General features: G+C 63.7%; 98 protein-coding genes (1 of these 98 running past the window's edge). 49 read left to right on the top strand and 49 right to left on the bottom strand.

Annotated elements, in window-relative coordinates:
* A protein-coding gene (locus tag ISS97_RS00540) for a S9 family peptidase (protein ID WP_379987322.1) crosses the window boundary here: on the top strand, positions 1–594 show its end. 1,437 nt of this gene lie to the left of the window's left edge; 594 of the gene's 2,031 nt are visible here — the last part of the coding sequence; its start codon lies off the left edge, out of view; the stop codon is at positions 592–594.
* A 59-nt stretch (positions 595–653) separates the two neighbouring features.
* Here the strand turns inward: ISS97_RS00540 and ISS97_RS00535 are convergent, their stop codons facing one another.
* From ISS97_RS00535 to ISS97_RS00525, 3 genes are all read right to left on the bottom strand, one after another.
* Positions 654–1,442: a hypothetical protein gene (locus ISS97_RS00535; protein ID WP_379987323.1), complete on the bottom strand. Its 789-nt coding sequence runs from the start codon at positions 1,440–1,442 to the stop codon at positions 654–656.
* Between the two features lie 107 nt (positions 1,443–1,549).
* A complete protein-coding gene (locus ISS97_RS00530) occupies positions 1,550–2,641 on the bottom strand; it encodes a PA0069 family radical SAM protein (RefSeq protein WP_379987324.1) in 1,092 nt (363 codons plus the stop codon).
* A gap of 40 nt (positions 2,642–2,681) precedes the next feature.
* A complete protein-coding gene (locus ISS97_RS00525; RefSeq protein ID WP_379987325.1) occupies positions 2,682–4,892 on the bottom strand; it encodes a hypothetical protein in 2,211 nt (736 codons plus the stop codon).
* Positions 4,893–5,029: 137 nt separating this feature from the next.
* On the opposite strand from ISS97_RS00525, the gene ISS97_RS00520 reads away from it, so the two are divergent.
* Entirely contained in the window at positions 5,030–5,263 is a 234-nt protein-coding gene (locus tag ISS97_RS00520; RefSeq protein ID WP_379987326.1) for a hypothetical protein, read from the top strand.
* A 53-nt stretch (positions 5,264–5,316) separates the two neighbouring features.
* On the opposite strand, the gene ISS97_RS00515 is transcribed toward ISS97_RS00520, so the two are convergent.
* Positions 5,317–6,975, bottom strand: coding sequence for an MFS transporter (locus ISS97_RS00515; RefSeq protein ID WP_379987327.1), 1,659 nt, complete (start codon positions 6,973–6,975; stop codon positions 5,317–5,319).
* A gap of 116 nt (positions 6,976–7,091) precedes the next feature.
* On the bottom strand, positions 7,092–8,570 hold the full coding sequence (locus ISS97_RS00510; protein WP_379987328.1) for a hypothetical protein: 1,479 nt from the start codon (positions 8,568–8,570) through the stop codon (positions 7,092–7,094).
* Between the two features lie 220 nt (positions 8,571–8,790).
* Between ISS97_RS00510 and acs the strand changes: the two genes are divergently transcribed.
* Both acs and ISS97_RS00500 read left to right on the top strand, forming a co-directional pair.
* A complete protein-coding gene (gene acs, locus ISS97_RS00505; protein ID WP_379987329.1) occupies positions 8,791–10,731 on the top strand; it encodes an acetate--CoA ligase in 1,941 nt (646 codons plus the stop codon).
* Between the two features lie 88 nt (positions 10,732–10,819).
* Positions 10,820–11,494, top strand: coding sequence for a response regulator transcription factor (locus tag ISS97_RS00500; RefSeq protein WP_379987330.1), 675 nt, complete (start codon positions 10,820–10,822; stop codon positions 11,492–11,494).
* A 9-nt stretch (positions 11,495–11,503) separates the two neighbouring features.
* Here ISS97_RS00500 and ISS97_RS00495 read toward each other — a convergent pair whose 3' ends face one another.
* Positions 11,504–14,959, bottom strand: a complete 3,456-nt coding sequence (locus tag ISS97_RS00495) for a PAS domain-containing hybrid sensor histidine kinase/response regulator (RefSeq protein WP_379987331.1) — start codon at positions 14,957–14,959, stop codon at positions 11,504–11,506.
* Between the two features lie 115 nt (positions 14,960–15,074).
* Between ISS97_RS00495 and ISS97_RS00490 the strand changes: the two genes are divergently transcribed.
* Complete coding sequence (locus ISS97_RS00490; protein WP_379987332.1) at positions 15,075–15,716, top strand: 4'-phosphopantetheinyl transferase family protein; 642 nt, start codon at positions 15,075–15,077, stop codon at positions 15,714–15,716.
* A gap of 91 nt (positions 15,717–15,807) precedes the next feature.
* Complete coding sequence (locus ISS97_RS00485; RefSeq protein ID WP_379987333.1) at positions 15,808–16,551, top strand: pyridoxine 5'-phosphate synthase; 744 nt, start codon at positions 15,808–15,810, stop codon at positions 16,549–16,551.
* Between the two features lie 135 nt (positions 16,552–16,686).
* Here ISS97_RS00485 and ISS97_RS00480 read toward each other — a convergent pair whose 3' ends face one another.
* The 9 genes from ISS97_RS00480 to dnaA form a co-directional block, all read right to left on the bottom strand.
* Positions 16,687–17,094: an ExbD/TolR family protein gene (locus tag ISS97_RS00480; protein WP_379987334.1), complete on the bottom strand. Its 408-nt coding sequence runs from the start codon at positions 17,092–17,094 to the stop codon at positions 16,687–16,689.
* Positions 17,095–17,099: 5 nt separating this feature from the next.
* The gene (locus ISS97_RS00475; RefSeq protein ID WP_379987335.1) at positions 17,100–17,513 is read right to left on the bottom strand and encodes an ExbD/TolR family protein; all 414 of its coding nucleotides are present in this window, start codon (positions 17,511–17,513) and stop codon (positions 17,100–17,102) included.
* 11 nt (positions 17,514–17,524) lie between these two features.
* Positions 17,525–18,277, bottom strand: a complete 753-nt coding sequence (locus ISS97_RS00470) for a MotA/TolQ/ExbB proton channel family protein (protein ID WP_379987336.1) — start codon at positions 18,275–18,277, stop codon at positions 17,525–17,527.
* Between the two features lie 47 nt (positions 18,278–18,324).
* Positions 18,325–18,984, bottom strand: a complete 660-nt coding sequence (locus ISS97_RS00465; RefSeq protein ID WP_090449924.1) for an energy transducer TonB — start codon at positions 18,982–18,984, stop codon at positions 18,325–18,327.
* Between the two features lie 210 nt (positions 18,985–19,194).
* Entirely contained in the window at positions 19,195–20,493 is a 1,299-nt protein-coding gene (locus tag ISS97_RS00460) for a tetratricopeptide repeat protein (RefSeq protein WP_379987337.1), read from the bottom strand.
* A 371-nt stretch (positions 20,494–20,864) separates the two neighbouring features.
* Positions 20,865–23,279 carry a DNA topoisomerase (ATP-hydrolyzing) subunit B gene (gene gyrB / locus ISS97_RS00455; protein WP_379987338.1) on the bottom strand — a complete coding sequence of 805 codons (2,415 nt, stop codon included), beginning with the start codon at positions 23,277–23,279 and terminating at the stop codon, positions 20,865–20,867.
* A gap of 76 nt (positions 23,280–23,355) precedes the next feature.
* Complete coding sequence (recF, locus tag ISS97_RS00450) at positions 23,356–24,435, bottom strand: DNA replication/repair protein RecF (RefSeq protein WP_379987339.1); 1,080 nt, start codon at positions 24,433–24,435, stop codon at positions 23,356–23,358.
* Between the two features lie 97 nt (positions 24,436–24,532).
* Positions 24,533–25,633, bottom strand: coding sequence for a DNA polymerase III subunit beta (dnaN, locus tag ISS97_RS00445; protein ID WP_379987340.1), 1,101 nt, complete (start codon positions 25,631–25,633; stop codon positions 24,533–24,535).
* Positions 25,634–25,889: 256 nt separating this feature from the next.
* Positions 25,890–27,242 carry a chromosomal replication initiator protein DnaA gene (gene dnaA, locus ISS97_RS00440; protein ID WP_379987341.1) on the bottom strand — a complete coding sequence of 451 codons (1,353 nt, stop codon included), beginning with the start codon at positions 27,240–27,242 and terminating at the stop codon, positions 25,890–25,892.
* Between the two features lie 205 nt (positions 27,243–27,447).
* Here dnaA and rpmH point away from each other — a divergent pair, with 205 nt between their 5' ends.
* From rpmH to ISS97_RS00415, 5 genes are all read left to right on the top strand, one after another.
* Positions 27,448–27,585 carry a 50S ribosomal protein L34 gene (gene rpmH, locus ISS97_RS00435; protein ID WP_019464789.1) on the top strand — a complete coding sequence of 46 codons (138 nt, stop codon included), beginning with the start codon at positions 27,448–27,450 and terminating at the stop codon, positions 27,583–27,585.
* Between the two features lie 7 nt (positions 27,586–27,592).
* On the top strand, positions 27,593–27,991 hold the full coding sequence (gene rnpA / locus ISS97_RS00430) for a ribonuclease P protein component (protein WP_379987342.1): 399 nt from the start codon (positions 27,593–27,595) through the stop codon (positions 27,989–27,991).
* Positions 27,992–28,052: 61 nt separating this feature from the next.
* Complete coding sequence (gene yidC, locus ISS97_RS00425) at positions 28,053–29,768, top strand: membrane protein insertase YidC (RefSeq protein ID WP_379987343.1); 1,716 nt, start codon at positions 28,053–28,055, stop codon at positions 29,766–29,768.
* A 100-nt stretch (positions 29,769–29,868) separates the two neighbouring features.
* Complete coding sequence (gene mnmE, locus ISS97_RS00420; protein WP_379987344.1) at positions 29,869–31,212, top strand: tRNA uridine-5-carboxymethylaminomethyl(34) synthesis GTPase MnmE; 1,344 nt, start codon at positions 29,869–29,871, stop codon at positions 31,210–31,212.
* A gap of 118 nt (positions 31,213–31,330) precedes the next feature.
* Positions 31,331–33,862 carry a DNA translocase FtsK 4TM domain-containing protein gene (locus ISS97_RS00415; RefSeq protein WP_379987345.1) on the top strand — a complete coding sequence of 844 codons (2,532 nt, stop codon included), beginning with the start codon at positions 31,331–31,333 and terminating at the stop codon, positions 33,860–33,862.
* A 22-nt stretch (positions 33,863–33,884) separates the two neighbouring features.
* Here ISS97_RS00415 and rbsK read toward each other — a convergent pair whose 3' ends face one another.
* Positions 33,885–34,778 carry a ribokinase gene (gene rbsK / locus ISS97_RS00410; RefSeq protein WP_379987346.1) on the bottom strand — a complete coding sequence of 298 codons (894 nt, stop codon included), beginning with the start codon at positions 34,776–34,778 and terminating at the stop codon, positions 33,885–33,887.
* Positions 34,779–34,853: 75 nt separating this feature from the next.
* Positions 34,854–35,297: a hypothetical protein gene (locus ISS97_RS00405; protein WP_379987347.1), complete on the bottom strand. Its 444-nt coding sequence runs from the start codon at positions 35,295–35,297 to the stop codon at positions 34,854–34,856.
* Positions 35,298–35,450: 153 nt separating this feature from the next.
* Between ISS97_RS00405 and ISS97_RS00400 the strand changes: the two genes are divergently transcribed.
* Positions 35,451–36,149, top strand: coding sequence for a glutathione binding-like protein (locus tag ISS97_RS00400; protein ID WP_379987419.1), 699 nt, complete (start codon positions 35,451–35,453; stop codon positions 36,147–36,149).
* A gap of 128 nt (positions 36,150–36,277) precedes the next feature.
* Positions 36,278–38,557 (top strand): S9 family peptidase, encoded by a 2,280-nt coding sequence (locus ISS97_RS00395; protein WP_379987348.1) that lies wholly within the window; start codon positions 36,278–36,280, stop codon positions 38,555–38,557.
* Between the two features lie 52 nt (positions 38,558–38,609).
* Here the strand turns inward: ISS97_RS00395 and ISS97_RS00390 are convergent, their stop codons facing one another.
* The 8 genes from ISS97_RS00390 to lptM form a co-directional block, all read right to left on the bottom strand.
* The gene (locus ISS97_RS00390; protein WP_379987349.1) at positions 38,610–38,987 is read right to left on the bottom strand and encodes a S8 family serine peptidase; all 378 of its coding nucleotides are present in this window, start codon (positions 38,985–38,987) and stop codon (positions 38,610–38,612) included.
* A 48-nt stretch (positions 38,988–39,035) separates the two neighbouring features.
* A complete protein-coding gene (locus tag ISS97_RS00385) occupies positions 39,036–39,650 on the bottom strand; it encodes a hypothetical protein (RefSeq protein WP_379987350.1) in 615 nt (204 codons plus the stop codon).
* 38 nt (positions 39,651–39,688) lie between these two features.
* Positions 39,689–41,023 carry an ATP-dependent protease ATPase subunit HslU gene (gene hslU, locus ISS97_RS00380; protein WP_379987351.1) on the bottom strand — a complete coding sequence of 445 codons (1,335 nt, stop codon included), beginning with the start codon at positions 41,021–41,023 and terminating at the stop codon, positions 39,689–39,691.
* Positions 41,024–41,100: 77 nt separating this feature from the next.
* Positions 41,101–41,634, bottom strand: coding sequence for an ATP-dependent protease subunit HslV (hslV, locus tag ISS97_RS00375; protein ID WP_379987352.1), 534 nt, complete (start codon positions 41,632–41,634; stop codon positions 41,101–41,103).
* 118 nt (positions 41,635–41,752) lie between these two features.
* Positions 41,753–42,640, bottom strand: coding sequence for a tyrosine recombinase XerC (gene xerC / locus ISS97_RS00370; protein WP_379987353.1), 888 nt, complete (start codon positions 42,638–42,640; stop codon positions 41,753–41,755).
* A 2-nt stretch (positions 42,641–42,642) separates the two neighbouring features.
* Positions 42,643–43,326: a DUF484 family protein gene (locus tag ISS97_RS00365; protein WP_379987354.1), complete on the bottom strand. Its 684-nt coding sequence runs from the start codon at positions 43,324–43,326 to the stop codon at positions 42,643–42,645.
* Positions 43,327–43,400: 74 nt separating this feature from the next.
* On the bottom strand, positions 43,401–44,246 hold the full coding sequence (gene dapF, locus ISS97_RS00360; protein WP_379987355.1) for a diaminopimelate epimerase: 846 nt from the start codon (positions 44,244–44,246) through the stop codon (positions 43,401–43,403).
* A gap of 17 nt (positions 44,247–44,263) precedes the next feature.
* Complete coding sequence (gene lptM / locus ISS97_RS00355; RefSeq protein ID WP_379987356.1) at positions 44,264–44,434, bottom strand: LPS translocon maturation chaperone LptM; 171 nt, start codon at positions 44,432–44,434, stop codon at positions 44,264–44,266.
* A gap of 164 nt (positions 44,435–44,598) precedes the next feature.
* Here lptM and ISS97_RS00350 point away from each other — a divergent pair, with 164 nt between their 5' ends.
* Positions 44,599–45,288, top strand: coding sequence for a hypothetical protein (locus tag ISS97_RS00350; protein WP_379987357.1), 690 nt, complete (start codon positions 44,599–44,601; stop codon positions 45,286–45,288).
* Positions 45,289–45,298: 10 nt separating this feature from the next.
* Here the strand turns inward: ISS97_RS00350 and ISS97_RS00345 are convergent, their stop codons facing one another.
* Positions 45,299–45,772 carry a GNAT family N-acetyltransferase gene (locus ISS97_RS00345; protein ID WP_379987358.1) on the bottom strand — a complete coding sequence of 158 codons (474 nt, stop codon included), beginning with the start codon at positions 45,770–45,772 and terminating at the stop codon, positions 45,299–45,301.
* A 527-nt stretch (positions 45,773–46,299) separates the two neighbouring features.
* Between ISS97_RS00345 and ISS97_RS00340 the strand changes: the two genes are divergently transcribed.
* Positions 46,300–47,784, top strand: a complete 1,485-nt coding sequence (locus tag ISS97_RS00340; protein ID WP_379987359.1) for a RimK family protein — start codon at positions 46,300–46,302, stop codon at positions 47,782–47,784.
* 162 nt (positions 47,785–47,946) lie between these two features.
* On the opposite strand, the gene ISS97_RS00335 is transcribed toward ISS97_RS00340, so the two are convergent.
* Positions 47,947–48,204, bottom strand: a complete 258-nt coding sequence (locus tag ISS97_RS00335) for a hypothetical protein (protein ID WP_379987360.1) — start codon at positions 48,202–48,204, stop codon at positions 47,947–47,949.
* 165 nt (positions 48,205–48,369) lie between these two features.
* On the opposite strand from ISS97_RS00335, the gene aroE reads away from it, so the two are divergent.
* The 6 genes from aroE to ISS97_RS00305 all read left to right on the top strand — a co-directional run bounded on the left by aroE (position 48,370) and on the right by ISS97_RS00305 (position 53,648).
* Complete coding sequence (gene aroE, locus ISS97_RS00330) at positions 48,370–49,200, top strand: shikimate dehydrogenase (RefSeq protein ID WP_379987361.1); 831 nt, start codon at positions 48,370–48,372, stop codon at positions 49,198–49,200.
* Positions 49,201–49,203: 3 nt separating this feature from the next.
* Positions 49,204–49,467, top strand: coding sequence for a YkgJ family cysteine cluster protein (locus tag ISS97_RS00325; RefSeq protein WP_379987362.1), 264 nt, complete (start codon positions 49,204–49,206; stop codon positions 49,465–49,467).
* A gap of 234 nt (positions 49,468–49,701) precedes the next feature.
* Positions 49,702–51,486, top strand: a complete 1,785-nt coding sequence (locus ISS97_RS00320) for a peptide-N4-asparagine amidase (RefSeq protein WP_379987363.1) — start codon at positions 49,702–49,704, stop codon at positions 51,484–51,486.
* Between the two features lie 118 nt (positions 51,487–51,604).
* Positions 51,605–52,597: a TonB family protein gene (locus ISS97_RS00315; RefSeq protein ID WP_379987364.1), complete on the top strand. Its 993-nt coding sequence runs from the start codon at positions 51,605–51,607 to the stop codon at positions 52,595–52,597.
* A 74-nt stretch (positions 52,598–52,671) separates the two neighbouring features.
* Positions 52,672–52,965: a hypothetical protein gene (locus tag ISS97_RS00310; RefSeq protein WP_379987365.1), complete on the top strand. Its 294-nt coding sequence runs from the start codon at positions 52,672–52,674 to the stop codon at positions 52,963–52,965.
* 125 nt (positions 52,966–53,090) lie between these two features.
* Positions 53,091–53,648, top strand: coding sequence for a hypothetical protein (locus ISS97_RS00305; RefSeq protein ID WP_379987366.1), 558 nt, complete (start codon positions 53,091–53,093; stop codon positions 53,646–53,648).
* Between the two features lie 12 nt (positions 53,649–53,660).
* Here ISS97_RS00305 and ISS97_RS00300 read toward each other — a convergent pair whose 3' ends face one another.
* The 3 genes from ISS97_RS00300 to ISS97_RS00290 all read right to left on the bottom strand — a co-directional run bounded on the left by ISS97_RS00300 (position 53,661) and on the right by ISS97_RS00290 (position 56,343).
* The gene (locus ISS97_RS00300; protein WP_379987367.1) at positions 53,661–53,990 is read right to left on the bottom strand and encodes a low molecular weight protein tyrosine phosphatase family protein; all 330 of its coding nucleotides are present in this window, start codon (positions 53,988–53,990) and stop codon (positions 53,661–53,663) included.
* Positions 53,987–54,523, bottom strand: coding sequence for a gamma carbonic anhydrase family protein (locus tag ISS97_RS00295; protein WP_379987368.1), 537 nt, complete (start codon positions 54,521–54,523; stop codon positions 53,987–53,989). Before ISS97_RS00295 ends, ISS97_RS00300 begins: the two co-directional genes overlap by 4 nt.
* Positions 54,524–54,624: 101 nt before the next feature.
* The gene (locus ISS97_RS00290; protein ID WP_379987369.1) at positions 54,625–56,343 is read right to left on the bottom strand and encodes a patatin-like phospholipase family protein; all 1,719 of its coding nucleotides are present in this window, start codon (positions 56,341–56,343) and stop codon (positions 54,625–54,627) included.
* Between the two features lie 104 nt (positions 56,344–56,447).
* Between ISS97_RS00290 and ISS97_RS00285 the strand changes: the two genes are divergently transcribed.
* A complete protein-coding gene (locus tag ISS97_RS00285; RefSeq protein ID WP_379987370.1) occupies positions 56,448–58,517 on the top strand; it encodes a M3 family metallopeptidase in 2,070 nt (689 codons plus the stop codon).
* A gap of 64 nt (positions 58,518–58,581) precedes the next feature.
* Here ISS97_RS00285 and ISS97_RS00280 read toward each other — a convergent pair whose 3' ends face one another.
* Positions 58,582–58,794 (bottom strand): cold-shock protein, encoded by a 213-nt coding sequence (locus ISS97_RS00280; RefSeq protein WP_379987371.1) that lies wholly within the window; start codon positions 58,792–58,794, stop codon positions 58,582–58,584.
* 230 nt (positions 58,795–59,024) lie between these two features.
* Between ISS97_RS00280 and xth the strand changes: the two genes are divergently transcribed.
* The 3 genes from xth to ISS97_RS00265 all read left to right on the top strand — a co-directional run bounded on the left by xth (position 59,025) and on the right by ISS97_RS00265 (position 61,429).
* Positions 59,025–59,792, top strand: coding sequence for an exodeoxyribonuclease III (gene xth, locus ISS97_RS00275; protein WP_379987372.1), 768 nt, complete (start codon positions 59,025–59,027; stop codon positions 59,790–59,792).
* Complete coding sequence (locus ISS97_RS00270) at positions 59,792–60,475, top strand: YecA/YgfB family protein (protein WP_379987373.1); 684 nt, start codon at positions 59,792–59,794, stop codon at positions 60,473–60,475. Before xth ends, ISS97_RS00270 begins: the two co-directional genes overlap by 1 nt.
* A 120-nt stretch (positions 60,476–60,595) precedes the next feature.
* Positions 60,596–61,429 carry a pirin family protein gene (locus ISS97_RS00265; RefSeq protein WP_379987374.1) on the top strand — a complete coding sequence of 278 codons (834 nt, stop codon included), beginning with the start codon at positions 60,596–60,598 and terminating at the stop codon, positions 61,427–61,429.
* A 321-nt stretch (positions 61,430–61,750) separates the two neighbouring features.
* On the opposite strand, the gene ISS97_RS00260 is transcribed toward ISS97_RS00265, so the two are convergent.
* The 7 genes from ISS97_RS00260 to ISS97_RS00230 form a co-directional block, all read right to left on the bottom strand.
* Entirely contained in the window at positions 61,751–64,912 is a 3,162-nt protein-coding gene (locus ISS97_RS00260; protein ID WP_379987375.1) for a discoidin domain-containing protein, read from the bottom strand.
* A gap of 22 nt (positions 64,913–64,934) precedes the next feature.
* A complete protein-coding gene (locus tag ISS97_RS00255; RefSeq protein ID WP_379987376.1) occupies positions 64,935–65,756 on the bottom strand; it encodes a carbohydrate ABC transporter permease in 822 nt (273 codons plus the stop codon).
* Entirely contained in the window at positions 65,753–66,631 is an 879-nt protein-coding gene (locus tag ISS97_RS00250; RefSeq protein ID WP_379987377.1) for a carbohydrate ABC transporter permease, read from the bottom strand. Before ISS97_RS00250 ends, ISS97_RS00255 begins: the two co-directional genes overlap by 4 nt.
* A complete protein-coding gene (locus ISS97_RS00245; protein ID WP_379987420.1) occupies positions 66,628–67,911 on the bottom strand; it encodes a sugar ABC transporter substrate-binding protein in 1,284 nt (427 codons plus the stop codon). Before ISS97_RS00245 ends, ISS97_RS00250 begins: the two co-directional genes overlap by 4 nt.
* A gap of 77 nt (positions 67,912–67,988) precedes the next feature.
* A complete protein-coding gene (locus ISS97_RS00240) occupies positions 67,989–69,464 on the bottom strand; it encodes a glucoamylase family protein (protein WP_379987378.1) in 1,476 nt (491 codons plus the stop codon).
* 192 nt (positions 69,465–69,656) lie between these two features.
* A complete protein-coding gene (locus tag ISS97_RS00235) occupies positions 69,657–72,473 on the bottom strand; it encodes a TonB-dependent receptor (protein WP_379987379.1) in 2,817 nt (938 codons plus the stop codon).
* Positions 72,474–72,634: 161 nt separating this feature from the next.
* Positions 72,635–73,651, bottom strand: a complete 1,017-nt coding sequence (locus ISS97_RS00230) for a LacI family DNA-binding transcriptional regulator (RefSeq protein ID WP_379987380.1) — start codon at positions 73,649–73,651, stop codon at positions 72,635–72,637.
* Between the two features lie 404 nt (positions 73,652–74,055).
* Here ISS97_RS00230 and ISS97_RS00225 point away from each other — a divergent pair, with 404 nt between their 5' ends.
* The 6 genes from ISS97_RS00225 to ISS97_RS00200 all read left to right on the top strand — a co-directional run bounded on the left by ISS97_RS00225 (position 74,056) and on the right by ISS97_RS00200 (position 78,387).
* Positions 74,056–74,514: an SPFH domain-containing protein gene (locus tag ISS97_RS00225; protein WP_379987381.1), complete on the top strand. Its 459-nt coding sequence runs from the start codon at positions 74,056–74,058 to the stop codon at positions 74,512–74,514.
* Between the two features lie 161 nt (positions 74,515–74,675).
* The gene (gene rsmG / locus ISS97_RS00220; RefSeq protein ID WP_379987382.1) at positions 74,676–75,305 is read left to right on the top strand and encodes a 16S rRNA (guanine(527)-N(7))-methyltransferase RsmG; all 630 of its coding nucleotides are present in this window, start codon (positions 74,676–74,678) and stop codon (positions 75,303–75,305) included.
* Positions 75,306–75,374: 69 nt separating this feature from the next.
* Positions 75,375–76,232, top strand: coding sequence for a ParA family protein (locus ISS97_RS00215; protein WP_379987383.1), 858 nt, complete (start codon positions 75,375–75,377; stop codon positions 76,230–76,232).
* 2 nt (positions 76,233–76,234) lie between these two features.
* Positions 76,235–77,104 (top strand): ParB/RepB/Spo0J family partition protein, encoded by an 870-nt coding sequence (locus ISS97_RS00210; RefSeq protein WP_379987384.1) that lies wholly within the window; start codon positions 76,235–76,237, stop codon positions 77,102–77,104.
* 113 nt (positions 77,105–77,217) lie between these two features.
* Positions 77,218–77,934, top strand: a complete 717-nt coding sequence (locus ISS97_RS00205; protein ID WP_379987385.1) for a glycosyltransferase — start codon at positions 77,218–77,220, stop codon at positions 77,932–77,934.
* Positions 77,935–78,015: 81 nt separating this feature from the next.
* A complete protein-coding gene (locus ISS97_RS00200; RefSeq protein ID WP_379987386.1) occupies positions 78,016–78,387 on the top strand; it encodes a DUF488 domain-containing protein in 372 nt (123 codons plus the stop codon).
* Here ISS97_RS00200 and ISS97_RS00195 read toward each other — a convergent pair.
* Both ISS97_RS00195 and ISS97_RS00190 read right to left on the bottom strand, forming a co-directional pair.
* Positions 78,362–79,333, bottom strand: coding sequence for a patatin-like phospholipase family protein (locus ISS97_RS00195; protein ID WP_379987387.1), 972 nt, complete (start codon positions 79,331–79,333; stop codon positions 78,362–78,364). The genes ISS97_RS00200 and ISS97_RS00195 overlap by 26 nt on opposite strands.
* Positions 79,334–79,411: 78 nt before the next feature.
* On the bottom strand, positions 79,412–80,395 hold the full coding sequence (locus tag ISS97_RS00190) for a helix-turn-helix transcriptional regulator (RefSeq protein ID WP_379987388.1): 984 nt from the start codon (positions 80,393–80,395) through the stop codon (positions 79,412–79,414).
* Positions 80,396–80,569: 174 nt separating this feature from the next.
* On the opposite strand from ISS97_RS00190, the gene ISS97_RS00185 reads away from it, so the two are divergent.
* Both ISS97_RS00185 and ISS97_RS00180 read left to right on the top strand, forming a co-directional pair.
* Positions 80,570–81,490, top strand: a complete 921-nt coding sequence (locus tag ISS97_RS00185; RefSeq protein WP_379987389.1) for a hypothetical protein — start codon at positions 80,570–80,572, stop codon at positions 81,488–81,490.
* Between the two features lie 115 nt (positions 81,491–81,605).
* On the top strand, positions 81,606–82,430 hold the full coding sequence (locus ISS97_RS00180) for a DUF481 domain-containing protein (protein WP_379987390.1): 825 nt from the start codon (positions 81,606–81,608) through the stop codon (positions 82,428–82,430).
* 159 nt (positions 82,431–82,589) lie between these two features.
* On the opposite strand, the gene hemC is transcribed toward ISS97_RS00180, so the two are convergent.
* Positions 82,590–83,510 carry a hydroxymethylbilane synthase gene (hemC, locus tag ISS97_RS00175; protein ID WP_379987391.1) on the bottom strand — a complete coding sequence of 307 codons (921 nt, stop codon included), beginning with the start codon at positions 83,508–83,510 and terminating at the stop codon, positions 82,590–82,592.
* A gap of 138 nt (positions 83,511–83,648) precedes the next feature.
* Between hemC and ISS97_RS00170 the strand changes: the two genes are divergently transcribed.
* The gene (locus tag ISS97_RS00170) at positions 83,649–84,314 is read left to right on the top strand and encodes a tetratricopeptide repeat protein (protein ID WP_379987392.1); all 666 of its coding nucleotides are present in this window, start codon (positions 83,649–83,651) and stop codon (positions 84,312–84,314) included.
* 42 nt (positions 84,315–84,356) lie between these two features.
* On the opposite strand, the gene ISS97_RS00165 is transcribed toward ISS97_RS00170, so the two are convergent.
* The 3 genes from ISS97_RS00165 to ISS97_RS00155 form a co-directional block, all read right to left on the bottom strand.
* Positions 84,357–85,061, bottom strand: a complete 705-nt coding sequence (locus ISS97_RS00165; RefSeq protein WP_379987393.1) for a LytR/AlgR family response regulator transcription factor — start codon at positions 85,059–85,061, stop codon at positions 84,357–84,359.
* The gene (locus tag ISS97_RS00160; protein ID WP_379987394.1) at positions 85,042–86,094 is read right to left on the bottom strand and encodes a sensor histidine kinase; all 1,053 of its coding nucleotides are present in this window, start codon (positions 86,092–86,094) and stop codon (positions 85,042–85,044) included. Before ISS97_RS00160 ends, ISS97_RS00165 begins: the two co-directional genes overlap by 20 nt.
* Positions 86,095–86,418: 324 nt before the next feature.
* Complete coding sequence (locus ISS97_RS00155) at positions 86,419–87,084, bottom strand: alpha/beta hydrolase (RefSeq protein ID WP_379987395.1); 666 nt, start codon at positions 87,082–87,084, stop codon at positions 86,419–86,421.
* Positions 87,085–87,436: 352 nt separating this feature from the next.
* Between ISS97_RS00155 and ISS97_RS00150 the strand changes: the two genes are divergently transcribed.
* The 4 genes from ISS97_RS00150 to ISS97_RS00135 all read left to right on the top strand — a co-directional run bounded on the left by ISS97_RS00150 (position 87,437) and on the right by ISS97_RS00135 (position 93,108).
* A complete protein-coding gene (locus ISS97_RS00150; RefSeq protein WP_379987396.1) occupies positions 87,437–89,890 on the top strand; it encodes a S9 family peptidase in 2,454 nt (817 codons plus the stop codon).
* A gap of 79 nt (positions 89,891–89,969) precedes the next feature.
* On the top strand, positions 89,970–90,401 hold the full coding sequence (locus ISS97_RS00145) for a GNAT family N-acetyltransferase (RefSeq protein WP_379987397.1): 432 nt from the start codon (positions 89,970–89,972) through the stop codon (positions 90,399–90,401).
* A gap of 141 nt (positions 90,402–90,542) precedes the next feature.
* Complete coding sequence (locus ISS97_RS00140) at positions 90,543–92,504, top strand: serine hydrolase domain-containing protein (RefSeq protein WP_379987398.1); 1,962 nt, start codon at positions 90,543–90,545, stop codon at positions 92,502–92,504.
* A 97-nt stretch (positions 92,505–92,601) separates the two neighbouring features.
* Entirely contained in the window at positions 92,602–93,108 is a 507-nt protein-coding gene (locus ISS97_RS00135; RefSeq protein ID WP_379987399.1) for a DinB family protein, read from the top strand.
* Here the strand turns inward: ISS97_RS00135 and ISS97_RS00130 are convergent.
* A complete protein-coding gene (locus ISS97_RS00130; RefSeq protein WP_379987400.1) occupies positions 93,021–94,247 on the bottom strand; it encodes an FAD-dependent oxidoreductase in 1,227 nt (408 codons plus the stop codon). The two genes, ISS97_RS00135 and ISS97_RS00130, sit on opposite strands and share 88 nt — an antisense overlap.
* 183 nt (positions 94,248–94,430) lie before the next feature.
* On the opposite strand from ISS97_RS00130, the gene ISS97_RS00125 reads away from it, so the two are divergent.
* Positions 94,431–94,697 carry a 2-hydroxyacyl-CoA dehydratase gene (locus ISS97_RS00125; RefSeq protein WP_379987401.1) on the top strand — a complete coding sequence of 89 codons (267 nt, stop codon included), beginning with the start codon at positions 94,431–94,433 and terminating at the stop codon, positions 94,695–94,697.
* Positions 94,698–94,714: 17 nt separating this feature from the next.
* Here ISS97_RS00125 and ISS97_RS00120 read toward each other — a convergent pair whose 3' ends face one another.
* A complete protein-coding gene (locus tag ISS97_RS00120; protein ID WP_379987402.1) occupies positions 94,715–95,518 on the bottom strand; it encodes an AraC family transcriptional regulator in 804 nt (267 codons plus the stop codon).
* Positions 95,519–95,685: 167 nt separating this feature from the next.
* On the opposite strand from ISS97_RS00120, the gene ISS97_RS00115 reads away from it, so the two are divergent.
* The 5 genes from ISS97_RS00115 to ISS97_RS00095 all read left to right on the top strand — a co-directional run bounded on the left by ISS97_RS00115 (position 95,686) and on the right by ISS97_RS00095 (position 101,022).
* Entirely contained in the window at positions 95,686–95,952 is a 267-nt protein-coding gene (locus ISS97_RS00115; protein WP_379987403.1) for a hypothetical protein, read from the top strand.
* 75 nt (positions 95,953–96,027) lie between these two features.
* Positions 96,028–96,483, top strand: a complete 456-nt coding sequence (locus tag ISS97_RS00110) for a MarR family winged helix-turn-helix transcriptional regulator (RefSeq protein ID WP_379987404.1) — start codon at positions 96,028–96,030, stop codon at positions 96,481–96,483.
* Between the two features lie 157 nt (positions 96,484–96,640).
* Entirely contained in the window at positions 96,641–98,113 is a 1,473-nt protein-coding gene (locus ISS97_RS00105) for an efflux transporter outer membrane subunit (RefSeq protein ID WP_379987405.1), read from the top strand.
* Positions 98,114–98,124: 11 nt separating this feature from the next.
* On the top strand, positions 98,125–99,330 hold the full coding sequence (locus tag ISS97_RS00100) for an efflux RND transporter periplasmic adaptor subunit (protein ID WP_379987406.1): 1,206 nt from the start codon (positions 98,125–98,127) through the stop codon (positions 99,328–99,330).
* Positions 99,331–99,492: 162 nt separating this feature from the next.
* Positions 99,493–101,022 (top strand): DHA2 family efflux MFS transporter permease subunit, encoded by a 1,530-nt coding sequence (locus ISS97_RS00095; RefSeq protein WP_379987407.1) that lies wholly within the window; start codon positions 99,493–99,495, stop codon positions 101,020–101,022.
* 68 nt (positions 101,023–101,090) lie between these two features.
* Here ISS97_RS00095 and ISS97_RS00090 read toward each other — a convergent pair whose 3' ends face one another.
* Positions 101,091–101,615 (bottom strand): lipid A 3-O-deacylase, encoded by a 525-nt coding sequence (locus ISS97_RS00090; protein ID WP_379987408.1) that lies wholly within the window; start codon positions 101,613–101,615, stop codon positions 101,091–101,093.
* Positions 101,616–101,835: 220 nt separating this feature from the next.
* Here ISS97_RS00090 and ISS97_RS00085 point away from each other — a divergent pair, with 220 nt between their 5' ends.
* The 5 genes from ISS97_RS00085 to ISS97_RS00065 all read left to right on the top strand — a co-directional run bounded on the left by ISS97_RS00085 (position 101,836) and on the right by ISS97_RS00065 (position 108,480).
* Positions 101,836–102,429: a DUF2239 family protein gene (locus tag ISS97_RS00085; protein ID WP_379987409.1), complete on the top strand. Its 594-nt coding sequence runs from the start codon at positions 101,836–101,838 to the stop codon at positions 102,427–102,429.
* Positions 102,430–102,468: 39 nt separating this feature from the next.
* On the top strand, positions 102,469–103,908 hold the full coding sequence (locus ISS97_RS00080; RefSeq protein WP_379987410.1) for an MATE family efflux transporter: 1,440 nt from the start codon (positions 102,469–102,471) through the stop codon (positions 103,906–103,908).
* A 120-nt stretch (positions 103,909–104,028) separates the two neighbouring features.
* On the top strand, positions 104,029–105,654 hold the full coding sequence (locus ISS97_RS00075) for a multicopper oxidase family protein (RefSeq protein ID WP_379987411.1): 1,626 nt from the start codon (positions 104,029–104,031) through the stop codon (positions 105,652–105,654).
* A 207-nt stretch (positions 105,655–105,861) separates the two neighbouring features.
* Positions 105,862–107,913, top strand: a complete 2,052-nt coding sequence (locus ISS97_RS00070; RefSeq protein ID WP_379987412.1) for an alkaline phosphatase family protein — start codon at positions 105,862–105,864, stop codon at positions 107,911–107,913.
* Between the two features lie 108 nt (positions 107,914–108,021).
* Complete coding sequence (locus ISS97_RS00065) at positions 108,022–108,480, top strand: DUF3617 domain-containing protein (RefSeq protein WP_379987413.1); 459 nt, start codon at positions 108,022–108,024, stop codon at positions 108,478–108,480.
* Positions 108,481–108,483: 3 nt separating this feature from the next.
* Here ISS97_RS00065 and ISS97_RS00060 read toward each other — a convergent pair whose 3' ends face one another.
* Together ISS97_RS00060 and ISS97_RS00055 are read right to left on the bottom strand one after the other, a co-directional pair.
* The gene (locus ISS97_RS00060) at positions 108,484–111,642 is read right to left on the bottom strand and encodes an efflux RND transporter permease subunit (RefSeq protein ID WP_379987414.1); all 3,159 of its coding nucleotides are present in this window, start codon (positions 111,640–111,642) and stop codon (positions 108,484–108,486) included.
* Positions 111,643–111,860: 218 nt separating this feature from the next.
* The gene (locus ISS97_RS00055) at positions 111,861–115,022 is read right to left on the bottom strand and encodes an efflux RND transporter permease subunit (protein WP_379987415.1); all 3,162 of its coding nucleotides are present in this window, start codon (positions 115,020–115,022) and stop codon (positions 111,861–111,863) included.
* Positions 115,023–115,343: the final 321 nt, after the last annotated feature.

Raw genomic sequence — 115,343 nt, 5'->3', positions numbered from 1 at the left:
TATTTCGTGTTCATGCCCAATCCACGCGGCAGCTATGGCCAGGGCGAAGCCTTCGTGCAGGCCAACCGCAAGGACTTTGGCTACGGCGATCTGCGCGACACGCTTGCCGGCATCGATGCCATCGAGAAGAAACTGCCGGTGGACGACAAGCGCCTCGGCCTCACCGGTTGGAGCTATGGTGGCTTCATGAGCATGTTCGCGCCGACCCAGACCCAGCGCTTCAAGGCCGTGGTCGCCGGCGCCGGCATCGGCAATTGGCAGAGTTACTACGGGCAGAACCTGATCGACCAATGGATGCTGCCGTACTTCGGCGCCTCCGTTTACGACGACCCCGCGGCCTACGCCAAGAGCTCGGCGATCAACTTCATCAAGCAGGCCAAGACACCGACGCTCGTTGTCGTGGGCGACCGCGATGCGGAATGTCCGGCCGCGCAGTCGCTGGAGTTCTGGCACGCACTGCGCGCGCAGAACGTACCTACATCGCTGGTGATCTACCCCAACGAAGGCCATCGCTTCGTCGATCCGGCGCATCAGCGCGACGTACTGCAGAGTGCGCTGAACTGGTTCCAGAAGTATCTGCCGCCTTCGCCATAGTGTTGCCCGGCAAACCGCCTGCTACCGCTGAATGCGGAAGCAGGCGGAGCAAGACGCGCTCAGGAAATATCGTTCTCGAATGCTGCGGCGGCAAGCCCGCCGATCGTGGTCGAGGAGTCGCTCAGGAACATCTGCTCCCACCAGTGCAGCGTGTTCCATTGGTCCTCGACACCCTTGTACATGTACTCCTCTTGCAGCGACGAGTACTGCGACACCGGGCCAGGGCCGTTCTGCGGAATCTCGTTCTTTTTCTTCTTGTCGAGATACATGCCCACTTCGATGTCGGCAACCTGATTATTGTATTTCTGCGTCTCCCAGCGCGCGCGCAGGTAGTCCGCGGCGATCGCCAGATTCGAGTCGTAGAAATGCGACGGCGTCCAGCGCTGGTCACGCAGATCCTCGAACGCCTTCTGGATATCGCCGCCGTGGCGATCCATCGCCCCTTTGATGTAGGCGTCGATCTTGCTGCGGTCTTCAGGCGTCCACGTGGTGGCCTGCTGCCTGTAGTCGCCAATGGCGCCCTCGACCACTTCCTTGGTGATGGCCGGGTCGCGTTCGTGGCGGTCGAGGATCGACTTGCCGTAGCTGTCGACAAGCTGCTGGATGGTCGGCTCGCGTTCGGTCTTGTTACGGATGGGCAAGCCGGCGATCTGGTCGCCGATCTCGGCGTTGACGGCGGTTTCGATGGCCTGGCGATCCGCATTGATCACTGCCGGGCTCTCGTGATTGTTCACGTCGGTGGTGTACTTGGCGATGGCGGCGTCAGTCGTCGACACGTCGGATGAACCGCCGTCATCGATCGGGCGGAGATAGGCAAGACTGGAAACGGCGTTGAGCGGGGCGACCATGATCGGATACCTCATGGTAGGGGGATGGGCCTCCGACCATAGCCCCACGCCGTGCCGCGTACACCTAGGGCAAACCCCAGCTTCGCGCTAATCCCCAGCGCTTTCGCTTAGAACAATTGTCCCTGCGGCGACGTTTCGCGCGGCGGCACAAAGCGCGAGACATCCAGTTTCAGCTCACGCGCCCGGCCAAAGCCATGTTTGCGACACGCCACTTCAAAGCGCTTACGTAGCAGCTCTGCGAACACACCCTGCCCGCGCATGCGCGTGGCGAAGTTGCTGTCGTAGTCGCGGCCGCCGTTCATCTGCTGCACCAGGCTCATGACGTGATCGGCGCGCTGCGGTGCGTGCAGCGCCAGCCATTCGCGGAACAGCTGCTTGAGCTCGTAGGGAAGGCGCAGCACGGTGTAGCCCGCGCAGCGCGCGCCTGCATCCGCCGCCTGATCCAGCACGGCCTCCATATCGCGATCGTTGAGCGCGGGAATGATCGGCGCTACCAGCACGCCAACCGATATGCCCGCTTCCGCCAGTGCGCGGACAGCCTGGATGCGTCGGTGCGGTGCGCTGGCGCGCGGCTCCAGTTTCGCGGCGAGGTGGTTGTCCAGCGAGTTGACCGAAACGAACACTTGCACCAGGCCTTCGCGCGCCATCGGCGCGAGCAGGTCGATGTCGCGTTCCACCATGGCGTTCTTGGTGACGATGGTGCACGGATGGTGGCACTCGGCCAGAACCTCGAGCGCGGCGCGGGTGATGCGGTAGCGTTTTTCTATCGGTTGGTACGGATCGGTATTGCTGCCGATATTGATTGGCTTAGGTACGTAGTTGCGCTTGGACAACTCATGGCGCAGCACTTCGGCGAGATTGCTTTTCGCACGCAGCTTGGTTTCGAAATCCAGGCCCGGCGAGAGATTGAGATAGCTGTGCGACGGCCGCGCGAAGCAATAGATGCACCCGTGTTCGCAACCACGATAAGGGTTGAGTGCCTGCTCGAAGGCGATGTCCGGCGAGTCGTTGCGCGTGATCACACTGCGCGCGCGTTCCTCGGTGACGACGGTCTGCGGCCGGGGGCGTTCCTCGTCCAGCATGGCGTGCTGCCAGCCGTCGTCTTCCGCATGATGGCGGATGGTTTCGAAGCGGCCCTCCGGATTGGAGGCGGCACCGCGGCCCTTGAAGGCCTGCACGGGATAGGGGAATTCGGACATGAAGATAGTCTGCGCCGGGCATGTCTCAGTTGGCGCGACACTAGGAACCCGGTGGCCCCAACTGCTCATCCAATGCCTGCGTCATGCGCGCCAGCGGATAGTTCTGTTGCAGCTGTCGTCCCAGTTCCGTGAATACCGGCGGCGAAATGGTCCAGCCGAGCGGAATCGGATACTCGCCGGGGCACAGGCGGAAATGCCACAGCATGTCGCCGCCGGCGGGATCGCTGTCGCTGGTATGCAGCGTGCGCAGCAATTGCACGCGCGCGTAGTCGCCGCGCGCACTGCGTGTGTCCAGCAATGCCTTGACCGGCGCGGCGACTTCGCCGCTGAGGCTTGGATTCGATGTATCCGGTTTCTGGCAGGACGCCGAATACAACGGCAGTGGATGCCCGGGATCGTGTCGATCGATGAAGTCCGGCATTTCCGGGTCGTTGCTGATGTGCAGCACGATGAAGCGCAGCGACTGATGCCGCTGCTCCGCCACGGTGCGCAGCCGCGTCATCACTTCCAGCAAGGTGGTCGTACCCGAGTTTTCGAAGTAGCCGCCATCGACCAACTGCAGGCGCGTGGGGACGGGCGGCGTGACGCCCGGCGCCGGTGTGTTTTCCAACGTGCCGGCGGGACTGACGTAGGTGAAGCGCGCACTGTTGAGTACCGCCTCGCTCAGCGGCACGCGCGGATCGAGCCAGACAGAGCCGTCGAACGCGGCCGTCCATGGCTGCTGCTGCAACGAAGCCATCGGGCGGAACGGATGCTGGATGAAACGGCGTCCCTCGGCCACGGTGGTGCTATTGAGGAAGAGCGCTGGTATCGAAGTATCCGCACTGCCATCCGCATGCCGATAAAGATCGGCAAACGGCTGCGCCATCGCAGGCGCACCCTGCCGGCGTGCGGCGCGTTCCCAGGCGCGGGTCAGTGCGCGCGAACGGTCGTCGAACCATGCACCCGGCAACCAGCGCTGCGTGAAGTCCACGAAGAACATGTTGGCGAGGGTCGGTGCGAGGAAGTCGTGGCTCAATAGCTGTCCCGTGCGCGCTTCCATCGATCCGCCCGGCTGACGCAGCAGCGCCGCATAAGTCGCCAGGCCAAGACTGCCGCCGGATACACCGCTGCCTGCGAACAGATAGCGCGCGAACGTGGACTCGTTTGAACCGGATGGCCTGACCTGTTCGGTCAGCCGCGCAAGCACCAATGCCGTCCACGCCGCGCCGCGAATGCCGCCGCCTTCCGCGGAGACCACGATCACCGGACACGTCGGACGGTTGGCGCAACGATCCTCCAGCCACGCGTTTGCATAGGCTTCGAAGCTGGGCCGCGACTCCACCGGTGCTGCGGCCGGCGCCTGATGCGTACTCATCGCCGGGTACTGCCGCACGCGGTGGTTGTCGTTGAGATGCAGCACATGAAACAGGCCGCTGGCCAGCAGCAAGGTACTCAGCAAAGGCCATCCGCGCCGATCGGCGAACATGCACAGCAGTCCGCCGCTGAAACAGAAGAAAGCCGCCGCGATCAGCAGGATCGCCAGTGGGCCGATACCGTCCAGCGCTTCGGGCCACCATGCGATCAGCACGGTGGCGACGATGTTCAGCGCGATGACGGCCATATACCAGCGCAGTACCGGAGCACCCAGCTCTCGCACGCGCGTCAATCGCTGCTCGCTCGAAGGCTGCAGACATACCGGTTTGGCTTCGCGCGACGGCAATGCATTCAACAGACGGCGGCGCGTGACGAAGAACGCCACCATCAACAGGGATTCGATCAGCAGACCGACCGCGCGCCAGACGCGCTGCTGGCAGTCCGCCGTGACCCCGCACGGCCCGTGCGGCACGGTGTTCAAGGACACCACGTAACCAAGCAGCACCAGCAACGGAATCGCCGCGCCGAATAGCCGCGGCAGCCAGTTGCGCAAGCCTTCACCGCGCGGATCCTGGAGGGCCGGCCAGCGCGGATAGATCAGCCGGTACGCATTGCGCGCGCCGTACCAGATCGCCATGCCTGCCACGGCGCTGCTTGCCAGCAACCCCAGGTAGCGGCCGGTGCTGGGGTCGGTCCAGACCGCGATGAGGAACAGCTCCGCCACCTGATCCACCCCGAGCGCCATGATGGCGCCGAAGGCGATGATCAGCAGAGATACCCGTACCGGCTTGAGATGGTCGAGCAGCAACGCAAAGGCAGTGATGCACCAGCGCACGGCGCGCCATAACCAGCCGGCCGGGGTGGATGTATCGGGCGAGCGGGAGGTTTCCTGCATCGGCGAGTCCCTTATCCGGTCGCGCGATCTTACGCCGCCATGTCGTATGAGGTTTGTGCAGAATCCGGCAATACGGCGGTTCCGGAACGGCTTATGATCCGCTCCGTTCCGTCGTCCAACCGTATTGCGAGGCACCCATGCGTTGGCTGTTTCTGACCGGCACCCTATTCGCACTGATCCTGTGTTTCACCCGGCATAGCGGCGGCGCCATGGGTTGGTGGCTGCTCGTCAGCGTCATAGGAGCATTTGCGACCGTGCTGGCTTTCGCCGATTCACGGATCAACGCGGGCTCGCGAAGCGAAACGCTGTCGGAATACGACATGCGCCAGCTGCGCGAAGGCAAGCCGCCGTTGAACGATCAGCACCGCTAAAAAACAAAACGCAGCCGAAGCTGCGTTTTGTCGCGGACCTGTCGGCCACAGTGTCACTGTCGGATATTCACATCCTTGGTTTCGCGCAGGAACAGCAGGCCGATAAAGAACGTGCCGATGGCGACAATGATCGGGTACCACAACCCGTAGTAGATATCGCCCTTCCACGCGACCAGCATGAAGCCGATGGTGGGCACGAAACCGCCGAACCAGCCGTTGCCGATGTGATACGGCAGGCTCATCGAGGTGTAGCGGATACGGGTGGGGAACATTTCCACCAGCCACGCGGCAATGGGGCCGTAGACCATAGTGACGTAGAGCACCAGGATCGCCAGCAGCACGACCAGCATCGGGTAGTTCGACTGGGCAGGGTCGGCCTTCTCCGGGTAGCCGGCTTCCTTCAAGGCGGCGCTCACAGTGGCGCCGAAGGTCTTGCTCTGGGCTGCAAACGCGGCGCTATCGAGCGCACCACCTTCAAACGAATCGAGCACGCGGTCGCCGACTTTCACCTGGGCAACGGTGCCGATCGGCGCGGCTTCGTTCTTGTACGGAATACCCCGCTTCGCCAAGATGGTTTTCGCAACGTCGCAGGAGCTGGTGAATTTGCTCTTGCCCACCGGATCGAACTGGAAGCTGCACTTGTTCGGATCGGCGATTACCGTGACCGCCGCCGTCGCGGCGGCGCTCTCGATCGCCGGATTACCGAAGTGGGTGATGCCTTTGAAGATCGGGAAGTAGGTGAGTGCCGCGATCAGGCAGCCGGCGAGCACGATCGGTTTGCGGCCGATGCGATCCGACAGCCAGCCGAAGAACACGAAGAACGGCGTGCCGATCAGGAGCGCGGCGGCGATCAGCAGGTTCGCCGTAGTAGCGTCGATCTTCAGGCTCTGCGTGAGGAAGTACAGCGCGTAGAACTGGCCCGTGTACCACACCACCGCCTGACCGGCGGTGGCACCGAGCAGGGCGAGAATTACCAGCTTGAGGTTCTTCCACTGGCCGAAGGCTTCAGTCAACGGCGCCTTGGACTGCTTACCCTCAGCCTTCATCTGCTGGAACACCGGCGATTCCTGCAGCTGCATGCGGATGTACACCGACACCGCCACCAGCACCGAAGAAATCAGGAAGGGAATGCGCCAGCCCCATGCCTCGAAGCTCGCATCGCCCAGGCTCAGTCGCGTACCCAGGATCACCAGCAGCGACAGGAACAGTCCGAAGGTCGCCGTGATCTGGATGAAGCTGGTGTACAGGCCACGCTTGCCCTCTGGCGCATGCTCGGCCACGTAGGTTGCCGCGCCGCCGTATTCGCCACCGAGCGCGAGTCCCTGCAGCAGGCGCAACGCGATCAGCAGCACCGGCGCAATCATGCCTACCGATGCGTAGCTGGGCAGCACGCCGACCAGGAAGGTCGACAAGCCCATGATGATGATGGTGATCAGGAAGGTGTATTTGCGGCCGATCAAATCGCCCAGCCGGCCGAACACGATGGCGCCGAACGGACGCACCGCAAAACCCGCGGCAAACGCCAGCAGCGCAAAGATGAAACCGCTGGTTTCGTTGAGGCCCGAGAAGAAGTGCTTGCCGATCAGTACGGCGAGCGAACCGTACAAATAGAAGTCATACCACTCGAAGACAGTGCCGAGGCTGGAGGCCAGCACGACCCTTCGGTGGCTGACGTCGAGCGAGCCGCGGGCGTCCGTTGCAGTTGTAGCCATGATGCTCCCCTACTGATGGTGAGACTGCCTGACGCCGGCAAAGGCGTGCGCGGCAGGAGACGCGCTCGTCCCTGAAACGAAAAGCGGCGGCACACCCCGTGTACCGCCGCGTTAACTCAGAACTTGTACAGCGCGTTGAGACTGACCTGGTTGCCGTTGAGGCTCTTGCGCTCGCCGGTAGGGCCGGTCTGGTAATTGAGGACGTCGTACATCCATTCGATGCCCAGTTCGTAGGCGCCGGATGCGTACTGCAGGCTCAGTGCCGCCTGCTGGTCCTTCAGCAAAGCATTGGAGGTCGGCGTGGTGGCGACCCAGCGCACCACGTCGTTGCGGTTCGGTTTGGTCAGTGAGTAGAACGCGTTGACGCTCCACTTCGGCGTGAAGTTGTAGCCCGCCTGCAGGAAACCGCCCGTCTCGCTGATGTCGCCGAACTGCGACATGGCGCCGAAGATCTGGCCCAGGGCGTTGCCCGCATAGACCAGGCCCTTGAACGTCCAGGGTCCGGGCTTCCACTGGCCGCCCACTTCGTAGCCGACGCTCTTGATGCTGTCCTTGATCGGCGTCGGGAAGGAGTTGTTCACGCCCTTGAGATCGAGCGAGGCATAGTGCGCCACGAAGTACGCCAGCCAGTTCTTGTCCGCCACACGCAGGCGCGCTTCGACCTGCGGCTGGAAGTGTGCATTGCCGGCGGTCAGGTAGTTGATGGTGTTGGTGCCGCCGGTGGGATTCGGGCCGCTCCAGTTACCCTCGAACGCACCGACATCCAACCGCCACTTAGGACCGTCGGAACCGTGATTGAGATCCTGCATCCACACCACGCCCGGATAGCGCCAGCCGATTAAGCCGGAACCGAAGCCCAGCGGGAAGGCGATGTGCGAGAGCGAGGTGGGTACGTTCTCCAGCGGGAACATCAGATCCCACTGCTGGCCGATGCGAATGGTACTGCCCGTGTTCGGGTTGGTCAGGTCCATATAGGCTTGGCGCAGGCGCGGGATGGGCTGCTGCTGCGCATAGGCGCCGGTGCCGTTGAAGCCACCGAAGAAGTCCATCTCTATACGACCGCCGCCGCCCCAGTTCTCGTTGAACTTGGCGCCGGTGAAGTCGAGCCAGAAACGCGTATTGCGCACATCGACACCGCTGAGGGAGCCGGAGTTGGCCTTGGCCGGTACGGCGGGCACCTCGGCGTTCTGGCCGTTGCCGTAGGTGAAGGTCTTGTCCTGGCCAAATGCGGTGGCATTGATGAAGCCATGGAACGCGACGGACACGCCCGGCGCAGTGGTGAACGTGGGCTTGGCTTCCACGGCCGTCTTAGCCGCCGCTACCTTGACGGAGGTCGCTTCGGCGGTGGCCTGAGCGGTTTGAGCCGTTTGGGTGGCCTGTGTGGTGGCCGCCTTCTGCTCCTGGATCATGCTCTTGAGTTCGGCCAGCTCCTGTTCCAGCTGGGTCACGCGTGATTCGAGCTGCTTCTCGCGAGTGCTCTGCGTTGCCGTTGTCTTGGTTTTTTGCGCGGCGTGGGCACCCATGGGCAGCGCCAATGCCGCGGCGACGCCCAGAACGATCGCCGTGTGGCGATTACCGAAACGTGTGTGGACCATGGTCTTGCCTCCCCAGGCTATAGCCTCGGCGGAGCATGGTGATGCTGCGTTGCGGACGCCTATTCCCCATTGGTCGAACCTCGACCAAAGTCGAAGCGCGGCCTCCGCATCGGGTTTGCCGGGCTTTCGCTACACTCGGTGGTCACGTCGCCTGGCAAAGGGTTTTGCCGCGGCATTCAACGACCACGGCAGCCGGATGGCCGGCCAGCAGGAGCCCACCATGTCCAAGCTCTACCCCGTCAAGCCCGAGTTCGCCGCCAAGGCGCATGTCCGCAAGGACGATTACGAACGGCTGTATGCGGAATCCGTCCGTGATCCGGAAGCCTTCTGGGGTGGCATCGGTAAGCGGCTGGACTGGAGCAAGGCGCCGAGCAAGATCAAGAATGTCTCCTTCAATCCCAGGGACCTGCATATCCGCTGGTACGAGGATGGCGAGCTCAACGTCTCCGCCAATTGCCTGGACCGGCACCTGGCCACGCGGGGCGACAAGACCGCGATCATTTTCGAGGGTGACGACCCGGGCGAATCGCGCCACATCACTTATCGCCAGCTGCACGCGGAAGTGTGCAAGTTCGCCAACACGCTGAAGAACCTCGGCGTGACCAAGGGCGATCGCGTGGCCATCTATATGCCGATGATCCCGGAAGCGGCGGTGGCGATGCTGGCCTGCGCGCGCATCGGCGCGGTCCACTCGGTCGTGTTCGGCGGTTTCTCGCCGGATTCGCTGGCCGGCCGCATCGCCGACTCCACGGCCAGAGTCGTGGTGACTGCCGACGAAGGTTTGCGCGGCGGCAAGAAGATCCCGCTCAAGACCAACGTGGACGCGGCCCTGGAGCGCCCCGGCACCAACAGCGTGGAAACCGTGATCGTGGTGCGCCGCACCGGCAGCGCCGTACCGATGCAGTCGCCACGCGACCGCTACTACCACACGCTGATGGAAGGCCAGTCGGCCGACTGCCCGCCCACGCCGGTGGAAGCCGAGCACCCGTTGTTCATCCTCTACACCTCTGGTTCCACCGGCAAGCCGAAGGGTGTGTTGCACACCTCGGGCGGCTATCTGGTCTACGCCAGCTACACGCACGAGCTGGTGTTCGACCTGCGCGAGGACGATGTGTACTGGTGCACCGCCGACGTGGGCTGGGTCACCGGCCATAGCTATGTGGTGTACGGCCCTCTGGCGAACGGCGCGACCACGGTGATGTTCGATGGCGTGCCGAACTATCCGGACACCAGCCGTTTCTGGCAGGTGGTGGACAAGCACAAGGTCTCGCTGTTCTACACCGCGCCCACCGCGATCCGCGCGCTGATGCGCGAAGGCGAGGCACCGGTGAAGAAGTGCTCGCGCGCCAGCCTGCGCCTGCTCGGTTCGGTCGGTGAGCCGATCAACCCGGAAGCATGGGAGTGGTACTACCGCGTGGTGGGCGATGAGCGTTGTCCCATCGTGGATACCTGGTGGCAGACCGAAACCGGCGGCATTCTGATCACGCCGCTGGCCGGCGCCATCGATGCCAAGCCCGGCTCCGCCACCAAGCCATTCTTCGGCATCAAGCCGGCGGTGGTCGATGCCGGTGGCGCGGTGCTGGAAGGCGCTACCGAAGGCAATCTGGTCATCACCGATTCCTGGCCGGGCCAGATGCGCACGGTCTACGGCGATCACCAGCGTTTTATCGAGACTTATTTCACCGCCTACCCCGGCAACTACTTCACTGGCGACGGTGTGCGTCGCGACGAAGATGGTTACTACTGGATCACGGGTCGCGTGGATGACGTGATCAATGTCAGCGGCCATCGCATCGGCACTGCCGAGGTGGAGAGTGCGCTGGTGGCGCATCCGAAAGTCGCCGAAGCCGCGGTGGTCGGTTGCCCGCATGAGATCAAGGGCCAGGGCATCTATGCCTATGTCACGCTGATCGCCGGCGAGCAAGGCAGCGACGAGTTGCGCAAGGAGTTGATCGCGTGGGTGCGCAAGGAAATCGGTCCGATCGCCACGCCGGATTATCTGCAGTGGGCGCCGGGTCTGCCGAAGACGCGCTCGGGCAAGATCATGCGCCGTATCCTGCGCAAGATTGGCGAGAACCTGCCTGACCAGCTTGGTGACATTTCAACGCTCGCCGATCCGGGTGTGGTGAAGAACCTGGTCGACGAACGCCTGATCAAGTGATCACACGTAGGAGCGCACCCTGTGCGCGATGCTCTTCGCACGCCGGTCGCGCAAAAGGTGCGCTCCTACCTCCAACTCGAAGGCTTCCATGTCTGATGTACTGATCGCCGACGACCACCCACTGTTCCGCGACGCCCTGCAACGCGCGGTACTCAGTGCGTTGCCGCAGGCGAAGGTGCATTGCGCGGACAGCGTGCACAGCCTGCTGGCTCTGGTGGAGCAATACCCCGAAGCCGACTTGCTGCTGCTCGACCTGCATATGCCGGGTGCGCGCGGCTACTCCGCGCTCGCGCATATTCGCGGCCAGTATCCGGGGCTGCCCACCATCGTAGTGTCGGGTCATGAGGAGGCGCAGGTGGCGCGGCGCGCACTTGCCCACGGCGCTCTGGCGTATATCCCGAAATCGAGTTCCAGCGACGAGATCGTGCAGGCCATACGCACCGTGCTCGATGGCGACGTCTGGTTGCCCCATGCCTTGATCGGCGATGGCGGTACCGGGCTCAAAGCGGATGAAGAGGAAATCGCCGCGCGCGTGGCGTCGCTGACGCCGCAGCAATTCCGCGTATTGACCATGATCGCGGAAGGCCTGCTCAACAAGCAGATCGCCTATGACCTCGGCGTATCCGAGGCTACGGTGAAAGCGCATATGACCGCGATCATGCGCAAGCTCGGTGTGAACAACCGCACGCAGGTCGCGCTTGCCGCCAGTCAGCTCGCGGTCGATCCCACCGCATTGCAACCGTTGCCCGACGACGAAGACTAAGAAGCGCTTCTATGCGGTGGTTTGCTTGCGCAGGCGCGCGGAGAGCAGTGCACGCAATGCGGCCGGCCGAACCGGTTTGTGCAGCAGGGGATAGCCGAGCAACCGCGCGCGCTGCTTCAATTCGCTGCTGCCGTCTGCGGTGATCATTGCTACTGGCGGCAACTCGCCGACCACGCCGCGCAAGTACTGCAGAGCCTGCAGACCATTCATGTCGTCGCTGAGATGGTAGTCGGCAAGGATGAGGTCGATGCCGCCTTTCTTCAGCTCGTCCTGTGCCTGCTGAACATCCAGCGCGAGGCGGCAGTCGACGCCCCAGCGTTGCAACAACGCGCGCATGCCATCGAGGATCGCTGCATCGTTGTCCAGGCAAAGCACGACGAGCGGAAGTTGCTCGGTCGATGCCGGCGGGGTGACAGTGCGACGCCGCGGCGCCACGGCCGCCACGCGCGGAGCGACGACGGCGAAGCGGCTGCCGCGTCCGACGCGCGACTCGAGCTCCAGGCGATGATTGAGAATGTGCGCGATGCGATCGCAGATTGAAAGACCCAGGCCAAGGCCCTTCTCGCCCCAGGGCGATGGACGATCCAGGCGCTGGAATTCATCGAAGATCCGCGCGCGCTGTTCCTCGGCGATGCCTGGACCGGTATCCCATACTTCGATACGCACTTCATCTCCAACACGGCGTGCTCCGAGCAAAACACCACCATGCTGGGTATAGCGCAGCGCGTTGGAGACAAAGTTTTGCAGGATGCGGCGCAGCAGTTGCGGATCGCTACGTACGGCGAGCTTGGTTGGGGTGATGCGCAGATTCAGGTCGCGTTTTTCAGCCACGACCGCGAACTGTGCTTTGAGTGAGTCGAACAGATCGGAGAGCGCGAAGCTTCCGATATCAGGGCGATAGCTGCCCGTATCGAGACGCGATGTGTCGAGCAACGCATCCAGCAGATCTTCGGCTGCGCGGAACGAAGCGTCGATGCGTTCTGCCAGCTGTCCGGCTTCCTGATCCAGGCCGGGATGCTGCCGTAGTGCCGAGGTGAACAATCGTGCTGCGTTCAGCGGCTGCAGGAGATCGTGGCTTGCCGCGGCAAGGAAGCGCGTCTTGGAAACGTTGGCGGCTTCCGCCTCGCGCCGGGCATGCGCGGTGGCAGTAAGGGCTTCACTCAGTTCGGCCGTGCGTTGATCGACGCGTTGTTCCAGCGTTTCATTAGCTTCGATCAGCGCCTGTTCGGCGTGTTTGTACGCGGTCACATCGGTGTACGTGGTGACGTAGCCGCCGCCTGGCAGCGCGCGGCCACGCATTTCGATGACCGTGCCATCGGGGCGGATGCGCTGGAACAGATGCGGTGAACCGGCGCGCATGTAGCCGATGCGCTTGGCCACGTGCGCCTCGACTTCGCCCGGGCCGCATTCACCGTGTTCGGCGTTCCAGCGGATCAGGTCGGCGACCGGCACGCCAACGTAGACCATGCCATCGGGATAATCGAACAGTTCCAGATAGCGGCGGTTCCACGCCACAAGACGCATGCCTGCATCCACCACACTGATGCCCTGCGAGACGTTTTCGAGTGTGGTGGAGAGCAGTTCGCGGTTGAAGCGCAACTCCTGCGAGGCCTCGTCCATCAAGGCCATCGCTTCGGCGATATCCAGCCCCGAGCCGGATAGCGCACCCATCAGGATACGCCGGGCGCTCGCTGCACCCACTGCCGAAGCAAGCAGGCGCTCGGTGTATTGAATCATTGCGCGGTCGGCCGATTCACCGGGCTGCAGCGGACTTCCCCTGCGCTCACCGTACTCCTCAAAGGCGCGTTGACTGCTGCGTTCTCCCACGATGCGTTCGGCGATGGTACGCAGATCACCGACCATGACGCGGCCGCGCCAGTCACTGGCACCGCTGCGATCCACCGCATAGGGCTCGATGAACATCGCGGCGTGCAGGCGTTCTTCCAAGCTGGGACGGAAACGCAGCGAGATGAAGAGGAGGCAGCCCACATTCGCCAGCAGGGACCAGAAGGTGCCATGCATGACCGGATCCCAGCCGCTCAGATGAAACAGCGCCTGCGGCCTCAGCCAACTCAGACTCAGCGGCCCATCCTGCAGCCAGCCTGCGGTGGGTCGCATGGCGGGCAGCAGCAGGGTGTAGGCCCACACGCCGAAACCCACGAGCAAACCCGTGGCTACGCCGCGGCGACTGGCACCGCGCCAGTACAGCGCCGAGACGATAGCAGGCGCGAACTGCGCGACAGCGGCGAAGGCGAGCAAGCCCGTTGCCGCGAGATTCGCGGTATCCGCCACGACTCGGTAGTAGATGTAGGCCATGCAGGCCAGGGCGACGATGGCGATGCGGCGAACCAGCAGTACCAGCTGCGAGAGGTCGCTGCGCTGCTCCAGCCGCAACCGATGAATACGCAACAGCGCCGGCATGACCAGGTCGTTGCTGATCATCGTAGACAGCGCGACGGATGCGACGATCACCATGCCGGTCGCCGCGGAGAAGCCGCCGATGAAAGCGATGAGCGCCATGCCGCTATCGCCATGGGCCAATGGCAGGTTCAGCACCCACGCATCGGCGTTGCCATTCGCCACTGTGGGCACGTGCAAGCCTGCAGCGACGATGGGTATCACCGCCACGCTGACGATCAGCATGTAGAGGGGAAACATCCAGCGGGCGCGGTATAGGTCGTTCGGATCCTCGCACTCCACTACGCCGATCTGGAATTGCCGCGGCAGACAGAACATGGCGCAGAACGCGAGCAGCGTCTGCGCAAGGAAGCCAGGGGAGATACCTTGTGCGTACTGTTTCACCGGTAGCTGCACGGTGGCTTCGATACCCGGTCCGTGCCAGAGCGCATAGATGGCCAGAGCGACAAAGGTAGCCAGCTTGATCAGCGATTCGAGCGCGATCGCCAGCATCATGCCGTGATGGTGTTCGGTCGCGTCGATGGTGCGCGTACCGAACAGAATCGCGAATGTCGCCAGCAAAATCGCGCACCACATCGCGCTGTCGCCGAATTGCGCGGCGCCACCGCCCAGCGCGGCATACGACATGGATACGGCTTTGAACTGCAAGGCCAGATACGGCACCACCGCGATCACGGCGATCAATGCCACCGCAGCTGCCAGACCATGTGATTTGCCAAAACGCGCGCCGATGAAGTCCGCAATCGACGTGATATTGCGTTGCCGCGCTATCAACGTCAGGCGACGCATCAGGCCGAAGCCGAATACGAACAGCAGCGCCGGACCGAGATAGATCGGCAGGTAGGCGAGGCCTTCGCGCGCTGCCGTGCCCACGGCGCCATAGAACGTCCAGGAGGAGCAGTACACCGCCAGCGCAAGGCTGTAGACGATCGGACGCAAGCGGGGTTGTCGCGGGTACAGCGGTCGCCGGTCGCCGGCGTAGGCCACTACGAACAACAGGCCTACGTAGAGCAGCGACACGAGCAGCAACAGCCAGCCGGCGATCAAATGCGGTTCTCCCGTAATGGGCGTTCCCTCGCGTCTCGTCTTGCCCGCAAGCCACCGGATGCCTGATGGCCGGTATGCTTGTTCGATCCTTCCCCGGCCGGCACCATGTCGCCCTATGACGACCGACAGCCTGGCTCCAGCGAAAGTAGCAGAGCCCTTACGCGATGACGAGATACACGTTTGGCGGCTCGACTACGACCATCACCAGGGGCGTGCGCCGTTCCTTGTGTTGCTGGCTGCCTATCTGGGATGCGCGGCCAACGCCATCCAGTTGGGCGCCGGCGTCTATGGCCGCCCCAGCCTGGAAATGCCACGCGATCCCGATCTGCATTTCAACTGGACACATAGCGGCGACCAGGCGCTGTTTGCCATTGCGCGGGGAATTGAACCTGGCGTGGATCTGGAGCGGCTACGGGAGCGACCGCGCGCGCTGGCGATAGCCGAGCGCTATTTCAGTGTCGATGAATTCGCTGCGCTTGCCGCGCTTGAACCCGCGGCGAGGGATGCCGCCTTCCTGCAATTATGGACCGCCAAGGAAGCAGTCCTGAAAGCGACAGGCCGCGGTCTGGCTTTTGGTCTTCACCGACTGAGCATTGGTAGCCGCGCCGACCAGTTGGCGCTGCATTTCCTTGATGGCGAGCTGCCGGCGCATTGGCAACTGCATCGCTTGAGTCTGGACAGTAAGCATGTCGGCAGCATTGCCTGGCGCGGCGGACCGCGCACGATCCGCCTGCGGACACTTGCTCCGGGGGCGTGATCGGCGCAATGTTGTTGGTCCTGTCCATCGGCGGGCTGCCTGTTGTCATTGCTTCCCGCCTCGACATTCCTTCATGCCTGTCGATGTGCCTATGACCCTGCTGAGCGTCAATCTCAACAAGATCGCCGTACTACGCAATTCGCGCGGTGGCGATGAGCCGAGCATCATTCAAGCTGCACAGACCTGTATCGAAGCCGGTTGCGGTGGCATTACCGTGCATCCACGGCCCGATCAGCGTCATGTGCTTCCGGACGATGTCCGCGCACTGGCGGCCATGCTGCGTGGGCGTGTGGAGTACAACATCGAGGGAAATCCGTTTGCGCCGGCGCGAAGCAACTATCCGGGCCTTATCAGCCTCGCTCGTGAAGTGAAGCCCACGCAGGTGACCTTGGTGCCGGATGGCGATGGACAGATCACTTCCGATCACGGCTTCGATCTGCAGAACGATATCGAGCGTTTGCGACCGCTGGTCGACGAATTGCGAGAGATTGGTTGCCGCGTAAGTCTGTTTGTCGATGCCGGTGCCGAGGGGTTCGAGCATGCGGCGGCTATCGGCGTGCAGCGCATCGAGATCTACACCGGGCCTTATGCGCATGCATTCGCTGAAGGCGATGCGCGGGAAGTGCTTGCGTCATGTGCTGAAACAGCCCGCCGGGCTCAGCAGGCCGGTCTCGCCGTCAATGCCGGACACGACCTGAGTCAAGCGAACCTCGGGACATTCCGCGCGGCCATTCCAGGCCTTGCCGAAGTATCGATCGGCCACGCATTGATCGGTGAAGCCTTGTACGAGGGACTGGCCACAACGGTGCGCAACTACTTGCAGATACTGCGCTGATCATCCGGTTCAGTGCGCACACGCACCGAGTCCGCGTTGGCCGTTTGGACGGCTAAACAGAATAGCAGGCCCAAACAAAAACCCCCGCCGAAGCGGGGGTTTTTGCGGGTAGCGTTGCATTGATCCGCTAGGGGATCACTGACCTTCCGTAAAGCCGATCTTGGTCAGGCCGTAGCTCTTCGCATCGGCCAGGACTCGGGCCACATGCTCATAAGCCACGCCATCATCCGCATTGATCTGCAGTTCGGGCTGGTTAGACTGGCTGGCGATCACCGCGATCTGTGCCTTGAGGCCCAGCTCGTCGACCGGTGTGTCGTTCCAGTACAGCGCGCCCGACTGGTCGATCTTCAGACGGATCGGATCCGGTGGGTTTTCCGGCTGAACCACGTTCGGGTTCGGCTGCGGAAGGTCGATCTTCACTTTGTGCGTCAGGATGGGAGCCGTGATCATGAAGATGATCAGCAGCACCAGCATCACGTCGACCAGCGGCGTGACGTTGATATCCGCCATCGGCCCCTTGCCGCTTCCAGAACTGAATGCCATGACTCTTACTCCTTGCCGGTCGTGATGAAACCGACATGGACCATGCCTTGCTCCTTAGCGCTGCCAAGGATCTTACGCACGATCTTGTACTCCGTCGTCTTGTCCGCACGGATCTGCAGCTCCGGCTGCGGCGACTTCGCCGCCGCAACCGCAAACTGAGCCTTTAGCTCGGCCTCAGTGACCTCAACATCATTGAGGTACATGGTGCCATCGGGCTTTACGGCCAGATCCATAGGTTCGACGAACTCATTGTCCGCCACCTTCGGGTTGGCGATCGGGAGATCGACGGTAATACGGTGGGACATCAGCGGCGCGGTGATCATGAAGATGATCAACAGCACCAGCATCACGTCGACGAGCGGCGTGACGTTGATTTCCGACATCGGACCGCCGGAACTGTCTCCAGTGCTCATCGCCATGGGTCAATCCCTCACTTGCCTTCGACGCGAGCGCCGGTGGCGAAGAAGTCGTGCAGGTCGTGCGCGAACTCATCGAACTGGGCGTAGGTCAGGCGATTCGAACGGTTGAAGAAGTTGTAGGCGAGCACGGCCGGGATCGCGGTGAACAGACCGAACGCGGTCATGATCAGCGCCTCACCCACCGGACCAGCCACCGCTTCCATCGAAGCGTTGCCTGTCGCCGAGATCTTGATCAGCGCGTGGTAGATACCCCACACAGTACCGAGCAGACCGATGAACGGTGCTGACGAACCGACCGTGGCGAGCAAGGTCAGGCCGCCTTCGAGGCGCAGGCTCTCGCGAGCCACGGCCTGACGCAGGGCGCGGTCGATGAACTCGGAGCGGCTGAGCGACTCGGCCAGACGGCCGCCACCGGCGGATGCCTGCTGGTGATGGGCCACAGCGGAAGCGGCGTCCAGGGCGATCTTCGAGAAGGGTTCGCCCTTGGGCTGGGCTTCAAGCTCACGGATGGCGTCCTGAGTGGAGCCGTTGCTCCAGAAGCCATTGATCACTTTGTCGGCGCGGCCGCGGACCATCGTGTTGCGGATGGCGTTGGCAATGATGAAGTACCAGGAGGCGAAGGACATCACCACCAGCACCACGAACACGATCCAGCCAAGGAAATCGAAATTGTGGATGAGATGATCGAAGCCCATCGACTTCATGGCTTCGGCGTTGGTGGTACTGCCCGCAGCCGGGGCCGGAGAAGGAGTCTGTTGGAACATAACGCTACCCTTGGAAAGTCAAGCGTGAACTGGGTCTGTAACCGAAATTACAGCTGATTGAGATTGAAGTTGACCGGAACGCGCACATAACCCTCGGTCTTCTGCCCGTTCCTGATGTTCGGATTGAAGCGCCACTTACGCGCCGTTTCAACCGCGGCCTGATCCAGCTCTCGGTAACCGCTGGACGTTTCCACCTTAATGTCCTTGGGCGAGCCATCCACGCCGACCAAGATCATCAGGGTTACCGTGCCCTCGTGACGCTGGCGAATGGCCTGCGGCGGATACTTGGGCTGAATACGGCTGTTGTAGCTGATGTCCTGACTGGCGGTGATATCCGCAGGCGGAGCCGGGGGAGCAGGCGGTGCCGGCGGCGGTGCCGGGATGGCGTTGGTCGACGCCTCCTCGACAGCCGGCGGCGGAGCCGGCGGCGGCGGTGTCGGCGGCGGCTTCACCTGCTGAATAATCTTCGGCGGCGGCTGCTTTGGTGGTTCCGGCGGCGGCGGCGGCGGCGGGGGAGGCGGCGGCGGCGGCTCGATGAAATTCACCTGGACGATGCGTTCCTTCTGCTTCTGCTCCTGCTTCGGCGGTGCCATGGGCGCCACCAGCAACAAGAACGCGAAAGCATGCAGCGCGATGGCAACAGCCAGCGCCCAGGTACGCCTCCAATTGAACGGCCCTTGGCCGGTTGCTTCGTTACTTGAGGCCATCTGTCACTATCTGGAGCTAGACAATCGGTGAGACGTGGTCACGACGCTTGGCGGCGAATCCATCCCGAGGGATGACATTTGCCACTGGACACGAGCACGGAAAGGTTTCAACGGTACAACAGCACATGGCGTTTGTATAGCACCTGAGGGGCAGATAAATAGACGTCTATCTGCCCTTTTCGGTGGCCTTGCAAATCGCCACGTACGAACTTACTTGCCGGCTCCTGCCTGCGCCTGCTTCAGCCATGCCTTTGCCTTGGCAGCCGTATCAGGATCCTGCGCAGCCTTCTGCATAGCTGCGATCGCGCCCGGCTTGTCCTTGAGCCCGCGGCAAGCTTCGGCCAGCAGCATGTAGGCGGTGCCCTTACGCTGCACGCCCTTGTCGATGCCTTGCTGGATCAGCGTCTTGGCTTCGCTGTACTTGTTCTCGCTCAGCAGGAGCTGACCAGCGCGGACGGCGGCTTCGCCATCCTTCGCCATCGGCATTGCCTTCTGATAGGCCTGGATGGCCTTGCTTGGGCTGTCCGCCACGTAGGCAGCATCACCGAGCAGCTTGTAATTGTCGTAGCTGGAGGGCACCACGCCCTTGCTCATACCCTCTTCCAGGGTCGCCACTGCCTTGCTGGCGCTTGCCTTGGGATCCGAGCTTTCCTGACCGGTGACCAGGTAAAGCTTGGCGAGGTTGACGTAATCCTTTTCGGTCTTGAACGCGCCGGCAGCCTTGCCCTTCTCCATCAGCTGGATCGCTTCCGGATACTTCTGCGACTGCATCAATACGGCAACAGCGTTGTTGAGCGCGGTGGAATCGTTCGGGTTGGCGGCAAGCTGCTGCTGCGCCAACTGGGCGGCCTGATCACCCTGGCCGGATTCGGCATAGCTGGCCATCAGAATCTGGTTCCAGCTGTCATTCGGCTTGTCGGTCAGCGACTGCGCCTTCTTGATCGCGGCAATGGCCTGCGGGTACTTCTCGAGGCGGTAGTAAGCGTTGCCTTCGAGCGCGTACGACTCGGCAGTTTCTTTCTTGCCATCGGCGCGCCACTTGGCGAGCGTATCCAACGCCGGCTGGTACTGCTCACTGGCCAGATAGAACTGGGCGAGCATGTACTGCAACTGGAAGTAGGTGTCGTTCGGCATGGTGCCGTTGTCGAGCGAACGCTTGAGCAAGTCGATGGCGCCTTTCACGTCGCCGTCGTTGTAATGCAGGTTAGCCAGACCCTGCAGGGCCAGCGCCTGGGCGTACTTGCTCTTGCTGCTGTCGATGATCGGCTGGAGGATCTGGACAGCTTTGTCCTTTTCCTGTGCGTTGACTGCGTCGAGGCCTTCGTTCAGGGCCTTCTGATCTTTTTCGCTGGTGAGGTCCAGCTTAGGCTCGGTGCGCGTCGCATTCGGATACAGCGCTTCCTTCTTGTCCTTGGAAGCGTTGCTGTCTTTCGCGATGACCGGGCTGCTCGCCAAGGTCAGCGCAAGCGCAGCACCGGCAAGCATCTTGATCAGGGGAACGTGCTTCATGGCAGTCCTCATGTAAGGTTTCACGCACAAAGGTACGCAGGGGATCGTTGAGCGTAACCCGAGCAGGCGCCCGGAGACAAGACGCAGCGCCGCATTAAAGATTGTTAAAAATCAATAAGTTGCACCATTCACAGGCGAATCTTCGAGAAATATCCTCTGCAGGACGTCATGTAGGCCATTGCGGACAGTTCTTCGAGAAGTCTCGACAAGGCAATGTGACAACCATCACACCGCGTTATCGGCAGATGCCGCGCCCGACTTTAATCGCTTGGGCTCCGTTTCGTTAATGTACTAATGCATTAACACATGAATGCAAAAAAGAGGCTGGCAACGGATATCGCGTGAGCGACTCCGCTGCCAGCCTTCGACACTTAGATGTCCAGGTTGGCGACCTTCAATGCGTTCGCTTCAATGAAGTCGCGACGCGGTTCCACCGCCTCGCCCATCAGCATCGAGAACATCTGGTCAGCCGCGAAAGCATCTTCGACGCCGACCTGCAGCATGCGACGGGTCTCCGGATTTACGGTGGTTTCCCACAGCTGCTCCGGATTCATTTCGCCTAGGCCCTTGAAGCGCTGGATGGTACGGCCCTTCTTGGCTTCATCGAGCAGCCAGCTGCGCGCTTCGGCAAAGCTCAGCACGCCGCGCGATGCATTGCCTCGCCGTGCCACCGCATCTTTCTGCACCAGACCAGCCACCTGCTGACTGGCATGAAGGACCGGGCGGAACTCCGAACTGGCGAAGAACGGCTGCGGCAACAGCCAAGTGTGGCTGAGACCGTGCTGGTCGCGAACCACCTCGATGGCGGCAGGCTGCTCATCATAGGCCGGGCGCAGCGACAAGCGATAACGCGGCTTGCCAAGACCGCTGGCCGCAAGACGCTTTGTGGCGCCGTCGAGCCACGCCTGCATACCGGAGGCATCGGTCCAGAGCGCAGGCTCCATCGGCGTGTGTTCGAGCAACGCCGTGAGCACCGTTGCGTCGAAGCGATGGCCGAGGCGCTCGATCTGGTCGAGTGCCGACTGATAGTCGCGCAGCAGCTTCTCCAGCGCTTCGCCAGTGATCGCAGGAGCATCCGGGCTATAAGCCAGCTCGGCGTTGTCGACGGCGCTGGAAATCAGATAGCCGTTGAGTGCTGCATCGTCTTTCAGATACAGCTCCTGCTTGCCCTGCTTCACTTTGTACAGCGGCGGCAAGCCGATGTAGACGTGGCCACGCTCGATCAGCTCTGGCATCTGGCGATAGAAGAACGTCAGCAGCAAGGTCCGGATGTGCGAGCCATCCACGTCCGCGTCGGTCATGATGACGATGCGGTGATAGCGCAGCTTGTCCGGGTTGTATTCCTCTTTGCCGATGCCGGTGCCGAGCGCGGTGATCAAGGTGCCGACCTCGGCCGAGGACAGCATCTTGTCGAAGCGCGCCTTCTCCACGTTGAGGATCTTGCCCTTCAAAGGCAGCACAGCTTGGGTCTTGCGGTTGCGACCCTGCTTGGCAGAACCGCCTGCGGAGTCACCCTCGACCAGGAACAGTTCGCACAGTGCGGGATCTTTTTCCTGGCAATCAGCCAGTTTGCCCGGCAGGCCGGCGATGTCCAGCGCGCCCTTGCGACGAGTCATTTCGCGGGCTTTGCGCGCCGCTTCACGTGCGCGGGCGGCATCGACCACCTTGGAAGCGATCGCCTTGGCTTCGTTCGGATGCTCCAACAGGAATTCGCCGAGCTTCTCGTTGACGGCCTGCTCCACCGCGGTCTTCACCTCGGAGGACACCAGCTTGTCCTTGGTCTGCGAGGAGAACTTCGGATCCGGCACCTTCACCGACAGCACGGCGATCAGGCCTTCGCGCATGTCATCGCCAGATAGAGCGACCTTGGCGTTCTTGGCCAGGCCTTCCTTCTCGATGTAGCCCTGGAGCGAGCGGGTCAGCGCGGCACGGAAGCCGGTGAGATGGGTACCGCCGTCGCGCTGCGGAATGTTGTTGGTGAAGCAGAACATCGTCTCCTGGTAGGAGTCGGTCCACTGCATCGCCAATTCGACGCTGATGCCGTCCTGCATGGCGCTGAGACTGATCACGTTGGGATGCAACGCGGTCTTCAGCTGCGCCAAGTGCTGCACAAACGAACGAATGCCACCTTCGTAGGCAAAGGTGTCGTGGCGGCCCTCGCCACGCTCATCCTTCAACTCGATGGTCACACCTGAGTTGAGGAACGCCAGCTCACGGAGGCGCTTAGCCAGGATCTCGTAATGAAACTCGATGTTCGAGAAGGTTTCTGGGCTGGGAATGAAGCGCACCGTAGTACCGCGCTTGCTCGACGGACCGACCACCTTCACGGGGTACAGCGGCTCGCCCATGGCGTATTCCTGCTGATGCTCCTGGCCTTCGCGGTAAATGGTCAGCCAAAGATGCGAGCTGAGCGCGTTCACCACGGAAACGCCCACGCCGTGCAAACCGCCGGAGACCTTGTACGAATTCGCGTCGAACTTGCCGCCGGCGTGCAGCACAGTCATCACGACCTCGGCCGTGGAGCGCCCTTCTTCTGGATGCGTGTCGACCGGAATGCCACGACCGTTGTCAGCCACGCTGACCGAGCCATCGTCGTGGATCGTGACGTAGACGTGGTCGCAGTAGCCAGCTAGGGCTTCGTCGATCGAGTTATCGACGACTTCGAACACCATGTGGTGCAGCCCCGTGCCGTCATCGGTATCGCCGATGTACATACCCGGGCGCTTGCGCACCGCTTCAAGACCTTTGAGTACCTTGATGTTGCTCGAATCGTAGGATGTGTTCATTCGTCGACTGTTTCCTGGCGCCCGCTACCCTGCCCGACACGGCGCCATAGGGCCGGGCTGGGAACACAATCTGTGATTATAGCAGGGGCGCCAACCTGCCCTGTTCCACGTGGAACACCTGCGCTGAGAGCCCCTGTAGAGGCGCAGGAAGCTCGGTTCCAGTAACCAGCACCTGCGCACTGGCCTGGTACAGCTGGGCCACAACGGCTGTTTGGTGAGTCAGATCAAGTTCCGAGGCCAGATCATCCAGGCAAACGATTGGCCACTCCCCTTTGTGGCTCGCGTACAACCCGGCCTGCGCCAGCAAGCACCCCAGAGCGGTTAACTTCTCCTGCCCTCGCGATAGATGTTCGCGCAACGGTGCGTGTTCAAAGGCAATGGACCAATCCGCCCGATGGACGCCCAACGTTGTGTGTCCCCGGGCGATATCACGGCCACGCTGGTCAGCCAGTTGCTCGCCCAAGGGGCGATCATCCGTCCAACCGCGCCGATAACGCAGCTGGAGCTCGCCAAGTTCAGGCAGGAGGCCAGAAATGCTCGCCGCCAGATGGGGCAAGATCAGATCCAGATATCGCTGCCGCATACGATCAATCTGCTCGGCCGTCTGCGACAACTCAGCTTCCCAGGGAAGGAACAACTCATCCGCAATCATCGAGCCGGACCGCAGCAAGCTATTTCGCTGCTTTAGCGCTCGCTGATACCGGCGCCAGGCCAATAGAAAATCGTGTTCCACGTGAAACACGCCCCAATCGAGGTAGCGCCGCCGCTCTTCAGCGCCACCAGCGATCAATGCATGCGAGCCAGGCTCAAAGCAGACCACAGCGCACTCGCGCACCACCTGCCCCAACGTCGCACTTTCCCCGTCCAGCCTGGCGTTCCAACGTGAGCCCTCTCGCCCCAAGCCAACCCGGCTAAGCCGCCCTTCTTCGTGCCGCACTTCGCCATACACCGAAAGCGCGCTCGCTCCACGCTGCAATAAAGCCTCCTTGGCTCCGCTCCGGAATGACCGTCCATGCGACAGCAGGAACGCGGCTTCAAGCACACTGGTCTTGCCCGCGCCGTTGGCGCCAACAAACACGTGAATCCCTGCCCCAAGCTCGATATCAGAGCCAGACAGGCAGCGCAGGCCCTGAATCCGCAGGCGCTCCAGCTTCATGCTCCAGGCTCCATAAGCAAGAACGCCGGAGCGTCTTGCGACGACTCCGGCGTTGCCTTGTTCTGCCTACGCCAATCGGCGCGCACGCCCACTGCCGTCAAAGGCGCAGCGGCATGATCACGTGACGTGCCTCTTCGCTGTCGTCCTCTTGCACCAGGCAGCTGGATTGCGCGTCACGCAGGTTCAAGCGAGCCTTTTCGCCCCGCAGAGCGGAAAGCGCGTCGAGCAGATAGCCAACGTTGAAACCCACAGCCAAATCGGAGACCACGGTTTCGGCCTCGAGCTCCTCGACCGCCTCTTCCTGCTCCGGGTTGTGCGCCACGATCCGCAGCTTGCCCGGCGAAAGTTCCAGTTTCACTCCGCGGTACTTCTCGTTGGAAAGAATCGCTGCGCGCTGCAGGGCGCCACGCAGCACTTCGCGATCCAGCGTGGCGGTCTTGTCCGCACCGAGCGGGATCACCGCCTCGTAATCGGGGAAACGGCCGTCAATCAACTTCGAGGTGAACACCACATCGCCGCGACGAACGCGCAGGTGATTCCGACCGAATTCCAGTTCCACCTGCCCTTCGCCGGTCTCAAACAGGCCGACCAACTCATTCACACCCTTGCGTGGAATGATGATCTGGCGGCGTGAGGAAACCTTGCTATCCAGCTTGGTCTCCTTCAAAGCAAGGCGATGACCATCGGTAGCGACGCAACGCAGCGTGTGCTCCTGCACGTCCAGCAACATGCCGTTCAAGTAATACCGCACGTCCTGATTCGCCATCGCGAAGGCGGTGCGCTCCATCAGATCACGTAGAACTTCTTCCGGCAGGTTCACGCGCTCGACCAGCTCGATCTCATCGATGGTCGGAAACTCCGTCGCCGGCAAGGTGGCCAGAGTGAAGCGACTGCGGCCTGCATTCAGCGCCACACGATCGCCGTTGAGCTTCAGTTCGATCCTCGCTCCATCTGGAAGTGCACGAACGATATCGAACAACTTCCGCGCAGGAATGGTGATCTCCCCATCGGAAAGCTTCTCAGCTTCCGTCGTGGCAACCATCTCCACTTCCAGATCGGTGCCGGTAAGCGAAAGTTTCCCATCGGCGACCTTGACCAGCAGGTTGGCAAGTACCGGCAGTGTCTGGCGGCGTTCGACGACGCCTACGACTTGCTGCAACGGCTTGAGCAGAGCTTCTCGTTGGATGCTGAATTGCATGTAGGCGCTTCCCCTAAACCTGCTGTTCTGTTTTTAAAAGAAGTTTTGTAGTGGTGGTAGGTGCCGTGGATAACTCGAAAACTCGATTTTTTATTTCAAAAACAAACAGTTAAAGAAATAAATCGGTGTGATCGAAAGGGCCCGCTGATTGTGGGTCACTTGTGGATAACTGGGGAGCCCTGAACCGTCCACCTATTATCCACAGCTTCTACCCCTGCTTATCAAGCGCTTATCCAAGTTGCGGCAAAACCGGGCATCAACCCGTGAGAATACGGATGAGCTGTTCCCAGTCCTGCCGCATGCGTGTGTCGGTTTCGCACAGTTTCTTGATGGTCCGACAGGCGTGTAACACCGTGGTGTGGTCGCGTCCGCCGAAAGCATCGCCAATCTCAGGCAGGCTGTGCTCGGTCAGCTCTTTCGACAGCGCCATGGCGATCTGCCGAGGCCGCGCCAGCGAGCGCACGCGCCGCTTGGAGAGCAGATCCTGCAGGCGCACCTGGTAATAGTCGGCAACGATCTTCTGGATATTCGGCACCGTCACCGCCTGCGCATGCGTGGCCAGCAGATCGCGCAGGGTTTCCTCCGCAAACTCGGTGGTGATCGGTTTGCCGTAGAAATTGGCGCGGGCCGCGAGCGTGTTGAGCGCGCCTTCGAGGTCGCGCACGTTGGAACGGATGCGCTTGGCGAGCAGCATCGCTACGTTCTCGCTCACCGCCACGCCCTTGTCGTGCGCCTTGGATAACAGGATCGCTGCGCGCGTTTCGAAATCCGGCGGCTCAATCGCTACCGACAGGCCCCAGCCCAGGCGCGACTTCAAGCGCGGCTCCAGCTTGTCCACCTCTTTCGGATAGCGGTCGCAGGTCAGGATGATCTGCTGCTTGGATTCGAACAACGCATTGAAGGTGTGGAAAAACTCTTCCTGCGTGGTGTCCTTGCCGGCGAAGAACTGGATATCGTCGATCAGCAGCGCGTCCACGGAACGGAAGCGGCGCTTGAACTCATCCATGCTCTTGGTGCGCAGCGCCTCGATCATCGCGCCCACGAACTGTTCCGAGCGCAGATACAGCACTTTGAATTCGGGATTGCGCTCGCGCATCAGGTTGCCGGCAGCGTGCATCAAGTGGGTTTTGCCGAGGCCGGTGCCGCCGTACAACAGCAACGGGTTGTAGGCGCGCCCCGGATTCATCGCCACCTGCATCGCCGCCGCTTTGCCAAGCTGGTTGGACTTGCCTTCGACGAAGGTTTCGAAGGTGTAGTGCGGATCCAGGTTGTGGTTGAAGTGGACCGGTGCCGGCGGCGCGGGTTCGGCCACCGCAGGCGCAGCGACCGGGCGCGGCATGGCCGAAGCGGGACGCGGCGGTACGCGGGACGCGCTGGAACCCACTTCCAGCCGCACCGACAGCTCATGGCCGGTGAGTTGGGTCAGCATGGCTTCGATACGCGGCAGATAACGCTCGCGCACGGTGTCCAGCGTGTACGGATTCGGGGCGAACAGCTGCAGTCCCAGCGTGTCGTCGCGTGCCTGCAGCGGCATCAGCCAGGTATGCAGGTCTTCGGCGCTCAACTCGCCTTCGAGACGCTCAAGACAGCGCCGCCACAGATCACTCATGGGTATTCTTCAGCCACAGCAGGGGCGCTTGCGCGCAGGGTGGACCTGAAAGTCTAACAGCAGGTTACCGGTTCTCCGCCAGAGCATATCCACACAATTATCCACAGGCCATGCAAACCCCGGTTTTGGCGGGGATTTGACATCTCCGCCAGATGGCCCGCATAATTTCCAACCTTTTTATCCACATACCGAATAGGAGGAAGCCATGTCGAAGCGGACCTTCCAGCCCAGCAAGCTCAAGCGCGCCCGCACGCACGGCTTTCGTGCCCGTATGGCCACGGCCGATGGTCGCAAGATCCTCAACGCCCGTCGTGCCAAGGGCCGCAAGCGCCTGATCCCGTAAGATCACTGTGATGCGTGCCGGACTGCCGCGCGAGGCGCGGATCCGTCGCGCCGGTGACTTCGCTGCGATGCGAAATGCCAGCGGCCGCCTCGGCGGCCGCTGTTTTTCTGTGCGTTATCGCAGCAATGGGCTCGATCACGCCCGGCTCGGCCTGGCCATCTCCAAGCGCGTATCCAAGCGCGCGGTCGAGCGTAATCGCATCAAGCGTCTCCTGCGCGAATCCTTCCGTCGAATCCAGCATCAACTTCCTGCAGTGGATCTGCTGGTGATGGCGCGCGATCAGGCGGCAGGCCTGCCTGGCCCCGAACTGCTGGCCGAGATTGATGCGTTGTGGAAGAAGTTGTTGTCGCAGAAGGCCAACCTCACGTTGAAGCCAGGCGACGCGGCCGGCACAATCGCGCGTTGACCTTTTTTCTTTCCGCCCTTCCGCGGCAGCACGTCGCGGCGCCTACCGGATCTGCTTCGCGATGAATCAAACGCGCACGTTCCTCATCTTCGCCCTGCTGGCCGTGGCCTACATGCTATGGATGGCCTGGGAGAAAGATTACGCACCCCAGCCGGCCCCTGCCACCGTGGCCAGCGCCGCCAGCAGCGGCACGGTGCCAAGCGCAGAGAGCAGCGTGCCGGGTGCGACCGCAGGCAGCACGCCTGCCGCGCCGCCCAGCGGCTCCACCAACAATGCGCCTGCCCAGCTGATCACCATCAGTACCGATGTGTTGCGTCTCACCGTCGACACTCGCGGCGGTAGTGTGGTGCGTTCGGAGTTGCTGCATTACCCGTCGGAACCGCGCACGAAGAAGAATCCCGATCCGGTGCCGGTACGCCTGCTGGATGACCAACAGGCGCATTTCTTCATCGCGCAAAATGGTCTGACCACGGTGCAGAACGCCAACAGCCCGGTGGCGCCGACGCATCTTTCGGTGTTCCAGGCTGTGCAGACCAGTTATGCGCTCGCCGAAGGACAGGACGAGCTGAAGGTCGATCTGACCTGGCAGGATGCGTCTGGCCTCAAAGTCACCAAGACTTACGCACTCAAGCGTGGCAGCTACACGGTCGCGCTTGACCAGAAGATCGACAACGGCGCCAGTGCGGCCTGGCAAGGCAATGCCTACGAGCAATTGCAGCGCATAGCCCCGCCGAACAATCGCACCTGGTACCAGAACTACACCGATCCGGCCGCACACAGCTTCCTCGGCGCTGCCTGGTACAGCCCGCAGGACAAGTACGAGACGCTGCCGTTCGCCGACTTCCAGAAGAAGCCGCTGAACCGCGCGATCACCGGTGGCTGGGCCGAAATGCTGCAGCACTACTTCTTTGTTGCCTGGATTCCGCCGGGGCAGGAGCCGAACTCCTACTCCACCAGCATCGTGAATCCGGACACGGCACAGCCGCTTTATCTGATTCGCGCCGTAGGCCCTTCACTCAGCGTGGCGCCGGGACAGAGCGTCACCAGCAGCACGCGTCTGTACATCGGCCCGAAGCTGCAGGGCACGCTGGACCAGGTCGCGCCGGGTCTTGAGCTGTCCACCAACTACGGTTGGCTCACCGTGATCGCGCAGCCGCTGCACTGGCTGCTGTCCAAGCTGCATGCGATCAGCGGCAACTGGGGCGTGGCGATCATCTTGCTCGTGCTGTTGCTGAAGGCCGCGCTGTGGAAGCTCACTGCCGCGCAGTTCCGCTCCGGCGCCAGGATGCGCAAGCTGCAGCCGCGCGTCGCCGCGCTCAAGGAGCGCTATGGCGACGACAAGATGAAGATGCAGCAGGCCATGATGGAGCTGTACAAGAAGGAGAAGGTCAACCCGATGGCAGGTTGCCTGCCGATCCTGGTGACCTTCCCTGTGTTCCTTGGCCTGTACCGCGTGCTGATGGAAAGCGTCGAACTGCGCCAGGCGCCGTTCTTCGGCTGGATTCACGACTTGTCCGCGCCTGATCCGTTCTTCGTGCTTCCGGCGATCTATGTGGCGGTGATGATGGCCACCCAGTGGCTCACGCCCACCACCGGTATGGATCCGGCCCAGGCCAAGATGATGAAGGTGATGCCGATCCTCTTCGCGGTGATGTTCGCCTTCTTCCCGGCCGGCCTGGTGCTGTACTGGGTGGTCAACGGCGCTACCAGTCTGGCGCAGCAGTGGTTCATCACCCGCCAGGTGGATCGCGCCGATCACAAGGCCAAGGCCGCCTGACCGAAAAGGCCGCGCAAGCGGCCTTTTCTTTTTGCATCGTTTGCTTCCGGCCCGCTCTGCGTGGCCATAATCCCGCCGATACCGCTACGCGCCGTCCGCCATGACTTCCGCCGTCGACACCATCGCAGCGATCGCCAGTGCCCCAGGCGCTGCCGGTGTAGGTGTGCTGCGGGTATCGGGTCCGGCCGTGCCTGCGATCGCGCGACACTTGCTTGGCCGTGACCCGCAGCCGCGCCATGCGCACTTCGCGGTGTTCCGCGATGCGCTCGGCGAACTCATTGATCAAGGCTTGCTGTTGTATTTCCCCGCGCCGGCCTCCTACACCGGCGAACACGTGCTGGAACTGCAGGGGCATGGCAGCACTGTGTTGCTCGACGGCTTGTTGCGCCGTGTATGCCAGCTTGGCGCACGGTTGGCGCGCCCCGGCGAATTCACCGAACGTGCCTTTCTCAACGGCAAGATGGATCTGACCCAGGCCGAAGCGGTCGCCGATCTGATCGCCGCGCGCTCGCAGGCCGGCGCACGCGCCGCGTTGCATTCGATGGAAGGTATGTTCTCGCGCAAGGTGGATGCCTTGCTGCAGGCGTTGATCGCACTACGCGTGCATATCGAGGCGGCGATCGATTTCCCTGAAGAGGAAATCGACTTTCTCGCCGATCCCGCCATAACGCGCCAGCTCGATGCCTTGCGTGAACGACTGGCCGACTTGCTGCGCGAGGCGCAGCGCGGCGTCCGTCTCAACGATGGCTTGCGTGTTGCCATCATCGGGCGCCCCAATGCCGGTAAATCCAGCCTGCTCAACGCGCTGGCAGGCAGCGAGCGAGCCATCGTCACTGACATCGCCGGCACCACCCGCGATGTATTACGCGAAAGCCTCAGTCTGGATGGGGTTGCACTGGAGCTGGCGGATACGGCCGGCCTGCGTGAAACGGACGATCCGGTGGAACGCGAAGGCGTACGTCGTGCCCATGGCGAACTTGCACGCGCCGATGTCGCTCTGTTGGTTACCGATACACAACACGCGGAACACGATCTCGCCCTACTAAGCGATCTGCCAGCCAGCGTCGAACGCCTGGTGTTGATCAACAAGATCGATCTGGCACATACGCACTCGCGCTACGAGACACGCGCCGATGCGATTTGGGTGTGGGCCTCCGCGAAAACCGGCGAAGGCCTGGATGCCCTGCGCGATTACCTCAAACAGCTCGCGGGCGCCGGCAGCGGGGAAGGCGCTTTCAGCGCGCGCCGCCGCCACGTGCTGGCACTGGAACAGGTCGCCGTCCATCTCGACAGCGCTGCAGACGTTCTGCTGGCAACTCGCGCCGGTGAACTCGCCGCGGAGGAACTACGCCAGGCACAACATGCGCTGGGCGAGATCACCGGGACGTACAGCAGCGATGACTTGCTGGGCGCGATCTTCAGCTCGTTCTGCATCGGCAAGTAAGCGTCACCCATCGACGCGCCCGTGGAATAACAGCCCGTTACAGAACAATCTGCTGACGTTCGTGACGCTGTGGCGCTAACATGCTGAGTTTGCAGGCACGCACCGAACAAACCCAGGCATGCTCACTTTTTTCTTTGGCGCCTTCGGGCTGTCCACTCTCTGGCTTATTCCCCTGATCTGGCGCGGCATCCGCGCCGCCATGACCAAAGGCCGCAAGCGTCCGGTGGGCGGCGAGGGGACAATCCGTTTCTGGCTGGGCGGTGTGTTTGTATTGCTGGCGAGCGCCACGCTCGAAGGCCTAGTTGTTGCGCACTACACCGACAATCCGACCGCGGGTGGCGTGATTTGCCGTGCGTTGGCCAGTGCCTTCGGCGCCATGTTTGGCACCGCGCTTTCTGTCGTGCTGATGCTCGCACTGCTCGTCGTTTCATTGCGCTGGTACCCGGGGCTGTCCTGGCGATCAGCGTTCGCGCAGACATCGGCGAAGGTTGATCTGTTTGCGGGCCTGCTGGAAAGAATCATCGCGCCGCTGAAGGGGCGATTTGGCCATCAGCGCACAAGCGGCGCTGTGCGGCGCGCAGGTGCCGCATCCAAATCACGTCGCAATGCGCAAGCGATCGCTCGTCGACCTGTGGCGACGGTAGCCACTGCTCCCGCTCCGTCGATGGAGCGGACGCCAGCGACGTCAGTCATTCAAACACCCGCTATGTCGCAGCGATCGCACGCGCCGATTCGCGAACAGGTCATTCGCGAGCCATGGCTGCAGCCGAAAAATGCGCGGCCAGTAACCGTGGCTCCCGCGGTATCCACCGCACGAATCGCCGCCGCGATGGCTGCCGCTTCAGCGCGCACCACCCCAGCCTATGAAACCGAGCCAGCCGTTCGGACCGAAGCGGCGGCCGAGGTCGCATCCCCTCCCCTTGCCGACGCCGTGTCCGACGAGACACCACGTCCGCTGGTGTTGCCAGAGTCTGTCCATGTAGACAACGAATTGGCAGACACGCCACCGATAAATGCATCGGACGAAGCGCTGGATTTCATGCCGGCACCACAGGTCGCACGCGCAAACCCACCCGTGCGTGGTCGATTCGTCGCAGCCAACGACGACGAGCCGGCAGCCACTGCGGTAGAACAGGTGACGCCGGTGACGAGCCTGTCGCGTCCGCGTGCTGCCGCGATGCTGCCGCCCTTGTCGTTGCTGAGCGGCGCGACGCTCGAATCCACTCTGGTCGGCGAAGCCCAGCTTGCCGAGACCGGCGAATTGATCGAGCAGCGCCTGCGCGAGTTCAAGGTGCCGGTCACGGTGGTCGGCGCGTCAGCCGGCCCGGTCATCACCCGCTTCGAAGTCGAACCCGCCGTGGGCGTGCGCGGCAACCAAATCGTGGCGCTGATGAAGGACCTCGCGCGTGGCCTCGGGCGCACCTCCATCCGCGTGGTCGAGACTATTCCAGGCAAGACCTGTATGGGTCTGGAGCTGCCCAACGAGCAGCGCCAGATGATCGCGCTGTCGGAAATCCTCGACTCCGCCGAATACCGCGGCTCCGATTCGTTGTTGACGCTGGCGATGGGCAAGGGCATTACCGGCGAACCGGTGGTGGCTGACCTGGCGCGCGCGCCGCACATGCTGGTCGCCGGCACCACCGGCTCGGGCAAGTCAGTGGCGGTGAACGCCATGATCCTGTCCATGCTGTACAAGGCCACGCCTGACGACGTGCGCATGATCATGATCGATCCGAAGATGCTGGAACTCTCGGTGTACGAGGGCATTCCGCATCTGTTGGCGCCAGTGGTAACCGACATGAAGCTGGCCGCCAACGCGCTGGCCTGGTGTGTGGCGGAAATGGAGAACCGCTATCGCCTGATGTCCGAGCTGCGCGTGCGCAATCTCGCCGGCTACAACCAGAAAATCCGCGAGGCCAAGGCCGCAGGCCGTCCGCTGCTCAATCCATTCCCGGCGCATCCGGAAATCCCCGAGACGCTCGATACGTTGCCGATGATCGTGGTGGTGATCGACGAGCTCGCCGATCTCATGATGGTCGCAGGCAAGAAGATCGAAGAACTGATCGCGCGACTGGCGCAGAAAGCGCGCGCTGCCGGCATTCATCTGATCCTCGCTACGCAGCGCCCTTCGGTCGACGTGATCACTGGCCTGATCAAGGCAAACATTCCTACGCGCGTGGCATTCCAGGTCTCGTCCAAGATCGACTCGCGCACCATCCTCGACCAGATGGGCGCGGAAAGCCTGCTCGGCCAGGGTGACATGCTGTTCCTGCCACCTGGTACCGGTTATCCGCAGCGTATCCACGGCGCCTTTGTGGCCGACGAGGAAGTGCATCGCGTGGTGGCCCACCTCAAGCAATATGGCGAGCCCGACTACAAGGACGAGATCCTTGCCGGCCCGCCGAGTGAAGGTTCGGGCGAGCTGTTCGGCGAAGAAGGCGCCGATGCCGAACTCGATCCGCTCTATGACGAAGCGGCCGCTTTCGTACTGCGTTCGCGTCGCGCCTCCATTTCGTCCGTGCAGCGCCAGTTCCGCATTGGCTACAACCGTGCCGCACGCCTGGTGGAAGCCATGGAAGCAGCTGGCCTGGTTTCGTCGATGGGCATCAATGGCCAGCGCGATGTGCTGGCGCCGGGTCCGGCTGATTGAGGTGGATGGCGAAGCGAGTGGCTCAGCCGTGCCGGGCGAGCCACGTTTCCAGTTCTTTCGCGCGCGGCATGCCGCCTTGGGCGCCAAGCCGGGATATCGATAGCGCCGCAGCCGCACAGGCTTTGCGTACGGCGACGGGCAAGCCTTCGTGCAGGAAGGTGGCGAGTGCCGCGTTGAAGGTGTCGCCGGCACCGGTGGTGTCGACGACGTCGATCGTGAAGCCGGGCTGGTGCGCCGGTTCGCTGTGGTCGCTGTACCACGCCCCTTCAGCGCCGCGGGTAAGCACCACCGGACAGGGCGCGCGACGCATCAACTCACGGAAGTCCTCGTGTTCGTCGGCACCGAGCAGGATGGCTAGTTCGTGCTGGTTCGGCGTGACATAGCGCGCCAGTTTCAGCCACGCCTCCGGCAGCTTCTGCGCCGGTGCGGGATTGAGGATCACCGGCACATTCAATCGCTGTCCAAGACGCAGCGTGGCTTCCACCGACTCCAGTGGGATTTCCATCTGCACCAACACCGCATCGGCACGTGAAATGATGGCCTGGGCCTGCTCCACCTGCGCCGGCGTCACGCACGCATTGGCGGCGGGTACCACGATGATCTGGTTCTCGCCGCCGGCCACGGTGATCGATGCGGTACCACTGCCACAATCGGCAATGTGGCGTACGTGATCGAGCTGCACACCTTCGCGCGCAAGGCCGTCACGCAATTGCTGGCCGAAACCGTCGTCGCCGAGCGCGCCCACCAGGGCTACTTCGGCGCCCAGGCGAGCGGCGGCGACAGCCTGGTTCGCACCTTTGCCGCCGGGCACGGTGACGAAGCGTTCGCCCAGAATGGTTTCGCCGGGACCCACGAAACGCGGCGACAGCGTCACCAGATCCATGTTGATGCTGCCGACCACCACCACGCGCGTCATGTCCCGATCCTTAGCCCTGCGATGAAGACCGCCGAGCATACGTGATGCGGCGCCCGCCGTGACGGGCCGGCCGGGTCACTTGCCGGCGTTGTCGGGCATGGGCGTGGTGGGCTCGTTCTTGGCGCCCTCCTTCTCCTGTCGGCGCTCGATCATGGCTTCGCGCATGCTCAGGTAGCGCTGGCGCTGGTTGTCAGTGAGTACCGCCTGCAGCTGGGTATCACCATCTTTCATGATGGCCTGCGCTTTGGCGCGCCGATCCGCGCCCCTCACGCTGCGGTCGCTTTTCAGTGACTGCAGCTGTTGCTGGCGGTTGCTGAGAATGGCGGCAATCTGGTTCGTCTGTTCGGTATTGAGCTGCAGGCGCTTGGCGAGTTGATTCGCACGCTGCTGTGGATCCATGGGGCGCTTGGCGGCATGCGCACCGCTGCTGTCCTGAGCAGCTGGAGTACTGGTCTGGGCATACGCGCCGGCGCTCAGGCCGAGGGCGAGCAGGGTCAGGCAGGCGAGGATCTTCTTCACGTGGGTATCTCCGCGGGGATCAGGGCGATGAACGTGAGCGCTCAACGCGCGTTGACCGTGGCATCGAAGTACCCGTCGCCTTGAAAGCCCGCCTGAAGCCCGAACATCCCAGGAACCGCCCGCGTCGACGGGCATTCCATGATCGAGCTGCCCATGATCGAGCTGCACTACTGGCCCACACCCAACGGCCACAAGATCACCCTGTTCCTCGAGGAGGCTGGCCTGCCTTACGAGATCAAGCCGGTGAACATCGGCAAGGGCGATCAGTTCAAGCCCGAGTTTCTCGCCATCTCGCCCAACAACCGCATGCCGGCCATCGTAGATACGGCGCCGGCCGATGGCGGCAAACCACTGAGCGTGTTCGAGTCGGGCGCCATCCTGCAGTATCTGGCCGACAAGACCGGCCGCTTCCTCCCGACCGACGTGCGCGGCCGCTTCAAGGTCCTGGAATGGGTGTACTGGCAGGTGGGCGGGCTGGGGCCGATGCTGGGGCAGAACCACCACTTCAACCGCTATGCGCCGGAAAAGATCCCCTACGCGATTGACCGCTACGTCAACGAAACGCGCCGGCTCTACGGTGTGTTGAACAAGCAGCTGGACGGCCGCGCCTTTATTGCCGGCAAGGATTACACCATCGCCGATATGGCCGCCTATCCATGGATCGTGCCTTACGAAGCGCAGAGCATGGTGCTGGACGATTTCCCGCATCTGAAAGCCTGGTTTGAAGCCATCCGCGAACGGCCCGCCACCAAGAAGGCTTATGAGATCGGCGAGTCGATCAAGGGCCGTTTCGACCTGACCCAGGACGAGGAGGCCCGCAAGGCGCTGTTTGGGCAGGGTGCGAAAGCCTGATCTTCCGCCGCGCATTCGTTTGAATGCGCGGCCTTCTGCGCACAGGTAAAGCTGGCATCGCGCGGCATGACGCGTTCTAATCCGCGTTTGTTCTTGCGCCTTACTCGCAGCAGTCCAAGGAAGTACCCATGCGCGCCCTCCTCTTCGCCACTCTGATGACGGTGGCCCTGCCGACCATGGCCGACAAACTCACTATCGAACGCATCTTCGACGGCGGCAGTCTTGCCGGCCCCGCGCCACGTGGCTTGCAGATCTCGCCGGACGGCAGCCGCATCACCTTCCTGCGTCCGCGCAGTGACGACCAGTTCCAGCTCGACCTGTGGGAATACCGCCCCAAGGACAACAGCACGCACCTGCTGGTGGATTCGCGCAAGCTGGAGCCGCAGGGCGAGCAGCTTTCCGATGCGGAAAAAGCGCGCCGCGAGCGCGCCCGCACGGCAGGGCTGCGCGGCATCCTCAGCTACCAGTGGTCGCCGGACGGCAAGCAGCTGCTGTTCCCCATCGGGGGCAAGCTTTACCTGTACAACCTTGCCGACGCGAAGCCGGCGCCGCGTGCGCTGGATACCGGCGGCGACGTGATCGACCCGAAGATTTCGCCGAAGGGACGCTTCGTATCCTATGTGCGCGACCAGAATCTGTGGGCGATCGATCTCGCCAGCGGCGAGGCGAAGCAGCTCACCCATGACGGCGGCGGCACCGTGCATAACGGCGAAGCCGAGTTCGTCGCGCAGGAGGAAATGGATCGCAGCGCCGGTTATTGGTGGGCTCCGGATGACAGCGCGATCGCGTTCGAGCGCTACGACGAAGCCAAGGTGCCGGTGACCAAGCGCACCGAGGTTTATGCCGATCGCACCGAAGTGATCGACCAGCGCTACCCGGGTGCGGGCGATCCGAACGTCGCAGTGAAACTGGGGCTGGTCGCACCGGCCGGTGGTCAGCCGCGTTGGATCGACCTCGGCAAAGACACTGATATCTACCTGGTGCGCGTGAAGTGGCTGCCGGATGGCAAGCACCTCACCTATCAGCGCATGCCGCGCAGCCAGCAGAAACTGGAACTGAAACTGGTCGACGCGAAAACCTTGGCGCAGCACACCCTGCTCACCGAAACCAGCGACACCTGGATCAATCTCAACGACGACTTGAGCTTCCTCAAGGACGGCAAGAGCTTCCTATGGGGCAGCGAACGCAGCGGCTTCCATCATCTCTACCTGTACGGCATCGACGGCAAGCTCAAGCACCCGGTGAGTCAGGGGGACTGGCAGATCGATGGCGTGCTGGCGGTGGATGAGCACAACGGCACGGTGTATGTCAGCTCCAACCGCGACTTCGTGCCGGATCGCCAGATCTACGCGCTGAAGCTCGATGGCAGCACGGCAGGCGAGCCGGTGCGCATTAGCCAGGGCGCCGGCACGCATATGGGGGAGTTCGCGCCGAACGCCGGCTTCTATCTCGATACCTATGCCAGCGCCGACACGCCGCCGCAGGTCAGCGTACACAAGCCGGATGGCAGCTTTGTCAGCTGGATCGAACAGAACAAACTCGACGAGAAGCATCCGTTCTGGCCGTACCGCACCAGCTTGATCAAGCCGGAGTTCGGCACGCTGAAATCAGCCGACGGGCAGACGCTGTACTACCGCATCTACAAGCCGGCCGGTTTCGATCCGACCAAAAAGTACCCCGTGTTCGATGCCTACTACGGCGGCCCGCATGCACAGCTGGTGGTGAATACCTGGGGCGACTACTTCAACCAGTACATGGCCAACCAGGGCTACGTCGTGTTCACCCTCGACAACCGCGGCATGGCGCGACGTGGCCGCAAATTCGAGGACGCCATCTATCAGCAGCTCGGCGCGGCCGAAGTGGAAGACCAGATCGCCGGCATTCACTGGCTGAAAGCGCAGCCCTGGGTCGACGGCAAGCGTATCGGTGTATTCGGCTGGAGCTACGGCGGCTTCATGACCACCATGATGCTGTCCAAGGCGTCGAACGAACTCGCCGGTGGCGTAGCGGTAGCACCGGTCACCGATTGGCGCTTGTACGACACCTTCTACACCGAGCGGTATCTGGGCCGTCCGCAGGACAATGAAGCCGGCTATACGCGCAGCAGTCCGTTCGCGTGGCTTGATGGCCTCACCAGCAAGCTTTACCTCGTACATGGCATGGCTGACGACAATGTGCTGTTCCTCAACTCCACCAAGCTGATGGCGGAGCTGCAGAAGCGCGGCTCGCAGTTCCAGCTCATGGCGTATCCCGGCGCCAAGCACGGCCTGAACCTGCCGGGCCAGCGCACGCACGTGTATCACCTGATCGCCAACTTCTTCGACCGGGAAGTGAAAGGCGCCGCGCAGCCTGTAGCACGTGCGCCTGCGGCAGCGGCTTCCACGGCCGCAAACGCCACTGCCCCCTGAAAACGAAAGCGCCCGCCAGTGTGACTGGCGGGCGCTTTGTCGAAACGAGGGTTTATTTGCCGATCTTGGGACCGCGGATCGGGTTGACCTGTAGCCGCCGGTCCATCTCCACACCCATCACGCCCGGTTGTGCCTTGAAGCGTGAAATGCCCTGCTCCGCGCTCATGTCCGCAGGCAACGTAACCACGATGGCATGTGCCCAATCCATGCTGCGTACCAGCGTCGCTCCCACGGCCCTGCTGGCGTCCGCCATGGCGGCAGGACTGACGTCATCCTTGAAGCTGACGATCAACTGCACGGGGGCGGGCTTGGCGGCGCTGACTTGGGTATCAGGCATGGCTGGCGGGTTCCCGGCAGGGTGGGCGCAGGCCGCACCCGTGCTCAGTGGCAGCAGCAATAAGGCACGAAACAGCAAACGACGGGTGGGCATGATGCTTCCAGTCTCGGGCGGGAAGCAGCCAGCCTAGTCTGTCGCGGCTTACTGCGCGTGACCGACGCCCGAATCGCCCTGCTCCAGCGGCGGCGGCGTACCGGCGACTGCCAGCAGCGACTGGGCGTAGCCGTCCTCGATGCTGAGGGTGGAAACCTCGTCCCAGGAGAAGAACGACGCCTCGCGCAGCCACTCCGCGTCGGGGCTGATTTCCTGCATGTTGAAGCCGTCTTCCTCGACGCTGATCAGCTTGCCGATGTAGCAGACTTCGGATTCTTCCTCGCTGTCCACGTGCACGCCGATCACCGGCGATTGCTTGGCGGCGGCTTGCACCACTTCGCGGATGTCGTCCAGCGGAAAGCCGCGCGGCGGGCGCGGCAGGATGTGCTTGAGCGCCAGCGCCTTCTCCATGAAGACGGCGTGTTTGTCCGGCGCCTCCAGTTCGGAGATGTCGCGGTGCCGCATGATGTACATGCCGTCGTAGGTAATGCCATCGCCCACGACCCACAGCAAGAAAAATTCGCGGCCAACCCCGCCGACATAGCCACAGAAGCTGCCGTGTTCGAGTTCGCCGCGCCATAGGCGGATCAGTTGCTGCTGTTGCTGCGCTTCGCGCAGCTGAGCTCGCTGACCCGTCGTCTTGAGTTCAATAACCTTTCCCATACGCCCCTAATTTTAACAGCCGGGGTCTTTCCCCATGTTTACAGGATGTAACGGCTCAGGTCCTCGTCCTTGACCAGGCTGCCAAGGTTTTTATCGACATATTCGGCGTCAATTACGTACTTTTCGCCGGATTTATCTGCAGCTTCGAAGGAGATTTTCTCCAGCAGGCGCTCCATGACCGTATGCAGGCGGCGGGCGCCGATGTTCTCGGTGCGCTCGTTCACCTGGAACGCGACCTCTGCCAGGCGATCAATGCCGGCATCGGTGAACTCGATGCTCACACCCTCGGTACCCAGCAGTGCCACGTACTGTTTGGTCAGCGCGTTTTGCGGCTCGCGCAGGATGCGCTGGAAGTCGCCTACCGACAGTGCCGACAGCTCCACCCGGATCGGCAGGCGACCCTGCAGTTCGGGAATCAGGTCCGACGGCTTGGCCAGCGAGAACGCGCCCGAAGCGATGAACAGCATGTGGTCGGTCTTGATCGGGCCGTACTTGGTGGACACGGTGGAACCTTCCACCAGCGGCAGCAGGTCGCGCTGCACGCCCTCGCGGCTGACGCCGGCACCGCCCCACTCGGAGCGCTGAGCGATCTTGTCGATCTCGTCGATAAAGACGATGCCGTTCTGCTCGGCGACAAACACCGCCTGCGTCCGCACTTCATCCTCGTTGAGCAGCTTGCCGGCCTCTTCGTCGATCAGCAGCGGACGGGCCATCTTGATGGCCAGCTTGCGCTTCTGCGACTTGGCGCCACCCAGGTTCTGGAACATCTGGCGCAGCTGCTGGCCCATTTCCTCCATGCCTGGCGGCGACATGATTTCCACGCCTACGTTCATGGCGAAATCAAGCTCGATCTCGCGGTCGTCCAGCGCACCTTCGCGCAGCTGCTTGCGCAGCTTCTGGCGCGTATCGCTGTCGATCGCCGGCGCCGGATCGTGCGACCAGTCGGTAGGTGTCTGGCGGCGCGGCAACAGCGCGTCGAGGATGCGATCCTCCGCACGGTCCTCGGCCTGCGAGCGCACGCGCTTCACCGCCTGCTCGCGGGTGAGTTTGTAAGCCACGTCGGCCAGGTCGCGCACGATGGATTCCACATCCTTGCCGACGTAGCCGACCTCGGTGAACTTGGTTGCTTCCACCTTGACGAACGGCGCGTTCGCCAGCGTCGCCAGGCGGCGTGCGATCTCGGTCTTGCCCACGCCGGTGGGACCGATCATCAGGATGTTCTTCGGCGTCACCTCCTCACGCAGGCCCTGCTCCAGCTGCATGCGGCGCCAGCGGTTGCGCAGCGCGATCGCCACCGCGCGCTTCGCGTCGTGCTGGCCAATGATGTAGTGGTCGAGTTCGTTGACGATTTCGCGGGGAGTCAATTCGGACATGGGGTCACCGGAGAATGAGGTCTTTGTCCGGCCTGGGCCGGGATGACGTTACTGAAGGGCCGACGCCGGCTGGCGCATCAAAGCTCTTCGATCGTCGTGTTGTGATTGGTATAGATGCAGATGTCGCCGGCGATCTTCAGCGCCTTCTCGACGATCTCGCGCGCATCCATCGCTGTGTTTTCCATCAGCGCGAGCGCGGCGGACTGCGCGTACGGGCCACCGGAGCCGATCGCGATCAGGCCATGCTCGGGCTCAAGTACGTCGCCATTGCCGGAGATCAGCAGCGAGGCGTCCTTATCCGCCACCGCCAGCATGGCCTCGAGGCGGCCCAGGCGGCGGTCGGTACGCCATTCCTTGGCCATTTCCACCGCGGCGCGGGTCAGGTTGCCGCTGTGCTTGATCAGCTTTTCTTCGAACAGCTCGAACAAAGTGAAGGCATCGGCGGTAGCGCCGGCGAAACCGGCGAGTACGTCGCCCTTGCCGAGACGGCGGATCTTGCGGGCGTTGGCCTTCATCACCGTGTTGCCGAGGGTGACCTGGCCGTCGCCGCCGATCACGACGCGGCCGTTGCGGCGAACGGAGATGATAGTGGTGGCGTGGAACGATTCCATGAGGGGCTCCGCATTAGCTTGAGCGGCAGAGGTGGGGCCGATGGGCATGCCGTTCAATATGCTGGGGCTTGCGGCGTCGCCGGAGTGTTATGGCGCCGTGGAACGTTGAGGGGGCAAATCAGCCCTTTCGCTTGGCTCGCGGATGCGCCGCGTCATACACCTTGGCCAGGTATTGGAAATCCAGATGGGTATAGATCTGGGTGGTCGCGATGTCGGCGTGCCCCAGCAATTCCTGCACGGCGCGCAGGTCGCCGGAGGATTCCAGCATGTGGCTGGCGAAGGTGTGGCGCAGCAGATGCGGATGCACGCGCTTGGCGAAACCCTGGCTCAGCGCGAGCGTCTTCAGGCGTGCCTGCACCGTGCGCGGGCTGATCGGCGCACCACCGCGACCGCGGAATACCGGAGATTCAGGCGCGCGTCCTTCGACGTCGCCTAGCGCACGCAAGGCGTTCACCGCATGCTTGCCCACCGGCACGATGCGCGTCTTGCTGCCCTTGCCGAGCACGCGCACTTCGCCAGCGCTCAGGTCGAGATCCAGCCAGCGCAAACCGACCAGTTCGGACAGACGCAGTCCGGAGGAATAGAACAGCTCCAGCATGGCGCGGTCGCGCAAAGTCAGCGCCCCGCCGCTGTCGGCTTCCACCAGGGCGGTGGCTTCATCGACATCCAGCACCTGAGGCAGTTTGCGATGCACCTTGGGGCCGCGCACGCCAGCGACAGGATCGTGCTCCAGCATGCCTTCGCGTTGCAGTTGGCGGAACAGGCTGCGGCAGGATGAGAGCAGGCGCTGCAGGCTCTTGGGCGACAGCCCCGCGCGATGCTCGGCGGCGACGAAAGCGCGCATACGATGCGCATCGAGCGCGGCAAAGCCAGACACCTGCTGCACCTCCATCCAGCGCAGCAGCTTGTCAAGATCGCGACGATACGCATCGACGGTGTGCGATGACGCCTTGCGCTCGCCGGCGAGGCGGGCGAGCCAGGTCTCGACCTGGCCGCGCGGCTCCATGCTCAGGCGCCGTCCTGCGAGCGCAGCAGCGCCGCGGTAACGGTGGCGGCGATCATCTTGAGGAACAAGGTGCCCATGCCCGGCTGGAAATGATCCGGATCGCCACTGCCGATGGCGAGTATGCCGAGTTCGCCCAGCGGCATCAGCGCGGTCGACTGGATCGACGGCGCGTGATCGCCGAACAACCGGTATAGGCGTTCCGCCGAAAGACGCCCGGCGATGGGCTCATGGTGGGCAAGGAAATCGGCGAACTCCGGCAGCTCCGCGCGACCACCCGGGAACTGCGTTAGCCAGTCGGCCGGAGGCAGGGAAGCATCGCCGAACAGCAGCAGCCGCACCTGATCGGTCTTGAAATCTTCCGACAGCTTGGCGATCACGCTGCGTGCCGCAACGGCCGGCGTATTGGCGCGCAGCACGGCGACATTGAGATCGTGCACGCGCTGCATCAGCTGCTCGTTCTCGGCAGCAATGCTGACCAGCTCGGCCAGGCGCCGCTCCAGCTCGGCGTTCTTTTCGCGCAGCTGCTGCAGCTGATACACCGCGAGCGAAGCTACGGGCCCTTGCTCACGCGGCAAGGTCAGCTGCGCTGCCAGTTCCGGAAAGTCGTTGAGAAAGCCTGGATGACGGCGCAGGTAAGCGGCTACATCCTGGGCTTGCAAGGTATCGTCGAGAGCGGAGTCGGTCATGCGCGGGTTACCTCAAAAACCGAAGAGTCGGGCGGGTGGTCTGGCGCCGAGTGTGCGATGGCCGTCATGACGCTTCAATGCGCGGTCATCCCCAGCCACTCGCCTTCAAATACAAAGGCGGCCGGCCCGGTCATCCACAGCGTATGTCCAGGGCCAGCCCAGTCGATCTGCAAGCGGCCGCCCGGAAGTTCGACCTGCACACTGTCGTCCACTTCGCCGCGCTGGCGCATCACCGCCATCGCGGCGCAGGCGCCGGTGCCGCAGGCCAGGGTCCAGCCGCTGCCGCGCTCGTGTACGCGCAGGCGCAGATGGCGGCGATCCAGGACTTGTACGAAACCGGTGTTCGCGGCTTCCGGAAAGCGCTCGTGCGTCGACAGCAGTGGGCCGTGACGGAACAACGCAGGCAAACCCAGATCAGGCACCACCACAACGGCGTGCGGGTTGCCCATCGATACGACGCCGGCCTCCAGCATCTCTCCGCCTACATCGAGGTCGTAGCGGTCGGCCGGGGCATCGGTCTGGAAGGGGATGTGCTCGGGCCGGAAATCCGGTTCGCCCATATCCACGGTGACCTGGTCCGCCGCCAGCAAGCGCACGGTGACGGGGCCGGAAGGACTTTCCAGCCGCACCGTATCGCCGATCGCCAGCGCCCCATCGCGATGTAGCCACGCCGCCACACAACGCACGCCGTTGCCGCATTGGCCGGAGGGCGAACCATCGGCATTCCAGATGCCGTAATAGAACGCGCAGGATGGATCGCGCGCCGGCTCGATGCTGATCAGCTGATCGAAGCCCACGCCGTTATGCCGGTCGGCGATCGCACGGATCTCCGTCTCGCGCAGGCCGAAGCCATCGCGACGCGCATCGACAATCACGAAATCGTTGCCAATGCCCTGCATCTTGGTGAAGCGCAATTTCATGAAATCGCCGGATGCCTTCAGTGTTGCGCGGGTGCCGCCGTGGTGGCGGCCGGAGCGGGTACAACCTTAGCCGCGGTCGGTGCCGGAGCCGGCTTCGGCGGCGGCATGTACAGCGGACCCTTGTTGCCGCAACCGGCCAGCACGGCCGTGACGAGGCAAAGCGGGAACAGCAGGATGGATCGACGCATGGATGTGGGTTCCTACGGAGACGGCCGCAGTATAGCGATGCCCACCAGTCGCGCCGCGATAGGCCGTGCGGTCGACCATTCAGCGTGTTTCGGTTCGGAGCGACACGCAGCAGCCGTTATCATGCGTAGGTCACCGCCGTTTCTCGGCGTGGAGTAAAGAAGTTATGGATTGGACCACGCTGCTGCGCCTGCCCAGCACCCTCCTGCTGGTACTGGCGGTGATCGCACTGCTTTTCACCCTGGTGCAACTGGTCGCCCTGCGCACGCGCCTGCATGCCGGCCAGCGGCTGGCTGCCACGCTGCGGACCTTGCTGCTGCTGGTGGGTTTCGCACTCACCTTGACGCTGGCTGGCGCCAGCTGGAGCCTGCGCGGTTATCGCCTGCTGTCGGAAGAAACGCCGGTGGTGGCGATCGACGCCCGCATTCTGTCACCGCAGCGCTGGGCGCTGACCCTGCGCTGGCCCGATGGCAGCACGCGTCAGGTCGCTGTATCCGGTGATGCCTGGCGGGTGGAGGCCATCGTGCTGAAGTGGAAACTGCCCGCGCTGCTGGCCGGCCTGCCACCGCTCTACCGCCTCGACCGCCTGAGCGGACGCTACGACGATCCCGCGCAGGAAGCACAGGCACCGCGCACCGTCATCAGCTTCGACGAAGCGGGTGCCTATGACGTGCTCGACCTCAAGCGCCAGCATCCGCAATGGCTGCCTGGCGTGGACACCGTGTTTGGCAGCGGCGCCTTCCTGCCGCTAGTCGACGAAGGGCACTACAACGTCAGTCTGATGCGCACCGGTGCGCTGGTGGCGCGCCCGGACGAAGCCACGGAGCAGCGCCTCGGCCAGCCGTTCGGCGGCTAAACGGACGCTCTCAGCGCAGTATCTTTTCGTAGCGCCAGGCGTCCGAGCCGTCCTCGTAGAAGCCCTTATGCTCGCCGACGCAGTGGTAGCCGAGCCGCTCGTACAAGCGGATGGCGCTGTGGTTATCGGTACGCACCTCGAGCCGCAGTGCGTGGCATCGCCGCCGCCGCGCCTCATGCTCAGCCGCCTCCAGCAGGGCCGAACCCACGCCCTTGCCGCGCGCTTCGGCGTGCGTGGCGATGGAATAGAGGCGCGCACGCTGACTGCCCTTGCGGAAAAACACCACGGCGGTACCGAGGAAGCGGCGATGGTTGGCGCTGGCTACCAACACCTGCGCGCTCTCGCTGTCCAGGTGACGCCGGAACTGGGCACGGCTGAGCCGGTCGCTGGTGAAGCTCTGCTCCTCCAGTGCGACCAGGTCATCGAGATCGGAAAGTTCAGCGCGGCGCACGCGCACAGCGGCGGTCGCGGGCATTGGGGTCATCAGGCGGATTCCGGTGCGGCGCGGGACGCGGCGGCAGTCAGAGTAAAGAAGGGAGGGCGGCGGAAGCGCGGCACTCTAGACCTGCGGGCCGCGCTCCGCAATCGCCAACAGGTCATGGAGGCAACGACGACATTTAGTGTCGCTTTAGAGCCAGCCCTCATCGTTCACGTGGCCCGCGCCGGGAGCTGTTTGCTCGCAAGACCAGGAAGAACGAGGGCGTGTACGTCCGTACACAACCGAGTGATGACGCAGGATTGTGCGCAAACAGACCCGGCCCGTAGGGTTGAGTCGCTGTGGGCGCCAGGCGGCGACGCGCGGCTCGGCCTGACGGCCAGTCAGGCGCTTCGCCACACCTCACCGCCTGGCGCCCACAGCGACTCAACGCGGGCTACGTGAACGATGAGGGCTGGCTCTTGGATCATTCCCTTGAACAAAGTCTTCCATGTGCCAAACTGCCGGCCTTGTGCCGTGCCGCCCCGTTCTTCCACGTGACGACACCCCCGCGGTTCTACCGAATTTGAGGTGTCATGTCCCGTCTCGTCATCGTTGTCGAGAAGGCCTCCGACTGGGGCTCTTACTACCCGTCCGTCGACGTCGTCACCGCGATGGACTACCTGCGCGAACCGATCGGCGGCGACGACGAACGCACGCAAGTCATCAACCTGTGCCGCAGTTACAAATACCTCGGCACCGGTTATTACGTCTCTCTGTTGGGTGAAGCGCGCGGGCACAAGGTGATGCCGTCGGTGCGCACGGTGAACGATCTGCGCCGGCGCTCGCTGTACGGCCTGGACATCGAAGACCTCAATCAGAAGCTGACCCATTTCCTGCCGGCCGGCGGTCGTGACACTACGGACTTCGGCATCCTCGTCTACTTCGGCGAAACTGCTTACCCGGCGCTGCAGGATTTGGCGCGCCAGGTGTTCGAACTGTTTCCCTGCCCGCTGCTGCGCATCGAGTTCGAGCGCGACCGCGTGTGGCAGGTCAGCTCGATCAAGCCAGTGGGTCTGCACACGCTGGACGATGCACAGGAAGACGCCTTCGCCGAGGCGCTGGACCGCTTCTCCAAAAAGCTGTGGCGCAAGCCGAAGGCGCGCAAGCGCTATCGCTACGACATCGCCATGCTGGTCGACCCCAACGAGGCCATGCCGCCGTCGAACAAGAAGGCGCTCAAGTCCTTCATCAACGCCGGCAAGGAACTAGGCATCGAAGTCGACCCGATCGGCAAGAACGATTACCAGCGCCTGGCCGAGTACGACGGCCTCTTCATTCGCGAGACCACCGCCAGCGACAACCACACCTACCGCTTCGCGCATCGCGCGGAGAAGGAAGGCATGGTGGTCATGGACGATCCCAGCTCCATCCTTCGCTGCACCAACAAGATCTACCTCAACGATCTGATGGTGTCGCGCAAGCTGGCCGTGCCCAACACCGAGATCCTCTACCGCGACAACGCGAAAGGCATCAAGGATGTCGCCGCCAAGCTCGGCTTTCCCATCGTGCTGAAGATTCCGGACGGCTCGTTCTCGCGCGGCGTGGTGAAAGTGGAGAACGACGCGCAACTGGAAAAAGCCACCAGCGAACTGTTCCAGCACAGCGCCCTGCTGCTGGCGCAGGAGTTCGTCTACACCGAATTCGACTGGCGCATCGGCGTGCTGAATCATGAGGCGCTGTACGCCTGCAAGTACTACATGTCGCGCGGCCACTGGCAGATCTACAACCACGGCGCCAAGGGCACGGCCAAGTCCGGCGGCTTCGAAACCATCCCCGTGCGCGACGCGCCGGCGGAAGTGGTGAAGCTGGCGCTCAAGGCCACCCAGCCCATCGGCGATGGCCTGTACGGCGTGGACCTGAAGCAGGTCGGCGACAAGCCGGTGGTGATCGAAGTAAACGACAACCCGTCGATCGACGCGGGCGTGGAAGACGCTTATCTCGGCGACGATCTCTATCTGCGCATCATGCAGGAGTTCATGCGCCGGCTCGAACGCAAGCGCCTGGGTATAGCCGACTGATCCATGGTGGAGCGGGTGACTTCGGCAGCCCTTCCCTGGACTGCCGAAACCCATGACGCGATCCTTCGCGCCGCGCCCGACGGGTGCCCAGCCATCCCGGCTTCCGTCGTCGCTCCCAGAGTGCGCTCCCTGCGCACCCAGACTTCCACTGCCAAGCGGAATTCAGTGCCAGATGGCTTGCGGTACGCGGCGACGGCGCGGGCGCAGCAGCGATAGCAACTGGCGCGGCAGTCCCGGCTCCAGCACCAGCAGCAACGCCAGCGGCGCGCCCACCAGCCAGAAGGCCGGCGTCCAGCCGAGCAGATCGGTGCGTACCGGCACCAGCGTGGTGAGCAACAACACGCCGCCCGCCAGTAGCCACAGCAAGGCGCCGGCGAGCAAGCGGTAGTGGCGGCTGTTATCGGAGGCTGGCTTGCGCATGGTGGCGGTCCGTGGTGATCAGGTGAGGCCAGCTTGCCCACGGCTCATCTCAAAACCTGCGACCCCCGCAGTTGGGGCCTTCGCGGTCGCCCGGGATTAGAATATTCGGCTGTTGCGGGTCGGCTTGTGCCCCTGCGGAGTCCCCATCCAACCAAGGAGCACGTCATGAGTGCAGGCCAGTTCGCCGTCTTCGGCCATCCGATCGCTCATTCGCTGTCGCCGCAGATCCACCAGGTGTTCGGCAAGCAGTTCGGCATAGCGCTGGAGTACCGCACCATCGACGCGTCACCGGCGGAGTTCGAGGCCAGCGTGCGCCGTTTCTTCGCCGAGGGCGGTGTGGGTGCCAACGTCACCCTGCCGCACAAAACCGCTGCCTTCGCTCTGGCCGACCAGCGCAGTGAAGCCGCCATGCGCGCCGGTAGCGCCAACGTGCTCACTCGTCTGCCGGATGGCCGACTGGCTGCCCACAACACCGACGGCGCCGGCATGGTGCGCGACCTCACCGAACGCCATCAGGTCGATCTGCGCGGCCACGATGCCTTGTTGCTTGGTGCCGGTGGCGCTGCGCATGGCGTGGCCTGGAATCTGCTCGATGCAGGCGTGAACACCCTGACCATCGTCAACCGCTCCCCCGAGGCCGCCGACGCGCTGGCCGACGCCATCGGCGAACCGGCGCGCGCGCATACGCGCTATTGGGAAGACCTCGCCAACATCGATAGCTACGACCTGATTGTCAACGCCACCTCGGCTGGCGTGCTTGGCGCATCGCTGGACCTGCCTTTCAGCCTGATCGGCAACCGCGCTACCTGCTATGACCTCTCGTACGGCAAGGCCGCCACCGGCTTCCTCGCCTGGGCTCGTGCGGGCAATGCGCGCTACGCCTTCGACGGTCTGGGCATGCTGGTGGAAACCGCCGCCGACGCGTTCGAGCTGTGGCACGGCAGGCGCCCTGATACCGATCCCGTTTACCTCGCACTGCGTCAGCAATACGGCTGAGCGATGACGCTCGCCTGCCGCGCCGGCTGCGGTGCCTGTTGCATCGCGCCGTCCATCAGCTCGCCGATTCCCGGCATGCCGCAAGGTAAGCCGGCCGGCGTGCGTTGCGTGCAGCTGACCGACGACAACCGCTGCGCCATTTTTGGCCGAGCGGAGCGGCCGGCGGTGTGTTCGCGGTTGAAGCCCGAGTACGCGATGTGCGGCGCGAACAGCGCTCACGCGATGACTTACCTCCAGTCGCTGGAAGCGGCCACCTCATCCCGGTAGGAGCCCACCCCCGGATCGAGTCCGGGGCAGGCTCTGTGGGCGACAGGCCATTAGGTCCGCCCGCTTTCGTAACACCTGATCTTTATCGCAAGGAATTTCGCGCACAGGGTGCGCTCCTACGTAGTCTTGCGACGGTGGTCACGACTGTTCAGACGTCTAAATCGTCTAAAAAGACGCGGCGCGAGACGCGTGCTAGCTTGGTCGGACAGGGGCACTTTACGGGGAGTCAGCACCATGTTGCCGAAGAGGTTCGCAGGCTTCGGCCCGGTCGTGACCGGGCTGTTCGTTGCATTGGGTTTGAGTATGTCTGCTGGTGCGGCGCATGCCGCCGGCAATGATCCGGTGATCGGAACAAGGAATGTCGTCGTTGCCGATCCCACCGTGCCGCGCCCGCCGGGCACGCCTTGTGTTGTTCAGCTGTTCAACGATGTCACCTTCACCGATTTCAATACGCGCCCTTACGACTACGCGCCGCCCGCATCCTGCGGCAGCCGTTGGTCCAAGGTCGTGCTGGAGGCGGATTTCTCGGTGACCGCGGGCCGCCAGTTCGACCGCACCGCCAGCTTGTGGCTGTCCGGCGTGAACCTGTATTTCGGCACCACCCAAGAGCCTTCCGCCGCGGTATCGCCGAGCTGGCACGTGGAGCGCGACCTGACCGACTACACCACGATGCTGCGCCAGCCCGGCAAGGGCCAGGCGATCATCGGCAATGTGGTGAACAGCACCTACACCGGCATCATTCACGGCAGCGCGCGCTTGCTGTTCTACCCGGCGTCGCTGATCGCTCCCGCCGCGCAGGTGCCGGATGCGGTGTATCCGCTGGGTGCGGACGCCGTGGGTGATACCGCCATCCTCAACGGCCCCACCGACAAGCTCGCCAAGACGCTGAGCCTGCCGCGCAATGTCGTGCGCGCGTATCTGGATGTGTTCGCACAGAGCCAGAGTGGCGACGAGTTCTGGTACACCTGCGTGCCCGACCAGTACGCCGCGCAGGTGCAGGAATGCGGCGGCGGCAATTTCCGCGAAGCCGAAGTAAGCATCGACGGCCAGCCGGCCGGTGTGGCGCCGGTGTATCCATGGATCTACACCGGTGGCATCGATCCCTACCTGTGGCGGCCGACACCCGGCGTGCAGACGCTCAACTTCATGCCTTACCGCGTCGACTTGACACCGTTCGCCGGCCAGCTCAGCGACGGCAGTCCGCATGAGGTCGCCTTGAGCGTGGCAGGCGCACACGGTTATTTCTCCACCACAGCCACCTTGCTGGTGTACCGCGATCGTCATGCGCAGCAGGTCAACGGCCACATCACCCGCAACACTCTGGTGGGCCAGCCGCCGACGCCGACCATCGGCAGCACCCTGGCGACCGATAGCAGCGGCAACCTCACCGGCGACATCACTACGCAACTGACGCGCCAGTTCGTGATCGAGGGTTACGCCACCGGTTCGAGTGGGCGAGTGGTCAGCTCGGTGACGCAGACGGTAGGCTTCAACGATGTGCAGCGTTTCACCATCAACGCCAGCACCTATCGCCAGCAGACCGAACAGCTCACCCAGGTAGACAGCGTGAGCCAGAGTCGCGTCGGTCCGCTGCTCACCGTGGAATACCGCGCCCATGCCGCGTACCCGCTGAGTGTCGATTACAACCAGCAGGTCGCGAGCGACGGCAGCCTGAGCGCGGCCACCACGACGCATCAGGGCTACATCACGCATGGCGAACGCCGCTTGCTGGGCTTCCCGGTCTACAAGGCCGACATCAGCAATACGGTGGATAGCGCCGACACCTTGAACTTCGACGCCAGCGGCGCACTCACCAGCCACACCGGCCAGCAGAGTGCGCAGAGCTTCCGCTTCAACGACAGCTTCGGCAGTTGCTACCGCACCGATCTGAGCACCGCGAGCGGCGCGCTGGCCACCTACGCCACCGGCCAGGGTTGCCCGGATCAGCAGAACCGCGTGTGGTGGATCGCCCACCCCGACGGTTCGCCCGACAGCCGCAACCTGCAGGTGGATTGGTAAGCGCCTGATGTCGCGCAGCCGTCGAGGTGACGGCTGCGCGACAGCTTCGGGAGGCAACATCTCCGCAATATCGCGTCACTAAGCTGGCGCGCCCCGCGGCCTCCCCGATACATCTCCCATGCCAGCTGCCCCGCTTCAACGCCGTACCCAAGGTGCGACGCGCTATGTCCTGTTGATCCTGCTCGCTTTGTTCGCCTGCGCGGGTGGCGTGATTGTCTGGCTATTGCGCGGTGCCGGTAGCAACGAACACGTGACGCAGGATGTGGCGCCAGTGGCCGATGCCGGCCCGATCCATCGTGCCGATGTGCCGGTGACCACGGCGGACCTTTTGCTGCACGCACGCGATGCGATGGCACAGCAGCGGTTGCTGGCGCCGGCAGGCGACAACGCCATCGAGTGGTATCTGAAGGTGTTGAAGCAGCAGCCGGATAACCAGGCGGCGCAGGATGCCCTGCGCGAAATTTTCCCGTTCGCCGCCACTGCCGCTGAGCAGACCATCGGCCAGGGCAACGCCGCCGAAGCCCAGCGGCAAATCGACCTGCTGTCCAAAGCCGACCCCACCAACTACACGCTCACCATCCTGCGCGCCAAGCTGCAGGCGCAGTTGCAGGTGGCGGAGGACCAGCAGCGTCGCGAGCAGCAACAGGCGCAGACCGCCGCGCAGAAACAGCAGGCCCATGCAGCATCGGTGACGACACCGTCCACACCGGTCGCGGTCACGCCGGCACCGCCGTCCGTCATCAGTCAGCCCGCGCTACCTGTGAAGCGGACCGAGCCGGAACCCGCCGCACTGCCAGTGTCGCGACCCGCGCCTGTCGCGTCACCCGCCGCGGAAGCCGTTGCCGCGACACCGCCTGTGCTGAAGCGGCGTATCGAGCCGTACTACCCGGCCGACGCCCGGCGTACGCGCCGGCAGGGCTGGGTGGATGTGCGTTTCGTTGTCGAAGCGGACGGCTCGGTAAGTCGTGCCAGCGTGATCGACGCGGATCCCAAGAACGTGTTCGACCGCGCCGCACTAGGCGCGGTGGAGCGCTGGCAGTTCACGCCGGGCATGCGCAATGGCGCACCGGCGTCATCGGAGTTGCGCCAGCGCATCGAATTCCGGCTTTGAGTAACCGCGCAAGGAAGCGCCGCCGCCTTCGACGGTATGACGCATAATTGCCGCACCCGCCAAGGAGATCCGTCATGCGCAAGGCCACGCTCGTCCTGCCCCTGCTTGCTGTCGCCATCGCCACCGGAGCCTGTCACGACATGACCCAGCCCGTAGCCAAGCCCGTGGCCGGTTTCGTGACCGACATGAAAAGCTTCGACGCCTTCATCGCCACTCATCCCACGCCGGAGCAGTTCCACGTGACCTATCCGGATGTGCAGCTGGTGATGCCCGGCACCATGACCACCATGGAGTTCCGCAGCAACAACAGCCGCTACTACCCGGAGCTGGACAAGGACGGGAAGATCACCGGTGGCCACTTCGGCTAAGCGGCGCAGGATAAAACGCCAACGGCGTCACATAGCTGACATCTGGCGTGGCTACCGTGGCGCGCTGCTGGGACATGCGATGACGCATGGTCCCGAATGCGGCCCCACCCCATCGGCCAGGTGTCATGTCCCGTTTGTTTTCCGCTGCGTCCTCGCGACGCGGCCTGCTTGTTGCTTCACTGGTCTTGCTGGTTATCGCAGCCGGCGCCGCGTATGCGCTGATGCGCCCGACGTCCATGGCGAATCTTGCGTCCGGTTCTTCGAAAGGCCCGGCAACGGCGTCGACCAGTGGCGGCGCCGACGACAACAGCGGTGTCGGCATCATGCTCGGGCTGGCCAAGGCCGCAGTGGATGAAAAACGGCTGGTCGCACCGGCCGGCGCCAATGCCTACGAGTTCTATCTCAGCGCATTGCAGCTGGATCCGAACAACGCCTTGGCGCAGGACGGTCTGCATCAATTATTCGAACCGGCCGCGGACGATGTAGAACGCGCCATCAACAACAACGAGCTGGATGAAGCCCAGCGCGAGCTGTCGTTGCTGCGCGAATTCGACGGCACCAATTACAAGCTCGCCCTGCTCGGCGGCAAGCTGGATGCGCAGCGCCAGATCCAGATCCGCAGCGACGAAGCGCGCGCCGCGATGATCCAGTCCGCATCGTCCGCCTCCACCCAGGCGCAGTGACGCCGAGGCGTCTTAGCGCAGCAACGGTCCCGCTTTCTTCAACAGCAGCTCGATCAGCTCGGGCTGCATGAAGTCGTAGTCGTCGGGAATGCCCAGGACCACTACCCGCTTGCCATGGAGATGCCGGGCAAAGCGCGATTGCAGCCGGCGGCGATGCGCGGGCTCCATCACCATGATCATCTCCGCCCAATCCACCTGCTCGGCGGAGAGCGGCGTATCCGCATCGGACGATAGGCCGGCGGAATCCACTTCCAGTTGCGGCCACTCACGGAACACTTGCTCCGCCGTGGGGCTGCGCAGCCGGTTGCGGCTGCACAGGAAAAGTACGTGGCGCGTACTCATTCCGCCGCGAGATACTCGTCTTTCAGTCGCACATAGTGATCGGCGGAGTAATGCAACTGCTCGATCTGCTTGTCGTTGAGCAGCCGCACGAACTTGGCTGGATTACCCAGCCACAGCTCGCGCTCGCCCACCACCTTGCCCGGCGGAATCACGCTGCCTGCGCCGACGAAGCCGTACTTTTTCACCGTGGCGCCGTCGAGTACGGTGGCGTGCATACCGATCAGGCAGTAATCCTCAATGGTGCAGGCGTGGATCACCGCAGCGTGGCCGATGGTGACACCTTCGCCGACCAAGGTAGGGAACCCGCCCGGTGAGTAAGGGCCATCGTGCGTGACATGCACGATGGTGCCGTCCTGCACATTGCTGCGCGCGCCGATGCGGATGTGATGCACGTCGCCGCGCAGCACCGCGCCCGGCCAGATCGACACATCATCGGCCAGCTCGACGGCACCGATCACGGTGGCAGCCAGATCAACGTAAACGCGCTGGCCGAGGGTGGGGGCGATGCCCCGATAAGTTCGGAGATGTTTCATCCAGCCATGGTAACGGTTGATGCTGTTGTAGGAGCCCACCCTGTGGGCGAAAGCGGCCGCAAACGGCCGCCGCGCAGAGCGGTCGCCCACAGGGTGGGCTCCTACCGTTGCTGCTCTTCCAGCACTTTCAGCGTGTGCAGATAACCCGCCTCGATCGCGCGCTGCCAATCCTTCCAGTCCAGCATGCCTATGTGTTCCAGCGGCGGCGTGAGCAGCAGGTCCGCACGCTCGCGGCGATGCAGGCTGGGTGCCTCGCTGTTCACCATCCCCGCGCGCACGAGGGTGGAGACGAGGCCCGGGCGCTGGATGGTCTGTCGCTGCAGCAACAGACGCCACCATGGCGGGGTGGCGTATTCCTCGGCGGTGGTGAGCAGGGAAATCTCGGCACGGATATCCACGGCGGTGATGTGATCGATGCCGTCGGTCGCCATCACATCCGTGGGCAGGTTATTCATCAGCGCGCCATCGACGTAGACGCGGCCGTGATGCAGCACTGGCGGCAATACGCCGGGGATGGCGCTGGAGGCACGCAGCCATAGCCAGAGCGGCCCGCGCCGTTGCGCCACCATGCCAGCGCCGGACAGGCAGGTGGCGATGCAGAAGAACGGCAGGGTGAGATCTTCGATATCCAGAGCGCCGAACGCGCGGCGCAGCATCAGGGCGGCGCGGCGGCCGCGGGTGAGCGCCACCAGCGGCAAGGTCCAGTCCGACAGCGGGCGGCCTTCGATAAAAGCGCGCCGGTAGATCTCGGTCATCTCGCCGAGCTCCCAGCCGGCGGCGACGCCCGCGCCGATGATCGCGCCGATGCTGGTGCCGCCTACGCTATCGAACACATAGCCGGCCTCATGCAAGGCGCGCAGCGCACCGAGATGCGCCAGTCCGCGCGCACCGCCGCCGGCAAGCACCAGACCGCGTGCGTGACCACTGATCAGTCGCGCCAGCCGCGCGATATCGGCCTGGCCGCCGACGTGGTGGTGCTGCAGTTCGCCGCTGAACTGGGCGCGCCAACGCTGCGCCGCGCCCAAGCTGGGTTGGCGCCCAGGATGCAGCAAGATCAGATGGCGCGGCCGATGTCCGGCACGCGAGGGGTGCAGGGGTGCACCTTCCGGCCAGGGCCGCGCCGGCTGCGCTGCCTGCGCCGGCAGCAGCAGCACATCGGCCTGGCGCAGGCAGCGCTGGCGCCACAGCGCATCGCCGCGCGTATCCAGATAGATCACGAAGCGCACCTGCGCTTCGCGCTCGGCGAACCAGTCACTGCCGCGACCGGCTCCATGCTCCTCGTCGATCACCGCGCAGCTGCCGTAGGCCTCCAGCGCCATCGCCAGCTGCATCGCCAGCGTGCGTGCCGGCACGTCGGCATCCACCGGCAGCAGGGCGAAGGTGCGCGCGTTGCCGGGGCTGTCCTCGTTGCGCAGGCGTTGCTGCAGGCGTGCAATGGCGACCCGTGCTATGCCCAGCATGGCCTGTGGATACTGGCTGACCAGTGCCTCGAACGCGTCGCGATCCAGCCGCAGCAACTCGGAATCACGCAGGGCCCGCACCGTGGCCTGGCGGCTTTCGCCGCTGACCAGGCTGATCTCTCCCACGCTGTCGCCGGCCGAGATCAGACGCGTCAGTACGGTTGGCCCGTCGAACGCGCCCAGGCTGCCGCTGACCAGCAGGTACATCGCGTCCGCCGGCTCGTTCTGCTTGTAAAGCGGCCGGCCGCCGGGCAGGCCGAACCACACCAGCTGGCGGCCCAGGGCCTCCAGGGCGTCACGGTCCAAATGCCCAAACACGTCGCTTTGACGTAGTAGTTCGGTGAAATCCGTCTGCAACATGCATGCGATGGTACGGCGCGCTTTGTGACAGCCAGAAGTGCGTCGCAGAGCGGCTTGATTTCGCCCCGGCCGGTCGCCACGCTGGCGGCCCTAAGGAGAAACACATGTCCCAAGACAACACCCTGGACAACCCGCTGCTGGCCGACGCCATCCTGCCCGCGTTCTCGCAGATCCGCCCGGAACATGTCACCCCAGCCATCGACACCCTGCTGGCGGATTACCGCGAAGGCATCGACGCACTCACCGCCGCCGGCGGACCGCGCGATTTCGACGGCGTGATGCTGACCCAGGAGCGGCTCGAACAGCGGCTGGCGCGGGCCTGGTCGCCGGTGAGCCACCTGCATTCGGTGGCGGACAGCGAAGCCCTGCGCGAGGTCTATGGACCGGCCGAGGAAAAGCTCACCGACCACGCCATCGAGCTGGGCCAGAACCGCGAGCTGTACCAAGTGGTGCAAGCGCTGGCCGATGCGCCGGCATTCGCTGCGCTGTCGCGGCCGAAGCGTGCCCTGGTCGAGCACGCGCTGCGCGATTTCAAACTGTCCGGCGTCGCGCTGGAAGAGCCGGCGCGCTCGCGCTACCGCGCCATCGGCGTAGAACTGAGCAAGCTGTCCACGGAGTTCTCCAATGCTGTGCTGGATGCCACCGACGCTTGGCATGAGCACATCACTGACGAGCGCGATCTTGCCGGCATTCCTGAATCCGGCCGCGCCGTGCTGCGTCAGTACGCCAAAGAGCAGAATCTCGACGGCTATCTGGTCACGCTCAAGCAGCCCAGTGTGCAGGCGGTGCTGACCTACGCCGACAACCGCGGCCTGCGCGAGCGCGTGTACTGGGCCTACCAGACCCGTGCTTCCGACCAGGGCCCGCACGCCGGCAAGTACGACAACGGCCCGCGCATCGAGAAGATCATGGCGTTGCGCCACGAGGCGGCGCTGCTGCTCGGCTTTGGCAATGCCGTCGAGGAATCGCTGGCGACCAAGATGGCCGCCTCGCCCACCGAGGTGATGGAGTTCCTGCACGACCTCGCCCAACGCGCGCGGCCGGTAGCGCGCAAGGAACTGGCCGCGCTACGCGAATTCGCCAGCCAGGAACTGAAGCTGGACAACCTCGAATCCTGGGACGTCGGCTACGCCTCCGAAAAACTGCGCCAGAAAAACTACGACCTGGACGAAGAGCAGCTCAAGCCGTACTTCCCGCTGCCGGCGGTGATCGACGGCCTGTTCGGTCTGGTGCAGAAGCTCTACGGCGTCACCCTGAGCCCGCGCGATGGTGTCGATGTGTGGCATCCGGAGGTGCGCTACTACGACATGCGCGACGCCGACGGTCGCGTGTTCGCAGGTGCCTATGTCGATCTCTACGCCCGCTCCGGCAAGCGTGGCGGAGCGTGGATGGATGTGTGCCGCGCGCGTTTCAAGGATGGCGAGAACGAGCAACTGCCGGTGGCCTTCCTCACCTGCAATTTCGCGCCGCCCACCGAAGGCCGCCCGGCCCTGCTCACGCACGACGACGTGCTGACGCTCTTTCACGAATTCGGCCACGGCCTGCATCACCTGCTCACTGAGATCGCCCTGCCATCCATCGGCGGCATCGATGGCGTGGAATGGGATGCGGTGGAACTGCCCAGCCAGTTCATGGAGAACTTCGGCTGGAACCGCGAAGCGCTCGATCTGTTCGCGCGGCATTGGCAGACCGGCGAAAAACTGCCGGAGGAACTGTTCCAGCGCATGCTCGCCGCGCGGCATTTCCACGCCGGCCTGTTCCTGGTGCGCCAGCTGGAGTTCGCGCTGTTCGACTTCAGCCTGCATCTGGAATACGACCCGGAACAGGGCGCACGCACGCTCGCGGTGCTGGAAGACGTGCGCAAACAGGTAGCCGTGCTGCATCCGCCGATCTGGCAGCGCTTCCCGAACAGCTTCAGCCACATCTTCGCCGGTGGCTATGCGGCGGGTTACTACAGTTATCTGTGGGCCGAATTGCTCAGTGCCGACGCCTTCGGTGAATTTGAGGAACAGGCAACGACCAACGGCAGCGTGATCGACCGCGCCACCGGTGAGCGCTTCCGCCACGAAATCCTTGCCGTAGGCGCCAGCCGGCCCGCACTGGAAAGCTTTGTTGCCTTCCGTGGCAGAAAGCCTGAGCCGGAGGCCTTGCTGCGCAGCCATGGGCTGGCCTGATACACCCGCCAACAAAAAAAGCCCGCTTGCGCGGGCTTTCTTTTTGACACATACCGGATCGGACTTAGACGGCCTGAACCTGGCTGGCCTGCTTGCCCTTCTGACCCTGGGTGACCACGTAAGTCACCTTCTGGCCTTCCTGCAGCGACTTGAAGCCGTTGCCCTGGATTTCCTTGAAGTGGACGAACAGGTCTTCGCCACCGGCGTCCTGGGTGATGAAGCCGAAGCCCTTGGCATCGTTGAACCACTTGACGGTTCCGTGCTGACGATCTGACATAAAAAGTACCTTTGAAACTGAAGCGTGAAAGATGAGCGGTTTGAAATTTGGTATTCAGTGCCGCTAGTAGAAGCAGTGCATCCGAGTGACCTCAAACCCTGCGGCGCCCATACTAGCTCGTTTCTCGGCCTGAGGGTGGGTCGCTTGGGGCAGCATAATGGTTTTGCCAGCCGGCGGCCCGTCCTGGAGCGGGTTCGGGCCACGGCCACGGTTCCCTTACAATGCCGCCCATGAAAATCGCCTCCTGGAACGTCAATTCCCTCAAGGTGCGCCTGCCGCAGCTCGCCCAGTGGGCCGCCGAGGCGCAGCCGGACGTGATCGCGCTGCAGGAAACCAAGCTCGAGGACGCCAAGTTCCCGGTGGACGAACTGGCCGCCGCAGGTTATTACGCGGTGTACTCCGGGCAAAAAACCTATAACGGCGTGGCCATCCTCGCGCGCGAAGAACCCAAGGATGTGGTCACCGACATCCCCAACCTGGACGACCCGCAGCGCCGAATCCTCGCCGCCACCGTCGGCGGTGTGCGGGTGGTGGACCTGTACGTGGTCAACGGCAAAGCGGTGGGCGACGAGAAATACGCCTACAAGCTGGACTGGCTGGCCAAGGTGCGCGAATTCCTGGCGCGCGAGATCGAGCGCCATCCGAATCTGGTGGTGCTGGGCGACTTCAACATCGCGCCGGACGATCGCGACGTCTACGACCCGGCAACCTGGGGCGAGGATATTTTGTGCTCGCCGCCGGAGCGTGCCGCACTCAAGGCGATCACTGATCTGGGCCTGCACGACAGCTTCCGCCTGTTCGAACAGGGCGGCGAACACTACAGCTGGTGGGACTACCGTCAGGCAGCCTTCCGGCGCAACATGGGCCTTCGTATCGATCTGATCCTGCTCGGCGATGCCCTGAAACCCGCGGCGAAGGCAGCAGCCATCGACCGTACGCCGCGTCGCTGGGAACGGCCTTCGGACCACACCCCGGTCACGCTGGATCTGGATATCTGATGAATACAACCAACCCCGACTGGCCCAGCTCGCTCAACGACAGCGAACTCGACGAACTGGACCGCTACCTGCGCGCCCACGCCGGCGACGGTGACCTGTTGCTGGATGGCGTGCACGGCATGCTCTCCGCGCTGACCGTCGGCCCGATGCAGGTGCTGCCGGAAGAGTGGCTGCCCGAAGTGCTGCACGAGCCCTTCGCCGACGAAGAAGAAGGTAACCGTGTGCTGGCGCTGCTGGCCAAGCTCAACGACTCCATCGCCGCTGAACTGGACGTGGACGCCTACGAGCCCATCCTCGGGGAAATCGACACGGAAGCCGGTCCGGCGCTGTCGGCAGCCGGCTGGTGCGAAGGCTTCAGCCGCGCCATCGACCTGCGCGCCAGCCTGTGGGAAAAGCGCCTGGCCGACGATCCGGCCCTGATGGAGCTGCTCGGCCCGGTGATGGCGCTGGCGGTGGACGAAGGCATCCTCAGCGCCGAAGCTGACTTCGACAAGCTCAGCGACGAGGAATACGACGAATGCCTGGCCCAGGTGCCGGCCGTGCTCGGCGCGGTGGGCCAGTATTGGCACGAGCATCCGGTGACCGAGGCTGAGCTCGAAGCCATGGTGCATGCCGCCGCCGAAAGCGGCGACGACGAGCACAATCCGCCGCCGCGGCATCGCAGCGGGCATTGGGTGCATTGAAGCGATGGGGTGAGCGCGCCTCACCCTGTTGTTTTGGAAACAATCCGTTCGCATCACGCCGCTTGGATGCGGCAAGCCGCATAACCATCATGGTGGGCAGACCTTCCACGGGAGCCAGCCATGACTGAGCGCAGCATTGTTCGCCGCATCCGCGGCACCGATACCTCCGACGGCGCGGGCGTCAAGCTCAAGCGCATCATCGGCCAGCCCGGCCTGGACATGCTCGATCCGTTCCTGCTGCTGGACGAGTTCCGCTCCGACCAGGCCGGCGACTACCTCGCCGGTTTCCCGGAGCATCCGCATCGCGGTTTTGAAACCGTCACCTACATGCTCGCCGGCCATATGCAGCACGGCGACAACCACGGCAACCGCGGCGATCTCGGCCCCGGCAGCGTGCAGTGGATGACCGCCGGCCGCGGCATCCTGCATTCGGAAATGCCGCAGCAGGAAAACGGCCTGATGTGGGGTTTCCAGCTATGGGTGAACTTGCCGGCCAAGGACAAGATGACTGACCCGCGCTATCAGGACATCGGCCCCGAGCGCATTCCGGTGGTGCATCCGTCGGATGGCGTGGAGGTGAAGGTGATCGCGGGCGAGTTGCTTGGCGCCACTGGACCGGTGGCCGGGATCACCACCGCGCCGATCTATCTGGATATCTCCGTGCAGCCTGGTGCGCAGCTGGAGATTCCGTTGCCGGAGGGACATAGCGCGTTTGCTTATGTGTTCGACGGTAGCGATGCGCAGGTGGCTGGCGATGTGTTGCGCCGGAGCGAGCTGGCGGTGTTGTCCAAGGGCACTAGCGTGCGGGTTGCTGGTCGCGATGCGGCGGCGCGGGTGTTGCTGGTGGCGGGGAAGCCGTTGGGTGAGAGTGTGGCGCGGTATGGGCCGTTTGTGATGAATACGCCGGAAGAGATTCACGAGGCGATTTCGGACTTTCGCGCTGGCAAGTTCTGAGCTCTTGCTCCTTTCCTTCTGGGGAGAGGGGGAGGGTTCAGCCCTTGCGACTCCCTTTCCTACTGGTCATCCCTGCGTAGGCAGGGATCCAGTGGCGTAGTCGCTCGGTTGTCGCGTCTGCGTGCCCTGGCTCGCCTGCCGCGGGCTTCCGACTCGCTGCCGCGAGCCGGGTCACTTTCTCTTTGCTGGCCCAACCCCCCGAGGGGGCCTAGAGAGAAAGTAACCAAAGAGAAATGGCCTCAGAGCAGGCGGTGTACTCCATAGCTGCGCCTTTTCCAGTGTCAGACGTCGGGTTGGTGCTTCTTAATTTCGACGTCGGTACTACTTCCCGGCCAAATCCACCACGATGTTGGCCGGCACATGCCGAATTACGAGCTCACCATTTTTCCATTCCGCGGCGGCACCATTCACCGTCCCATTCTTTGTTGGTTGCCCCGCATACGGCCACGGCAGTACCAGCCCGCCGGGCGGCGGGGTGATGCCGCGTTCGATTTTCAACGTCAGCTTGCCGTTCTGTTCGCGCAGTGAGTAGCTGAGTTCGCCGTAGGGCGTGCGCAGGTGCTGGATGCCGATGCCCTCGCCTTTCAACCATGCGGCGGGGATTCCGGCAGCGAGTACCAGGGACTGGTCGCGCGGCCGTTCGTGGGCGAACAGGTCGTAGGCGGAGCGCAGGTAATCGGAGGCGATCCAGGCGTGGGGCATGTCGCCGACGAAGCGGGGTTTGCGTGGATCGCGGCCGACGACTTCGGCCCATTGGTTCCAGGTGGCGGGTCGGCGATCGGCGAAGAAGAAGTCGAGCAGCGGCTCGATGCGATCGCGCCAGCCAAGGCGCACGAAGCTGGCGATGGTGCGTAGTTCGTAGGGGGTGTAGTCATTCCAGTCGAGCTTGCCGTCGCGGCGGTCGGTGAAGCCTTTCCAGTAGCGTTCGAACGTGCGGTTCACCAGTGCGGGTGGCAGCCAGGTCTGGCCGTCGCCGGGGGAGAGCGCGATGGTGGTGGAGGTGGCGTCGAAGTCGCCGAGTTCGGCGGCACCAGGCAGGTAGTCAATGTGGTGTTGTTTTACAGCGGTATCGATGGATGCCTGCAGATCGCCACGGAACATGTCGCGCGATCGGGCGATGCGATTGGCTGCGTCGTCGTGGCCCAGTGCCTGGGCCAGGGTGACGGCATCGTCGTAGCCCTTGAGTGCCCAGAAGTCGTCCCAGTAGGAATGCATCGGCTTGGCGGAATAGCCTTCGTGGCTGATCGAGGCGGGCATCAGGCCGTACAGTGCGCGTCGTTCGGGCGTCTGATTGGAGGCACTGCGTTCGCTTTCGCGCAGCTTGTCCATGTAGGCGATGGCGCGCTCGACATATGGCCATTGCTGTTCGAGTGCGGCGCGGTCGTGGGTGTAGCGCCAGAGTTCGGCGATGGCGAAGATCAGTTCGCCATGACTGTCGTTCTCCGGCACCGGGTCGGAGCCGCGCGTGTCGACGCAGCAGGGCACCTTGCCATTACTGAATTGATGCGGCGCGTACCAGCGCACGAATTCACCCGCGACATCGGCATGGCCGCTGCGCACCAGGCCTTCGGTCATCATCGCGCCGTCGCGCACCCAGCTGCGTGCATAGGAGCGCGTGCCGGGTTGTAGCGCCGGGCCGTCGCGCGACATCAGCATCTGCGCCAGCGCGCTGCGTGCGGTATCCGTGATGACCTGCTGCGTAGCTGGCAGCTGCAGGCTGACGCGGTTGAGCTTGTTGCGCCAGTCGTCAGCGGTACGCGCCAATGCATGTTCCAGCCAGGCGCCCGCATCGCGTGGCATACGCACTTCGTCGTCGTGCCACGGCACGACCAGACCCAGAGTGTGGCTGCCGTGTGCGGGGAGATCGAGGTGATAGAGCAACGCGCCCTGGGCAAAGCCGGCATTGGTGTGCAGGCTGTCGACATGAGGGCGCTCGCCCTGGGCGAGTCGTTCGGGTAACGGACCGGCATCGTAGCCGCCGGCGACAAAATCGTCGGTGGCCTGCAGCGGCACGACGCGCTGATTCCGGTTGACGATGAGTGTCTTGCCATCCCATGCGAAGTCATGGATGGCGTGGATGCCGCCTGGCGTGTTGAGGAACTGCGTCGGCGGATTCACCTGGAACGGACGCGCCAGCAGAGCCAGGGTGACGCGCTGCGGCTGGCTGCTCTTGTTACGCAAGGTGTAGCGCAAGACAAGTTCGGAGTGTTCCGCGCCACCGCTGGCAAAGGCGGTGGTTTCCAGCGTCAGCGCATCGGCGTTCCATTGCACCGAGGGAATCGGCAGATAGCCGTCCAGCAGACTCTGCGAGCTCTTTACCGTGGCCCAGTCGATCACGTTGCGGCCGGAAAACAGCATCGGTTCGATCGACCAGCCGCCCTTGCCTATTTCCACCGCGCCGTCTTCGGAGATCAGCGATGACTGGCGCGCGCCGCCATCGACGCCGACCAGAGTCCAGTAACTCTGTTCGCCGGAGAAGCCGCGCGGAAAAATGCCGCGCTTGCTGCGTTTGGCCTGCTCCTGGAAAAACACGTTGGGCGAAGCGCCCCAGGCGCGATCCATGACTTCTAGCTGCGACAGTCCATAGGCACGGCCAGCACCCTCCTGCCATTGCAGCCGCACGTAGCGGGCTTGTGCATCGGGAAGAAACAGCGCGTCATCGCCGCCATTGCCTTCGCTGACCTGAGAAGCCGTGTGCCATTGTTTGGCGTCATCGGAAAGCAAGACGTCGTAGCGCGAAGCATGCTGTCCCGGTAACCAGTGCAGTTGCAGTCCCCCGAATTCGCGCGACGTACCCAAGTCCAGGGTGATCGATTGCGCACCAGCTCCCGAGAGGTTGCTGCGCCACTCGCCCTTGCCTTCAACCATGCGCTGCACGCTATAGCCCGGCAGATGCGAAGAGGCTTGCGCACGGATGGGTGGAGGCACCGCGGAGTCCGGCGGCAGCGGCCGCAGGCGGAGGTTGGACAAACACAGCTCGCCCTTGCCGCCCTTGCCGGCGTACACATTGAATTCCAGCGCCGCGGTGTGGCGCAGCGTGCGTTCCTTGGTGGGCCCCCAGGCGAACTCCACCTGTTTGCGCCGGAATTCGATGGTCTGCCACGACGTGCTGGGTTGGAACGCATCACGCCGGTACCACCACACGTTGTCGCCACTCGCGTCAGCCAGCTTCACTTGCAGGTCGTTCGGCGGCATGTCGCCGCGTACGTCGAATGACAGTGCGAAATTATCCGGCCAGTCCACTGGCAGTTGCCGACGCAACAGAGCCGCGCCGGAGACGCCGTGGAAATCGAAAGACAGGCAGACGGCCTTGCCTTGCCTGCCATCCGCCACGCCGAGCGCGGTCTCGATGTCATCCGTGCCTTCGGCGGTCCACGCGTCGGAACGGCTGAAATCGTCCAGCGTCACAGGTGTGTTGGTGGCATGCGCACCCGCGCCGAATAACGCCAGGGCCAACAGCGAAAGGAGCGATAGTCGCTTCATGCTGGAGCGTAAGGGCATGAGCTCAACCCTTTACGCTGCCGAGCAGCAATCCCTGCAGGTAGTAACGCTGCAGCGCCAGGAACAGCAACAGCACCGGCAGCACGGTAACCACCGAGCCGGCCATCATCAGTTCCGAATCCTGCACGTGCTCACGCGACAGCGAGGCCAGCGCGATGGGCAAGGTGTAATGCTCCTGCCCGGTCAGCGCGATCAGCGGCCACATGAAATCGTTCCACGCCGCGAGAAAGGTGAAGATCGCCAGCGTCACCATGATCGGCTTGAGCAACGGCAACACGATCTGCACAAAGATGCGCAGCTCGCCAGCACCGTCGATGCGCGCCGCTTCCATCAAATCATCAGGTATGCCGCGCGCGTACTGCCGCACCAGGAAGATGCCGAAGATGGTCGCCATCGCCGGCACCACCACGGCCGCGTAGCTGTTCACCAGACCGAGATACTTCAACAGCAGGAACAGCGGCAGCATCGCGACCTGTGCCGGAATCACCAGGCCGCCAAGCAAGGCCTGGAACAAACGCTCACGCCCGGCGAAGCGCAGTTTGGCGAAGGCATAGCCGGCCATCAGGTTGAAGGCCAGCGAGAGCAGCGTAATCGCGGTGGATACCAGCAAGCTGTTGATCAGATAGCGACCCATGCCGGCGCGTGCGAACAGCTCGTGATAGTTGTTCCAGGTGGGGTGCGCGGGCAGCAGCGGCGGCGGCAGCGAACTCGCTTCGCCGGGCTGCATGAACGACACCGACAGCATCCACAGCAGCGGAAACAGCGCGATCGCCGAGCCACCGATCAGCAGGCCGTTGATGGTCGCCTTGGCCAGCCGCGGACTCATGCCTCACCTCCGCGCTTTGACACGCGCAGCATCATGGCCGTCACGGCGAACATGATCAGGAACAGCAGGAAAGCCACGGCCGAGGCGGAGCCGAGGTTCCACCATTTGAAGCCTTCTTCGTACATCAGATAGAGCACGCTTACCGTACTTTGCAGTGGACCGCCTTCGGTCATCACATAAGGCTCGGCGAACAACTGGAAGTAACCCGAAACGGTAAGGATGCTCACCATCAGCAAGGTCGGCCCAAGCATGGGCAAGGTGATGTGGCGGAACTGCCGCAGCGCCGATGCGCCGTCGATGCGCGCCGCTTCGTAGAGATCAGCGGGGATCGCCTGCAGGCCGGCAAGGAAGATGATCATGTTGTAGCCAAAGTTCTTCCACACCGCGAACAGAATGATGGTGGGCATCGCCCAATGCGGATCGCCCAGCCAGTCCACCGGATGGATGCCGATGCCGCCGAGCAGATAGTTCGCCAGGCCGTACTTGGTGTTGAACAGGTAGCGCCAGATCACCGCGACTGCCACCACCGTCGTCACCACGGGTGCGAACAGCGCGGTGCGGAAGAGCGGCTTCATGCGCGCCAACGGTGAGTTGAGCAGCAGCGCCGCGCCGAGCGAGGTGATGATGGACAGCGGCACGCCGATGGCGACGAAATACAGCGTGTGCCCCAGCGCGGACCAGAACAGCGGCCGGTGCAGCAGCTCCCAGTAATTGCCCAGCGCGACGAAACGCAGATTGCGGATGTCGGCCAAGGCATAGAGGTCGTAGTCGGTGAGACTGAGCACGAAGGCCGCGATCACCGGGAGCAGAAAGAACAGGCCAAGCACCAGCAAAGCCGGGGTGAGGAAGAGCCAGGCGGCGCGTTGCGAGTTCATGGCTGGTTCGGTCGCGCGTGGTTTTGTTGAGGAGTGCGGCCATGGATGGCCGCACCGGATTCCAGCATCCAGCGGCGCTTTTCCAGGATCAAGTCGGCTCTTCGGTCGATCTCCGCCGCGGCCTGGTCGATGCTCAGTTCGCCATGCACAGCTTGTGCCGCCACTAGTTGCATTTCAGTCACGATGCGCTCCCACTCGGGGATCGGCGGTGTGGGTTTGACCCACTCGAACTGCTCGCGGAAGGCGCGCGCCTTGGGATCGTCGCGCAAAGCACCGCCTTCCCAGGAGGCACGGCGCGGCGGCATGTCGCCAAGCAGGTCGTAGAAGCGCTGCTGGATCTCGGGGCGCGACAGGAACTCGATCAGTTGCCACGCCTCGTCCTTGTGCGGCGAGCGGCGGAAGATCACCAGGCTGGAGCCGCCTGCGCTGGAAGCGCCGGGGCCATCCGGGCCGGGCATGGGTGCCGTGTTCCAGTCGCCCTGCTGCGATGCTGGCAAGCGCTTGCGGAACTCGCCGATGTTCCACGGCCCGGAGAAATAGAAGGCATACACGCCGCGACCGAATTCGGTCCACGGGTTACCGGCCTCGACATTGGTGATGGCCGGTGCCTGGCGTTGCTTGAACGTATCCACGTAGAAGGTCAGCGCGCGCTTGAAACCTTCGCTGCGGAAATTGCCGTAGCGGTAGTCGTCGCGCAGCAGCGGTTCGGGTTGTTGCAGCGCGAGCACCAGCAGCTGCTCGAACTCGTTGGTGGGCAGCAGGACGCCGTAGCTGCCGCGTTCGGGATGGCTCAATGCGGCCAGCATGCGCCGCCACTCCGCCCAGTCGCGCGGCGGCGCGTCAAAACCCGCCTGTTTGAGCAGGTCGCTGCGATAGAACAACAGGCGCGCGTCTACGTACCAGGGCACGCCATACAAGGTATTGCCGATCCGGTTGGTGGCCCAGATGTTGGCGAAATAATCGGACGGCTGGATGACTTTCGACGCGGCAACGCGCGCTTGCAGCGGCTCTAGTGCATCGAGCGCGGCCAGCTCCGGAATCCAGGTATTGCCGAGCTGGGTGATATCCGGCGTGGAGCTGCCGGCGATGGCGGTCAACAATTTCTGGTGCGCGGCGGACAGCGGTAGCTGCTGCAGCTTCACGTGGATGCCGGGGTGTTCGCGTTCGAAATCCGGCAGCAGCTTGGCAACGGCTTCACCTTCGCGGCCGACGGTCCAGAATGTCAGCTCGCGCGACTGCGCGGTGGAATCCGCGCAGCCGGATGCGAGCGCGACCGTCATGCCGACGCAAGCCCATGCGAGGGCATGCAGTGCGTGGCGGCGCGCGCGCAGAAAGGTGTGGCGCCGTGGCTTGCCAATCATGGGGTCTTGGCGGCCTGTTCCAGCCAGCCGCCGGTGAAGCCGGCGCGTTCAAGGCCCTTGCGGATGTACGGATTCTTCTTCATCACGTTCCACACGAACTCGCTGCGCCAGTTCTCGGCCATCAGCAGGATCGGACCCTGGTCGAGACCCAGATGCACCGTGTCGACCCAGCCCAGCTCCGGCACCAGTTTGCCGGTGCGCAGATCGGTCTGGGTGTGGAAGCTGAGATTGAAAGCGTCGACGAAACCGTACTTGGTGTAGATGTGCTTGCCGTAGCGGCGCTTCATTTCTTCCAGCGCCGGTACCACGATCTCCGGCGCGAAAGCGATCGAGCCGCCGGCCGCGGTCGGCACGATGGTGCCGTCGTCACTGATGTAGTCGCGTCCCGCACCACGCGCGGTGTAGCCATGGAAGGTGCGTTCCTTGTCACCGCTCTTCACCACCAGGCCGCCCGGGCCGTTGCTGGCGGTAAGGCCCCACACGTTTTCGCCGTAGCCGGTCCAGCCGCCAGGGTTAGCGATGGCATAGGCGCGCTGTGCGTAGGTGGCGCGGCGGCTGTTCTCGAAATAGTCCAGACCCTTCTCGCGGCTCCACGCGTCGCGGATGCCGCGGAAGTCCACCCATATATGGCTGAACTGGTGACCGAACAGTGGTGCGAAGTTGAGGAAGGTCTGGCCGTAGAACTCACCCCAGGTGCGGTTGTACTTCGCTGACCACGCGGCCCAGGCATCATCGCCGACCGGATGCGTGGGCGAGCCCAGCGCCAGGATGTAGACCAGCATGGCTTCGTCGTAGCCCTGCCAGTCATGCGGAATGAACTGGCCGCCCGGGGTCCAGCCCATGCTGATCAGCGGCTTGCGCACCTGCGGCCAAGTCCAGTCGACGCGGCGATAGATATCGTCCGCGAGCTGGCGGATTTCCTTTTCCTGCGGCGTATCGCGGTCGTAATACGACTGCGCGAACAGCACGCCACCGAGTAGCAGCGAGGTGTCTACGGTGGATAGCTCGACCCCGCGGTCTTCGCGCTTGCCGGTTTCCATGTTGAGGAAGTGATAGAAGAAACCGTGGTAGCCGGTGGCGTTATCTTCGCTGTCGTTCTGCGGCGCATCGTGGAAGAAGCGCAAAGTGGCGAGCGTGCGTTCAATCGCCTGCCCGCGCGTGATGTAGCCGCGCTCCACACCCACGCCATACGCGGTGAGGCCGAAACCCACTGAGGCGATACTGGCGAAGGATCGCGTGGGGTAATGATCGGGAACGAGACCGTTCTGCGTGTTCGCGCTGTCCCAGAACCAGTCGAAAGTGCGCTTTTCCAGATCGTCGATCATCGGTGGCACTTTGTCGCGCGTCGCGGCGGCAGCAGCGACCGGCTTGGCGTGCTTTGTCGCCTGCGTTGCCTGTGCGCCGAACGGCATCACGCACAAGAGTAGCGCGGCGAATGCAAGGGAAAGTCCGGTTCGTTTGTTAGCGAGCATGAGTGCGGCCTTTTGTGTGAAGCGGAGAGTGGCCTGGGGGAGAGCGCCACGAAACTCCTTTGAGGGTAAGCAAAGCGTCGATATGGGCGTGTAAACGTTTACATATTCGCTCTTTAAAAAGCCCGCTGTGAACGGGCTTTTCGGTGAAGCCACGCTCCCCCGGCGAAGGAGGAGCGTGTCGTGCATGGTGCATCAGAAACTGTAGCGTGCGCCGATCTGGAAGCGACGGCTCTGGTTCGGATCCGCACCGGTGGCCTTGCCGAAGTTGGGACTATAAAAATTCCCTTCGAAGGCATTCTGAACGTCGCGGTTGAACACGTTCATCACGTCGAAGCGCAGTTCCAGGGCCTGGCTGTCGCCCCAGCGGAATTCCTTGGCGATCGACAGATCCAGGTTCACATACTTCTGGCCGTACGCTCCCCAGTGATAGAACGAACAGTTGTAGTCGCAGGTCGCGGAGGACTTGAACACTTCGAACGGCTGGCCTGAGCCATAAGTGAAGATGCCCGTCAGTCGCGTATCCCACGGACCCGTCACGATGCCGTTGACGACAAGGTGATGCTTCTCGCCGACATGGCCTGCCGGATAACCCGCTGGGCTAACGTAATCGAGCGAGTAGTTGTCGTTGCCCTGCGTGCGCGCGTTCTGATAGGTGTAAGCCACGCCCATGCCCCAGCCGGAGGCCTTGGTATAGGGCTTGTCCAGGCTGATCAGCACGCTGCTTGACTGAGTCTTTTTGTAAGCATTGTGCAGTACTACGTTGAACGGGCTGCCAGGAGGAAGGTCGACGACGAAGCCGGGCTCCACCTTGCGATTCCAAACCCAGGTGAATTGGTCGTAGCCCAGCACGCGCGCCAATGTCAGCGAACCGGTCCAGTCGCCGAAGGTCTGACGGACACCCAGGCTGAACTGGTCAGTGTGTGGCGGACGCGTCTTGTTGTTGACCACGTCAATTTCGGTGCCTAGGCCGGGTACGCCGCTAGCCAGCAACGCATCGAGACCGGACTTGGACAGGTAAGCCGGGTTCCACGGAATTTCGCCTGCCTTCGGTGTCTGACCGGGGGCGGCGAAACGGAACGTATAGTTGGGCACCGCTGCGTGTAAAGCCTCCTGCGCGATCCAGTCGAACGGCGTGCGATCGAAGTAACGACCTGCGCCACCGAAAATGGTCGTGCTCTGGTCACCGTCCTTGCTCACGTCGAGTGAGAAGCCAACGCGCGGCTGGATGGCACCCTTATAGCCCGAACGGTTGTTGCCGGTGCTGATGTAGTTCTGCAGACCCAGATAGTTCAAGGTGTCGTACTGAATCTGTGGCGTCACGTAGTCCTTGTTGAGGGCGTTGGTCTCGTAGTCCCAGCGCAAGCCAAGGTTCACTTGCAGGCGCTGAGTGACGTCCCAATCGTCCTGGATGTACGTGCCGAACTGGTTGGTATGCAAGTTGGCGTTGGCACCGAACGGCGAATACACCGCTCGGTAAGGAGTATTGAACCCACCGGGATAGTTGGTGCCTTCCTGATAGTAGAAGGCAGGCACGGCATTGTTGTTCTGCTCGACCGTAATGCCGTACGCGGCGTACTTGATACCCATCTTGACGGTGTGATCGCCGTGCCAGGACAGGCCGGTCAATGTCAGATCGTCGCGCAGGGTGCGCTGGGTCTGGCCTTTGTTCTGCGCGTTGACGCCGCCGCCGATGATGGCGACATTGTTCTCGTAGACCTGCTGTACCAGATCCGGCTGAGCGGCGGCGGGGTTCCACTTGGCGGTGCCCGCATCGAGCATCAGGTCGTTGGTCCAGTTGTTGCCGCGCGACTGCCATTTCAGCAGCAGGTCGTCCACGCGATTCTTGCGATTGCTACGTGCTGAGTACGCGGTGGTCTGGCCGAAACCGATCACTTCGTTGTCGCGGCGGGTGGTAAGGCTCAGGTCGACGTTGTTGTCCTGATTCACCTGCCAGCTCAGCTTGCCGAAGAAGGTCTTTTCGTGGAACGGCGCAGAGAACGTGCCGTTGTATTGCTTGAAGCGTGGGTCGGCGATGCTCACTGAGGTATTGCCGGTGTCCTTGCGCTCGTCGTAGTTGACGAAGAAGGTCAGGGTGTCCTTGAGGATCGGGCCGCCCAGCGAGAAGCCGCGTTGCTGGCGCTGATAGTTCGGCTTCTTGACGTTGTTCTTCTTGTCGAACGAGTCCTGCGAAATCATCGCCTTATTCTGGAAGTAGTCGTACACCGAACCATGGAATTCATTGGTGCCCGACTTGGTGACGGCCGTGATGATCGCCGTACCCGCCTGTTCGTACTCGGCTTTGTAGTTCTGCGTGAGTACGCGGAATTCCTGCACCGCCTCTTGCGAGAACGGGTTGCCGCGCGTCGAGTCCTGGCCCGCGATACCGCCCTTGAGCACGTTGTTCTTCAGGCTGGCGCCATCGATGAAAACGTTTACATTCTCAGCGGATTGACCGCCGGCCGAGAAGCTTTTGCTGTTGGGGTCGCGCGACACCGTCACGCCGGGTACGAGCTTGGCGAAATCGAGGAAGTTGCGCTCGTTCTGCGGCAGCGTGTTGATCTGCGCCTGGCTGATATTGGTGCCGACTTCAGAGGTGCGCGTTTCGAACAGCGTGTTGGCGGAGACCGTCACGCCCTGCAGGTTCTGTGCGTTCGCGGTGGCGGTCGCCGCGGCGGCGGCATCCAGATTCAACACGAGCGACTGGCCGACCTGAACAGTGACTTCTTGGCTCGCACCGGTGCCTTTGGCCTCAACGCGATAGCTGCCCGGGGCGAGGCTGGGCAGTGTGTAGTTGCCGCCTGCATTCACCGGCGCGCGCACGGTAAAGCCGTTCTTGAGATTGGTGGCGACCACTTCGGTCGGCGTCTGTCCTTGCGGCGCGTTCACGTGGCCGCGCACAGTCGCCGTGCTGTTCTGCGCGAAGCTGGCTGCTGGCAGTAGCGCCGCCGTGGTGAGCAGGCCTGCCAGGGCCAGCGAGATCTGTCGGGATAATGCGTGTTTGCTTGCCATGGCGTATCACCCTCCCTCAAGGGTACGAACTACTGTTGTCATGTTGTGGTTAGCGGTGTTGCGGCGAGTGGACGCGTTGCCGCGTCACTCACAGTGAACCGGCTCGTACGCGAGTCGGCCCCCTTGGTTGTTGGCTCAGTCCGTGGCCGTCAGTTCTGTTTTTAGGTCTTGCGGCTACGTTCGTTCGTGCTCGATGCGCGGATCATCAGGTCGGCCGGCATGCGGACGTGCGCGTGCGGCGTGCCGTCGTGGCGGCCCTCGATCTGCGTCATCAGCTGCTCCAGCGCGGCTTTGCCGAGTTCGGCGATGCGCACGCCCACCGTGGTCAGTGCCGGGCTGACGTAACGCGCCATTGGCACGTCGTCGAAGCCGGCCACGGCGATGTCTTCCGGAATACGCAGGCCGGCTTCGCGGATCGCCGCCATGCAGCCGATGGCCATCATGTCGTTGGCGGCGAACACCGCGTCGGGACGCGGATGCATCGCTACCAACTGGCGGCCGGCGCGGTAGCCGGATTCCTCGTTGAAATCACCGGGCAGCACGATGGGTGCGGTGCCCGGCGCGCGCTCGGCCAGCGTGTCGCGGTAGGCCTGTTCGCGCTCGGCGACGTCGTGGTTCTTGGCCGGACCCTGGATGAAGGCGATACGGCGATAGCCGGCATCGATCAGATGCTCCACCACCAGGCGCGCGCCGCCGCCGTTGTCCACCGACAGTGCGGGATAGTCGTCGCGGTCGAGCACCGTATTCATCAGCACCGTGGGCAGGCCCACCGGCAGGTTCTGGCGCAGGAAGGCGGCATCCGCATGCGGCGACATCACCAGCAGGCCGTCCACGCGGCCCTGCATGGCGTGCATGGCGGTGGCCGCTTCGGCGGCGCCGTCGTGCGAACTGGATACCAGGAGCTGCAGCCCGTGTGTGCGAGCGGCCAGATCGATGCCGCGGATCAGCTCGGAGAAGAATTCGCCATAAAGGTCTGGCAGCAACGCGCCGATAGTGTGAGTACGGCGGGTGATCAGGCTGCGCGCGGCGCCATGGGGGATGTAGCGGAGGCGGGCGGCGACTTCACGGATGCGATCCATGGTTTCGGCGGTGACCCCGCTGCCGCCATTGAGTGCACGGGAGACCGAAGCCACGGAGACCTTGGCTTCACGTGCTACGTCTTTGATCGTCACTCCCACGTCGACCCGCTCCCAGAAGCGTTCGGAAGTTCGCTATGGGCGGAACGTAAACGTTTTCATCCGAACTTGTAAAGCTTTTGCAAATCAAGAACTTTGCTGCACCGCAAAATCTATCGGCCGGAAGTTCTAGGGAGAACCAGGGAAAGAATTGGCTCTGCAGTGGGAGAAATGGCGGGTGAGAGGCCATGAAAGGCAGGTGTGGAGGTGCAGCATCGCCATTTGGAACGCCCGGCATGGAACGAGCCTTGCATCCTTTTTCGCAAGGGAAATAGGCCTTTGTGGGGCTTGTAAAAATCCATAAGTTCGCGGTTAAATCACGGTTAATCCAAGCAGCAATCACCAGATGTAAGATCAACTTCCGAAAAATCTAAGCAATAACACGTAACTTACTGTTTTTATTTGCCATGACCACTTTCATCCTGATCACTGCCCTGTTCTTGCTCGCCCTGTTCGCCAGCGCGATCAAGCGCGTGCCTGTGAATCAGGTTTTCAGTGTGTATCGCCATGGCAAGCCGCGCCGCCTGCTGCAGCCAGGTACGCATCTGGTGTGGCCCGGGCTGGATCGCGTTGGGCATCGCATCGATCTCGGCGGTCAGGTGTTGCGTTTCCAGGAGCCGCTGGCCGACGCGCATGACGTGCGTGGCACGGTGTACTGGCAGGTGCTGGAGCCGGAGCGTGCTGACGCGGTGATTGAGCAGGCGGACCAGTTGATTCGCGGCGGCGCCATCGACGCGCTGCGCGAGGAACCCGAAGCGCTCAATGCTGATCGCCGCGATCTCGGCACGCATCTCAAGCAGGCCTTGAACAAGGCGCTGCGCGAGCGCGGCATGATGGTGACGCGGGTGGAGCTGGATTTCGCCTGAGCTGAAAGCATTCGTGAGGCCGCCTTAAGAGCGCCCGCGACAAAGGGGAACTTGAGTGTCTTGAAACCCGCTTCGGCGGGTTTTTCTTCGTCCGTCGCGCTGGCGTCGGCGGCGCCGCGCCGGGATACTGCCGCCCTTTCGTCACCGCCATAGGACTCCTCATGACCGCCCGCGATGTATTGCAGACCCAGCTGGAACGGGGCATCGCCGCGCTAGGCCTGAAGCTGCCCGATGATGCTGTTGCGCGTTTGCTGGACTACCAGGCGCTGCTCGAGCGCTGGAACGCCGCCTACAACCTCACTGCCATCCGCGACCCGGCAGAAATGGTCACCCGCCATCTGCTCGATTCGCTGGCGATCCTGCCTTACGTGCAGGGCGATACGCTGGCGGACCTCGGTACCGGCCCCGGCTTGCCTGGCATACCGCTGGCTATCGCCGCGCCGGGCCGGCAGATCCTGCTGGTCGATTCCAACGGCAAAAAGGTGCGTTTCCTGCGCGAAGCGATCCGCGCCCTGAAGCTGGACGGCGTGCGCGCGATGCAATCGCGCGTGGAAGAGGTGGAAGGCCAGTTCGACTGCATCACAGCCCGCGCCTTCGCCAGCCTGGAAGATATGTTGGGTTGGGGCGGCCACCTGCTGGCGCCGCATGGCATCTGGCTGGCGATGAAAGGCAAGCAGCCCGACGACGAGTTGCCGGGCGTGCCCGCCGGTTTCGCGGTGCAAGGTATGCATGCGCTTGCCGTACCCGGGCTGGAGGCGCAGCGGCACTTGGTAGTGATTGGCCGGGCGTGAGACCCGCCCGCGCCGGGAAGCAATGGTAATCTAGCCCCCTTTTTCCACGTTCACGGCATCGACGACACCATGGCTCGCATCATCGCTGTCGCCAACCAGAAGGGCGGCGTCGGCAAGACCACCACCGCCGTCAACCTCGCTGCCGCACTCGCTGCGGCGAAGCGCAAGGTGCTGCTGGTCGATCTCGACCCGCAGGGCAATGCGACGATGGCGTCCGGCGTGGACAAGCGCGAAGCCAAGCCCAACGGCTGCGAAGTGTTGCTGGAAGAGGCGCCGATCGAGAAAGCCATTGTCACCACCGAGGCGCACTACGACCTGCTGCCCGGCAATGGCGACCTGACCGCCGCCGAACTTAAGCTGATGGACGCCATCGCGCGCGAAATGCGGCTCAAGGAACAGCTGTCGAAGGTCCGGGACAAGTACCACATCATCCTGATCGACTGCCCGCCGACGCTGCACCTGCTCACGCTCAACGCACTGACTGCGGCGGACGGCTTGCTGATTCCGGTGCAGTGCGAATACTTCGCGCTGGAAGGTCTCTCCAGCCTGCTCGACACCGTCAAGGCGGTGCGCCAGCGCCTGAACCCGAAGCTGGAGATCGAAGGCATGCTGCGCACCATGTACGACGTGCGCAACAACCTCGGCAACGAAGTTTCGGCGCAGCTCACCCAGCATTTTGGCGACAAGGTGCTGCGCTCCATCATCCCGCGCAACGTGCGTCTGGCCGAGGCACCCAGCCACGGTCAGCCGATTCACCTGTATGACCGCAGCTCGCGTGGCGCCATCGCCTATATCGGCCTTGCGGGTGAAATCATCCGCCGCGAACGCGGCCAGGCCACTACCAGCGTAAGCGAGGTAGTGACGGTGCCATTGCGCGACGAACCCGAAGCGACGCTCGATACCGCTGTCGACATTCATCAGGAGTAAGCATGGCCGCAGCGAAGAAACGAGGCCTCGGACGCGGGCTCGATGCCCTGCTGGGTGGCGACGGCGAGGGCACTCCCTCGGTGATCGAACAGGAAGGCGAGCTGCGCATGCTGCCGATCCAGTACATCCAGCCTGGCAAGTATCAGCCGCGCCGCCACTGGAACGACGAGGCGCTCGATGAGCTCGCCGCATCGATCAAGGCCCAGGGCCTGATCCAGCCGGTGGTCGTGCGTTCGATCGGCAAGAACAGCTATGAGCTGATCGCCGGCGAGCGTCGCTGGCGCGCCGCGCAGCGTGCCCAGCTGAGCGAACTGCCTGCTTTGGTAAAGGAAGTGCCCGAGGTCGCCGTGCCGGCGATGGCGCTGATCGAGAACATCCAGCGCCAGGACCTCACCCCGCTGGAAGAGGCCGACGCGCTCAAGCGCCTGATCGACGACTTCGACCTTACCCATCAGCAGGCCGCCGACGCGGTCGGCCGCTCGCGCGCTGCCGTCTCCAACCTGCTGCGTCTGACCGACCTGCCCAACTCCATCAAGAAGCTGCTGGACGAAGGAAAGCTGGAAATGGGCCATGCCCGCTGCCTGCTCACCCTGCCCGAGCGCGATGCCGAAGGACTGGCGCTGGAAGCGGCGCGCAACGGCTGGAGCGTGCGCGAACTGGAAGAAGCGGCACGCCGCGCGCAGACCGCGCCCAAGGGCAAGGCCAAGAGTGCGCCTGCGCGCGACCCCAATGTGGCCGACCTGGAGCGCGAGCTCGCCGAGCGTTTCGCCACGCGCGTCGAACTGGCGCAGGGGCGTGGCGGCCGCGGCAAGCTGGTGATTCACTATCACAGCAACGACGAGCTGGAAGGCATTCTCGGCAAGATCCGTTGATGTAGGGGCCGCAATGGCGCGGCCGCTTGCCTGACGCAGCTCAGCCGTAGGCACTAGAATGCGTCGCCTCGCGCCGCAAGGCGCACCTGTTTCCGCAAGCCAAGGCTGCTCCCATGCCGCAATTGTCCGTCGTCGTGCCGGTGTTCAACGAGCGCGACAACATTCCCCCGCTGCTCGCCGAAATCGCTGCCGCACTGCGCGGCAAGATCGAGTTCGAGATCGTCTATGTGGACGACGATTCGAGCGACGATAGCGTGGCGGTGCTCGCGGCCGAAAAGGCCAGCTATCCGGAACTGCGCATCGTTCGCCATCTGACGCGTAGCGGTCAGAGCACCGCCGTGTGGAATGGCGTGCGCGCCGCGAAGTCGCCGTGGATCGCCACCCTCGACGGCGACGGCCAGAACGACCCCGCCGACATCCCCAAACTGCTGGCCGCGCGCGCCACTGCCGCGGAAGACGTGCGCCTGTTCGCCGGCTGGCGCACCACGCGCCGTGACAGTTTCAACAAGCGCATTTCTTCCAAGATCGCCAACGCGGTGCGCTCGCGCATGCTCAAGGACGCCACCCCGGATACCGGCTGCGGCCTCAAGCTGTTCGAGCGCGACGTGTTCCTGCGTCTGCCCTATTTCGATCACATGCATCGCTATCTGCCGGCGCTGGTCAAGCGCGCGGGTTTCCAGAGCCAGAGCGTGCCGGTGGGACATCGTCCGCGCACGGCGGGCACGTCCAAGTACGGCATGCTCGATCGCCTGTGGGTGGGTATCGCCGACCTGCGTGGCGTGGCCTGGCTGATGCGCCGTGGCAAGGTGACGCGCGTCGAAGAACTCTGACGCGGCGGGCGCGGCCTTGTCGCGCCCATCACATGCCGGGCGTATGCTGGAAGATCGCCGCCAGCTGATGGGGCCGCTCCCATGGGCATTGTCGTCAAACGCGTCTATGAGCCCGCCACCAAGGCGGATGGTTATCGTGTGCTGGTGGACCGGCTGTGGCCGCGCGGTCTGAAGAAGGAAGACGCCGCGCTCGATGCCTGGGCCAAAGAGCTGGCACCTTCGGTCACGCTCCGGCGCTGGTTCGGGCATGATCCGTCCCGCTGGGATGCGTTCCGGCACCGCTATGCCAGCGAGCTCGACACCAAGGGCGAACACTGGCGCGCGTTGGCGGAACAGGCCACACGCCACCGCCTTACGCTGTTATTCGGCGCGCGCGACGAAGAACACAACAACGCGGTAGCGCTGAAGGCTTACCTGGAGGCCTGGCTCAAGGGGCATGGCCCGCAGCATTGAGCGGACGCGGCGGCTTCCAGGTGGTCAGCACCTCGCGTGCCTGGGTACGGCCCAGCTCGATCAACTCACGCGCGCGATAGAACTCATACGCCATGGAGATATTGCGCGGCAGCTGGATCAGCAGATCAGGCGCGTAGGCCGCCAGGCGTAGGCGCGCCAGATTGGCCTGCATCAGATCCATCGATTGCGTCAGCAGATCCAGCACGCCGGGATCGCGCGGTCTGGGTTCGGCATCCTTGGGCTCGCTGTGGGGTATCAGGCGACCGATGAATTCACTGATGCGCCCGCGATGGGCGCTGTGCGTTTCCGCGGCGCGATCGCCCTGCACATCGGGCCGGGTTTGCTGGATGGCGCCGTCCACGCTTACGGCAAACAGATAGTCGGCCGGTTCGCGGATCAGTGGCGTGACCGGTACCGGATTAAGCAATCCGCCATCGACCAATCGCCGTCCATCGATCACCTGCGGGCGAAACACGGTGGGAATGGCGATGGAGGCACGGATGGCGTCGAACAGCGAGCCACGTGTGAGCCACACCTCGCGTTCGCGGTCGAGGTCGGTGGCCACGGCGGTGTAGGACAGCGGCAGGTCTTCGATCCGTGCATCGCCGATCAACCCACGCAGCGTTTCGATGATGCGCTCGCCCTTGATCAGCCCACCGCCGGAAAAGGTCCAGTCGACCAGCTTGAGCACATCCATTTTGGCCAGCGCGGAAACCCAGTCGCGATACGCATCCAGTTTGCCTGCGGCATAGATGCCGCCGATCAGTGCGCCCATCGAGGTGCCGGCGATGGCAACAATGCGATAACCCTGCCGCTCGATCTCTTCGATCGCGCCGATATGCGCCAGCCCTTTCGCGCCACCGGCACCCAGCGCGAGCGCCACCGTCGGCTGGCGTGATGTCGGGACAGGCAAGGCGCTGGAAGCGGCGATATCGGTAGGACTCATAACGGACACATCGCGCAGACGGTTTGAACTAGCCTCCGCGCAGCCGCGTCCCTTTGCAAGACGCGGCGCTTTTCATGCTCAGCGCGGCGCTTGCTGGTAACCGCCCAGGGCCAGCTGCAGCTGGATCTTCATTTCTTCGCGCAAGGACAGCGGTGCGACCACTTCCGCATCCGGACCGTACTTGAGCACGTCCATCAGCAGTTCCTTGGAGTTGGAATACGGCACCTGCAATTCGTAGCGGCCATCCGGCAGCCAGTCGCCCTTCTGCTGCGAATGCCAATGCTCATCGGCAACCCAGCGTGCGGCGTGTTGCGAGAAGCGAATCGTGGCCCAGGCTTTCGGCTTGCCGGCGAAGATGCCGTAGCTGGACGCAAGCATGTCGTTGAGCTCGTTGTCGGCCACATCGCGCGCGAGCGCATCCAGCGTCTGCGGCTCGGCGATGCGATCCACGGCGAAGCTGCGCAGCGCTTCGCGATCATGGTCCCACACGTCCAGATACCAGTTGTCGCGGTAATGGGTAAGGCGCTGCGGCGACACCGTGCGCTTGCTGTCGGCGTTGGTGGTGCGCGCGCGATAGCGGAAGCGCAACTGCTTCCGCTCCAGCACCGCGCCGGCCACGATGCGGAACACCTGCTGGTCGAGCTTGCGCTCGCCCCAGGCGATCACGCGGATGCGCTCGATCGGCAGCGCCTTGCCGCTGCCCTGGTCGGACAGCAGGTGTTCGATGCGCGCCTTGAACGGCGCCAGCGCGCCGGCGAGCACGCCGGGGCCGCTGCGGCCGATCAGTTCGTTCAACGCCAGCAGAGCGGCCAGTTCGTCGGAAGTCAGCCACAACCCCGGCAGCTCGAAACGCTCGCCTTCGGCGGCTTCGTAGCGGAACGCGGCATGGTCGCCGCCAGCACTTTCGATCGGCGCGCCGAGTGCGTCGCGCAGAAACGCCACGTCGCGATACAGCGTGGCGCGCGAGCATTCCAGTTCGTCCATCAACCGCGGCAGCGGTACCGGATAGTGCGCCGACTTCAGCAGCCGGTGCAGAGTGAGAATGCGCTCGTAACGATCCATGACATAAGAGCCTGTTCAAGATACCGCTGGGCCCGTGTGATGGGTTATATGCGGTCAGAGGGCGGAGCGTGGCGCATCGCCGGTGGCGGCCGCAAGTACGCAAAGTCTGGCACGTCAGGTGTCCATGCCGGTGTGAAATCCCCTAGACTCCAAAGGCTCTCTCACTGGAAACAGATGCCAGAGCAAGCCGAGATGCCGGGCGATACCCCACCCACCCGTGACGACAGCCACATACCGCCACACCCCGGTCTGATGGTCATGACCCTGCAGGTGCTGGCGATCAGCGGCTACGGCCTATGGCTGTTGCTGGGATTGGCACTCGGGCTGGGCATCTATCCCGCTGGCCGGGGCGATGCGCTGGTGCCGCTGGCGCTGGGCACGGTGCTGGTCAGCATTGGTCCGCTCCTGGCTTTGCCTGGCCTGCCCTGGATGCCGGACTGGCTTGGCTGGCGCTTTGGTCGCGGCAGCCGCCCCACTCGTGAAGGGCTGTTGGCGCTGGTCACCTATCTGCCAATGCTGGCGATCGCCGGCCTGGTCCGCGGCGACAACGCGTTCTGGGCCACCCGCCTGTCCGGCGCGGCACTGGCCTTCTGCAGTCTGGCCTGCTTGATCTATACCTCGCGCGGCGCCTATCGCCAACGTGCGCCGGCCTTGGCGCCGCTGTGGAGACAATGGCCGCTGGGCCGGGTTGTTTCGGCGTGTTACGCCGGTGGTCTGTGGCTGTGGTTATGCCTGGTGGGCCAGGAGGGTGAGCCAACACCGATCACCTCCACGCCCTGGATTCTTGCCTTGCAGCTATTGGCCCTGTTGCTCGGTTGGGCGGAAGGCATGCGCTGGCAAGCCCTGCGGCGCGCGGAAGGCGGGCTGGAACTGGCTGCTTCATCGCGGCCGCCGGAACTGTGGGCGGGGCGATTTGTTGCCGCGACACTGATTTATGTCATTCCTTGTGTAGTACTGCTTCTGGCCCAAGTGCTCGAGCAGCGCGTGCTGTTAGTCGCTCTGGCCGCTGTCAGCTGTGTGGTGGGCAAGAGCGTTGAGCAGCATTTGTACGACGCGGCGCTCGCCATTCGCCGCGACCCCGGCCATAGCGCGTGAATGGCGCTGCCAGGCCGTTTCCGCCCCCTTTTAGGCGGGTTTGTTCACTGCAAGTTCAAGCCCTTCCTTTAAGGTGCCTCGCTTACGTTTGTTTAACGAAATGTGGATTGTTCCCATGAGAAAAACCCTGATCGCCGGCCTGCTGCTTGCAGGCTTCGCCAGTTTCGCCGCCCACGCCGACGACGCGACCAGCACCGATCCGGCCAGCAATCCGGCCACCAACGGCGGCTGGAGTGGTTCGGGCGAGTTCGGTTTTGCCTCCGCCCGCGGCAATTCCCGCACCGAGAACGTCAACGCCAAGCTCGGCCTGAACCAGGAAAACGAGCTGTGGAAGAACAATTTCTTCCTCAACGGCATGCGTTCCAAGGGTGAGGTGAAGGTGGTCGACTCCACCGGCGCCGAGATCGACAAATTCAGCACCACCGCCAATCGCTACGACACCGGTGCGTCGGTGGGCTACAAGCTCGATCCGCGCAGCTACATCGTGGGCGCGGCCCGTTACGAGCACGACGATTTCGGCGCCAACCTGTGGCAGGGCATCGTCTCGATCGGCTACGGCTACATCGCGCTGAAGACCGAGAGCACCGAGCTATCGTTCGAAGCCGGCCCGGGTTACAAGCGCTACCGCCCGGCGGATCGCACCGTGGACATCAATGGTGTGAACGTGGTGCAGCACCAGGACACCCAGGGTGAAGTGGTGGGCCGTGGTCTGGTCAACTACAAGTACCGCCTCACCAGCAACACCGCGGTGGAAGATACGCTCCTGCTCGAAGCGGGCTCGAAGAACAAGTATTACCAGAACGACATTGGCCTCTCGGTCAGCATGACCAAGAAGATGGCGCTGAAGGTCGGCTATCAGGTCCGCTACAACAGCGATGTGCAGCCGGGCACCAAGAACACCGACACGCTGATGACCACCAACCTGGTCTACAACTTCTAAGCCTGCCCAGGCGTCGCACACCACGGCCCCGTCGCTATGCGCAGGGCCGTTTCATCGGCTGTAGGAGCTCACCCTGTGGGCGACCGCGTTGGCAGTGACGCCTTCGTAGGCTTGTCGCGCACAGGGTGCGCTCCTACGGCGGCGTAGCTCTCAGAACCTTCAGTGATGCCCCAGAAAAGCGGCCGCACCTTGCGCAAACAAGGCATCCGCCACCTGCCGGCCGAGCGCCTCCGCCTGATCACTGTCGCTGCCCGCCTCGGCGTGCAAGAGACGGCCGCTGGCGGCGTCGCCCACCAAACCGCGCAGATGCAGCCCGCGCTCGGTGACCACGCACCACGCACCCACCGGCACTGTGCAGCTGCCGCCCAGGGCCTGATTCATGGCCCGCTCCGCCGTGACAGCGAGGCGGGTTTCGGCATCGTCCAGTGCCGACAGCAGCTTGAGTACGGCCGGCTGATCGCTGCGTGCTTCGATGGCGATGGCGGCCTGGCCTGGCGCGGGCAACCAATCCGGCGCGGCCAGCCGGCCGCGGATACGCCCGGAAAGACCGAGGCGTTCCAGCCCCGCACAGGCCAGCAGGATCGCGTCGTAATGCCCGGCATCTAGTTTGCTGAGGCGCGTGCCAACGTTTCCACGCAGATCGAGCAACGTCAGATCCGGCCGCACGGCGCGCAGCTGCGCCTGACGGCGCAGCGAGGATGTTCCCACTCGCGCTCCCAGCGGCAACGCCTTCAGATCGGCGTAGTCGTTGCTGATGAAGGCATCGGCCGCATCCGCGCGCGGCAGGATCGCCGGCAGCGCGAAGCCGGGTTCCAGCTCGGACGGCACGTCCTTGAGCGAATGCACGGCAAGGTCGGCGCGGCCTTCCAGCATGGCCACCTCCAGTTCCTTCAGAAACAACCCCTTGCCGCCAATAGTGGCCAGCGGCTTGTCCAGGATTTCGTCGCCGCGCGTGGTCATCGGCACCAGCTCGACCGTCAGGTCCGGATGCGCGGCGCGCAACCCGGTGGCCACGTGCTCGGCCTGCCATAGCGCGAGGGCGCTCTTGCGGGTGGCGATGCGCAGGATCGAAGGAGTCATGGAAAACGCAGCAGCTCAGAAGAGGTCGCTATTGTCGCGTAAACGGCGCCAGGCCGCAGGCAGTCGTGCGTTACGCATCGTCGCAGGCCGCGTTATGCTGACCGCCGGGGTGGGGTTGCTGACCAAGGAAGCATTGTCATGAAGACTACCGTGCGTGCCCTAACTGTCTTGCTGTCTCTGGTTATCGCCGCGCCTTTGCTGGCGCAAGCATCGCCGCCCGCGGCGAACCGGTTGCCAGTCGTTCTTCCTGACGGCAAGCCCTACGCCGATCCTGATTTTTCTGCGCGTGGCCTACCGGAGGCACCGTATCCCGGCACGCGCATGCCGATGCAGCTACCGCAACTGTCACCGGTGAGGCGACTGAGCTACGAGGGCTGGTGGGCCGCGGTGACCAATCGGCCCAGTGCGGCGCGGCTGAATTTCGCGCGTGCGCTGCGTATTACGCCCAACGATCGTCGTCTGTTGTGGAGTTACGGCTGGGCGCAGCTCAACATGGGTGAGCCAGCCATGGCGATGGCCGCGTTTCAGCGCAATCTCGCCCTGCGCCCGAATAACCGCCCGCGCTGGTTGCCGATGGCGATGGCCCTGACCTACACCGCCGCTGGCGAACGCGAGGTTGCCGTGGCCTGGTATCGCAGTGCGGCCCTCAGCGATCCGCTGCAATGGGGCAGCGACAACCAGGTCTTGCGCACCACGTTGGAATGGACGCCGCAGGAGCGTGCCTTGGTCAGCCAACTGCTCGAATACGCCGCACAGGGTGATCGCGCCGAACCGGCATCCTTTGCCCGGCTGGCGGAGCGTTGATCCACGCACTGAAGCGCCCTCCCCCCGGGAGTGAGGGCGCTCCTAAGTCATCCGCAACAACTTCCTCAGCCCCGGCAAATTACGCCGGCTGACCTCTGGTGTGAGCTGGGTGCCGCCGAGCCGCGCCAGTACCCGGCCATCGCTGAGGGTTTTCAGGCCAAGCAGCCGCTGCGGTGGCACCAGGCAATTGCGGTGCAGGCGGATCAGCTGGTCCGGATAGGTTTCTTCGAGCTGGCGCAGCGATTCCTCCAGCAGCAACTGGCCGCCACGGTGTTGCACCACCACGTACTTTTCCTCGGCCAGCAGGCAGATCACTTCGTCCAGGGCAATGCGCACCTGTTCGCCGCGCAAACGGCCGCGCAGATAACTAGTGGCTTCACGCGGTGCGGCCGCAAGGCGTTGCCGCGCGCGCAACAAGGCATCGCGCAGGCGATCGAGGCGCACCGGCTTGAGCAGGTAATCCACGGCGCCCAGCTCAAAAGCCTGCACCGCGTGATTCTCGTAAGCCGTGCAGAACACCACTTGCGGTACCAGCCGGCCAGCCAGCCGCTGCGCCAGCGCGGTCCCAGTAAGGCCCGGCATATTGATATCCAGCAGTAACACGTCGGGCTGCAGGTTGCCGATGGCTTCGAGCGCGGCTTCGCCGTCACTCACGCTGCCGGCGACTTCGACGCCTTCGCATTCGCCTAGCAGGGCTGCCAGACGCGCCCGGGCCAGTGGTTCGTCGTCAACGATCAGAACGCGCATCGGTAGATTCCGGTAAAAGCAGCCGCACGACGAAACGCCCTTCACGCGGTCCGGCCTGCACCTGCGCGCGCGGTCCGTAGCGATAGGCGACGCGCTGGCGCACATTGTCCAGGCCATGGCCGTTGCCGCCGGTAGCCGGCGTATCGGGCAACGGATTATCGATTTCGATGGCGATGGCCTGATCCAGTTGTTCGCCGCGCAGGATCACCTCGCCGCCTTCGCGCAGTGGCTGGATGCCGTGACGCACCGCGTTCTCCACCAGCGGCTGCAGCAGCAGGCGCGGCAGCGGGAAGTCCAGCGGCAACGTATCCAGCTCGCGCCGCACGCGCAGGCGTTCGCCCAGGCGCAGTTGTTCGATCGCCAGGTAACGCTCGACCAGGTTCAATTCCTCACCCAGCGTGCCATCACGCGAACTGGATTGGCCAAGCGCCGCGCGAAACAGTTCGGACAGATCTTCCACCGTGCGTTCCGCCGCATCGGGGTCGACCCGCACCAGCGCGGCCACGGTATTCATGCTGTTGAACAAGAAGTGCGGGCGGATGCGCGCCTGCAAGGCTTCCACCTGCGCGTGCGCCACCGCGGCCAATCGTGCCTGCCACTGCGCCAGCACATAGAAATAGCGCAGCATCACCGCACTCAGCAGCGCGGCGATGGTGGCGTTGTCACGCACGAACACAAAAGCGCCGTCGCGCAGCATCTGCATCTGTAGCGCGCTGTCCATCCAGGCCGCGATCATGCTGCTGATGGCCACGATCAGCAGCATCAGCAACCACACCGCGGCATAAGGGAGTCGCCCGGGCAGGCGTTGCAGGGTGGGACGCAGCTTGCACAGCGCTACACCGATCACCATCGCCATCCATTCGGCGAACAGCATGCCCACGCTGTAACCGCGCCAGCCACGGCCGCTGTCGGGAGCCAGCAACATCACGGTGACCGTGAGCGCGGCCATCACCAACAAGGCGAACAACACCGGCAGGCTGCAGAAATCCGGCAGCGGGCTCTGTTCGAGGCGGCGGGGTGTGGTGTCGCGCATGGGCGCACAGTATGCCTAAGAGCCTGCTCACTATCTCTGCGTAGCCCGCGCCGGGATCTGTTTGCCCGCAAGACCAGGAAGAACGAGGGCGTGTATGTCGATACACAACTGAGTGATGACGCAGGATTGTGGGCAAACAGGCCCGGCCCGGAGGGTTGTTCGGCAGTGGGCGCCATGCGGCGGCGCGCGGCTTGGCCTGGCAGCCAGCCAGGTACTGCGCCACGCTCCACCACCTGGCGCCCACTGCCGAACAACGCGGGCCACGCAGAGATAGTGAGCAGGCTCTCAGCAGTGACGCTAGTCGTGATTCAACGCCGGAAGCGATCAGTCGGCCAGCACGCGCCCCAGCCACTGGCGCATATCGACGATTTCCTCGGCGCAGACCGAATGCGGCATCGGGTAGGTATGCCAGTCCACACGATAGCCGAGGCCCTGCAGCACGTCGCGTGACTGCACGCCGCGCGTCAGCGGCACGATCGGATCGGCGGTGCCGTGGCCCCAGAAGATCGGCGTGCCGGCATTGGCCTCGCTGCGCTCGTGGGCGAAGCTTTCCTGCATCGGCAGATAGGTGGACAGCGCGACCACACCCGCCAGTCGCCGCCTATGACGCAGACCACCGGCCAGCGCGATGGCGCCGCCTTGCGAGAAACCGGCCAGCACGATGCGCTCGTCAGGTACGCCGCGCTCGTTCTCGCGCGCGATCAACCCTTCCACCGCGCTGATCGAGGCGCGCATGCCGGTCTCGTCCTGGCGCGAGGTGAGATCCACGCCGACGATGTCGTACCAGGCGCGCATCGGCATGCCGCCGTTCAACGTCACCGGGCGCACCGGTGCATGCGGAAACACAAAGCGCAGTCCCGGCCATTCGGGCGCCACCAGCTCCGGCACGATCGGCGCGAAATCATGGCCATCCGCGCCCAGGCCATGCAGCCAGATCACGCTATGGGTCAGACGGGTGGCGGTTTCGTGTTCGACGGTAGGCAGGGGCATGCGAGGACTGACTGCTGGGAGAATGGGGAGGGGCATGCATGGTGGCGGACATGCCCGGTCGCAATAACCCGGAAACGCACCATCGCGCATTCCGCTTACGCGAAGCCGACAGCCGCCTACGCGGCGATGGGCCGGTGACCGTTGCGAGGCGAGTAAAGGATGAGAAAGCGGCCGAGCGCCGGAAGGCGGGCTGGCGGGCACACAAATGGGCGCATGGTGCCTCCTGGCGAACGCCGTACGGCTGATGATCGTCCAGACTAGTCATCGTCTGCCCTGTGGGATACAGGACCCTTGGCGCTTGCCAGCGGGGCCGGCTTGGTTATGCTCCCCCGTTTTGATTGCGGAGCACCCCATGCGCCGAATGATTCTCGCCGGGCTTGTCGCCCTCGCCACCGCGCCGGCCGCCATGGCCCAGGCGCCGGCGACCGCCAGCCTCGACCTGGAAACCATCATGGCCAATCCCGAGTGGATCGGCGCGGCGGTCGAATCACCCTACTGGAGCGTGGACGGGCGCAGCCTGTACTACTCGCTCAAGCAGGACGGCAGCAAAGTGCGTGATCTGTATCGGGTGGATGTCGCCAGCGGCCAGAGCGTCAAGCTGACACCGGAAGCCGTGGCGCTGGCCGATGGCCCAGCGGTGTTTGACCGTAACCACCGGCAGGCGGCCTATATCCGCCACGGCGACGTGTTCCTGGTGGAGCTGGCGACAGGCCGCCGCGTGCAGGTCACGCGCACGCCGGAAACCGAATCCGCGCCGCGCTTCGCCGCCGACGGCCGCAGTCTCCAATACCGCGCTGGCAACCAGTGGTACGTCTACGACATCACCAGCGGTGTGGCCGCACCGGCCGCCATCCTGCAACTGGCGGACGACCCGCAGGCGAAGCAGCCGGATGCATTAGGCGAGGATCAGCTGCGTCTGTTCTCCACCCTGCGCAAGATCAAGGCTGACAAAGACGTCCAGCGCACCAACGATGATGCGCTGGCCGCCGCCGATCCCGGCCGCGCGCCCAAGACGCTGTACCTGGGCGACATCGGCGAACTGGTCGACACCGAACTCTCGCCCAATGGCCGCTGGATGCTGGTGGTCACTCAGCCCAAAGGCTACAAGGCAGGCAAGGCGCCCGAAGTCACTCACTACGTCACCGATTCCGGCTATTCGGAGCAGCAGGCGACACGTACCTACGTGGGCCGCAAGGATCCAGCACCGCAATCCCTGCTGCTGGTCGATTTGCAGAGCCGCAAATCGTGGCCGCTGAAGACCGACAGCCTGCCCGGCATCAAGGACGATCCGCTCAAGGACCTGCGCGCCAAGGCCATCGCCGCGCTGCAGAAAGCTGGCAAGGGCGATGACGCCAAGGCGCTGAAGGCACCGGAGCAGCGTGCCGTGCGCATCATCTCCAATGCCGATGACGGCGGTGGCGGCGGCATCGCGTGGAGCGAGGACGGCCAGAACGTCGCCGTCCAGCTGCGTGCGATCGACAACAAGGACCGCTGGATCGCCACGGTCGATTTCGACAAACACGCACTTCTCAATCAGCAACGCCTCACCGACAACGCCTGGATCAACTGGAACTTCAACGATTTCGGCTGGCTCAAGGACAATCGCACGCTGTGGTATCTCAGCGAAGAAACCGGCTGGTCGCAGCTCTACAGCAAGGTGCCTGGCGGCAAAGCCAAGGCACTGACCAGCGGCAAGTTCGAAGTCAGCCATCCAGCGCTGAGCGAAGACGGCCAGTGGTTCTACCTGCGCAGCAATCAGACCGCGCCCTACAGCTACGACGTGTACCGCTTGCCGGCAACCGGTGGCGAACTGAGCCGCGTCACCCAGTACCAGGGCATGGACGATTTCGTGCTCTCGCCCGACGGTAAGCAGCTCGGCGTACTGCATTCCGCGCCTTACGTGCTGTCGCAGCTCGCCGTGCAGGATGCGGCCGGCGGCACGCCGCGCGACTTCACCAACACCATGAAGAGTGCTTTCAGTTCGCGCGCGTGGATCGCGCCGCAGATGGTCAGCGTGCCTTCATCGCATGGCGCCGGCACCATCTGGGCCAAGTACTACGGCCCGGCCGATACGGCGGCAGCGGCGTCGCGTCCCGCGGTGATCTTCGTGCACGGCGCGGGTTATCTGCAGAACGTCACGTCGGGCTGGTCCAACTATTTCCGCGAGCAGATGTTCCACAACCTGCTGGTGCAGCAGGGCTATGTGGTGCTGGATATGGACTACCGCGCGTCCGAAGGCTACGGCCGCGACTGGCGCACTGCGATCTACCGCCGCATGGGCCACCCCGAGCTGGAGGATCTGCTCGACGGCAAGGCATGGCTGGTGAAGAACCATGGCGTCGATCCGAAGCGCGTGGGCATGTATGGCGGCAGCTACGGCGGCTTCATGACCATCATGGCCCTGCTGCGCGCACCCGGTGAATTTGCCGCCGGCTCTGCCCTGCGTCCGGTTACCGACTGGGCTACCTACAACCACGAATACACGTCGAACATCCTCAACGAACCACAGCTCGATCCGGAGGCCTACACCACCAGCTCGCCGATCGAATACGCCGACAAGCTGCAGGACGCCCTGCTGATCCAGCACGGCCTGATCGACGACAACGTGCTCGCCAGCGATTCCATCCGCCTGTACCAACGCTTCATCGAGCTGCACAAGAAGAACTTCTGGATGTCGCTGTATCCGATGGAACGCCATGGCTTCGTCCATCCGGATTCGTGGTACGACGAATACCGTCGCATCGATGAATTGTTCGAGACCTATGTGAAGCCTGCGAGGCAGGCCACGCCGGCTGTTACGCAGTGATTGATCCTGCTTCGCCAGAGACACAGGCCACCTTCGGGTGGCCTGTGTCGTTTCAGACCGCCGAGGGAGTTCGCTAAACATGACTTCATCGATATTTCACGCCGAAACCGACGAGCAAATTGCCGCAACCTTCGATGTCCTGCAGCAGTTGCGCCCGCATCTGGAGCGCGACCAGTACGTGCCGACGATGCGCGCCCTGATGGGCAGCGATGGGTTGCGTGTGCTGGCGCTGGACGACGATGGCGTCGTGCGTGCCGTAGCCACCTACCGTGTGATGAACATGTTGTACTGCGGTCGCCTCGTTTATATCGACGACCTGGTGGCTGACGAGCGCGTGCGTTCGCGCGGCTACGGCGCGCAATTGATCGCATGGATCAAGGATGAGGCACGCTCGCTGGGTTGCAGCGAGGTCCAGTTGATCTCCCGAGTCACCCGCGAGCAGGCCCATCGCTTCTACTTCCGGGAAGGTTTCGGCATCGAGTGTTTTCACTTCCGCACCCAACTTTCGTAACGGGCGCAGGGTGCCGCAGCGCGAGTAGACTCCGCCCGGAATGCCCCACGGCGGGACGTCATGCAACGCTGTGCCGGGCTTGCCGCAAGACCGTCCAACCAACGATGAGGTACCTCCATGCTGAGGCGATGCGTTGCTGTTGTGGTTCTTCTTCTCTTCCTGTCCGCGCCGGCGTGGGCCAAAGATCAGCCGGCCAGCCCGCCCGGAACTGTCGTCAAGGTGGACACGCCGCGAACGACGCCCGCGGGCACCCAGTTCACCGTCCCCGCCGAATGGTCGGTACGCGTCCGGGACGCCGCGGTATTGCTCGACCCACCGGAATCCGGTTCGCATGTCGTGCTGGTCGATGTGAAGGCGACTGACGCGGACGCCGCCGTGGCCGAGGCGTGGAAAGCTTATGCCTCGCCGAAGACATGGCCACTGCATGTCGCCACGGATAGTTCGCCACGCGACAACTGGGACCAGATCCGGGTCTATAGCTACGAAACCTCGGCGAACGACAAGCGCGGCGTTACCGCCATCGCCTTGCGCCACGAAGGCCAGTACACCGTGCTGATCTACGACGTCGACAACGCGGTGGGCGAGAAGCGCGCCTCACAGTTGCGTGCGATTTCCGACCGCTTGTTGCCCAAGGGCTATCAGCGCGAAACCTTTGCGGGGAAGAAAGCGCATCCGCTGGATGCCGCGCGCATCGAAACGCTCAAGACGTTTGTCGACAATGCACGCAAGGCTTATGACGTACCGGGCGTAGCTATCGGCCTGATCGATCACGGCAAGGTGGTGTTCGCCGGCGGTTTCGGCGTGCGCGAGCTGGGCAAGCCAGAACCGGTGGATGCCGACACGCTTTTCATGATCGCTTCCAACACCAAGGCGCTGACCACGCTGATGCTGGCGCGTCTGGTGGATCAGCACCGGTTCGACTGGAACACGCCGGTCACCAAGGTGATGCCGGAGTTCCGCCTGGGCGATGCGGCGACGACCCGCCAGGTCGAAATACGCCATCTGATCTGCGCCTGTACCGGCATGCCGCGCCAGGACATGGAGTGGCTGCTCAACAGCAAGGAGGCGACACCGGCGTCGGTGCTTACAGCGCTGGCCGGTATGCAGCCCACCAGCAAGTTCGGCGAGTTGTTCCAGTACTCCAACCTGATGGCTGCCGCGGCGGGCTACGTCGGCGGTCACATGCTATATCCGAAGATGGAGCTGGGCGCCGGTTACGACCTGGCGATGCAGAAGCAGGTGTTCGATCCGCTTGGCATGCACCTGACCACCTTCGACTACGCAAAGGCGTCGGTCGGTGACCACGCCACGCCGCATGGCCTGGATGTGGATGGCCACACGGCGGTCGCTGGCATGGGCATCAATGATTCCATTCGCGCCGCACGCCCGGCCGGTGCGGCATGGAGTGCGATCAGCGACATGCTGCGCTACGTGCAGATGGAACTCGATGAAGGCACGCTGCCCGACGGCAAGCGGTATGTATCGAAGAGTGCCCTGCTGGAACGGCGCAAACCCAATGTTGCACTGGGCACCACTGCCAGCTATGGCATGGGCCTGATGGTGGATCACACCTGGGGCGTACCCGTGGTGCACCACGGCGGCGACCTCACCGGCTTCCACTCCGACATGCTGTGGCTGCCCGAGCAGGGCGTGGGCGCGGTGATCCTCACCAACGCCGATGCCGGCGTTTTCATTCGCGGCCCGTTCCAGCGACGTCTGCTGGAGGTGTTGTTCGACGGCAAGCCGCTGGCCCAGGGCGATATCGACGCTGGCGTGAAGCGGCTCAAGCAGCAGATTGTGGCCGAGCGCAAACGCCTTGTCGTGCCGGCCGATGCGGGTGAAGCATCCAAACTTGCCGGGCGTTACCAGAACGCCGCACTGGGCACGATCCAGGTCGACAAGAACGGCACCGCGACTCTGTTCAACTTCGGTGCCTGGGGCAGCGACGTGGCTTCGCGCAAGAACGACGACGGCTCGCTGTCCTTCGTCACCATCTCGCCCGGTGTGGATGGCTTCGAATTCGTGGTCGCCGGCACGCCGGCCAGGCGCCAGCTGGTGATGCGCGACGGCCAGCATGAGTATGTGTATGACGAAGTGAAATAATGCAGCGAGGCTGGACCGGCCGGGCGTATCTGCCAACCGGTCCAGCCCTGCCCTGCCGTTGGGCAAGGATGGCCATCCCAAACAAACCGGTCCGCATATGCCCCATCCAAACCGCCTGCCGATGTTGATGCGTTACACCGCGTGGGCCAACGATTTGCTCTTCCAGTCGCTGGCCAAACTGCCGGAGGAGGCATTGGTCGAGAAACGGCCGATCGTGTTCGGCAGCATCCTGCGCACGCTCAATCATGTCCATGCGATGAGCTGGGTATGGCGCTGCCATCTCGAAGGTGTGCCGCACGGCCTTACTACGCGCAACCCGCCCACGGCCCCGCCGTTCGCCGAGCTTCGCGAAGCGCAGGCTGCACTTGATGCCTGGTATGTCGCATACGCGGAGGGCTTGGACGCAGCCGCGCTGGCCGAGGTTATCGACTTCACGTTCATCGGCGGCGGCGAAGGTGCGATGTCGCGCGAGGACATCCTGCTGCACGTGGTCAATCACACGACCTACCACCGCGGTCACACGGCGGGACTCATGTACCAGATTCCCGTGATGCCGCCGACCACCGATCTTCCGGTGTTCCTGCGCGAGTACGCGTCGGCCTGAGGTAGCGGGTTACCCGCGCCGTCGCTGTTGTTGAAGTTGCCGGTGTCGCCTATCACTTGCACCAGCAGACCGTCACTGCGCGGCACCATGCTGAGGCCGTGCATGCTCAGGCCGTAGTTCACTTCCGGCTGCGGGATCAATCGTGCGGTCTGGCCGCGCACGGGAATGACGGAGTCGTCATTGAATAGCGCTCTCGCGCCGTAACCGGTGGCGTTGATCAGTGTGTGCTCTGGCAGTTTTTGCAGCTCACGCGGATGCTGGAAATCGCGCACTTCGATCTTGCCGCCGGCCGCGAGGAAATCGCCCATCAGCATGCGCGCATAGCTACTGATGTTGAACATCAGCGTGGTGTAACGGCGCGCGTATGCCTGCGGAAAAGGATGGCTGCCGGCTGGCAAAGCGACCGAGCGCGGGGTCAGGTCGCGCACGCGGTCGTAGAGCTCGCCGTACTCCGGTTCATCGGCAGGCTCGCTGCCTGATTGGCCGGGCGGCGAGTCGGACAGGTAATAGCCCTCGATCCATTCGATCGGCTTGCCTGGCAATCCCAGCAGACTTTGGTATTTCGCGAAGGAGATACGCGTCATTTCCTCCCAGCGCGCGCCAAGCGCGTCGGCATGCGCGGCGTCGCAGATGCGCGAGTCGGGTGTCCACAGTCCGGATGCGCGCATGGAGTACACGTCCGGCGGCAATTCCTTCGCGTAAATGCGCACCGACAGACCTGCGCGCTGCGCCAGCAAGGCCGACGTGAGCCCCAGTGCGCCGCAGCCGATCACACCCAACTCGCGCACGCCGGTGCTCTGCGCGAGATGCAGTGCGAGCGTGCTCGAACCCCACGACAACGACCAGCCGCTGCCGCCATGCCCGTAGTTGTGCACGATGGCCTTGCTGCCAATGCGCTCCATCTCGATGCGCGGTCCGGCTGCGCGGAAGGGGCGGGTGCAGACGTACACGCCAGTGATCCGGTCCACGCTCGCCTTGACCGGCGCGAGCTCGACGCCGTCCGGGCGCATGCGGATCGATGGCGGCGCAGAAGCGGTCTTGGCGGTGGTCGTTGGCTGCGTGGCACAGGCGGCCAGACCCGCGGTGGAGGCGACGGCCAGTGTGGTGCCGGCCTGGCGCAGAAAGTCACGTCGTTGCATGGAACACTCCGAATCCGGTGGAACGCGCTCCCATCCCTGTGGAGCCGTTCGAGGCGGATCAGGGGGCGTTATCCGGATTTACTTAGCCGACCCTCGGCGCGAAAGCAAACGATCCGTGGATAGCAGCGCGATCGAAAAACGGATCGTGCGAAACGTAGCCTTCCGACGATATGCTCTGCGTCCATGAATATCCCCAAAGACGCATTCCGGCGCTTTCAGGAAGAGCTTGCCGCCCTGGACCGCAAGGAACTGCCGCCCGAAAAACTCACCGGCAGCGCCCGTCTGGAGCGCGCGAAAGAAGATTTCCTGACGCTGAAGAGGCGTTATGGCCTGACCGTGGCCGATGTCGTGGCGTTCTTCCCGGAAGAAGAAGGCATCGCCTATCTGCAGCAGCTGATCGTAGCTAATGAAACCAAGCCCAAGCGCGGCAGGAAGCCCAAGGCACCCTGAGCCTCGCTGAAGTTTCGCTAGGCCACCATCTGCCTCGCGAAATACCGTCCCGGTGATTGGCCGAAGCTGCGCCGGAACATCGCCACAAACGCACTCACGCTCGCATAGCCCAGGGCATCCGCCACGCTGGCCACCGCTTCGCCGCCGGCTAGGCGCTCCAGCGCGCGCGTCAGCCGCGCCTGCTGCCGCCACTGCGCAAAGCTGTTGCCGGTTTCGCTGCGGAACAGCCGTGTGACGGTACGCGGCGACAGGCCAGCCCAGTCGGCCCAGTCTTCCAGGGTGCGCACGTCGTCGGGGTGCTCCAGCACCGCCAGGGCGATGCGTTGCAGGCGGCGGTCGGTGGGCATGTTGAGATGCAGCGGCTCCTGCGGCGCGCGGCGCATCTCGTCCATCAGCACGCTGAGTACGCGTTCCTGTTCCTCGTCCAGATCGTCCTGCATCACCCAGGTACTGGCGCGATGCACCAGGGCGCGCATCAGGTCGTTGGCGCCCAGCACACAGGTATGACTCGGCAGGCCGCACGCCGCCTCCGGCGCCACGAACACGCCCCAACCATTAGTGGCCTCGATCTTGCGCACGGTATGCAGCACGCCTGGCGGCAGCCAGCCCACGCGATGAGGCGGCAGCATCATCGCGCCTTCGCTGGTACGCAGAGTGAGCAGGCCCTTCTCCACGTAGAAGAACTGGCCGCGCAGATGGCGGTGCCAGTCCGATTCGGCCGCAGGCATCGGCTCCTCGGCACTCGCCTCGTCGAACACGAAGGCGATCAGCGCCGGGCCGGCGGCGCTTTCGATGCGCTGGAAGATCTCGTGACGTTTCATGGCGTGTTCTAGATAAAAATTGTCTTACTAACGATATCAGGCCAAAGCAGGCGCCGCCTAATCTTGTAAACCTGCGCCATCCCCGTGGCGCCTCCCTGTCCGCCAGCCGCGCGCAGTCACGCCTAAGCCACTGCGGACGTCCTTCCCTCAACAGGCAGGAGATCGGCATGTCACCCCAAGACTCGCCGTCCATTCCGATGGACGCCGCCGAGGCGCTCACCCGCTTCGTCGTCAGTGCTCAATTGATGCTCGACCCGCTCACCCCGGAGGCCATGCGCCGCCAGGTGGAGCCACGGTTGCTGGAAACCTTGCCCACCTTGCAGGCGCTAGGTGTGTTCGAACTGTTCGCCATCCGCGATCCGGCCCTGCACGCGCTGGTGCAGGACGAGCTGTCCACGCGCCGGCGGCTATTGCTACAGGAGGCCGCGGCCTGAACATTTGCTAAAACAAAGGCTGCCTGTAATATATTTGCCTTGACAAATATTCTCACGGCAATAGAATGCGCGGCCATGAACACAAACTCCATCCCGCCCGTCCCCCAGGAAAGCCTCGGCATGCTGTTGTGGCTGGTCCGCACGGAAGTGGTGCGCGCGATGGAGGCCGAGCTGGCGTCCAAGGGACTGGACCTGCGTTTCACCCAGTACCTGATATTGAAGCGCCTGGGCCTGATGGGGCCGATGTCGGCCACTGAAACGGCCCGCGCCGTAGAGCTGGATGGCGGTGCGATGACTCGCCAGCTCGACCAGCTCGAGCGCAAAGGCTATCTGCGCCGCCGTCCCCATGAACAGGATCGGCGGGCACTGCGCATCGAACTCACGACAGAAGGTGCCGCGTTGCTGCAGGACATGGCGAGCTGCAATGAGCGGGTGCTCGAGGCTGCGCAACGCTCGCTGAGCGAAACGGAACGACTGCAGCTGCACGACTACCTGTCGCGCGTGCTGCAGATGCTGCGCGACAAGACCTGATATTTCCAGGCGACGCAGGAAGCGTCGCTTGCGCCCCGGCACGCAGGTGCCTGAGCGATAGAGACGAGCCCGGACAGGTGCCGGGTTCGCCAACTCGAAAACAGCCAGGACGGCGGCTCTTCGAGATATCCAAAACTTTTCTTCTCGGAATACGACCATGCGTCTGCACACTATGGCGGCGGCGATCGGACTGACTCTGGCGTTGGCCGGTTGCGTCAGCAGCGGCGGTATTCATCCGTCCGGTTCGCTGATGGAAGCATCCTCCCTCAAGAGCGAGCACAGCCTCGACGGCATCACCGTGTCCCCTGCGGCGTGGCCGCAGCAGGATTGGTGGACGGCGTTGGGCGACGCCCAGCTCGACAGCCTGATCGCCGAAGCGCTGCGCGATAACCCGAGTCTTGCCGCCGCCGATGCGCGCGCGCAGCAGGCGCAGGCCGCGGCCGGCGTCGCCGATGCTCAGCGTGGCCCGACCGTCAACGGCGGCGCCAGCGTGGCCGGCGCCCGTCTGCCTCCCGCGCTGTCGCCCGGCGGTGACAGTCATTTCTCGCTCGCCAAGTACGGCTACGCCAGCTTCAACTGGGGTCTCGATCTGTGGGGTGGCAAGCGCGCCGCGTGGGAGGCCGCGCTCGGCCAGGCCCGCGCCGCGGAAATCGATCGCCAGGCCGCGCGCATCGAACTGTCCACCAATGTCGCCCGCGCCTACACCCAGCTTGGCTACGCCTATGCGCAGCAGGATGTGGCGAAGGCGGAACTGGAGCGCGCCAACCGTGCGCGCGATCTGACCCGCCAGCGCGTGAGTGCCGGTATCGACAGCCAGTTGCAGCTCAAGCAGAGCGACAGCGAAGTGGCGACGGCCGAACAGCAACAGGTGGTGGCGACGCGCGCCATTGACGCTGCGCGTTCGTCGTTGTCGGTGTTGCTTGGCAAAGGTCCGGATCGCGGCCTCGACCTCGCTCGCCCGCAAGTGCTCAAGCCGACCGCGCTGACGGTGCCGGGCAATCTGTCGATGGATCTGATCGGCCATCGTGCCGATCTGGTCGCCGCGCGCTGGCGCGTCGAAGCGGCGAGCAAGGACATCAAGGTCGCCAAGACCGAGTTCCTGCCCAACGTCAGCATCGGCGCTATGGCCGGCCTGTTGAACATGGGCGGCGGCAACCTGTTCACTCTGAAAAACCGTTTCTATGAACTCGGTCCGTCGGTGAGCCTGCCGATCTTTGATGGCGGCCGTTTGCGCGCCAACCTCGCCGGCAAGGATGCGCAATACGACCTGGCTGTGGCGCAGTACAACCAGACCCTGGTGGCCGCCACCAACCAGGTGGCCGATGACTACAACGCGCTGCAATCCGTACAGCAGCAGATCGAAGCGCAGCAGCGCGCGCTGGATGCCGCCACCCAAGCGTGGCAGTTGTCCGACCAGCGCTACAAGGCCGGTATCGGCAACTACCTGGAAGCCCTGATCGTGCGCCAGCAGTTGCTGCAGGCCCAGCAGCGCATGGCGGCGCTGCAATCGCAGCAGGTCGATCTTTCGGTGCAGCTGATCCAGGCGCTCGGCGGCGGCTATCGCCCGCAGGCCGAAGCGCACGAAGTTGCCGCCGCTTCCACTTCCTCCGTTTCCGAACGTTCTCTCTGAAGGCTATCCCCATGTCTAGCCAAACTCCGCTCGCGGCCGACAACACAGCCGCTACTCAACAACCGCCGCAGAAGAATCGTCGCGGCTTCCTGCTGCGCCTGCTCGGCGTCGTGGTGGTGCTGGCCATCATCGGCTGGACCGCGTGGTACTTCCTCGACGGCCGCTGGTACGAAAGCACCGACGATGCTTACGTCAACGGCAATGTGGTGCAGATCACCCCGCAGGTGCCCGGCACCGTGGTCACCATCGGCGCCGATGATGGCGACCGCGTCCACGCCGGCGATGTGCTGATCAAGCTCGACGGCAGCAACACCCAGGTGGCGCTGGCGGAAGCCCAGGCCGGCCTTGCCAGCACCGTGCGCAAGGTGCGCGGTCTCTACAGTAATGTGTCTGGTGCGCGGGCCGACGTGGCCGCGCGCAAGATTGCCGTCGACAAGGCTCGCCAGGATTTCAACCGTCGCCGCGATCTCGCCAAGTCCGGCGCGATCTCCGCCGAAGAGTTGTCGCATGCGCAGGACACGCTGACCACCGCCGAAAGCGCGCTTACCGCCGCGCAGCAGCAGTACCAGACCAGCAAGGTGCTGGTGGACGACACCGTGGTCGCCTCTCATCCGGATGTACAGACCGCCGCCGCCAAGCTGCGTCAGGCTTACCTGGACAACGAGCGCACCACGATCGTGGCGCCGGTGGACGGTTACGTCGCCAAGCGTTCCGTGCAACTCGGCCAGCGCATCGCTCCCGGTGCGCCGCTGATGGCCGTGGTGCCGCTGCATCAGGTGTGGATCGACGCCAATTTCAAGGAAACCCAGCTGACCCATATGCGTATCGGCCAGCCGGTGGAAATCACCACCGATGTGTACGGTAGCTCGGTGAAGTACAAGGGCACGGTGCAGAGTCTCGGCGTGGGTACGGGCAGTGCGTTCTCCTTGCTGCCGGCGCAGAACGCCACCGGCAACTGGATCAAGATCGTGCAGCGCGTTCCGGTGCGTGTGTTCTTCAGCGATCCGAAGCAGCTCGATGATCATCCGCTGCGTATCGGCCTGTCGACGGATGTGGAGGTAAGCCTGCACGACCAGAACGGCCCGATGCTGGCGACGCAGGCGCCGACCCAGCCGGCCTTCAGCACCGATGTCTATCAGAAGCAGTTAGCCAAGGCCGATGGCGTGATCGAGCAGATCATCCACGCCAACATGGCTGGCAGTGATGTGACGAAGTAATCCAGCGGCTCAACTCCTCCCCCTGCTAGCAGGGGGAGGTTGGGAGGGGGTGAGTCCTTGCGACGGCGTTGCAAGGCTCGCGGGGCTTGACCCCACCCCGACCCTCCCCTGCTGCACGCAGGGGAGGGAGCCGAATCCTTAAGCGGAGTGTTGCGAGTCATCATGAACACCCAATTCCGTCCGCCCAACATGGTGCTGGCCACTATCGGCCTGTCGCTGGCGACCTTCATGCAGGTGCTGGACACCACGATCGCCAACGTGTCATTGCCGACCATCGCCGGCAACCTCGGCGTCAGCGTGAACCAGAGCACCTGGGTGATTACCTCGTTCGCGGTGAGCATGGCGATCTCGCTGCCGCTCACCGGCTTTCTCACCCGCCGTTTCGGCGAGGTGAAGATGTTCATGTGGTCGACCCTGCTGTTCTCGTTGGCCTCGTTCTTGTGCGGTATCGCGCAGAGCATGCCGATGCTGATCCTGTTCCGTGCCCTTCAGGGTGCGGTGGCCGGCCCGATGTATCCGGTGACGCAGGCGCTGTTGATCTCGATCTACCCACCCGCCAAACGCGGCATGGCGCTCGCGCTGCTGGCGATGGTGACGGTGGTGGCGCCGATCGCCGGCCCGATCCTTGGTGGCTGGATTACCGACAACTATTCTTGGCCGTGGATTTTCTTCATCAACGTGCCCATTGGCATTTTCGCCAGCATGGTCATCGCCAACCAGATGAAGGGACGCAATGACGTCACCCAGCGGCCGAAGATCGACTACGTCGGCCTGATTACCCTGATCATCGGTGTCGGCGCGCTGCAGATCGTGCTGGACAAAGGCAACGACGAAGACTGGTTCAACTCTACTTTTATCGTCATCACGACCATCGTCGCAGTGATCGGCATCGCCGTGTTCCTGATCTGGGAGCTCACCGACAAGGAGCCCATCGTCGACCTGCGCTTGTTCCGGCATCGCAATTTCCGCTGGGGCACGCTGTCGCTGGTGCTGGCCTACGCCGCGTTCTTCGCCATCGGCCTGCTGGTGCCGCAATGGATGCAGCGCAATCTCGGCTACACCTCGACCTGGGCCGGCTTCGCCAGTGCGCCGCTAGGCATCCTGCCGGTGCTGCTCACTTTTATCGTGGGCAAATACTCCACGCGTTTCGATCTGCGCCTGATCGCGTCAGTCTCGTTCCTGGTGATGGGCGCCACGAGTTTCCTGCGCTCGGAGTTCTTCCTGGACATCGACTTCATGCACATCGCCGGCGTGCAGTTGCTGCAAGGTCTGGGTGTGGCGCTGTTCTTCATGCCGGTGACCACGATCCTGCTGTCCGATCTGCAGCCACATGAGATTGCCGCAGGCGGTGGGCTGGCGACCTTCCTGCGCACGCTGGGTGCAAGCTTCTCGGCGTCGCTCACCACCTTCATGTGGGATCACCGCGCGATCGTGCACCACGCGCAGTTGAGCGAGCACATCACGCCTTATGACGCCACCGCCCAACAGGCATTGAGTACGCTGGGCGGCGGCGATCAGCAAACAGCAGGCGTGATGATCAACCAGATGATCACGCAGCAGGGTTACCAGATCTCGTTCAACGAAGTGTTCCACGTGCTCGGCTGGATCTTCGTCAGCCTGGTGCTCGTGGTGTGGATGACCAAGCCGCCATTCACTGCGAAGGGCGGACCTTCGGCAGGTGGCGGGCACTGATACTGCCCGCGCAAATAACAACGGCCCCGAACGGGGCCGTTGTTATTTCCAGTCGTGATAGCGGAGTTTTAGATATCCAGACCCACACCCACCAGCGCCATCGTCTCGCCGCGGTTGGGGCCATGCGTGCCGCCGTTGGAGATGTGGCGGATCTGGAAGCTGACGTACTTGCCCTGCCAGCCGACGGTGTTGACGAACTCGCCCACGCTGCTCAGCGCCTGGGTGCGGCCGGTCTGCACCGCGCCTTGCAGGCTGTAGAAGAAGCCGTGGTACCAGTCGCTGTCGCTGCCGTAATGCAAGCGTGCGCCACCGGCGACCAGCCACACGTCATCTTTCATGGTGTAGCGGGCGTGCTCGTAGCGGCGTCGATCGCGACCGCCGATCCAGCCCACCGATACATCCGGTGACCAGGTGAAGCGGCTATTGCCAATCGTGTGAGGTGCGAAAACGGCTTCCACAAAAGCCGTATTGGTGCCGAAAGTGTCCATGTAGCTGCGGCCGCCCTGCACTTCGATATGGGTGGCGGAAGCCGCGGTGGCGAAGCCGATCAGAGCGAGAGCGAGGGTGCTGCGGGTGAGGTTGCGCGAAAGCATGGAGATTGCCTTTAAGAACCTGGTTCTTTTTGTGAACTATATGGTTCAATAAGTGTCGTCGATGAGGGGTGAAGTCGTAAATCCCTGCATCTCAGACACAGCGTTCCTCCAGTGAGAACAACGACGGAAGCCCTCTTCCCGATTATTTACCCGGATTTTATTGACGCCCCACTTTGATCCGGGCAAAATCCGCGTCGCATCATTTTGTCCGGACTAAATCATGAGCCCCAGTGACAGCCATACCTGCACCGCTTTCGATGGTCACCGTCTGATCGCCTCCGGTCCGCTGGCCGAAGTCGCGCTCGCCACCAAGCACGCGCTCGACGCCGGTGCCACCGGTCCGGTACTCGTCTTTGACGACCAGAGCAGCTTGCCGGTGGAGATCGATTTCCGCGGCACGCCCGATGACGTGCTGGCGCGCCTGGCGCTCGCCGCGCCGGAGACCGACAAGCCCACCGCGCGCGGCCCTGGCCGCCCCAAGCTCGGCGTAGTCGCACGCGAAATCACCTTGCTGCCCCGGCATTGGGACTGGCTCGCCAGCCAGCCGGGCGGCGCCTCCGCCACCCTGCGTCGTCTGGTTGAGGATGCGCGTCGTGGACACCGCGAACGTGCGCGTCGCTCCAGCGAAGCGCTCGACCGCTTCCTGCAAGCCATGGGTGGCAACCTGCCGCATTACGAAGAGGCTTCCCGCGCTTACTGGCGCGGCGAGCGGGAGCGTTTCGAAGAACTCCTACGCGACTGGCCCGCGGATGTGCGCGACCATGCACGCCGTCTCGCCGCGGCTTCATGGGATGACGCCGTCGCTACGACCTGATCCGGTCCAACCGCTTTCCCCTTCCCTGGAATTTCCCGCATGTCTGCACTTGCCGCGCGTCAGCCGCTGCTTACCGAAGGACCGATTGCACGCACCCTGCTGATGTTCGCCTTGCCGATCCTTGGCAGCACGGTGTTGCAGTCGCTCAATGCTTCCGTGAACGCCATGTGGATCGGCCACTTCATGGGCGAATCCGCCCTGGGTGGCGTGAGCAACGCCAGCCTCATCGTATTTCTGCTGCTCACGGCGGTGTTCGGCGTGAGCATGGCCAGCACCATCCTGGTGGGCCAGAGTCTGGGTGCGCGCAACATGGTCGAGGCCAAGCGCGTGGTGGGCACCGGCGTGAGCTTCTTCGTCGCGCTGTCGGTGGCCGTGTCCGTTCTCGGCTACTTCAACACCGAATGGATGCTGCGCACGCTGGGTACACCGCCTGACGCGCTGTCTTACGCGACCCCCTACCTGCGCATGATCTTCGTGGCCATGCCGTCGATGTATTTCTACAACTTCCTGATGATGACCCTGCGCGGCGCGGGTGACGCGCGCACGCCGCTCGCGTTCATGGCCATGTCAGTGTTGCTGGACATCGCGCTCAATCCGCTGCTGATGTTCGGCTGGGGTCCTGTGCCGGCGATGGGCATCGTCGGTTCGGCCACGGCCACGCTGATCTCGCAGAGTGTCGCGTTGATCGCGCTGCTCGCCACGCTTTATGCGCGCAAGCATTTCCTGCGGCTCACGCGCGCCGAGCTGGCTTATCTGCGACCGGACGCGACCATCCTGCGCTCGCTGATCTTCAAAGGCCTGCCCATGGGCCTGCAGATGATCGTGATCTCTTCCTCGGCCATGCTCATGATGCACCTGGTCAATGGCTACGGTTCGCATACCACGGCGGCGTACGGCGCGGCTTCCCAGTTGTGGAACTACGTACAGATGCCGGCCATGGCGATCGGTGCCGCGGTGTCATCGATGGCCGCGCAGAACGTGGGCGCGCAGTTGTGGGATCGCGTAAGCCGCATCGCCAAGGTTGGCGTGGCCTACAACTTCTTGCTCAGCGGCGCGCTGATCGCAGTGATTTACGTATTCAACCGCGCCGCGTTGAATCTGTTCCTGCCCGGCCATGGCGAAGCGCTGACCCTGGCCCAGCATCTCAACATGATCGCCGTATGGTCCTTCATGTTCTTCGGCGTCACCTTCGTGTTGTTCGGCGTGGTGCGCTCCACTGGCGCGGTGTGGCCGCCGCTTGTGATTCTCACCATTTCGATGTGGCTGATCCGTCCGCCGTTCGCCTATTCGCTGATGCCCAGCATTGGCGCGGATGCAATCTGGTGGAGCTTCCCGCTGGGCTCGCTGGCTTCGATGCTGATGGCCATGGCCTATTACCGCTGGGGCGGGTGGCGCAAGGCACGCATGTTGTCGGCACCGGTGGGTAAACCGGCGATTGCGGAAAAGGTCGCACCGGCAGTAGCGGAAGAGGTGGAATAGGCGCCGAATCGCCGGCGCTGCCACGCCACTGTCATTTGCGTTTCCTAACGTGCGTCGGATGATCGGCGCACGTTCTTCCCGCAAGCCCGCCTGTATGTCCAGCAAGGACATGCTCCGCGCATGAGCGTGTCGCGCCGCCAGTTCCTGCTTGCGACTGGCGGTCTGCTTGGCCTTCCTGCCCTCGGGGCATGGCGCGCAGCATGGGCGCACGACAGCCGCATGCTGGCCGCGCAACTTGCCGAGCCCAGGCAGTCGCTGATCAACCCGGCGACGCTGGCGCGCTTCGTCGATCCGTTGCCGATCCCGCCGCTGCAGGCGCCGCAGGAACATCGCGCGCATCCGGCGTATCCCCAGCGCAAGCTGCCTTACTACCGGATGGAGATGCGCGCATTCCAGTCGCGCCTGCATCGCGACCTGCCTCGCACGACGCAGTGGGGTTACCAGGGAAGCATGCCGGGCCCGACGCTGCAGGCCGTGCGCGGTGAACCCATGTTGGTGGAATGGGTCAACGCGCTGCCGCAGCAGCATCTGTTGCCGGTCGACCATCGCATTCATGGCGCGGAGCGCTCGAAGCCGGAAGTACGCGCCGTCACCCATGTGCATGGCGCGCGCGTACCGGCGGACAGCGACGGTTGGCCGGAAGACTGGCTCGCGCCCGGCCGCTCGGTGCTGTACCACTACCCGAATGCGCAGGATGCCGCGACGCTCTGGTATCACGATCACGCCATGGGCATCACCCGCCTCAACATCTACGCAGGCCTGCTGGGTGCGTTCATCGTGCGCGATCCGGAAGAGCAGGCGCTGGGTCTGCCTTCCGGCGAATGCGATCTGCCGCTGATCCTGTGCGACCGCCTGATCGCGCAGAATGGCCAGCTGTACTACCCGGTCTCCGACGATCCGGAAGCACCATGGGTGTCGGAGTGCTACGGCAACGCCGTGCTGTGCAATGGCAAGTTGTTCCCTTATGCCGACGTCGAACCACGCCGCTACCGCCTGCGCCTGATCAACGCGGCGAATGCGCGACACTTCAATCTCTCTTTGAGCCATCGCCACGCGTTCATGCAGATCGCCAGCGATCAGGGCCTGTTGCCCGCGCCGGTCGAGCGCGAACGCATCGAGCTCTATCCAGCCGAGCGTGCGGACGTGGTCGTGGATTTCGCCGGCATGGACGGCCAGACCATCGAGCTGCGTGACCAGTCGGATGCGATCCTGCAGTTCCGTGTGCGCGATCGCGGCCGTCGCGATACCGCCGCACTGCCTGCCGTCCTGCGCGCCGTGCCGCGCATCGATCCGGCGACCGCCGTGTGCGATCGCGTGCTGACGCTCGGTGAGATGGACGATGCCAACGGCGGCGCGATGATGATGATGCTCGGTGGGAAGCACTGGTCCGCGCCGATCACTGAAACGCCGCGTCAGGACAGCGTGGAAATCTGGAGCCTGGTCAACGTCACCGGCGACGTGCATCCGATCCATCTGCATCTGGTGCGCTTCCAGGTGATCGAGCGGCGGCCGTTCGATCTGTTCGCATGGAATGCGCATCGCACACTCAAATACACCGGGCCCGGCGTGCCACCACCGCCGCACGAAGCAGGATGGAAAGACACCGTGCGCGCCGATCCCGGCATGGTCACGCGCATCGTCATGCGCTTCGAGGGCGAGCCCGGACGCTACGTGTGGCACTGCCATCTGCTCGAGCATGAAGACAACGAAATGATGCGTCCCTTCATGCTGCTTCCCCGCACGTAAACACCGCTATTTTCTGCGTTTGCGCAAAGGCTTGCGCCTTGTCGCGGCACTGTCATGCACGGCGTCTTCGTTGTCGCGCGATCGCCAACGGAACGTCATCCACGCGGACCAGACTTTCGCGTGGCCGGCTCGCTATCCGCTAGCGCCGGCCGAACCAGGGGGATCACTCGACGGCAGCCTTTCCGCAGGCCTGCAGGAGTACCAGTCATGCCCATTTCGTTCGGCCGCAAGCGTTTCCTTCCGCTCGTTCTTGGTGCGCTAGTCACCGGCCTGGCCGGCGTCGTCAGCGCACAGGACACCACACCACCTGAGCAGGACGCGCATTTCCGCCATGACCTGCCGCGTGCCGGTGTCACACCGCGCAGCGGTGTGCCTGGCGGCATCCAGATGCTGCACGCGCCTGGTGATGCACAAGATCGCAGCAACCGTACCCGCACGCCGATCAAGCACGTCATCCTGATCATCGGCGAAAACCGCACCTTCGATCACGTGTTCGCCACTTACACGCCGCCGAAGGGACAGAGCGTGCATAACCTGCTGTCGGAAGGCATCGTCAAGGCGGACGGTACGCCCGGCCCGAACGTGGCTCTCGCGCAGCAATGGCAAGCCACCAATACCGGTGCCTACTCACTCGCGCCGACGCGCACCGCACCGTATGCGGCGTTGCCGGCGATGAACACGGGCGGCGCACCGACCCAGCCGTACTTCGCATCCGCCGCGCAGGCGCAAGCGATCGAACCGGGTCTGCCCACCGGCGACTACGAGCAACTCGCCAGCGGCGGCACCGGCTTGCCGAACCATGTGCTCGACACGCGCTTCCCCAGCCATCTGCCGAACGCGCCGGTCGATATGAGCGCCTCGCTCAGCTACAACGACTACGCCAACAGCCCGGTGCATCGCTTCTTCCAGATGTGGCAGCAGCTCGATTGCTCGCATATGGCCGCCACGCCGGCGAATCCGAGCGGTTGTCGCAATGACCTGTTCCCCTGGGTGGAAACCAGCGTAGGCGCGGGCGCCAACGGCAAGCCACTGCCGGCCGGTTTCAACGAGCAGACCACCGGCGAAGGTTCCACCGCCATGCAGTTCCTCAACATGGCCAAGGGCGACGCGCCCTACTTCGCGGAGCTGGCGCGTACCTACGCGTTGAGCGACAACTTCCACCAGTCGGTGATGGGCGGCACGGGTGCCAATCACATCATGCTCGGCTTCGGCAGCCTGATTTACTACGCCGATGCCAACGGCCGTCCCACGGTGCCGCCGTCCAACCAGATCGAGAATCCCGATGCCCAGCCGGGCACCAACAACTGGTACGTGCAGGATGGCTACGGCGGCGGCTCCTACGTCAATTGCGCCGACGACAGCCAGCCCGGCGTCGATTCGATCAAGGACTATCTGCACGGCTTGCCGTATCGCAGCTTCCGCGGTGGCGACTGCCAGCGCGGTGCGTACTACCTGGTAAACAACTACAACCCCGGTTATCTCGGCGACGGCACGCCGGCACCGCTGGGCGCCAGTCAATTCACCATCCCACCGACCCGGCAGGAAAACCTCGCCCTGCTGCTGACCCGCCATCACGTGAGCTGGAAGTACTACGGCGAAGGCTGGGGCAACGGCAAGGAAAACGGCGAGGCCGGCACCTACTGCAACATCTGCAACCCGTTCCTGTATTCGACGCAGGTGATGACCGATCCCAAGCTGCGCCAGAACAACCAGGACCTCAACGACCTGTATACGGACATCCAGAACAACACCCTGCCCGCCGTGTCCATCGCCAAGCCGGACGGCATCCTGGACGGCCACCCGGCTTCGTCCAAGCTCGGCGTGTTCGAAGGTTACGTGAAGAAGATCGTCGACATGGCCAAGGCCAATCCGGACGTGTGGAAAGACACCGCGATCATGGTGACCTTCGACGAAGGCGGCGGCTACTGGGATTCGGGCTACATCCAGCCGATCGACTTCTTCGGTGACGGCACGCGCATTCCGCTGCTGGTGATCTCGCGCTACTCCACCGGCGGTCGCGTGGTGCACACGTACTACGACCACGTGTCTTTCGACAAATTCGTCGAAGCCAACTGGCGCCTGCACGAGCGGATCTCGCCGCGCGGCCGTGACAACCTGCCCAACCCGATCGCGCTGGCCAGCAATCCGTACGTACCGGTGAACGCACCCGCGATCGGCAATCTGATGAGCATGTTCGACTTCGGCTATGCCCGCGCGTCGGATCACGAGGATGACGACGACAGCGACGCGCAGAACTGACGCATGACGCGTCCCCGCGCATGCCAAGGGGCATGCGAGGCCACGGTGCCGGCGCCAAGGGATATGGCGCCGGCAGGCGGGGTTCACCAAGCATCGCGGAGTTCAGACATGACTATTCGTGACACAAGGCAGCACTGGCGAACCTGCCTGCACAGCACCGCGGCGCTTGCGCTCGCTTTCGCCGTCTGGGCGGCACATGCCGACTCTGGCGATTTCCAGGCCATGCCTGGTCTATGGAAGATCGTCACGCACACCGTCAAACATGGTCGCGCCGGTCCGGATGGCGTGGAGTGGCGTTGCGTGGATGAAGACGCCGATCCCTGGGCCGAGTTCGCCCGCCTTGCACCTTCCGGTGCTGAGCGTTGCGAACGCGCCGACGAACAACGCAGCCGCACATCGCTGGCGTGGAACATGAGCTGCGCCGCACCGGTATCAGCAAAGGCACGGGGCAAGATCGACTTCGATACGGCAGAGCACTACAGCGGGAGTGTCACCAGCGATAGCGGCACGGAGCTGGTTCACGTCGAAGGCCGCCGCTACGCGGCCTGCACCAGTCCCAAGGATTAAGCGTCAGGCCGCCTGACCCGCGGCCTTCAACGCGCGCTTCGCTTCCTTCCGCGCTTTGCGTGCCGCCTTGCGCACCTTGCGATCGTAGTTCCACAGATAGATCGCCGGCGTGCTCAGCAAGGTCAGCAGCTGCGACACCAGCAGACCGCCGACGATGGCTACACCCAGCGGCTGGCGCATCTCCGAACCCACGCCGAAGCCAATCGCCAGCGGCAGCGCCGCGCCCATCGCCACCAGCGTGGTCATGGTGATCGGCCGGAAGCGCACCAGCGCGGCTTCGCGAATCGCGTCGGGCGGCGACAGTCCGCGCTCGCGCTGCGCGACCAGGGCGAAGTCCACCATCAGGATGGCGTTCTTCTTCACGATACCGATCAGCATCAGGATCGCGATGATCGCCATCAGCGTGAGCTGGGTCTGCGTCACCAGCATCGCCAGGAACGCGCCCATGCCGGCGGCCGGCAGGGTGGAAAGAATAGTGAGCGGATGGCCCAGGCTCTCGTAGAGAATGCCCAGCACGATGTACATCGCCAGGATCGACGCCAGCAGCAGCACCATGCCGTTCGACTTGGCCTGCTGCAGACGCTGGTTGTCGCCGGTGAATTCCACCTTCACGCCCGCCGGCAGGTTCACTGCGATGGCGGCCTGCTGGACCAGGGCCACGCCACGGTCCTGCTGCACGTTCTCAGCGAGGTTGTAGCGGATGGTGGAGGCTTCCAGCTGATTGTGATGGCGGATGCGCGTAGGGCTGATGTTGGGCTGGATGCTCGCCACCGCGGACAGCGGAATCATCAGGCCCTGGTTGTTGCGCACGCGGATGTTGAGCAGCGATTCCGGGCTGAGCGACTGCGCCGCAGCTGAAGTCAGCACCACCCAGTACTGGTTGATGTCGGAATAGATCACCGACACCTGGCGCTGGCCGAAGGAATTGAACAGCGCGGTATCGATCATGCCCATGCCCACCTGCAGGCGGCTGGCGGCTTCGCGATCCACCTTCAGCAATTGCTGCTTGCCGGTGAGATCGAAATTGCTGGTGACGTCGCGCAGATCCTTCAGGGTGCGCATATAGCGCACCATCTTCAGGGTCCACGGCTGCAGGTCATCGCCGCTGGTGCCGATCAACTGGAACTCATACTTGCCGCCGCCGTCACCGCTGCCGCCGCCGCCGAGGAACTGCACGAGGCTCAGCGACACCTTGATGTCCGGCAGCAGGTCGTAATGCTTGCTTAGGCGCTCCATCACCTTTTTGGCGCTGTCGTGGCGATCGTTGGGGCCGCTGCCGAGCGGCTTGAGGTCGACGAACATGCTGCCCGCATTGCCTACGGCGCCATTGCCGTCATTCGAGCCCAGCGTGGTCAACACATCGAGCACGGCCGGATCGGCCTCCATGATCTCGGCGGCGCGCTTGGCTCGCGCGGCCATCAGGGTGGGCGAGATATTGGCGTCCGCGCGGATGTCGCCCTGGATCATGCCGATGTCTTCCTCCGGCATGAAATTGCCGCCGGCGGTCTTTACCACGGCAATGCCCAGCACCACGGTAAGGACCAGCAGCAACAGCGGTTGCCAGCGCATGATCCGGCGATGGTGCATGGCCCAGTCCAGCGACCGCTCGTAGATGCGGTGCAAGCCGCGGTCGAAGCGCTCCAGCGCCGCCTCCATCCGGCCTGGCGTGCGGGCGCCAGGCTCGTCGTGGGTAAGAAAGTAGGCGCACAGCGCGGGTGTCAGCGTCAGCGACACCAGTGCCGAGATCACCACCGCCACCGCCAGGGTCACTGAGAATTCGCGCAGCAGCATGATCAGCATGTTGTTGCCGAACAACAGCGGCGCAAACACCGCCACCAGCGACAAAGTGATCGATATCACGGTGAAGCCGATCTCGCGCACACCGATCAGCGCCGCCGGCAGCGGCTGCTCGCCATGCTCCATATGGCGCACGATGTTTTCGATCACCACGATGGCGTCGTCCACCACGAAGCCGATACACAGCACCAGCGCCACCAGCGACAAGGTGTTGAGGGTGTAGCCGAGGAAGTACATCACCACGAAGGCGCCGGCCAGCGACAGCGGCACGCTCAGCGTCGCGATCAGGGTCGGCCGCAGCCGGCGCAGAAACACCAGCATCACCAGCACCACCATCACAATACTGATCAGCAGCGCGACCTGTACTTCATGCAACGCCGACTTGGTGGTCTGGGTGAGGTCGAAGATCGGTGTGATCACCACATCCGCCGGCATCCACTGGCGGAACTCCGGCAGGCGCTTGCGGATCTCGTCCACGGTGGCGACGGCGTTCGCCTCGGCGCGCTTGCTGATCTGCATCGCCACCGTGGTTTTGCCGTTGAACCAGGCACCCTGATAGATATCCTGCTGGCCGCTGGTGACCCTGGCCACATCGGAAAGCCGCACCGGCGTGCCGTTCTTCACCGAGATCAGCAGTTTGGCGAAGTCCTCGGGCGTATGCAGCGAGTCGTTCGCGGTGACGGTGGTCTGCGTGTGACCGTCGCTGAGGACGCCCTGCGGCGAAGTGACGTTGGCCGCGCGCAAGGCATTGCTTACGTCGTCCGCGCTCAATTTTTTTGCGGCCAGCGCATTGGTATCCAGCTCGATACGCACCGCGTGCGGCGTGCCACCGAACACTTGCACCTGCGCCACGCCCGGTACCTGCGCCACAGCGGGCTTGAGCAGGGTGTCGGTGAGGTCGTACAGCTTGTCCGGTGGCAGGCTGGTCGAGGTCAGCGACACCAGCAGGATCGGAATCTGCGAGGTGTCGAATTTGAAGTACTGCGGCAGCGTCGGCATGCCCGAAGGCAGATCCACCGCGGCGGCGTTGATGGCCGCCTGCACATCGCGTGCGGCCTTATCGGCGCTGCGCCCGAAGTTGAAGCGCACCTGCACGGTGGCCGAGCCTTCGGTGGCATTGCCGTACATCTCTTCCACGCCGGGAATGCGGCCCAGGTGACGTTCCAGCGGTGCCAACACGGTGGTCGCCATGGTCTGCGCGCTGGCGCCGGGCATCGAGCTCACAATGAACACGCCGGGAAATTCCAGCGACGGCAATGCCGCCACGCCGAGCAGCCGATAGGCGAACAGCCCGGCCAGCAGCAAGCCGAGGGCCAATAGCGAAGTCCCGACAGGACGGCGGATCAGTGGCGCAAAGATATTCACGAGGTTTCCGTACCGGTCTTTCTTTGTGCGGGTCGCACCCGGCCGTTACGGCCAGGCGGCGGGGATAGGGGCGCGTCAGCGCGCGCGGCGCCGGGGGCGTGGGCAATCATATTCGACTATATGACCCGGCCGGCGTGACGAACGTATGTGCCTGAAGTCCGTCCCTGCCGAAAGGCACGGAACATCCGGGCTTTCACCGATGCAAGCCAAAGCCCGGCCTACGCCGTCTGCGCGGTGCCCTTCAATGCCCGTTTCGCGGCGCGTTTCGCTCGACGCGCGGCCTTGCGCAGCTGGTGATCGTGATTCCACAGGTAGATCGCCGGCGTGCTGAGCAAGGTCAGTAGCTGCGACACCAGCAAGCCACCGACGATGGCGACGCCCAGCGGCTGACGCGTCTCCGAGCCGATGCCGAAACCGATCGCCAGCGGCAGCGCGGCGCCGATCGCCACCAGCGTGGTCATGGTGATCGGGCGGAAACGCACCAGCGCGGCCTCGCGGATCGCCTCGGGCGGCGACAACCCGCGCTCGCGTTGCGCGACCAGGGCGAAATCCACCATCAGGATCGCGTTCTTCTTCACGATGCCGATCAGCATCAGGATGGCGATCACGCCGATCAGCGACATCGGCGTCTGCGTGATCAGCATGGCCAGGAACGCGCCCATGCCGGCCGCCGGCAGCGTGGAGAGGATGGTCAACGGCTGGCCGAGGCTCTCGTAGAGCATGCCGAGCACGATATACATCGCCAGGATCGAGCCGGTCAGCAGCAGCCAGGTGTTGTTCTGGCTCTCTTCCAGCTGCTGGTTCTCGCCGGTGTAGGCCAGCTTCACGCCAGCCGGCAGTTGCACGTGGTCGAGCACGTCCTCGATCAGCTTCATGCCCTTGTCGCGCGGGAAATCCTGCGGCAGGTTGTAATAAATGTTGGCCGACTCGAGCTGGTTGTAGTGATTGACGATCGACGGCGAGACATTGGGCTCAATGTGCGCTACCGCCGACAGCGGCACCATGCCGCCCGTCATATTGCGTACGTAGGTGTTGAGCAGCGTCTCCGGGCTGAGCGAATGCTCGGCCGATGAGGTGAGCACCACCCAATACTGATTGATGTCGGAATAGATGATCGACACCTGGTTCTGGCCGAAGGCGTTGTACAGCGCGGTATCGACCATGCCCATGCTGATCTGCAGCCGGCTGGCCGCGTGGCGGTCCACGCGCAGCATCTGCTGCTTGTCGGTGGCGTCGTAATCGCTGGAAACGTCGCGGAACGTGCTGATCGCACGCATCATCTTGGTGACCTTGAACACCCACGGCTGCAGGTCGACGGCGCTGTTGCTGCTGATCAGCTGGAAACTCTCGCTGCCGGTACCGCCGCCGCCACCGCCGCCATTGAAGAAGCTGAGCGAGTTCAGCGACACCTGGATTTCGGGGAGCACTTCAAACTGTTTACGCAGGCGGGCGATGACCTCGTCGATGTGCTCCTTGCGTTCGCCCGGGCCGTTACCGCGCGGCTTCACGTCGATATACATGGTGGCCTGGCTGCCCACCGCGCCGCCGGCATTGTCACTGCCGAGATAAGTGGTGACATCGCGAATGGCCGGATCGGCCTGCACGATCGCAGCGGCGCGCTGGGCGCGTACCGCCATCAAGGTCGGTGAAATGTTGGCGTCGGCGCGAATGCTGCCGCGGATCAGGCCGATGTCCTCTTTCGGCATGAAATTGAAGCCGGCTGTTTTCACCACGGCCATAGCGAGCCCGATGGTGAGCAACAGCAGGATCAGCGGCTGCCAGCGCATCAGGCGGCGATGATGCAGAGCCCAGTCCAGGCCGCGCTCATAGGTGCGGTGCAGGCGGCGATCGAAACGTTCGACCGCGCGTTCGATGCGACCGGGTTCGCGCGAGCCGGGCGCTTCGTGGGTGAGCAGACGGCCGCACAGCGCGGGGGTCAAAGTCAGCGAAATGACCGCCGAGATCACCACCGCGGCAGTCAGCGTCACCGAGAACTCGCGCATGATCAGGGTGAACTGGCTGTTGCCGAACAGCAACGGCACGAACACCGCTACCAGCGACAGCGTGATCGACACCACGGTGAAGCCGATCTCACGCACACCCACCAGTGAAGCCGGCAGCGCCTGCTCGCCGTGCTCCATATGGCGCACGATGTTCTCGATCACCACGATGGCATCGTCGACGACGAAGCCGATACACAGCACCAGCGCCACCAGCGACAGCGTATTGAGCGTGTAACCCAGCGACCACATCACCACGAACGCGCCGGCGAGCGACAACGGCACGCTGAGCATGGCGATCAGGGTGGGCCGCAGCCGGCGCAGGAACACCAGCATCACCACCGCGACCATCAGGATGCTGAGCAGCAGCGCGATCTCTACTTCGTGCAGCGCCGACTTGGTGGTCAGTGTGAGATCGAAGATCGGCGTGATCTGTATATCGGCCGGCAGCCACGACTGCATCTCCGGCAACTTGGTGCGGATCGCGTCGGCGGTGGCGACGGCATTGGCTTCGGGCCGCTTGCTGATGCGCACCGTGACCGAGCGGGTACTGTTGAACCAGGCGGCCTGGTATTCGTCCTGCTGGCCGCTGACCACGTGTGCCACGTCGGAGAGCCGCACCGGTGTGCCGTTGCGCATCGCGATCAGCAGCGAGGCGAACTCCTCCGGCTCGTGCAGCGCATCGTTGGCGGTCACCGTCATCTGCGTCACGCCATCGCTCAGCGTGCCTTGCGGCGAAGTGACATTGGCCGCGCGCAGGGCATTGCGCACGTCATTGGCGGTGAGCCCCATCGCCGCCAGCGCGGCGTTGTTCAACTCCACCCGCACCGCCTTGGGCCGCCCGCCGAACACGCGCACGCGGGCGACGCCGGGGATCTGCGACAAGGTGGGCTTGACCAGTGTATCGGCCAGATCGAACAGCTTGTCCGGCGGCAGCGTCCGCGAGGTCATCGAGAGCAGCAGCACCGGCATCTGCGCTGTGCTGAACTTGAAGTACTGCGGCGGCACGGTGAGGCTCGAGGGCAGATCCGGCGCCGATGCGTTGATCGCCGCCTGCACGTCGCGCGCCAGCTTGTCGGTGGATTTGCCCGGCTCGAACAACAGGATGATCGAGGTGGAGCCGTCGTTATTCTCCGAACTCATCTCCTTGATGCCGGGGATGCGCCCAAGGTGCCGCTCCAGCGGCGCCGCCACGGTGGAAGCCATGGTCTGCGCGCTGGCGCCGGGCACTTCGGCGTAGACCGACATGCCGGGGAATTCCAGCGCCGGCAGCGCGGCGACGCCGAGCAGCAAGTAGGTCCAGAACCCGGCGAGCGCCAGGCCCAGGGCCAGCAGCGAGGTGCCGATCGGTCGACGTATCAGTGGTGCAAAGATGTTCACGCGTTCCCCGGACCACTTGGGTCTTGCGCCTTCCGTTCACGGGGGTGGACGGTCTCCTTGGCGTAGCGGGGGGACTTTATGCTGGTGGGGCGGGCGGCGAATGTGCCTGAAGTCCGGGCTGTGTTCGGCTCGTCATCCCTGCGTAGGCAGGGATCCAGTGGCGTTGTCGCCCGGTTTTAGTGTCTGCGTGTTCTGGCTCGCCTGCGGCGGGCTTCCGCCTCGCTGCCGCGAGTCGGGTCACTTTTCTTTGCTTGCCCAAAGAAAAGTAACCAAAAGAAAAGGCACCCCTCTTACGCGCCCTCCGGCTTCGCCTGCGGGTTC

This window comes from Dyella koreensis, from assembly GCF_044904565.1.
Taxonomy (GTDB): domain Bacteria; phylum Pseudomonadota; class Gammaproteobacteria; order Xanthomonadales; family Rhodanobacteraceae; genus Dyella_D; species Dyella_D koreensis.
The sequence above is the reverse complement of the archived record's forward strand: the minus strand, read 5'-3'. Positions and strand labels throughout refer to the sequence as shown.

What these genes read in the sequence shown, in the direction of transcription:
- ISS97_RS00085 (WP_379987409.1), top strand. Translation starts at nt 101,836, where the DNA reads ATGAGCCCCAGTGACAGCCATACCTGCACCGCTTTCGATGGTCACCGT.
- ISS97_RS00080 (WP_379987410.1), top strand. Translation starts at nt 102,469, where the DNA reads ATGTCTGCACTTGCCGCGCGTCAGCCGCTGCTTACCGAAGGACCGATT.
- ISS97_RS00285 (WP_379987370.1), top strand. Translation starts at nt 56,448, where the DNA reads ATGTCCCAAGACAACACCCTGGACAACCCGCTGCTGGCCGACGCCATC.
- ISS97_RS00150 (WP_379987396.1), top strand. Translation starts at nt 87,437, where the DNA reads ATGCGCCGAATGATTCTCGCCGGGCTTGTCGCCCTCGCCACCGCGCCG.
- rpmH (WP_019464789.1), top strand. Translation starts at nt 27,448, where the DNA reads ATGTCGAAGCGGACCTTCCAGCCCAGCAAGCTCAAGCGCGCCCGCACG.
- ISS97_RS00525 (WP_379987325.1), bottom strand. Translation starts at nt 4,892, where the DNA reads ATGCAGGAAACCTCCCGCTCGCCCGATACATCCACCCCGGCCGGCTGG.
- yidC (WP_379987343.1), top strand. Translation starts at nt 28,053, where the DNA reads ATGAATCAAACGCGCACGTTCCTCATCTTCGCCCTGCTGGCCGTGGCC.
- rbsK (WP_379987346.1), bottom strand. Translation starts at nt 34,778, where the DNA reads ATGACGCGCGTGGTGGTGGTCGGCAGCATCAACATGGATCTGGTGACG.
- lptM (WP_379987356.1), bottom strand. Translation starts at nt 44,434, where the DNA reads ATGCGTCGATCCATCCTGCTGTTCCCGCTTTGCCTCGTCACGGCCGTG.
- ISS97_RS00095 (WP_379987407.1), top strand. Translation starts at nt 99,493, where the DNA reads ATGAACACCCAATTCCGTCCGCCCAACATGGTGCTGGCCACTATCGGC.
- ISS97_RS00110 (WP_379987404.1), top strand. Translation starts at nt 96,028, where the DNA reads ATGAACACAAACTCCATCCCGCCCGTCCCCCAGGAAAGCCTCGGCATG.
- ISS97_RS00385 (WP_379987350.1), bottom strand. Translation starts at nt 39,650, where the DNA reads ATGGGAAAGGTTATTGAACTCAAGACGACGGGTCAGCGAGCTCAGCTG.
- hemC (WP_379987391.1), bottom strand. Translation starts at nt 83,510, where the DNA reads ATGACTCCTTCGATCCTGCGCATCGCCACCCGCAAGAGCGCCCTCGCG.
- recF (WP_379987339.1), bottom strand. Translation starts at nt 24,435, where the DNA reads ATGAAGCTGGAGCGCCTGCGGATTCAGGGCCTGCGCTGCCTGTCTGGC.
- ISS97_RS00460 (WP_379987337.1), bottom strand. Translation starts at nt 20,493, where the DNA reads ATGAAGCACGTTCCCCTGATCAAGATGCTTGCCGGTGCTGCGCTTGCG.
- ISS97_RS00350 (WP_379987357.1), top strand. Translation starts at nt 44,599, where the DNA reads ATGGATTGGACCACGCTGCTGCGCCTGCCCAGCACCCTCCTGCTGGTA.
- ISS97_RS00415 (WP_379987345.1), top strand. Translation starts at nt 31,331, where the DNA reads ATGCTCACTTTTTTCTTTGGCGCCTTCGGGCTGTCCACTCTCTGGCTT.
- ISS97_RS00535 (WP_379987323.1), bottom strand. Translation starts at nt 1,442, where the DNA reads ATGGTCGCCCCGCTCAACGCCGTTTCCAGTCTTGCCTATCTCCGCCCG.
- gyrB (WP_379987338.1), bottom strand. Translation starts at nt 23,279, where the DNA reads ATGAACACATCCTACGATTCGAGCAACATCAAGGTACTCAAAGGTCTT.
- hslV (WP_379987352.1), bottom strand. Translation starts at nt 41,634, where the DNA reads ATGGAATCGTTCCACGCCACCACTATCATCTCCGTTCGCCGCAACGGC.
- dnaN (WP_379987340.1), bottom strand. Translation starts at nt 25,633, where the DNA reads ATGCAATTCAGCATCCAACGAGAAGCTCTGCTCAAGCCGTTGCAGCAA.
- ISS97_RS00290 (WP_379987369.1), bottom strand. Translation starts at nt 56,343, where the DNA reads ATGTTGCAGACGGATTTCACCGAACTACTACGTCAAAGCGACGTGTTT.
- ISS97_RS00120 (WP_379987402.1), bottom strand. Translation starts at nt 95,518, where the DNA reads ATGAAACGTCACGAGATCTTCCAGCGCATCGAAAGCGCCGCCGGCCCG.
- ISS97_RS00190 (WP_379987388.1), bottom strand. Translation starts at nt 80,395, where the DNA reads ATGGATCGTTACGAGCGCATTCTCACTCTGCACCGGCTGCTGAAGTCG.
- ISS97_RS00470 (WP_379987336.1), bottom strand. Translation starts at nt 18,277, where the DNA reads ATGTTCCAACAGACTCCTTCTCCGGCCCCGGCTGCGGGCAGTACCACC.
- ISS97_RS00295 (WP_379987368.1), bottom strand. Translation starts at nt 54,523, where the DNA reads ATGAAACATCTCCGAACTTATCGGGGCATCGCCCCCACCCTCGGCCAG.
- ISS97_RS00180 (WP_379987390.1), top strand. Translation starts at nt 81,606, where the DNA reads ATGAGAAAAACCCTGATCGCCGGCCTGCTGCTTGCAGGCTTCGCCAGT.
- ISS97_RS00135 (WP_379987399.1), top strand. Translation starts at nt 92,602, where the DNA reads ATGCCCCATCCAAACCGCCTGCCGATGTTGATGCGTTACACCGCGTGG.
- ISS97_RS00265 (WP_379987374.1), top strand. Translation starts at nt 60,596, where the DNA reads ATGACTGAGCGCAGCATTGTTCGCCGCATCCGCGGCACCGATACCTCC.
- ISS97_RS00125 (WP_379987401.1), top strand. Translation starts at nt 94,431, where the DNA reads ATGAATATCCCCAAAGACGCATTCCGGCGCTTTCAGGAAGAGCTTGCC.
- ISS97_RS00315 (WP_379987364.1), top strand. Translation starts at nt 51,605, where the DNA reads ATGCCAGCTGCCCCGCTTCAACGCCGTACCCAAGGTGCGACGCGCTAT.
- xerC (WP_379987353.1), bottom strand. Translation starts at nt 42,640, where the DNA reads ATGGAGCCGCGCGGCCAGGTCGAGACCTGGCTCGCCCGCCTCGCCGGC.
- acs (WP_379987329.1), top strand. Translation starts at nt 8,791, where the DNA reads ATGTCCAAGCTCTACCCCGTCAAGCCCGAGTTCGCCGCCAAGGCGCAT.
- ISS97_RS00075 (WP_379987411.1), top strand. Translation starts at nt 104,029, where the DNA reads ATGAGCGTGTCGCGCCGCCAGTTCCTGCTTGCGACTGGCGGTCTGCTT.
- ISS97_RS00070 (WP_379987412.1), top strand. Translation starts at nt 105,862, where the DNA reads ATGCCCATTTCGTTCGGCCGCAAGCGTTTCCTTCCGCTCGTTCTTGGT.
- ISS97_RS00255 (WP_379987376.1), bottom strand. Translation starts at nt 65,756, where the DNA reads ATGAGTCCGCGGCTGGCCAAGGCGACCATCAACGGCCTGCTGATCGGT.
- rsmG (WP_379987382.1), top strand. Translation starts at nt 74,676, where the DNA reads ATGACCGCCCGCGATGTATTGCAGACCCAGCTGGAACGGGGCATCGCC.
- ISS97_RS00365 (WP_379987354.1), bottom strand. Translation starts at nt 43,326, where the DNA reads ATGACCGACTCCGCTCTCGACGATACCTTGCAAGCCCAGGATGTAGCC.
- ISS97_RS00160 (WP_379987394.1), bottom strand. Translation starts at nt 86,094, where the DNA reads ATGCGCGACACCACACCCCGCCGCCTCGAACAGAGCCCGCTGCCGGAT.
- ISS97_RS00490 (WP_379987332.1), top strand. Translation starts at nt 15,075, where the DNA reads ATGACGACCGACAGCCTGGCTCCAGCGAAAGTAGCAGAGCCCTTACGC.
- ISS97_RS00090 (WP_379987408.1), bottom strand. Translation starts at nt 101,615, where the DNA reads ATGCTTTCGCGCAACCTCACCCGCAGCACCCTCGCTCTCGCTCTGATC.
- ISS97_RS00400 (WP_379987419.1), top strand. Translation starts at nt 35,451, where the DNA reads ATGATCGAGCTGCACTACTGGCCCACACCCAACGGCCACAAGATCACC.
- ISS97_RS00155 (WP_379987395.1), bottom strand. Translation starts at nt 87,084, where the DNA reads ATGCCCCTGCCTACCGTCGAACACGAAACCGCCACCCGTCTGACCCAT.
- ISS97_RS00165 (WP_379987393.1), bottom strand. Translation starts at nt 85,061, where the DNA reads ATGCGCGTTCTGATCGTTGACGACGAACCACTGGCCCGGGCGCGTCTG.
- ISS97_RS00320 (WP_379987363.1), top strand. Translation starts at nt 49,702, where the DNA reads ATGTTGCCGAAGAGGTTCGCAGGCTTCGGCCCGGTCGTGACCGGGCTG.
- ISS97_RS00250 (WP_379987377.1), bottom strand. Translation starts at nt 66,631, where the DNA reads ATGAACTCGCAACGCGCCGCCTGGCTCTTCCTCACCCCGGCTTTGCTG.
- ISS97_RS00065 (WP_379987413.1), top strand. Translation starts at nt 108,022, where the DNA reads ATGACTATTCGTGACACAAGGCAGCACTGGCGAACCTGCCTGCACAGC.
- ISS97_RS00305 (WP_379987366.1), top strand. Translation starts at nt 53,091, where the DNA reads ATGTCCCGTTTGTTTTCCGCTGCGTCCTCGCGACGCGGCCTGCTTGTT.
- ISS97_RS00170 (WP_379987392.1), top strand. Translation starts at nt 83,649, where the DNA reads ATGAAGACTACCGTGCGTGCCCTAACTGTCTTGCTGTCTCTGGTTATC.
- ISS97_RS00280 (WP_379987371.1), bottom strand. Translation starts at nt 58,794, where the DNA reads ATGTCAGATCGTCAGCACGGAACCGTCAAGTGGTTCAACGATGCCAAG.
- hslU (WP_379987351.1), bottom strand. Translation starts at nt 41,023, where the DNA reads ATGTCCGAATTGACTCCCCGCGAAATCGTCAACGAACTCGACCACTAC.
- ISS97_RS00335 (WP_379987360.1), bottom strand. Translation starts at nt 48,204, where the DNA reads ATGCGCAAGCCAGCCTCCGATAACAGCCGCCACTACCGCTTGCTCGCC.
- ISS97_RS00245 (WP_379987420.1), bottom strand. Translation starts at nt 67,911, where the DNA reads ATGACGGTCGCGCTCGCATCCGGCTGCGCGGATTCCACCGCGCAGTCG.
- ISS97_RS00390 (WP_379987349.1), bottom strand. Translation starts at nt 38,987, where the DNA reads ATGCCCACCCGTCGTTTGCTGTTTCGTGCCTTATTGCTGCTGCCACTG.
- ISS97_RS00210 (WP_379987384.1), top strand. Translation starts at nt 76,235, where the DNA reads ATGGCCGCAGCGAAGAAACGAGGCCTCGGACGCGGGCTCGATGCCCTG.
- ISS97_RS00310 (WP_379987365.1), top strand. Translation starts at nt 52,672, where the DNA reads ATGCGCAAGGCCACGCTCGTCCTGCCCCTGCTTGCTGTCGCCATCGCC.
- ISS97_RS00240 (WP_379987378.1), bottom strand. Translation starts at nt 69,464, where the DNA reads ATGCTCGCTAACAAACGAACCGGACTTTCCCTTGCATTCGCCGCGCTA.
- ISS97_RS00130 (WP_379987400.1), bottom strand. Translation starts at nt 94,247, where the DNA reads ATGCAACGACGTGACTTTCTGCGCCAGGCCGGCACCACACTGGCCGTC.
- ISS97_RS00195 (WP_379987387.1), bottom strand. Translation starts at nt 79,333, where the DNA reads ATGAGTCCTACCGATATCGCCGCTTCCAGCGCCTTGCCTGTCCCGACA.
- ISS97_RS00235 (WP_379987379.1), bottom strand. Translation starts at nt 72,473, where the DNA reads ATGGCAAGCAAACACGCATTATCCCGACAGATCTCGCTGGCCCTGGCA.
- ISS97_RS00100 (WP_379987406.1), top strand. Translation starts at nt 98,125, where the DNA reads ATGTCTAGCCAAACTCCGCTCGCGGCCGACAACACAGCCGCTACTCAA.
- ISS97_RS00530 (WP_379987324.1), bottom strand. Translation starts at nt 2,641, where the DNA reads ATGTCCGAATTCCCCTATCCCGTGCAGGCCTTCAAGGGCCGCGGTGCC.
- dnaA (WP_379987341.1), bottom strand. Translation starts at nt 27,242, where the DNA reads ATGAGTGATCTGTGGCGGCGCTGTCTTGAGCGTCTCGAAGGCGAGTTG.
- ISS97_RS00200 (WP_379987386.1), top strand. Translation starts at nt 78,016, where the DNA reads ATGGGCATTGTCGTCAAACGCGTCTATGAGCCCGCCACCAAGGCGGAT.
- ISS97_RS00475 (WP_379987335.1), bottom strand. Translation starts at nt 17,513, where the DNA reads ATGGCGATGAGCACTGGAGACAGTTCCGGCGGTCCGATGTCGGAAATC.
- ISS97_RS00185 (WP_379987389.1), top strand. Translation starts at nt 80,570, where the DNA reads ATGCCAGAGCAAGCCGAGATGCCGGGCGATACCCCACCCACCCGTGAC.
- ISS97_RS00205 (WP_379987385.1), top strand. Translation starts at nt 77,218, where the DNA reads ATGCCGCAATTGTCCGTCGTCGTGCCGGTGTTCAACGAGCGCGACAAC.
- ISS97_RS00500 (WP_379987330.1), top strand. Translation starts at nt 10,820, where the DNA reads ATGTCTGATGTACTGATCGCCGACGACCACCCACTGTTCCGCGACGCC.
- ISS97_RS00345 (WP_379987358.1), bottom strand. Translation starts at nt 45,772, where the DNA reads ATGACCCCAATGCCCGCGACCGCCGCTGTGCGCGTGCGCCGCGCTGAA.
- mnmE (WP_379987344.1), top strand. Translation starts at nt 29,869, where the DNA reads ATGACTTCCGCCGTCGACACCATCGCAGCGATCGCCAGTGCCCCAGGC.
- ISS97_RS00145 (WP_379987397.1), top strand. Translation starts at nt 89,970, where the DNA reads ATGACTTCATCGATATTTCACGCCGAAACCGACGAGCAAATTGCCGCA.
- ISS97_RS00510 (WP_379987328.1), bottom strand. Translation starts at nt 8,570, where the DNA reads ATGGTCCACACACGTTTCGGTAATCGCCACACGGCGATCGTTCTGGGC.
- ISS97_RS00300 (WP_379987367.1), bottom strand. Translation starts at nt 53,990, where the DNA reads ATGAGTACGCGCCACGTACTTTTCCTGTGCAGCCGCAACCGGCTGCGC.
- ISS97_RS00480 (WP_379987334.1), bottom strand. Translation starts at nt 17,094, where the DNA reads ATGGCATTCAGTTCTGGAAGCGGCAAGGGGCCGATGGCGGATATCAAC.
- ISS97_RS00520 (WP_379987326.1), top strand. Translation starts at nt 5,030, where the DNA reads ATGCGTTGGCTGTTTCTGACCGGCACCCTATTCGCACTGATCCTGTGT.
- dapF (WP_379987355.1), bottom strand. Translation starts at nt 44,246, where the DNA reads ATGAAATTGCGCTTCACCAAGATGCAGGGCATTGGCAACGATTTCGTG.
- ISS97_RS00115 (WP_379987403.1), top strand. Translation starts at nt 95,686, where the DNA reads ATGTCACCCCAAGACTCGCCGTCCATTCCGATGGACGCCGCCGAGGCG.
- ISS97_RS00340 (WP_379987359.1), top strand. Translation starts at nt 46,300, where the DNA reads ATGTCCCGTCTCGTCATCGTTGTCGAGAAGGCCTCCGACTGGGGCTCT.
- ISS97_RS00270 (WP_379987373.1), top strand. Translation starts at nt 59,792, where the DNA reads ATGAATACAACCAACCCCGACTGGCCCAGCTCGCTCAACGACAGCGAA.
- ISS97_RS00215 (WP_379987383.1), top strand. Translation starts at nt 75,375, where the DNA reads ATGGCTCGCATCATCGCTGTCGCCAACCAGAAGGGCGGCGTCGGCAAG.
- ISS97_RS00465 (WP_090449924.1), bottom strand. Translation starts at nt 18,984, where the DNA reads ATGGCCTCAAGTAACGAAGCAACCGGCCAAGGGCCGTTCAATTGGAGG.
- ISS97_RS00395 (WP_379987348.1), top strand. Translation starts at nt 36,278, where the DNA reads ATGCGCGCCCTCCTCTTCGCCACTCTGATGACGGTGGCCCTGCCGACC.
- ISS97_RS00325 (WP_379987362.1), top strand. Translation starts at nt 49,204, where the DNA reads ATGACGCTCGCCTGCCGCGCCGGCTGCGGTGCCTGTTGCATCGCGCCG.
- ISS97_RS00105 (WP_379987405.1), top strand. Translation starts at nt 96,641, where the DNA reads ATGCGTCTGCACACTATGGCGGCGGCGATCGGACTGACTCTGGCGTTG.
- ISS97_RS00485 (WP_379987333.1), top strand. Translation starts at nt 15,808, where the DNA reads ATGACCCTGCTGAGCGTCAATCTCAACAAGATCGCCGTACTACGCAAT.
- aroE (WP_379987361.1), top strand. Translation starts at nt 48,370, where the DNA reads ATGAGTGCAGGCCAGTTCGCCGTCTTCGGCCATCCGATCGCTCATTCG.
- xth (WP_379987372.1), top strand. Translation starts at nt 59,025, where the DNA reads ATGAAAATCGCCTCCTGGAACGTCAATTCCCTCAAGGTGCGCCTGCCG.
- ISS97_RS00515 (WP_379987327.1), bottom strand. Translation starts at nt 6,975, where the DNA reads ATGGCTACAACTGCAACGGACGCCCGCGGCTCGCTCGACGTCAGCCAC.
- ISS97_RS00225 (WP_379987381.1), top strand. Translation starts at nt 74,056, where the DNA reads ATGACCACTTTCATCCTGATCACTGCCCTGTTCTTGCTCGCCCTGTTC.
- ISS97_RS00260 (WP_379987375.1), bottom strand. Translation starts at nt 64,912, where the DNA reads ATGAAGCGACTATCGCTCCTTTCGCTGTTGGCCCTGGCGTTATTCGGC.